The organism is Yoonia sp. R78084 (assembly GCF_044595625.1).
Taxonomy (GTDB): domain Bacteria; phylum Pseudomonadota; class Alphaproteobacteria; order Rhodobacterales; family Rhodobacteraceae; genus Yoonia.
Genome location: NZ_CP138993.1, coordinates 2,397,284 through 2,510,630, shown reverse-complemented (window position 1 = coordinate 2,510,630; position 113,347 = coordinate 2,397,284). Strand labels below are relative to the sequence as shown.

At 57.4% G+C, this 113,347-nt stretch carries 105 protein-coding genes, 1 pseudogene and 1 riboswitch (2 of these 107 cut by a window edge); of the genes and pseudogenes, 53 read left to right on the top strand and 53 right to left on the bottom strand.

Going from position 1 to position 113,347, the window contains the following annotated elements:
- Positions 1 to 288, bottom strand: the 5' portion of a protein-coding gene (locus tag SJY29_RS12570; protein ID WP_400083498.1) for a hypothetical protein. The gene continues 48 nt to the left of window position 1, outside the view; 288 of the gene's 336 nt are visible here — the first part of the coding sequence; the start codon lies at positions 286 to 288; its stop codon lies off the left edge, out of view.
- Positions 289 to 620: 332 nt separating this feature from the next.
- Here SJY29_RS12570 and rplJ point away from each other — a divergent pair, with 332 nt between their 5' ends.
- The 12 genes from rplJ to SJY29_RS12510 all read left to right on the top strand — a co-directional run bounded on the left by rplJ (position 621) and on the right by SJY29_RS12510 (position 17,617).
- The gene (gene rplJ / locus SJY29_RS12565; RefSeq protein ID WP_110278197.1) at positions 621 to 1,133 is read left to right on the top strand and encodes a 50S ribosomal protein L10; all 513 of its coding nucleotides are present in this window, start codon (positions 621 to 623) and stop codon (positions 1,131 to 1,133) included.
- Between the two features lie 68 nt (positions 1,134 to 1,201).
- A complete protein-coding gene (rplL, locus tag SJY29_RS12560) occupies positions 1,202 to 1,576 on the top strand; it encodes a 50S ribosomal protein L7/L12 (protein WP_055296195.1) in 375 nt (124 codons plus the stop codon).
- A gap of 246 nt (positions 1,577 to 1,822) precedes the next feature.
- Complete coding sequence (gene rpoB, locus SJY29_RS12555; protein WP_110278198.1) at positions 1,823 to 5,962, top strand: DNA-directed RNA polymerase subunit beta; 4,140 nt, start codon at positions 1,823 to 1,825, stop codon at positions 5,960 to 5,962.
- An 85-nt stretch (positions 5,963 to 6,047) separates the two neighbouring features.
- A complete protein-coding gene (rpoC, locus tag SJY29_RS12550) occupies positions 6,048 to 10,295 on the top strand; it encodes a DNA-directed RNA polymerase subunit beta' (RefSeq protein WP_400083496.1) in 4,248 nt (1,415 codons plus the stop codon).
- Positions 10,296 to 10,446: 151 nt separating this feature from the next.
- The gene (locus tag SJY29_RS12545; RefSeq protein WP_110278200.1) at positions 10,447 to 11,325 is read left to right on the top strand and encodes a LysR family transcriptional regulator; all 879 of its coding nucleotides are present in this window, start codon (positions 10,447 to 10,449) and stop codon (positions 11,323 to 11,325) included.
- Positions 11,326 to 11,416: 91 nt separating this feature from the next.
- A complete protein-coding gene (locus SJY29_RS12540) occupies positions 11,417 to 12,238 on the top strand; it encodes a putative hydro-lyase (protein WP_400083494.1) in 822 nt (273 codons plus the stop codon).
- A gap of 27 nt (positions 12,239 to 12,265) precedes the next feature.
- Positions 12,266 to 13,297, top strand: a complete 1,032-nt coding sequence (locus tag SJY29_RS12535; RefSeq protein ID WP_400083492.1) for a TRAP transporter substrate-binding protein — start codon at positions 12,266 to 12,268, stop codon at positions 13,295 to 13,297.
- Positions 13,298 to 13,322: 25 nt separating this feature from the next.
- Positions 13,323 to 13,871, top strand: a complete 549-nt coding sequence (locus SJY29_RS12530; protein WP_400083490.1) for a TRAP transporter small permease subunit — start codon at positions 13,323 to 13,325, stop codon at positions 13,869 to 13,871.
- Positions 13,868 to 15,151 (top strand): TRAP transporter large permease, encoded by a 1,284-nt coding sequence (locus SJY29_RS12525; RefSeq protein ID WP_400083489.1) that lies wholly within the window; start codon positions 13,868 to 13,870, stop codon positions 15,149 to 15,151. The genes SJY29_RS12530 and SJY29_RS12525 overlap by 4 nt, the downstream gene beginning before the upstream one ends.
- Positions 15,152 to 15,163: 12 nt before the next feature.
- Positions 15,164 to 15,925, top strand: a complete 762-nt coding sequence (locus tag SJY29_RS12520; protein WP_400083487.1) for a LamB/YcsF family protein — start codon at positions 15,164 to 15,166, stop codon at positions 15,923 to 15,925.
- A gap of 8 nt (positions 15,926 to 15,933) precedes the next feature.
- A complete protein-coding gene (locus SJY29_RS12515) occupies positions 15,934 to 16,623 on the top strand; it encodes an allophanate hydrolase subunit 1 (protein WP_400083485.1) in 690 nt (229 codons plus the stop codon).
- Positions 16,616 to 17,617, top strand: a complete 1,002-nt coding sequence (locus tag SJY29_RS12510; RefSeq protein ID WP_400083483.1) for a biotin-dependent carboxyltransferase family protein — start codon at positions 16,616 to 16,618, stop codon at positions 17,615 to 17,617. Before SJY29_RS12515 ends, SJY29_RS12510 begins: the two co-directional genes overlap by 8 nt.
- A gap of 21 nt (positions 17,618 to 17,638) precedes the next feature.
- On the opposite strand, the gene ettA is transcribed toward SJY29_RS12510, so the two are convergent.
- The 11 genes from ettA to SJY29_RS12455 all read right to left on the bottom strand — a co-directional run bounded on the left by ettA (position 17,639) and on the right by SJY29_RS12455 (position 30,783).
- Positions 17,639 to 19,294, bottom strand: coding sequence for an energy-dependent translational throttle protein EttA (gene ettA / locus SJY29_RS12505; protein WP_110278208.1), 1,656 nt, complete (start codon positions 19,292 to 19,294; stop codon positions 17,639 to 17,641).
- A 179-nt stretch (positions 19,295 to 19,473) separates the two neighbouring features.
- On the bottom strand, positions 19,474 to 20,385 hold the full coding sequence (locus tag SJY29_RS12500; RefSeq protein WP_400083481.1) for a type IV pili methyl-accepting chemotaxis transducer N-terminal domain-containing protein: 912 nt from the start codon (positions 20,383 to 20,385) through the stop codon (positions 19,474 to 19,476).
- Between the two features lie 339 nt (positions 20,386 to 20,724).
- Positions 20,725 to 21,798 carry a BMP family ABC transporter substrate-binding protein gene (locus tag SJY29_RS12495; RefSeq protein ID WP_400083479.1) on the bottom strand — a complete coding sequence of 358 codons (1,074 nt, stop codon included), beginning with the start codon at positions 21,796 to 21,798 and terminating at the stop codon, positions 20,725 to 20,727.
- Positions 21,799 to 21,828: 30 nt separating this feature from the next.
- Positions 21,829 to 22,743: an ABC transporter permease gene (locus tag SJY29_RS12490; protein ID WP_400083477.1), complete on the bottom strand. Its 915-nt coding sequence runs from the start codon at positions 22,741 to 22,743 to the stop codon at positions 21,829 to 21,831.
- Positions 22,743 to 23,819: an ABC transporter permease gene (locus SJY29_RS12485; protein WP_400083475.1), complete on the bottom strand. Its 1,077-nt coding sequence runs from the start codon at positions 23,817 to 23,819 to the stop codon at positions 22,743 to 22,745. The genes SJY29_RS12490 and SJY29_RS12485 overlap by 1 nt, the downstream gene beginning before the upstream one ends.
- A 51-nt stretch (positions 23,820 to 23,870) precedes the next feature.
- Entirely contained in the window at positions 23,871 to 25,394 is a 1,524-nt protein-coding gene (locus SJY29_RS12480; protein ID WP_400083473.1) for an ABC transporter ATP-binding protein, read from the bottom strand.
- Positions 25,391 to 26,128, bottom strand: a complete 738-nt coding sequence (gene xdhC / locus SJY29_RS12475; RefSeq protein ID WP_400083471.1) for a xanthine dehydrogenase accessory protein XdhC — start codon at positions 26,126 to 26,128, stop codon at positions 25,391 to 25,393. The genes SJY29_RS12480 and xdhC overlap by 4 nt, the downstream gene beginning before the upstream one ends.
- Positions 26,125 to 28,458: a xanthine dehydrogenase molybdopterin binding subunit gene (xdhB, locus tag SJY29_RS12470; RefSeq protein ID WP_400083469.1), complete on the bottom strand. Its 2,334-nt coding sequence runs from the start codon at positions 28,456 to 28,458 to the stop codon at positions 26,125 to 26,127. The genes xdhC and xdhB overlap by 4 nt, the downstream gene beginning before the upstream one ends.
- Positions 28,455 to 29,810 carry a xanthine dehydrogenase small subunit gene (gene xdhA, locus SJY29_RS12465; protein WP_400083468.1) on the bottom strand — a complete coding sequence of 452 codons (1,356 nt, stop codon included), beginning with the start codon at positions 29,808 to 29,810 and terminating at the stop codon, positions 28,455 to 28,457. Before xdhA ends, xdhB begins: the two co-directional genes overlap by 4 nt.
- Before the next feature lie 172 nt (positions 29,811 to 29,982).
- Positions 29,983 to 30,447 carry an SRPBCC domain-containing protein gene (locus tag SJY29_RS12460; RefSeq protein WP_400083466.1) on the bottom strand — a complete coding sequence of 155 codons (465 nt, stop codon included), beginning with the start codon at positions 30,445 to 30,447 and terminating at the stop codon, positions 29,983 to 29,985.
- Positions 30,448 to 30,783, bottom strand: a complete 336-nt coding sequence (locus SJY29_RS12455) for a helix-turn-helix transcriptional regulator (protein ID WP_110278218.1) — start codon at positions 30,781 to 30,783, stop codon at positions 30,448 to 30,450.
- Positions 30,784 to 30,901: 118 nt separating this feature from the next.
- On the opposite strand from SJY29_RS12455, the gene dnaE reads away from it, so the two are divergent.
- On the top strand, positions 30,902 to 34,399 hold the full coding sequence (gene dnaE, locus SJY29_RS12450) for a DNA polymerase III subunit alpha (protein ID WP_400083464.1): 3,498 nt from the start codon (positions 30,902 to 30,904) through the stop codon (positions 34,397 to 34,399).
- Here dnaE and SJY29_RS12445 read toward each other — a convergent pair.
- A complete protein-coding gene (locus tag SJY29_RS12445) occupies positions 34,396 to 34,689 on the bottom strand; it encodes a hypothetical protein (protein ID WP_400083462.1) in 294 nt (97 codons plus the stop codon). The genes dnaE and SJY29_RS12445 overlap by 4 nt on opposite strands.
- A 151-nt stretch (positions 34,690 to 34,840) precedes the next feature.
- On the opposite strand from SJY29_RS12445, the gene SJY29_RS12440 reads away from it, so the two are divergent.
- Complete coding sequence (locus SJY29_RS12440) at positions 34,841 to 35,971, top strand: Hint domain-containing protein (protein WP_400083460.1); 1,131 nt, start codon at positions 34,841 to 34,843, stop codon at positions 35,969 to 35,971.
- A 100-nt stretch (positions 35,972 to 36,071) separates the two neighbouring features.
- On the opposite strand, the gene SJY29_RS12435 is transcribed toward SJY29_RS12440, so the two are convergent.
- Complete coding sequence (locus SJY29_RS12435) at positions 36,072 to 36,788, bottom strand: SH3 domain-containing protein (protein ID WP_400083458.1); 717 nt, start codon at positions 36,786 to 36,788, stop codon at positions 36,072 to 36,074.
- Positions 36,789 to 36,828: 40 nt separating this feature from the next.
- Positions 36,829 to 37,032, bottom strand: coding sequence for a SlyX family protein (locus SJY29_RS12430; protein ID WP_110278547.1), 204 nt, complete (start codon positions 37,030 to 37,032; stop codon positions 36,829 to 36,831).
- 190 nt (positions 37,033 to 37,222) lie between these two features.
- Between SJY29_RS12430 and hisS the strand changes: the two genes are divergently transcribed.
- From hisS to hisG, 3 genes are read left to right on the top strand one after another with little or no spacing between them, the layout of a single operon-like run.
- The gene (gene hisS / locus SJY29_RS12425; protein WP_400083456.1) at positions 37,223 to 38,701 is read left to right on the top strand and encodes a histidine--tRNA ligase; all 1,479 of its coding nucleotides are present in this window, start codon (positions 37,223 to 37,225) and stop codon (positions 38,699 to 38,701) included.
- Entirely contained in the window at positions 38,701 to 39,774 is a 1,074-nt protein-coding gene (locus tag SJY29_RS12420; protein ID WP_400083454.1) for an ATP phosphoribosyltransferase regulatory subunit, read from the top strand. The genes hisS and SJY29_RS12420 overlap by 1 nt, the downstream gene beginning before the upstream one ends.
- Positions 39,774 to 40,463 carry an ATP phosphoribosyltransferase gene (gene hisG, locus SJY29_RS12415; RefSeq protein ID WP_055296168.1) on the top strand — a complete coding sequence of 230 codons (690 nt, stop codon included), beginning with the start codon at positions 39,774 to 39,776 and terminating at the stop codon, positions 40,461 to 40,463. Before SJY29_RS12420 ends, hisG begins: the two co-directional genes overlap by 1 nt.
- Here the strand turns inward: hisG and SJY29_RS12410 are convergent.
- From SJY29_RS12410 to SJY29_RS12400, 3 genes are all read right to left on the bottom strand, one after another.
- On the bottom strand, positions 40,460 to 41,251 hold the full coding sequence (locus tag SJY29_RS12410) for a YkgJ family cysteine cluster protein (protein WP_400083452.1): 792 nt from the start codon (positions 41,249 to 41,251) through the stop codon (positions 40,460 to 40,462). The genes hisG and SJY29_RS12410 overlap by 4 nt on opposite strands.
- Positions 41,252 to 41,313: 62 nt before the next feature.
- On the bottom strand, positions 41,314 to 42,846 hold the full coding sequence (locus tag SJY29_RS12405; protein ID WP_400083450.1) for an AMP-binding protein: 1,533 nt from the start codon (positions 42,844 to 42,846) through the stop codon (positions 41,314 to 41,316).
- 46 nt (positions 42,847 to 42,892) lie between these two features.
- Positions 42,893 to 43,324 carry a DUF1489 family protein gene (locus SJY29_RS12400; protein WP_400083449.1) on the bottom strand — a complete coding sequence of 144 codons (432 nt, stop codon included), beginning with the start codon at positions 43,322 to 43,324 and terminating at the stop codon, positions 42,893 to 42,895.
- Between the two features lie 212 nt (positions 43,325 to 43,536).
- Between SJY29_RS12400 and SJY29_RS12395 the strand changes: the two genes are divergently transcribed.
- Positions 43,537 to 45,819 carry an adenosylcobalamin-dependent ribonucleoside-diphosphate reductase gene (locus tag SJY29_RS12395; protein WP_400083447.1) on the top strand — a complete coding sequence of 761 codons (2,283 nt, stop codon included), beginning with the start codon at positions 43,537 to 43,539 and terminating at the stop codon, positions 45,817 to 45,819.
- On the opposite strand, the gene SJY29_RS12390 is transcribed toward SJY29_RS12395, so the two are convergent.
- From SJY29_RS12390 to SJY29_RS12365, 6 genes are all read right to left on the bottom strand, one after another.
- A complete protein-coding gene (locus SJY29_RS12390) occupies positions 45,816 to 46,871 on the bottom strand; it encodes a FecCD family ABC transporter permease (protein ID WP_400083445.1) in 1,056 nt (351 codons plus the stop codon). The genes SJY29_RS12395 and SJY29_RS12390 overlap by 4 nt on opposite strands.
- A gap of 3 nt (positions 46,872 to 46,874) precedes the next feature.
- The gene (locus SJY29_RS12385; protein WP_400083444.1) at positions 46,875 to 47,819 is read right to left on the bottom strand and encodes an ABC transporter substrate-binding protein; all 945 of its coding nucleotides are present in this window, start codon (positions 47,817 to 47,819) and stop codon (positions 46,875 to 46,877) included.
- Between the two features lie 12 nt (positions 47,820 to 47,831).
- A complete protein-coding gene (locus tag SJY29_RS12380) occupies positions 47,832 to 48,614 on the bottom strand; it encodes an ABC transporter ATP-binding protein (protein WP_400083442.1) in 783 nt (260 codons plus the stop codon).
- Positions 48,611 to 49,018, bottom strand: a complete 408-nt coding sequence (locus SJY29_RS12375; RefSeq protein ID WP_400083440.1) for a DUF1636 family protein — start codon at positions 49,016 to 49,018, stop codon at positions 48,611 to 48,613. The genes SJY29_RS12380 and SJY29_RS12375 overlap by 4 nt, the downstream gene beginning before the upstream one ends.
- 118 nt (positions 49,019 to 49,136) lie before the next feature.
- A riboswitch (cobalamin riboswitch) is annotated at positions 49,137 to 49,354 on the bottom strand.
- A gap of 77 nt (positions 49,355 to 49,431) precedes the next feature.
- Positions 49,432 to 49,770: a hypothetical protein gene (locus tag SJY29_RS12370; RefSeq protein WP_400083439.1), complete on the bottom strand. Its 339-nt coding sequence runs from the start codon at positions 49,768 to 49,770 to the stop codon at positions 49,432 to 49,434.
- Between the two features lie 93 nt (positions 49,771 to 49,863).
- The gene (locus SJY29_RS12365) at positions 49,864 to 51,474 is read right to left on the bottom strand and encodes a GMC family oxidoreductase (protein WP_400083437.1); all 1,611 of its coding nucleotides are present in this window, start codon (positions 51,472 to 51,474) and stop codon (positions 49,864 to 49,866) included.
- Positions 51,475 to 51,564: 90 nt separating this feature from the next.
- Between SJY29_RS12365 and SJY29_RS12360 the strand changes: the two genes are divergently transcribed.
- The 5 genes from SJY29_RS12360 to fnrL all read left to right on the top strand — a co-directional run bounded on the left by SJY29_RS12360 (position 51,565) and on the right by fnrL (position 56,550).
- Complete coding sequence (locus tag SJY29_RS12360; protein ID WP_110278232.1) at positions 51,565 to 52,797, top strand: TRAP transporter substrate-binding protein; 1,233 nt, start codon at positions 51,565 to 51,567, stop codon at positions 52,795 to 52,797.
- A 122-nt stretch (positions 52,798 to 52,919) separates the two neighbouring features.
- A complete protein-coding gene (locus tag SJY29_RS12355; RefSeq protein ID WP_110278233.1) occupies positions 52,920 to 53,588 on the top strand; it encodes a TRAP transporter small permease in 669 nt (222 codons plus the stop codon).
- Positions 53,588 to 54,946 (top strand): TRAP transporter large permease, encoded by a 1,359-nt coding sequence (locus tag SJY29_RS12350; RefSeq protein ID WP_400083434.1) that lies wholly within the window; start codon positions 53,588 to 53,590, stop codon positions 54,944 to 54,946. The genes SJY29_RS12355 and SJY29_RS12350 overlap by 1 nt, the downstream gene beginning before the upstream one ends.
- A gap of 7 nt (positions 54,947 to 54,953) precedes the next feature.
- Positions 54,954 to 55,733, top strand: a complete 780-nt coding sequence (locus tag SJY29_RS12345; RefSeq protein WP_110278548.1) for an IclR family transcriptional regulator — start codon at positions 54,954 to 54,956, stop codon at positions 55,731 to 55,733.
- Between the two features lie 94 nt (positions 55,734 to 55,827).
- Positions 55,828 to 56,550, top strand: a complete 723-nt coding sequence (gene fnrL, locus SJY29_RS12340) for a transcriptional regulator FnrL (protein ID WP_110278235.1) — start codon at positions 55,828 to 55,830, stop codon at positions 56,548 to 56,550.
- Between the two features lie 29 nt (positions 56,551 to 56,579).
- Here fnrL and SJY29_RS12335 read toward each other — a convergent pair whose 3' ends face one another.
- Positions 56,580 to 57,413, bottom strand: coding sequence for a universal stress protein (locus tag SJY29_RS12335; RefSeq protein WP_400083431.1), 834 nt, complete (start codon positions 57,411 to 57,413; stop codon positions 56,580 to 56,582).
- 220 nt (positions 57,414 to 57,633) lie between these two features.
- On the opposite strand from SJY29_RS12335, the gene ccoN reads away from it, so the two are divergent.
- Genes ccoN through ccoP form a run of 4 tightly spaced genes read left to right on the top strand, consistent with a single transcriptional unit; the run spans position 57,634 to position 61,071 of the window.
- On the top strand, positions 57,634 to 59,229 hold the full coding sequence (gene ccoN, locus SJY29_RS12330; protein ID WP_110278237.1) for a cytochrome-c oxidase, cbb3-type subunit I: 1,596 nt from the start codon (positions 57,634 to 57,636) through the stop codon (positions 59,227 to 59,229).
- A gap of 13 nt (positions 59,230 to 59,242) precedes the next feature.
- Entirely contained in the window at positions 59,243 to 59,998 is a 756-nt protein-coding gene (gene ccoO / locus SJY29_RS12325) for a cytochrome-c oxidase, cbb3-type subunit II (RefSeq protein ID WP_110278238.1), read from the top strand.
- A 12-nt stretch (positions 59,999 to 60,010) separates the two neighbouring features.
- The gene (locus SJY29_RS12320; RefSeq protein WP_110278549.1) at positions 60,011 to 60,202 is read left to right on the top strand and encodes a cbb3-type cytochrome c oxidase subunit 3; all 192 of its coding nucleotides are present in this window, start codon (positions 60,011 to 60,013) and stop codon (positions 60,200 to 60,202) included.
- Positions 60,199 to 61,071 (top strand): cytochrome-c oxidase, cbb3-type subunit III, encoded by an 873-nt coding sequence (gene ccoP / locus SJY29_RS12315; RefSeq protein WP_400083426.1) that lies wholly within the window; start codon positions 60,199 to 60,201, stop codon positions 61,069 to 61,071. The genes SJY29_RS12320 and ccoP overlap by 4 nt, the downstream gene beginning before the upstream one ends.
- 139 nt (positions 61,072 to 61,210) lie before the next feature.
- Here ccoP and SJY29_RS12310 read toward each other — a convergent pair whose 3' ends face one another.
- Together SJY29_RS12310 and SJY29_RS12305 are read right to left on the bottom strand one after the other, a co-directional pair.
- Positions 61,211 to 62,323 (bottom strand): Hint domain-containing protein, encoded by a 1,113-nt coding sequence (locus SJY29_RS12310; protein WP_400083423.1) that lies wholly within the window; start codon positions 62,321 to 62,323, stop codon positions 61,211 to 61,213.
- 62 nt (positions 62,324 to 62,385) lie between these two features.
- Complete coding sequence (locus SJY29_RS12305) at positions 62,386 to 62,886, bottom strand: Lrp/AsnC family transcriptional regulator (protein WP_055687399.1); 501 nt, start codon at positions 62,884 to 62,886, stop codon at positions 62,386 to 62,388.
- Between the two features lie 163 nt (positions 62,887 to 63,049).
- Between SJY29_RS12305 and trxB the strand changes: the two genes are divergently transcribed.
- Both trxB and SJY29_RS12295 read left to right on the top strand, forming a co-directional pair.
- The gene (trxB, locus tag SJY29_RS12300; protein WP_400083419.1) at positions 63,050 to 64,018 is read left to right on the top strand and encodes a thioredoxin-disulfide reductase; all 969 of its coding nucleotides are present in this window, start codon (positions 63,050 to 63,052) and stop codon (positions 64,016 to 64,018) included.
- A gap of 178 nt (positions 64,019 to 64,196) precedes the next feature.
- Positions 64,197 to 65,906, top strand: a complete 1,710-nt coding sequence (locus SJY29_RS12295) for a bifunctional sulfate adenylyltransferase/adenylylsulfate kinase (RefSeq protein ID WP_400083416.1) — start codon at positions 64,197 to 64,199, stop codon at positions 65,904 to 65,906.
- Positions 65,907 to 65,952: 46 nt separating this feature from the next.
- On the opposite strand, the gene SJY29_RS12290 is transcribed toward SJY29_RS12295, so the two are convergent.
- Both SJY29_RS12290 and SJY29_RS12285 read right to left on the bottom strand, forming a co-directional pair.
- A complete protein-coding gene (locus tag SJY29_RS12290; RefSeq protein ID WP_076661025.1) occupies positions 65,953 to 66,177 on the bottom strand; it encodes a DUF1150 family protein in 225 nt (74 codons plus the stop codon).
- A gap of 3 nt (positions 66,178 to 66,180) precedes the next feature.
- Positions 66,181 to 66,594, bottom strand: coding sequence for an Hsp20 family protein (locus tag SJY29_RS12285; RefSeq protein WP_055687403.1), 414 nt, complete (start codon positions 66,592 to 66,594; stop codon positions 66,181 to 66,183).
- 164 nt (positions 66,595 to 66,758) lie between these two features.
- Between SJY29_RS12285 and SJY29_RS12280 the strand changes: the two genes are divergently transcribed.
- The 3 genes from SJY29_RS12280 (at position 66,759) to SJY29_RS12270 (ending at position 68,601) form a co-directional block, all read left to right on the top strand.
- Positions 66,759 to 66,977, top strand: coding sequence for a YdcH family protein (locus tag SJY29_RS12280; RefSeq protein ID WP_110278244.1), 219 nt, complete (start codon positions 66,759 to 66,761; stop codon positions 66,975 to 66,977).
- Between the two features lie 72 nt (positions 66,978 to 67,049).
- Positions 67,050 to 67,538 (top strand): 5-(carboxyamino)imidazole ribonucleotide mutase, encoded by a 489-nt coding sequence (gene purE, locus SJY29_RS12275; protein ID WP_400083412.1) that lies wholly within the window; start codon positions 67,050 to 67,052, stop codon positions 67,536 to 67,538.
- Complete coding sequence (locus SJY29_RS12270) at positions 67,531 to 68,601, top strand: 5-(carboxyamino)imidazole ribonucleotide synthase (protein WP_400083409.1); 1,071 nt, start codon at positions 67,531 to 67,533, stop codon at positions 68,599 to 68,601. Before purE ends, SJY29_RS12270 begins: the two co-directional genes overlap by 8 nt.
- Here SJY29_RS12270 and SJY29_RS12265 read toward each other — a convergent pair.
- The 14 genes from SJY29_RS12265 to SJY29_RS12200 form a co-directional block, all read right to left on the bottom strand.
- Complete coding sequence (locus SJY29_RS12265; protein ID WP_400083406.1) at positions 68,598 to 69,323, bottom strand: esterase/lipase family protein; 726 nt, start codon at positions 69,321 to 69,323, stop codon at positions 68,598 to 68,600. The genes SJY29_RS12270 and SJY29_RS12265 overlap by 4 nt on opposite strands.
- 52 nt (positions 69,324 to 69,375) lie before the next feature.
- Positions 69,376 to 70,212 (bottom strand): DMT family transporter, encoded by an 837-nt coding sequence (locus SJY29_RS12260; RefSeq protein WP_400083403.1) that lies wholly within the window; start codon positions 70,210 to 70,212, stop codon positions 69,376 to 69,378.
- Positions 70,213 to 70,230: 18 nt separating this feature from the next.
- Entirely contained in the window at positions 70,231 to 71,076 is an 846-nt protein-coding gene (locus SJY29_RS12255) for an NAD(P)-dependent oxidoreductase (RefSeq protein ID WP_400083401.1), read from the bottom strand.
- A gap of 63 nt (positions 71,077 to 71,139) precedes the next feature.
- Complete coding sequence (locus tag SJY29_RS12250) at positions 71,140 to 72,381, bottom strand: saccharopine dehydrogenase family protein (RefSeq protein ID WP_400083398.1); 1,242 nt, start codon at positions 72,379 to 72,381, stop codon at positions 71,140 to 71,142.
- A gap of 27 nt (positions 72,382 to 72,408) precedes the next feature.
- Positions 72,409 to 73,503, bottom strand: coding sequence for a carboxynorspermidine decarboxylase (locus SJY29_RS12245; protein WP_400083395.1), 1,095 nt, complete (start codon positions 73,501 to 73,503; stop codon positions 72,409 to 72,411).
- Between the two features lie 142 nt (positions 73,504 to 73,645).
- Positions 73,646 to 75,286, bottom strand: coding sequence for a chaperonin GroEL (gene groL / locus SJY29_RS12240; protein ID WP_400083392.1), 1,641 nt, complete (start codon positions 75,284 to 75,286; stop codon positions 73,646 to 73,648).
- A gap of 48 nt (positions 75,287 to 75,334) precedes the next feature.
- Complete coding sequence (locus SJY29_RS12235; RefSeq protein WP_055296136.1) at positions 75,335 to 75,619, bottom strand: co-chaperone GroES; 285 nt, start codon at positions 75,617 to 75,619, stop codon at positions 75,335 to 75,337.
- A 268-nt stretch (positions 75,620 to 75,887) separates the two neighbouring features.
- Positions 75,888 to 76,046 (bottom strand): cbb3-type cytochrome oxidase assembly protein CcoS, encoded by a 159-nt coding sequence (ccoS, locus tag SJY29_RS12230; RefSeq protein ID WP_400083389.1) that lies wholly within the window; start codon positions 76,044 to 76,046, stop codon positions 75,888 to 75,890.
- Positions 76,043 to 78,190, bottom strand: a complete 2,148-nt coding sequence (locus SJY29_RS12225; protein ID WP_400083386.1) for a heavy metal translocating P-type ATPase — start codon at positions 78,188 to 78,190, stop codon at positions 76,043 to 76,045. The genes ccoS and SJY29_RS12225 overlap by 4 nt, the downstream gene beginning before the upstream one ends.
- A complete protein-coding gene (locus tag SJY29_RS12220; protein ID WP_400083383.1) occupies positions 78,187 to 78,639 on the bottom strand; it encodes a FixH family protein in 453 nt (150 codons plus the stop codon). The genes SJY29_RS12225 and SJY29_RS12220 overlap by 4 nt, the downstream gene beginning before the upstream one ends.
- Positions 78,636 to 80,051, bottom strand: a complete 1,416-nt coding sequence (gene ccoG / locus SJY29_RS12215) for a cytochrome c oxidase accessory protein CcoG (protein ID WP_400083380.1) — start codon at positions 80,049 to 80,051, stop codon at positions 78,636 to 78,638. The genes SJY29_RS12220 and ccoG overlap by 4 nt, the downstream gene beginning before the upstream one ends.
- Positions 80,052 to 80,196: 145 nt before the next feature.
- Positions 80,197 to 81,345 carry a Hint domain-containing protein gene (locus tag SJY29_RS12210; protein WP_400083377.1) on the bottom strand — a complete coding sequence of 383 codons (1,149 nt, stop codon included), beginning with the start codon at positions 81,343 to 81,345 and terminating at the stop codon, positions 80,197 to 80,199.
- 107 nt (positions 81,346 to 81,452) lie between these two features.
- Positions 81,453 to 82,103 (bottom strand): DUF924 family protein, encoded by a 651-nt coding sequence (locus SJY29_RS12205; protein ID WP_400083374.1) that lies wholly within the window; start codon positions 82,101 to 82,103, stop codon positions 81,453 to 81,455.
- 146 nt (positions 82,104 to 82,249) lie between these two features.
- A complete protein-coding gene (locus SJY29_RS12200) occupies positions 82,250 to 84,610 on the bottom strand; it encodes a choice-of-anchor F family protein (protein WP_400083371.1) in 2,361 nt (786 codons plus the stop codon).
- A 195-nt stretch (positions 84,611 to 84,805) separates the two neighbouring features.
- On the opposite strand from SJY29_RS12200, the gene SJY29_RS12195 reads away from it, so the two are divergent.
- The 5 genes from SJY29_RS12195 (at position 84,806) to SJY29_RS12175 (ending at position 88,837) form a co-directional block, all read left to right on the top strand.
- A complete protein-coding gene (locus SJY29_RS12195; protein ID WP_400083368.1) occupies positions 84,806 to 86,035 on the top strand; it encodes an MFS transporter in 1,230 nt (409 codons plus the stop codon).
- 53 nt (positions 86,036 to 86,088) lie between these two features.
- On the top strand, positions 86,089 to 86,739 hold the full coding sequence (msrA, locus tag SJY29_RS12190; RefSeq protein WP_400083365.1) for a peptide-methionine (S)-S-oxide reductase MsrA: 651 nt from the start codon (positions 86,089 to 86,091) through the stop codon (positions 86,737 to 86,739).
- A complete protein-coding gene (locus SJY29_RS12185) occupies positions 86,732 to 87,481 on the top strand; it encodes an SGNH/GDSL hydrolase family protein (RefSeq protein WP_400083363.1) in 750 nt (249 codons plus the stop codon). Before msrA ends, SJY29_RS12185 begins: the two co-directional genes overlap by 8 nt.
- 30 nt (positions 87,482 to 87,511) lie before the next feature.
- Positions 87,512 to 88,390, top strand: coding sequence for a 50S ribosomal protein L11 methyltransferase (locus SJY29_RS12180; protein ID WP_400088924.1), 879 nt, complete (start codon positions 87,512 to 87,514; stop codon positions 88,388 to 88,390).
- Positions 88,391 to 88,549: 159 nt separating this feature from the next.
- Positions 88,550 to 88,837: a hypothetical protein gene (locus SJY29_RS12175; protein ID WP_400083360.1), complete on the top strand. Its 288-nt coding sequence runs from the start codon at positions 88,550 to 88,552 to the stop codon at positions 88,835 to 88,837.
- A 75-nt stretch (positions 88,838 to 88,912) separates the two neighbouring features.
- Here SJY29_RS12175 and SJY29_RS12170 read toward each other — a convergent pair whose 3' ends face one another.
- A complete protein-coding gene (locus SJY29_RS12170) occupies positions 88,913 to 89,122 on the bottom strand; it encodes a DUF1127 domain-containing protein (protein ID WP_055296229.1) in 210 nt (69 codons plus the stop codon).
- Between the two features lie 310 nt (positions 89,123 to 89,432).
- On the opposite strand from SJY29_RS12170, the gene ruvC reads away from it, so the two are divergent.
- The 16 genes from ruvC (at position 89,433) to folD (ending at position 104,641) form a co-directional block, all read left to right on the top strand.
- Positions 89,433 to 89,939: a crossover junction endodeoxyribonuclease RuvC gene (gene ruvC, locus SJY29_RS12165; protein ID WP_076661037.1), complete on the top strand. Its 507-nt coding sequence runs from the start codon at positions 89,433 to 89,435 to the stop codon at positions 89,937 to 89,939.
- The gene (gene ruvA, locus SJY29_RS12160) at positions 89,936 to 90,595 is read left to right on the top strand and encodes a Holliday junction branch migration protein RuvA (protein ID WP_400083356.1); all 660 of its coding nucleotides are present in this window, start codon (positions 89,936 to 89,938) and stop codon (positions 90,593 to 90,595) included. Before ruvC ends, ruvA begins: the two co-directional genes overlap by 4 nt.
- A 9-nt stretch (positions 90,596 to 90,604) precedes the next feature.
- Positions 90,605 to 91,624 carry a Holliday junction branch migration DNA helicase RuvB gene (gene ruvB, locus SJY29_RS12155; RefSeq protein WP_110278557.1) on the top strand — a complete coding sequence of 340 codons (1,020 nt, stop codon included), beginning with the start codon at positions 90,605 to 90,607 and terminating at the stop codon, positions 91,622 to 91,624.
- A gap of 29 nt (positions 91,625 to 91,653) precedes the next feature.
- Positions 91,654 to 92,283 (top strand): hypothetical protein, encoded by a 630-nt coding sequence (locus SJY29_RS12150; RefSeq protein ID WP_400083353.1) that lies wholly within the window; start codon positions 91,654 to 91,656, stop codon positions 92,281 to 92,283.
- Positions 92,280 to 92,666, top strand: a complete 387-nt coding sequence (gene ybgC, locus SJY29_RS12145; protein WP_110278260.1) for a tol-pal system-associated acyl-CoA thioesterase — start codon at positions 92,280 to 92,282, stop codon at positions 92,664 to 92,666. The genes SJY29_RS12150 and ybgC overlap by 4 nt, the downstream gene beginning before the upstream one ends.
- A 113-nt stretch (positions 92,667 to 92,779) precedes the next feature.
- Complete coding sequence (gene tolQ / locus SJY29_RS12140) at positions 92,780 to 93,454, top strand: protein TolQ (RefSeq protein WP_400083350.1); 675 nt, start codon at positions 92,780 to 92,782, stop codon at positions 93,452 to 93,454.
- A 1-nt stretch (position 93,455) separates the two neighbouring features.
- Complete coding sequence (locus SJY29_RS12135; protein ID WP_400083347.1) at positions 93,456 to 93,932, top strand: ExbD/TolR family protein; 477 nt, start codon at positions 93,456 to 93,458, stop codon at positions 93,930 to 93,932.
- Positions 93,933 to 93,935: 3 nt separating this feature from the next.
- Complete coding sequence (locus SJY29_RS12130) at positions 93,936 to 95,054, top strand: energy transducer TonB (protein WP_400083345.1); 1,119 nt, start codon at positions 93,936 to 93,938, stop codon at positions 95,052 to 95,054.
- A 105-nt stretch (positions 95,055 to 95,159) separates the two neighbouring features.
- Positions 95,160 to 96,476, top strand: coding sequence for a Tol-Pal system beta propeller repeat protein TolB (gene tolB, locus SJY29_RS12125; RefSeq protein WP_400083342.1), 1,317 nt, complete (start codon positions 95,160 to 95,162; stop codon positions 96,474 to 96,476).
- A gap of 79 nt (positions 96,477 to 96,555) precedes the next feature.
- Positions 96,556 to 97,083 carry a peptidoglycan-associated lipoprotein Pal gene (gene pal, locus SJY29_RS12120; protein WP_400083339.1) on the top strand — a complete coding sequence of 176 codons (528 nt, stop codon included), beginning with the start codon at positions 96,556 to 96,558 and terminating at the stop codon, positions 97,081 to 97,083.
- Positions 97,084 to 97,105: 22 nt separating this feature from the next.
- Entirely contained in the window at positions 97,106 to 97,918 is an 813-nt protein-coding gene (gene ybgF, locus SJY29_RS12115; protein WP_400083336.1) for a tol-pal system protein YbgF, read from the top strand.
- On the top strand, positions 97,909 to 99,183 hold the full coding sequence (gene tilS / locus SJY29_RS12110) for a tRNA lysidine(34) synthetase TilS (protein ID WP_400083333.1): 1,275 nt from the start codon (positions 97,909 to 97,911) through the stop codon (positions 99,181 to 99,183). The genes ybgF and tilS overlap by 10 nt, the downstream gene beginning before the upstream one ends.
- Positions 99,184 to 99,280: 97 nt before the next feature.
- Positions 99,281 to 101,182 carry an ATP-dependent zinc metalloprotease FtsH gene (gene ftsH, locus SJY29_RS12105; protein WP_110278560.1) on the top strand — a complete coding sequence of 634 codons (1,902 nt, stop codon included), beginning with the start codon at positions 99,281 to 99,283 and terminating at the stop codon, positions 101,180 to 101,182.
- 107 nt (positions 101,183 to 101,289) lie between these two features.
- Positions 101,290 to 101,868 carry an MOSC domain-containing protein gene (locus SJY29_RS12100; protein WP_400083330.1) on the top strand — a complete coding sequence of 193 codons (579 nt, stop codon included), beginning with the start codon at positions 101,290 to 101,292 and terminating at the stop codon, positions 101,866 to 101,868.
- Positions 101,869 to 102,010: 142 nt separating this feature from the next.
- Entirely contained in the window at positions 102,011 to 103,687 is a 1,677-nt protein-coding gene (locus SJY29_RS12095; RefSeq protein WP_400088921.1) for a formate--tetrahydrofolate ligase, read from the top strand.
- A 60-nt stretch (positions 103,688 to 103,747) separates the two neighbouring features.
- Positions 103,748 to 104,641, top strand: coding sequence for a bifunctional methylenetetrahydrofolate dehydrogenase/methenyltetrahydrofolate cyclohydrolase FolD (folD, locus tag SJY29_RS12090; RefSeq protein WP_400083327.1), 894 nt, complete (start codon positions 103,748 to 103,750; stop codon positions 104,639 to 104,641).
- On the opposite strand, the gene pdeM is transcribed toward folD, so the two are convergent.
- The 9 genes and pseudogenes from pdeM to SJY29_RS12045 all read right to left on the bottom strand — a co-directional run.
- Positions 104,638 to 105,279, bottom strand: a complete 642-nt coding sequence (gene pdeM, locus SJY29_RS12085; RefSeq protein WP_400083324.1) for a ligase-associated DNA damage response endonuclease PdeM — start codon at positions 105,277 to 105,279, stop codon at positions 104,638 to 104,640. The genes folD and pdeM overlap by 4 nt on opposite strands.
- Before the next feature lie 38 nt (positions 105,280 to 105,317).
- Positions 105,318 to 107,723 (bottom strand): ligase-associated DNA damage response DEXH box helicase, encoded by a 2,406-nt coding sequence (locus SJY29_RS12080; protein ID WP_400083322.1) that lies wholly within the window; start codon positions 107,721 to 107,723, stop codon positions 105,318 to 105,320.
- A gap of 103 nt (positions 107,724 to 107,826) precedes the next feature.
- Positions 107,827 to 109,137, bottom strand: coding sequence for an ATPase (locus SJY29_RS12075; RefSeq protein ID WP_110278270.1), 1,311 nt, complete (start codon positions 109,135 to 109,137; stop codon positions 107,827 to 107,829).
- Positions 109,138 to 109,261: 124 nt separating this feature from the next.
- Positions 109,262 to 109,747, bottom strand: a complete 486-nt coding sequence (locus SJY29_RS12070; protein ID WP_400083319.1) for a prepilin peptidase — start codon at positions 109,745 to 109,747, stop codon at positions 109,262 to 109,264.
- A 12-nt stretch (positions 109,748 to 109,759) separates the two neighbouring features.
- Positions 109,760 to 110,614, bottom strand: coding sequence for a tetratricopeptide repeat protein (locus SJY29_RS12065; protein WP_400083317.1), 855 nt, complete (start codon positions 110,612 to 110,614; stop codon positions 109,760 to 109,762).
- Positions 110,615 to 110,641: 27 nt separating this feature from the next.
- Positions 110,642 to 111,204, bottom strand: a pseudogene (locus SJY29_RS12060) (tetratricopeptide repeat protein).
- Between the two features lie 14 nt (positions 111,205 to 111,218).
- Positions 111,219 to 112,187: a type II secretion system F family protein gene (locus SJY29_RS12055; protein ID WP_400083315.1), complete on the bottom strand. Its 969-nt coding sequence runs from the start codon at positions 112,185 to 112,187 to the stop codon at positions 111,219 to 111,221.
- A 10-nt stretch (positions 112,188 to 112,197) separates the two neighbouring features.
- Positions 112,198 to 113,163, bottom strand: a complete 966-nt coding sequence (locus tag SJY29_RS12050) for a type II secretion system F family protein (RefSeq protein ID WP_400083313.1) — start codon at positions 113,161 to 113,163, stop codon at positions 112,198 to 112,200.
- A gap of 5 nt (positions 113,164 to 113,168) precedes the next feature.
- Positions 113,169 to 113,347: the 3' end of a CpaF family protein gene (locus SJY29_RS12045; protein WP_110278276.1), read on the bottom strand. It continues 1,282 nt past the right edge of the window; 179 of the gene's 1,461 nt are visible here — the last part of the coding sequence; the start codon falls outside the window, past its right edge — the gene reads right to left on this strand; it ends in the stop codon at positions 113,169 to 113,171.

Genomic DNA, 113,347 nt, shown 5'->3' with positions numbered 1-113,347 from the left:
CCTGCCGTTTGCATTTTTGCCTTGCAGTGACTTGTAACAAGGCAGATCGCGCGTTCGGTTCTGGGCCGGTCCGGACGGACAGACAGCAAACCGGTAACTTGCGCTGGCACTTGTGATCTGCTGCACGTGGTCTACGGGGATTGCCATCAATTCAATGATTGTATCACCGATCCGGGCAAAGATTTCTGTTGTCACATCCCGGTTCAAAATAGCAAGAAACGCGTCACCGCCGACGCGATGGCGGCAAAGTCTTATTTGTTGTTCATTTCGCGTCTTATCTGCCGACACCGTTACGGCAGGTTAGTGTGGAAAGGTCCTCGTGACAAAAACCCTTATTAAATCAGGTGCGGCACTTGGCATTCTGCTCATAGACTACTAAACGGTCACTCAGGCCCGCGCGATTGATTCGTCTGGGCCTTTATTCGTCCGAGACGGTGGGTTGGCCTTATGCCATTAATTCCTGCCTGAGACGGGAAGACCAGAATTCTTGAGGCTCTCCTCAGTTCCCTCTGGCTCGCCCCGTTTGCACATGGACTGTAGACTGTTGGGCGGCCTGAGCCGTTTGACAAAAGTAGAGCCGGTGCCGGGATCAAATCCGGCGCCAAACTTGGAGTAAAACTGTGGATAGAGCACAAAAAGAACAGCTGGTCGACGATCTCGGCCAGATCTTTGAAAGCTCTGGCGTTGTAGTGGTTGCCCGCTACGAAGGCATGACAGTTGCTGAAATGCAGGACCTGCGCGCGCACATGCGTGAAGCAGGTGGGTCCGTGCGCGTTGCCAAGAACAAGCTCGCCAAAATCGCCCTCGAGGGCAAGCCATGCGCAAGCATCGCCCAGTACCTCGAAGGCATGACTGTACTCGCTTACTCTGAAGACCCCGTCGCTGCGGCGAAGGTTGTCGACAAGTATGCCAAAGAGAATGAAAAACTTGTCATTCTCGGCGGTGCTATGGGCGATACAGCGCTGGACGTCGCTGGTGTGAAAGCGGTTGCCGGTATGCCATCACGCGAGGAGCTTATTGCTTCTATCGTGGGCTGCATCGGTGCACCTGCAAGCAACATCGCCGGGGCCATTGGCGCGCCTGCTTCGAACATCGCAAGCATTCTCTCAACAATCGAAGAGAAAGCTGCATAAAGCATCTGAATTGACTTGGGGGCGTGCCCTCACGTTGGAACACACTTAAAACGAACGGAAAGCATAAAATGGCTGATCTGAAAAAACTGGCTGAAGAGATTGTTGGTCTGACACTTCTCGAAGCACAAGAACTGAAAACCATCCTGAAGGACGAGTACGGCATCGAGCCAGCAGCCGGTGGCGCTGTCATGATGGCTGGTCCTGCTGGTGACGCTGGTGCGGCTGCAGAAGAGAAGACAGAATTCGACGTCGTTCTCAAGAACGCTGGCGCATCCAAAATCAACGTCATCAAAGAAGTCCGCGGCATCACAGGTCTTGGCCTGAAAGAAGCCAAGGACCTCGTCGAAGCTGGCGGCAAAATCAAAGAAGGCGCGTCCAAGGACGAAGCCGAAGAGATCAAAGCAAAGCTGGAAGCAGCTGGCGCAGAGGTCGAGCTGGCCTAAGCCCGCTTTTGGCGAAGCACAATTCGCCCTGTAAACAAGGCTGGACTCGCATTTTGCGGGTCCAGCCAAACCTGTCTTAGAGGTCGGCCAATGCGTTGACCGTCCTCTTGGGTAGGTTCCAAAAGTCGGGAGGGTGCCGGTGGGACGGCAGCCACGAATAGACTTTAGAACCCCCGGTCAAATGGGTGAAGCGTCGCGGCCCGGGCGATGTGGAACTCGAGAGACAAACAAAAGGTGACACCGCACATGGCTTCTACTTTCCTTGGTCAGAAACGCCTGCGTAAGTACTACGGCAAAATCCGTGAAGTGCTTGAAATGCCGAACCTCATTGAGGTTCAGAAATCCTCCTATGATCTGTTCCTGCGCTCCGGCGACAGCGACACGCCACTCGACGGCGAAGGCATCAAAGGTGTCTTCCAGTCGGTGTTCCCGATCAAGGATTTCAATGAGACAGCCGTCCTTGAATTCGTGAAGTACGAGCTGGAAAAGCCGAAATACGACGTTGAGGAATGTCAGCAGCGCGATATGACCTATAGTGCGCCGCTCAAGGTGACCCTCCGTCTGATCGTGTTTGAAGTGGACGAAGACACAGGCGCAAAGTCTGTCAAAGACATCAAAGAGCAAGACGTATTCATGGGCGATATGCCTTTGATGACACCGAACGGCACTTTTGTCGTAAACGGCACCGAGCGCGTAATCGTATCCCAGATGCACCGCTCGCCCGGCGTTTTCTTTGACCATGACAAGGGCAAAACCCACTCTTCTGGTAAACTCTTGTTTGCCTGCCGCATTATCCCATACCGCGGTAGCTGGCTTGATTTTGAATTCGACGCCAAGGACCTCGTGTTCTGCCGGATCGATCGCCGCCGCAAACTGCCTGTAACGACGCTGCTTTACGCGCTGGGTCTGGATCAGGAAGGCATCATGAATGCCTACTACGATACCGTCGAATACAAGCTGGACAAAAAGGGCAAGGCTTGGACAACCAAGTTCTTCCCAGAGCGTGTTCGTGGCACACGTCCTGTCTTTGATCTGGTTGATGCGAATACCGGTGAAGTCATCGCGAAAGCCGGCGAAAAAGTTACGCCGCGTTCGGTCAAGAAGCTGATTGATGCAGGTGACGTCAAAGAGCTGCTGGTGCCTTACGAAAACATCGTCGGCAAGTTCGTCGCACAAGACATCATCAACGAAGAAAACGGTGCGATCTACGTTGAGGCCGGTGACGAGCTGACACTCGAGATGGACAAGGATGGCGAAGTCATCGGCGGTACACTCAAGGATCTGGTCGATGCAGGCATCAAGACGATCCCTGTTCTGGATATCGATAACATCAACGTGGGCGCCTACATGCGCAACACGATGGCCTCGGACAAGAACATGAACCGCGAAACCGCGCTCATGGATATCTACCGCGTGATGCGTCCGGGTGAGCCGCCGACCGTTGATAGCGCGTCTGCGCTGTTTGACACGCTGTTCTTTGACAGCGAGCGGTATGACCTGTCCGCTGTTGGCCGCGTAAAGATGAACATGCGCCTCGATCTGGATGCCGAAGACACCATGCGCACCCTGCGCAAGGAAGACATCGTCGCCTGTATCAAAGCATTGGTCGAACTGCGTGACGGCAAGGGCGATATCGACGATATCGACCACCTTGGTAACCGTCGTGTGCGGTCCGTTGGCGAATTGATGGAAAACCAGTACCGCGTTGGTCTGCTGCGCATGGAGCGCGCGATCAAAGAGCGTATGTCTTCTGTCGAAATCGACACTGTGATGCCGCAGGACCTGATCAACGCCAAACCAGCCGCGGCTGCGGTGCGTGAATTCTTTGGCTCTTCGCAGCTGTCGCAGTTCATGGACCAAACCAACCCGCTCTCCGAAGTGACGCACAAGCGTCGCCTTTCGGCGCTTGGGCCCGGCGGTCTGACACGCGAGCGTGCGGGCTTTGAGGTGCGCGACGTGCACCCGACCCACTACGGCCGTATGTGTCCGATTGAAACACCGGAAGGTCCGAACATTGGTCTGATCAACTCGCTGGCCACTTTTGCCCGCGTGAACAAATACGGCTTTATCGAAACACCTTATCGCAAGGTCACAGACGGCAAGGTGACGGACGAAGTGTCCTACATGTCCGCGACCGAGGAAATGCGTCACACTGTGGCGCAGGCCAACGCGAATATGGCGCCTGATGGGTCGTTCAACAACGAGCTGGTGTCGACACGCAAGAATGGTGACTACACACTGTCCCCACGCGAAAACGTGGACCTGATCGACGTGTCGCCAAAGCAGCTTGTCTCTGTTGCGGCGTCCTTGATCCCGTTCCTCGAAAACGACGACGCCAACCGCGCCTTGATGGGCTCGAACATGCAACGTCAGGCGGTACCACTCTTGCAGGCCGAGGCCCCGTTGGTGGGGACCGGTATCGAAGAAGTGGTTGCGCGCGACAGTGGTGCGGCGATTATGGCGAAACGTGGCGGTATCATTGACCAAGTTGATGCGCAGCGTATCGTTATCCGTGCGACATCCGACCTTGAGCTGGGTGACGCAGGCGTTGATATCTACCGTATGCGCAAGTTCCAGCGTTCGAACCAGAACACCTGCATCAACCAGCGTCCGCTGGTGAAAGTGGGTGATACGGTGCAAAAAGGGCAGGTGATTGCTGACGGTCCGTCCACCGATATCGGTGAATTGGCCCTTGGTAAGAACGTGGTCGTCGCGTTTATGCCGTGGAACGGCTATAACTACGAAGACTCCATCCTGATCTCTGAGCGTATCGTGCGCGACGACGTTTTCACCTCGATCCACATCGAGGAATTCGAAGTCGCCGCCCGTGACACTAAGCTTGGGCCAGAGGAAATCACACGCGATATTCCAAACGTCGGTGAGGAAGCCCTGCGCAACCTCGACGAAGCGGGGATCGTGTACATCGGTGCCGAAGTTGGCCCTGCAGATATCCTTGTCGGCAAGATCACACCAAAAGGCGAAAGCCCGATGACGCCGGAAGAAAAGCTACTTCGCGCCATCTTTGGTGAAAAAGCATCGGATGTGCGTGACACATCGTTGCGTCTGCCACCGGGTGACTTTGGTACGGTCGTAGAAGTACGCGTCTTTAACCGCCACGGCGTGGAAAAAGACGAACGTGCCTTGCAGATCGAGCGTGAGGAAGTTGAACGCCTCGCCCGTGACCGCGACGACGAGTTGGCGATCCTTGATCGCAACATCTATGCGCGTTTGTGGGACATCATCTCTGGCAAGAAAGCCGCCAAGGGGCCGAAGGGCTTCAAGGCTGGTTCGATTGTCTCTGAGGAAAGCGTCGCAGAACTGTCCCGTGGACAGTGGTGGCAGCTTGCCATGGAAGATGAAGATGATGCGAAAATCGTCGAAGCACTGAACGAACAGTACGAAATCCAGAAGCGTGCAATGGATGCGCGGTTCGAGGATAAAGTCGAGAAAGTGCGCCGCGGCGATGATCTGCCTCCGGGTGTGATGAAGATGGTCAAAGTCTTTGTGGCGGTGAAGCGCAAGCTGCAGCCCGGCGATAAGATGGCCGGTCGTCACGGCAACAAAGGTGTTATTTCCAAGGTTGTGCCGATGGAAGACATGCCGTTCCTTGCGGACGGGACACCGGTGGACTTCTGTCTGAACCCGCTGGGCGTGCCATCGCGTATGAACGTCGGTCAGATCCTTGAAACACACATGGGCTGGGCCGCGCGCGGTCTGGGTATCCAGATTGACGAAGCGCTGGGTGAATACCGCCGCTCTGGTGATCTGACACCTGTGCGTGAGGCGATGCGTATTGCCTACGGCGATGATGTCTATGAAGAAGGCATCGCTGGCATGGACGAGGAAAATCTGGTCGAAGCAGCAGGCAACGTCACACGCGGTGTGCCGATTGCGACGCCTGTTTTCGATGGTGCAAAAGAGGCTGACGTGAACGACGCGCTGACGCGTGCCGGTTTCGACACCTCGGGTCAGTCGGTTCTCTTCGACGGTCGTACGGGCGAGCAGTTCTCGCGCAAAGTGACCGTGGGCGTGAAGTACCTGCTGAAACTGCACCACCTTGTCGACGACAAGATCCACGCACGTTCCACCGGGCCTTACAGCCTTGTCACGCAGCAGCCTCTGGGTGGTAAAGCCCAGTTCGGTGGCCAGCGTTTCGGGGAGATGGAAGTCTGGGCACTGGAAGCATATGGCGCGGCTTACACCCTGCAGGAAATGCTGACTGTGAAGTCGGATGACGTGGCAGGGCGGACGAAAGTCTACGAAAGCATCGTCAAGGGCGAGGACAACTTCGAGGCCGGCGTGCCGGAATCGTTCAACGTGCTCGTGAAAGAAGTCCGGGGTCTCGGCCTCAACATGGAACTCCTGGATGCGGAGGATGAGGAATAGTCAAAGTCTCCTTGAGACTTTGCGGGCAGACTTTCGATGAAAGTCTGCCTCCCTCCCCAACGCACCCCAATTCAAGGAATTGAAGATGAACCAGGAACTGACAAACAACCCGTTTAACCCGCTCACACCGGCAAAAACGTTTGACGAAATCAAGGTGTCGCTGGCATCGCCCGAGCGGATCCTGTCGTGGTCCTTCGGCGAGATCAAAAAGCCCGAGACCATCAACTACCGTACGTTCAAGCCCGAGCGTGACGGTCTGTTCTGCGCGCGTATCTTTGGCCCGATCAAAGACTACGAATGCCTCTGCGGCAAATATAAGCGCATGAAATATCGCGGCGTTGTCTGCGAAAAATGCGGTGTGGAAGTCACCCTGCAAAAAGTCCGCCGCGAGCGGATGGGCCATATCGAACTGGCCGCACCTGTGGCACACATCTGGTTCCTCAAGTCGCTGCCATCCCGCATCGGCCTCATGCTGGACATGACGCTGCGTGATCTCGAGCGGATTCTGTATTTCGAAAACTACGTGGTGATCGAACCCGGCCTGACCGACCTGACCTACGGTCAGTTGATGACTGAGGAAGAGTTCAACGACGCACAGGACCTTTATGGCATGGACGCGTTCCAAGCCAATATCGGCGCCGAAGCGATCCGCGAAATGCTGGCCCAGATTGATCTTGAGTCCGAGGCAGAGACACTGCGCGCTGACCTCAAAGAGGCGACAGGCGAATTGAAGCCCAAGAAGATCATCAAGCGTTTGAAGATCGTCGAAAGCTTCCTTGAAAGTGGTAACCGCCCCGAGTGGATGGTTCTGACCGTCATCCCTGTGATCCCGCCAGAACTGCGCCCGCTTGTCCCGCTTGATGGTGGCCGTTTTGCGACCTCTGACCTCAACGATCTTTATCGTCGTGTGATCAACCGCAACAACCGTCTGAAGCGTCTGATCGAGTTGCGCGCCCCTGACATCATCGTCCGCAATGAAAAGCGGATGTTGCAGGAATCCGTTGATGCCCTGTTCGACAACGGCCGTCGTGGCCGTGTCATCACAGGTGCCAACAAGCGTCCGCTGAAATCGCTGTCCGACATGCTGAAAGGCAAGCAGGGTCGCTTCCGTCAAAACCTTTTGGGTAAGCGCGTCGACTTCTCGGGTCGTTCGGTCATCGTGACCGGTCCGGAACTGAAGCTGCACCAGTGTGGTCTGCCGAAAAAGATGGCGCTCGAGCTGTTCAAGCCGTTCATCTATTCGCGCCTTGAAGCCAAGGGTCTGTCTTCCACAGTGAAGCAAGCCAAGAAACTGGTGGAAAAAGAGCGTCCAGAGGTTTGGGATATCCTGGATGAGGTCATCCGCGAACACCCTGTCATGCTGAACCGTGCGCCAACGCTGCACCGTTTGGGCATTCAGGCGTTCGAACCTGTGCTGATCGAAGGCAAGGCAATCCAGCTGCACCCGCTGGTCTGTTCCGCTTTCAACGCCGACTTTGACGGTGACCAGATGGCGGTTCACGTCCCTCTGAGCCTTGAGGCCCAGTTGGAAGCGCGCGTTCTGATGATGTCGACAAACAACGTGCTGTCTCCTGCCAACGGTGCGCCGATTATCGTGCCATCACAGGATATGATCCTCGGGCTCTACTACACCACCATCATGCGTCATGGCATGAAGGGTGAGGGCATGTCCTTCGCGGATATCGAAGAGGTTGAACACGCATTGACCGCTGGCGAAGTGCACCTGCACGCCAAGATCACCGCGCGGATGATCCAGATCGACGACGAAGGCAACGAAGTGATGACGCGCTTTGAAACCACACCGGGCCGTTTGCGTCTGGGTGCGTTGCTGCCGCTCAATGCCAAGGCGCCGTTTGCGCTGGTCAACCGCCTGCTGCGCAAGAAAGAAGTGCAGCAGGTCATCGACACCGTTTACCGTTACTGCGGTCAGAAAGAATCTGTCATCTTCTGTGACCAGATCATGACCATGGGCTTCCGTGAAGCTTTCAAGGCCGGCATTTCGTTCGGTAAGGACGACATGGTTGTGCCCGATACCAAGTGGGCACTGGTCGATGAAACACGCGAGCAGGTCAAAGACTTTGAACAGCAGTACATGGACGGCCTGATTACACAGGGCGAAAAGTACAACAAAGTTGTCGATGCGTGGTCAAAGGCCAACGACAAAGTCACCGACGCGATGATGACCACAATCTCGACCACACCGCTCTTGGCGGATGGTGCCGAAGGTGAGCCTAACTCGGTTTACATGATGGCCCACTCCGGTGCGCGTGGTTCGGTCACACAGATGAAGCAGCTGGGCGGTATGCGCGGCCTGATGGCCAAGCCGAACGGCGAGATCATCGAAACGCCGATCATCTCGAACTTTAAGGAAGGTCTGACCGTTCTTGAGTACTTCAACTCGACCCACGGTGCCCGCAAGGGTCTGTCGGACACGGCGTTGAAGACTGCGAACTCGGGTTACCTGACACGTCGTCTCGTGGACGTTGCCCAAGACTGCATCGTCCGTGAGGTCGATTGCGGAACCGAGCGTGCGATCACGGCAGAAGCCGCCGTGAACGATGGTGAAGTCGTAGCGTCTCTGGCCGAGCGCGTGCTGGGTCGTGTGTCTGCGGATGACGTCATTAAGCCGGGCACGGACGAAGTGATCGTCGAAGCAGGCGAGCTGATCGACGAGCGTAAGGCCGACATGATCGACATGGCCGCGATTGGCAAAATGCGTATCCGCAGCCCGCTGACCTGTGAAAGCGAAGATGGCGTTTGTGCGATGTGCTATGGCCGTGACTTGGCCCGCGGTACCCGCGTGAACATCGGCGAAGCTGTTGGTATCATCGCGGCACAGTCCATCGGTGAACCCGGTACACAGCTGACAATGCGGACATTCCACATTGGTGGTGTTGCCCAAGGTGGCCAGCAGTCGTTCCTCGAGGCCTCACAGCCTGGTAAGATCGAATACCGTAACGCACAGCTGCTTGAGAACGCAGCGGGCGAAATGGTTGTGATGGGCCGGAACATGGTTCTCGCGATTGTCGGTGAAGAGGGTGAAGAGCGCGCGACCCACAAGGTTGGCTATGGCTCCAAAGTGTTCGTCAAAGAGGGCGCATCTGTGCTGCGCGGCGACAAGCTCTTTGAATGGGATCCCTATACACTTCCAATCATCGCCGAGGCCTCTGGTACAGCCAAATACGTTGATCTGGTAAACGGTATCGCAGTCCGTGAAGACACCGACGATGCAACGGGTATGACCCAGCGCATCGTGTCTGACTGGCGTGCGGCACCGAAGGGCAATGAGCTTGCTCCGAAGATCATCGTTCTTGGCAAGGATGGCGAAGTTGTCCTCAAAGAGGACGACAACCCCGTTGCGTATCCGATGTCTGTGGATGCTGTTCTGTCGGTTGAAGACGGCGAAGAGATCAAAGCGGGTGATGTTGTGGCACGTATCCCACGTGAGGGTGCCAAGACGAAAGACATTACCGGTGGTCTGCCACGTGTGGCCGAACTGTTCGAAGCCCGTCGTCCAAAGGATCACGCAATCATCGCTGAAATCGATGGCTACGTGCGCTTTGGCAAGGACTATAAGAACAAGCGCCGCATCGCGATTGAGTCTTCGGATGATGCAGACGTGAAGGTCGAATACATGGTGCCCAAGGGCAAGCACATTCCGGTTGCGGAAGGTGACTTTGTCCAGAAGGGTGACTACATCATGGATGGCAACCCTGCCCCGCACGATATTCTTGCGGTTATGGGGGTCGAGGCCCTTGCGGACTATATGATCGACGAGGTGCAGGACGTTTATCGCCTGCAGGGTGTGAAGATCAACGACAAGCACATCGAGGTTATCGTGCGCCAGATGCTCCAGAAGTGGGAGATTCAGGACAGCGGTGACACTGTTTTGCTGAAAGGCGAGAACGTCGATAAGGCCGAGTTTGATGAAGCCAACGCCAAGGCACTGGCACGGGGCGACCGCCCTGCGACAGGCGAGCCGATCTTGTTGGGTATCACCAAGGCGTCGTTGCAGACCCGTTCGTTCATCTCTGCGGCATCGTTCCAGGAAACGACACGCGTTCTGACCGAAGCATCGGTGCAGGGTAAGCGTGACAAGCTGATTGGTCTCAAAGAGAACGTGATCGTTGGTCGCCTGATCCCTGCGGGTACTGGTGGTGCAACACAGCAAATCCGCCGTGTTGCTGCAGATCGGGACAATGTCGTGATCGAAGCACGCCGCGAAGAGGCCGAAGAGGCCGCACGCCTTGCAGCCCCGATGGAGATGGCAGCACAGTCCGAGGAAGATCAGGTCTTTGGCACAGCTGTTGAGACGTCCGAGGACGACGCATAAACAAGCGTCTTTCTGAGCAAAGAAAGGCCCTCGCTTTGCGGGGGCCTTTTTTGTTGTGTGCTTGCGCCATTGACATGCCACAGACATCAGTAGGCATATTTTGTTTGCATTATCATATTGCGCCCATTGTGATCCATTATATGGATGAGGCATGACATTTGATCAGATTAAAACCTTCCTCTGGGTGGCGCGCCTTGGTGGCTTTCGCAAAGCGGCTGAACGGCTCAACCTGTCACAGCCTGCTGTGTCGACACGTATTTCAAATCTGGAGCAGGAACTTAGGGTGCCGTTGTTTGAACGCGGTTTGGGTGAACCGGTTCTGACAAAACACGGCGCGCTTTTGCTATCTTACGCCGAGCAGATGTTGTTCGTTGAAGAAGAGATCAAGCAGCGCGTGGCGAACCCTTCCGAAACAGAAGGCCTGTTCCGTGTTGGAGCATCCGAAACCATTGCTCAAGCTTGGCTGCCTGATTTTCTGAAAGCCTTTAGTGAACAATACCCGCGCGTAAATGTAGACCTGACGGTCGATATTTCGCTCAATCTACGTGCCGACCTCGTGGAGCGAAAACTTGATCTGGCCCTGCTGATGGGGCCGGTTTCAGAGTTTTCGATTGAAAACGTATCTCTGCCAACCTTCGATCTGAGGTGGTACCGCGGCGCATCCAACCCACAAGAGGATCTGAGCCAGATCCCGATTATTTCTTATTCAAGCCAGACCCGGCCGCACCGTGAACTGATGTCGGAACTGTCGCGTCGGATCGGGCCGAAGCTGCGGGTCTATTCTTCGGCTTCTCTGTCTGCGAGCCTCAAGATGATCGCAGCGGGAATCGCCGTTGGTCCTTATCCGCGCGCGCTGGCTGATGACCTGTTGTCGGCGGGCCAGATTGTTGAATTTGATCCGGGCTTTCGCCCCAGTCCGCTGGATTTTACGGCCTCATATCTATCCGAACCACGCAGCTTTCTTATTGAAACCAGTGCGAAAATTGCCCGCACCGTAGCGCAAGACTGGGATGTTCGGCATGTTCGCTGAATTCAGAAATTTTATAGGTATTGATATAAAATGATAATTTGCATGGAACGGTCCGCGCATGTGATGCTTTGCAAAGAAGAGCGGAGCTGCCATGAACGCGAAACCTGTTTCCCATACCGACCTGATCGCCGCCACGGCGATTGAAGTGCGTGCGGCGATACGGTCAGGGGCGTATACGGGACACACAGCGGGGCTGGCGGCAGGCAAACTACAATGCAATCTCGCGATCTTGCCAGAGCGTTATGCGCTGGATTTCCTGCGGTTTTGCCAGCGCAACCCCAAGCCTTGTCCGGTGGTCGGTGTGAGCGATACCGGCAATCCGGCGTTGCCAACGCTGGGCCGTGATATTGATATCCGGACTGATGTTTCGAAATACCGTGTGTTCCGGGATGGCAGACTAAGTGAGGAAGTCACGGAGATCAGTGATGAATGGACTGATGATCTTGTGACGGTTGCGCTAGGATGTTCCTTTACCTTTGAGAATGCGCTGCTGCACGCGGGTATTCCGGTGCGTCATATCGAGACAGGTTTGAATGTCCCGATGTTCCGCACCAACATTGATCTGGAGCCAGCCGGCCGGTTTCACGGTCAAATGGTCGTAACCATGCGCCCTATTCCTGAAGATCAGGTTGCCCAAGCGCATGAAATCAGTCGCCGTTTCCCTCAGGCTCATGGTGCGCCGATTGCCGTCGGTAATCCGGAAAAGATCGGGATTGCGGATTTGATGCAGCCTGATTGGGGGGACGCGGTTGAGATCAGGCGCGGCGAAGTGCCGGTTTACTGGGCCTGCGGTGTGACACCTCAAAATGTCCTGCTGGATGCGGGGCTGCCGCTCTGCATTACCCATTCCCCTGGTCATATGCTTATCGCCGATGTGGCCGAAGACGCGGAAACAACAATTCTAAAACAATAAACAAACGATCCAACAAGGAGACCAACCATGAGAAAAGTCATATCCATCCTCGCAGCAACCACCGCAATGGCGGCACCGGCAATGGCCGAAGATCTGTCCGTCGTCGGTAGCTGGTCCAGCCTGCCTTTGCACGGCCAATATGAGGCACCATTCTGGAGCACGACATTGCCGGAAGCGTCGGGTGGTGGCATCAATGTTGAACTCACGACCCACAACCAGATGAGCCTGGGTCTTGGTGATATTTATCCCCTGCTGGGACAGGGCGTCTATGACGTGGCCATGACAGTGGCCGACTATGCCGTGGCCGATGCGCCAGAACTCGAAGGGCTTGATGTGCCGCTTGTCGCACTGACGGCAGATGAGGCCCGTGCCATGGTCGATGCTGCCCGCCCGATGGTGTCGGACATCTATCGCGACCGCTTCAATTCACATGTGCTGGCGATTGCGCCCTATCCGCCGCAGGTCGTTTTCTGCAACCATGAGATCACAAACCTGGCTGATCTTGAGGGTTTGAAAGTACGCGCTTCTGGCCGTATGACAGCAAAACTGCTTGAGGCACTGGGCGCGGAAGGCGTGAACGTTTCCTTCGCCGAGGTGCCAGGTGCGTTGCAAAACGGCGTTGTCGATTGTGCCGTCACTGGTGCCGGTTCGGGCTATAGCGCGGGTTGGTGGGAAGTTTCCACGCACTTGCTGCCTATTCCGCTTGGCGGTTGGGACTCGGTTGTGACTGCGATCAACCTGGATAAGTGGAACAGCCTGAGCGCGGAAAACCAAGCGCTGATCTCAAGCGAGATTATCACTGGTTTTGAAGATCCGGCATGGGCCAGCGCACAGGACGCATTGGTCAATGACATTGCCTGCCTGACAGGCAATGGTGAATGCCCATCCGGTGACGCGCGCTCAATGACACTGGTCGAGGTGAGCGACGCAGACTTTGAGCGGGCACGCGACATACTGACGACCGAAGTTCTTCCTGAATGGGCAGAGCGCGCAGGCGGCGATTGGGCTGCCCGTTGGAACGAGAGTGTCGGTGCGGTTGTCGGTGTGACAATCAACTAAAAGCAAAGTCAGGGGACGTGTTGAGATGGAACTAAAGCTGATTCATCGTCTGCGGGTGATCAACAAAGGTGTGGCACTGGTCGTGGGTTTCGGCCTGCTACTTTGCGCTGCCTTTGTGCTCGTGGATATTATCATGCGCCAGATCGGCACGTCCCTTGGCGGCACAGAAGAGATTGCGGGTTATGCGATGGCGCTCGCAACCTCATGGGGCATGTCCTATGCACTGTTAGAGTTGGGGCACGTCCGCATCGATCTTCTGCGCACGAAATTCCAGTCGTTTGGGAAGGCGCTGTTTGATGTCTTTTCCATGATCGTTATGTCGGGCGTGATCATCACGATCGCGATCAAGGCGTGGCCTGTCGTGGAACGTTGGATCACGAACGGATCGCGGGCGAACACGCCGCTCGAGACGCCATTGGCGTGGGTTCAGCTGCCGTGGTTTGCAGGCTGGGTCTGGTTTGCAGCCATGTCCACGATCACGACCCTTGCCGCACTCAGCTTGCTGGCCAAACGCAGGCATGCCGAAACCGAAAGCATCATCGGTGCCTTTGCAGAGCAGGAGACACTTCAATGATCGGCTATGTGTCTATCGGCCTTCTGGGGCTGCTCGCGCTCTCTATCCCCGTCGGGATCGTGTTGTTCTTGTTGGGTTTCGGCGTTGATGTCTTTTTCTCCAGTTTTCCCCTGACGCGGGGTCTTGGGAATATGGTCTGGTCGTCGTCAAATTCGGCCACACTGATAGCTATTCCCTTTTTTGTTCTGCTGGGTGAAATCCTCGTGCGTAGCGGGGTTGCAACACGCACCTATGCCGCCCTTGACCGCTGGGTGTCTTGGCTGCCGGGTGGGCTGGTTCACGCCAATATCGCGACCTCTACAATGTTCTCGGCCACGTCAGGCTCGTCCGTGGCCACGGCGGCCACAGTCGCAACTGTGGCTATGCCGCAGGCCGAGAAGCTGGGTTATGACCCCAAACTTTTTTCAGGCGCGATTGCCGCTGGTGGGACACTTGGCATTATGATCCCGCCTTCGATCAATCTGATCGTTTACGGATTCCTGACGCAATCCTCGATCCCGCAACTCTTTCTTGCCGGGTTGATCCCAGGCATTGCGCTGGCGATTGCCTTTATGGTCGTGACGGCGATTATCTGCATGATCCGGCCTGATTTGGGCGGAGTCCGCCGTACCTTTCCCTTCCCGCAAATGTTGCGCGCATTGATTGATCTGATCCCGATCCTGATCCTTTTCGGTCTGATTGTGGGGTCAATCTACGGTGGATGGGCCACGCCGACCGAGGCAGCCGCCGTTGGCGTTGCTGGGGCATTCTTGATCGCTCTGGCCTTTGGCGGCGTGTCTTGGGACATGCTGACCCAAAGTCTGACAGGCACGGTCAAGATCACTGCCATGATCATGCTGATCGTGATTGGTGCGTCCTTCCTGAACTTCACGCTGGCCTCGGCAGGGCTTGGGCGGGAACTGACAGAATTCATGAACGGGCTTGGTCTGACGCCGCTGAAGACCATTCTGGTTGTCGTTGTGCTCTACATTGTTTTGGGTTTCTTTATCGAAACCCTGTCGCTGATGGTTGTGACTATTCCGATCATCGTGCCGCTGGTGGTCGCACAAGGTTATGATGTGATCTGGTTCGGTATCCTGATGATTGTCCTGATCGAGATGGCCTTGATCACGCCGCCTGTTGGCCTGAACCTCTATGTGGTGCAGGGCGCGCGCAAGTCGGGCAGTCTGAACGAAGTAATGTTGGGGGCTTTGCCCTATTGCCTGACCATGCTTGCGATGGCTTTCCTGTTGATCGCTTTCCCAAGCATCGCGTTGTTCCTTCCGACATTCCTGCAATAAGGGCCAAAGCCGATGCAGATCGACCTGAACGCCGACCTTGGAGAAGGCTTTGGCCCATGGACCATGGGTGATGACGCCCAGATGCTGTCGCTGGTCACCTCGGCCAGTATCGCCTGCGGGGGCCATGCGGGCGATCCAGAGACGATGTACCGGACGTTGATGCAGGCCAAGAAAAACGGGGTAAATGTGGGCGCGCATCCGGGCTATGCGGACCGCGAAGGCTTTGGCCGCCGCGTGATCCCGATGTCGCCTGATGAGATCGGGCGCATGTGTGCCGCGCAAATCGGTGCACTGATGGGGGTTGCTGCACTGGTCGGGGTGCCGGTGACTTACGTCAAGCCACATGGTGCGCTGGGCAATCTGGCGGCGCGGGATCGTGCGACTGCCGATGCGATTGTGGCGGCTGTGCGCAGGGTTGATCCAAAACTGGCGATCCTCGCAATTTCCGGCACCGAAAGCGAAGCGGCGGCGCGGGCGGCAGGTGCGCCTGTATTCTCTGAAATCTTCGCGGATCGGGGGTATCTCGCCTCGGGTCAGCTCGTGCCGCGCAATCATGACGGTGCAATGATCCATGACGCGGACGAAGCGGCGGCGCGCCTGATGTCATTTCTGCAAACCGGACTGATGCCTGTAGTGGATGGCGACCCTATCAAACTTGCAGCGCATTCGATCTGTGTGCATGGTGACAGCCCGGGGGCTGTGGACATGACACGCGCAATTTGGAAGCATCTGACTGCGCATGGCGTAGAGATCAAACGCTTTGCCTTCCCCTAAGGATGCCCATGGAACCTCAATTCAAGCCCGTCGCTGATCATGCCTTGCTGGTAACTTTCTCGGAGGTCATCAGCGAAGAGGCACATGCCGCTGTCATCGCGCTTGATCAGGCGATTGCATCTGATGTCCCCCATGGGGTGATTGAGACAGTGCCGGCCCTGGTCAATCTTCTGGTGTCCTTTGACCCGACACAGACGGACCATAGCGCAGTGGAAAGCCATTTGCAGACACAGCTTAAAGGTTTGGAAAGCCAGAAGATTATCGGCGTCGACCGGCATGTACAGGTCTGCTACGAGGGCGACTTTGCCCCTGATCTGGCAGCGGTTGCAAAGGCGACAGGTCTGTCACAAGAGGCCGTGATCAATGCGCATCTGGCAGGTGAATTCCACGTGCTGATGTACGGGTTTTCGCCAGGGTATGCCTATCTGTCCGGTGTGCCAGAGGCGATACAGGTGCCGCGCAAACCCGCCCCTGTGCGCGGCGTACCCGCAGGCAGCGTGATTATCGCAGGGCCACAATGCCTGATTACCACGCTGACGATGCCCACGGGCTGGTCGATCATCGGGCGGTCCCCGACGCCGATTTTCACAGGAAACCCGGACCATCCGTTCCTGTTTGATGTCGGCGACCGCGTGGTCTTTGAACGTGTCGACCTCAAGACCTATGAAGAGCTCTGCAAGGAAAAGGTCGATGGCTAGCGCAAAATTCTCTGTCTCATTCGCAGGGCCATTGGTCACAATGCAGGATGCGGGCCGTCCGGGAAATATGCGCTATGGCGTTGCGGCGTCCGGCCCTATGGATCGTCTTGCCTTTGATGCGGCTCATGCTGCACTTGGCAACAAGGCCGGCCTGAACGCGATCGAGATTTCCCTTGGTGGCTTGATGCTGCATTGCACCGAAGGATCGGTCAGCGTGGCGATCACCGGTGGTGATTTTGTCGTGGAACATGCAGGCCAAAAGACAGGTTCATGGACCATCCTGACAATCCGCAAGGGCGAGAAGCTGGCCATCCGTGCGGGCAAGGCCGGCAGTTGGGCCTATCTGGCTTTCGCCGGTGATCTGGCGTCTGAAAAGTGGCTTGGTAGCCAGGCCACCCACGCCTCCTCGGGCTTTGGTGGGGGTGTTGTGCAAGGCGGACAGACGCTGGTCGTGACAGATGCGGCGGTCCGGGAAGAGCGGGCAGGCGAGATTGCGCAGCCGGAATTTGCGTCTGACGGCGCGATGCGCGTCGTACTTGGGCCGCAGGATCGGTATTTTACAGCTGAGGCACTAGAGCACCTTTTGAGCGCGCCTTTCGCCGTTTCCGATGCCTATGACCGGATGGGAATGCGGCTGAATGGACCGACCCTCGAGATGGAGCATGCTTTGTCGATCCCTTCAGAGCCGATTGTCCGCGGGTCCATTCAGGTATCGGGCGACGGTGTGCCAACGGTGCTGTTGGCCGATCATCAAACCACAGGCGGCTATCCGAAAATAGCGACTGTGATTTCATGTGACACAGACCGGCTGACCCAGCTTCGCGCAGGCCAGAAAATCCGTTTTGCGTCTGTTTCAACGCAGCAAGCTGTTGATGCGGCACGCGACTATGCGCAGCAAAAGGCGCAGTACCTCGCGCAGATTTCCGTCGCGCGGGGCACCTTGGCGCAAAGACTGATGCGCGAAAATCTGATCCACGGCTGGGCGGACGATTGACGCGGCATCAATCGGGCGGCTTTAGCGCACGAATTTCTTATGCTTCATCCGCTTCGGCTCAAGCGCATCTGCGCCTAGCCGCGCCTTTTTGTCTTCCTCATAGTCGGTAAACGCGCCTTGGAACCACTCCACATGGGCGTCGCCCTCGAAGGCAAGGATATGCGTGCAAATCCGGTCAAGGAAGAAGCGGTCGTGGCTGATCACCACGGCGCAGCCCGCGAAATCGACCAACGCGTCTTCGAGCGCGCGGAGCGTTTCCACGTCCAGATCGTTGGTCGGTTCGTCAAGCAGCAGGACGTTGCCGCCTGATTTCAGCAGCTTGGCCATATGCACGCGGTTACGTTCACCGCCAGACAAGAGCCCTACCTTCTTTTGCTGGTCCCCGCCTTTGAAGTTGAAGGCCGAGCAATAGGCGCGAGAGTTCATCGAGGCATCGCCCAGTTCGATAATCTCTGCGCCGCCGGTGATTTCTTCCCAAACCGTGCTGTCGGGGTTCAGTGCGTCACGCGACTGGTCGACGTAAGACAGTTTGACGGTTTCGCCATATTCAACGGTGCCCTCATCAGGCTGGGCCTGACCGGTCAGCATCGAGAACAGCGTGGATTTACCCGCACCGTTCGGGCCGATCACGCCGACGATCCCGCCAGGGGGCAGATCAAAGCTGAGGCCTTCGATCAAGAGCTTGTCGCCCATGGCCTTTTTCAGACCATCCACCGCGATCACCTTGGAACCCAGCCGTGGACCGTTGGGGATGATGATCTGGGCGCGGCCCATTTTCTCGCGCTCGGACTGGTTGGCCATTTCGTTATAGGCCGCGATCCGTGCCTTGGATTTCGCCTGACGCGCTTTAGCACCTTGGCGCATCCATTCCAGTTCGCGTTGCAGGGTGCGTTGCTTGGATTTGTCGTCCTTTGCTTCGCGCTCCAGCCGCTTGGCTTTGGCCTCAAGCCAGCTTGAATAGTTGCCTTCATGCGGAATGCCAGAGCCGCGGTCGAGTTCCAGAATCCAGCCGGTGATCGCATCAAGGAAATAACGGTCGTGGGTGACGATCAGGATCGTGCCCTTGTAGTCGATCAGGTGTTGTTGCAGCCATGCGATCGTTTCCGCATCAAGGTGGTTGGTCGGTTCGTCGAGCAGCAGCATATCAGGCGCGTCCAGCAAGAGCTGGCACAGCGCGACACGGCGCTTTTCACCACCCGAAAGCGTGGTGACATCCGCGTCATCGGGTGGGCAGCGTAGCGCCTCCATGCTGATGTCGATCTGTGCGTCAAGATCCCAGAGATTCTGGCTGTCGATCTGGTCTTGCAGTTGCGCCATTTCATCGGCGGTTTCTTCCGAGTAGTTCATGGCGACTTCGTTATAGCGATCAAGGATCGCTTTCTTGTCGGCCACGCCCAGCATGACGTTTTCACGTACGGTCAGGTTCGGGTCGAGTTCCGGCTCTTGCGGCAGATACCCGACACGCGCGCCTTCGGCGGCCCATGCCTCACCGCTGAATTCCTTGTCTTGGCCCGCCATGATGCGCATCAGGGTGGATTTACCGGTGCCGTTCACACCGACGACGCCGATTTTCACGCCGGGCAGAAAGTTCAGACGGATGTTCTCGAAAACCTTTTTCCCGCCGGGATAGGTTTTGGACACGCCGTCCATGAAATAGACGAATTGATTGGCAGCCATGAGGGACGCTCCGCTTGGATAGGGTTTTGCCCTAGATAGCGATGCGATGGGGTAGGGGCAATCGCTGTGCGCGGTTAAAATGTCGTACCAGATGCGCTGTCGCTCATACAGCAGGACCTTCCATGGTTATCAAAATGCCGTTTGTCTGTTTGCGGACTGTAGGTCTGATGCCGCAGTGCCTAGGATCCGAACCGTGAGGCTTCAGCATAGAGACTGATGACGCTGCCCATCTGGCGGGTCATGTCATTCGCGCCGTAAAACACTGCTTCCAACTGGCCTTGCGTAAGGGCATCACCGGATAGCTGTGCATCGATCGGCTGTTGCATATCGAGCCATGCGGCGCGCACTGCTGCGAGGCTGCCGTCAATCTTGCTCGTGGGGGGAGGTTGAATGCCGAGGCTCGGCATGCCCAGAGACAAAGCACCAATTGAGCTGTTGAAGGCCATGCGGGCAGACCATAGCGCGTCAATGGGGCCGTCGGTGCCGATGCCGGCGTTGGCAAGACAGGCATTCTTTGCAATATCTTGCGCCAAATACTGCTGCCGTTCGGCGATATCAATCAACAATGCATCGGCCAGCCGGGTTTCAGCAGGATTGAAGTACTGCGCGGCGACCGTCGATACCAATTGATGGGCAACTTGTAGCAGTTCGGCACTTTGCGCGTTGAGCCGCCGAACATCATCATGCGAGCTGTCACCCTGCGCGATCGACAGGGCGTTGATCTGCATCGGTGCCCAGACCTCATTGAATTGGCCGATAGCCGCCAAAGTCATGCGGCGTTCTTCGGCCCCGAAAATACCAAGGCCAGTGTCACCGAATTCCAACGCATGTGTAATAGCGCTGACTTCTGAAATTGTGGCAGTGAGCATCGGAAGGGAGTCTTCTGTTGCGATTCCGCTTTGCACAAAGCATGCGTCGGCAACAACGCGTTGGCTGAGCATACGCAGTTTGCCAGATAGATCGATTCGCCTGTTCGTGTCGGCTTCTCTGGTATGCTCTGTGAATGAAATGCGAAGCGTGCCGTTCTCATAGGTGGCTGTTGTTTGCGCATGTGCTGGCAGGCTGCACGCGACGGCCGCAGCGGCACACATCAGACGGGCATAGGTTGCAATATCGGCAAGACAGGAACTTACAGGACGGGCCATAGATTTCTTCCCTCGGCAGCAGGGCGCAGAAACCCTGGCGATTAACATCAAGGCAAGCGCGGAAGAAAAGCCCCACTTGCCGTACTCATCACATCAGCGGCAAAATACACAAACCGCCTTATACTATGGTTAAAGCTAGCTGTATTTGGGTGTCGCGTCCAAGATTCGTCTGCAAAAAAGGGCGTTATTGCTGGAAACGGTGTGTTGCGCAGTCCAAAATGAACGCGCCAAGTAGAAAAGGCCCCGCCAATGCGGGGCCTTCCTGTTTAGGCTCATTCGATGTCTTTACTGCGGAATTTCAGCAGTGATGCCTTCCACGTAAAAGTTCATACCTGCCAAAGTGCCATCGTCAGCGATCTCACCATCGGCCAGCCATACAGAACCGTCCTGGCGGTTAATCGGGCCGGTGAAGGCATGATATTCACCGGTGCGCAGGCGCTCGATCAGGGCCTCGGCAGAAGCTTTGATGTCGGCAGGCACCGCGTCGGTGATTTCACCGATGCCGACCATGCCTGGGCCAATCCCGTCCCATGTGTCCATGCTTTCCCATGTGCCATCAATCACTGCCTGCGTGCGGGCGATGTAGTAAGGTGCCCAGTCGTCGATGATGGATGATACGCGTGGGAAGGGTGCGAATTCCGCCATATCGGATGCCTGACCAAAGGTCACAACATTGCCAGCGGCCTGCGCTGCGGCCTGTGGTGCCGTCGAATCTGTGTGCTGCAGGATCACGTCAGCGCCTTGCTCGATCAGAACATTCGCAGCTTCGGCTTCTTTTGCAGGGTCAAACCAGGTGTAAGCCCAGATGATGCGGAATTCGACGTCAGGGTTCACTTCCTGCGCGTGCAGGTAGGCTGCATTGATGCCGCGAATGACTTCTGGGATCGGGTAGGACGCGATGTAGCCGATGATGTTGCTCTCGGTCATCTGGCCCGCAATGTGGCCCTGTACCGCGCGGCCCTCGTAGAAACGTGCCGAATAAGTCGAGACGTTATCAGCGCGCTTATAGCCTGTGGCGTGCTCGAACTTCACGTCAGGGAATTGGGCTGCGACGTTGATCGTTGCATCCATGTAGCCGAAGGATGTGGTAAAAATCAGGTCAGCACCCTGTAGCGCCATCTGCGTCATCACACGCTCTGCGTCGGGGCCTTCTGGCACGCTTTCCACAAAGACGGTTTCAACTGCATCGCCAAAATGCTCTTCCACGGCCAGACGGGCTTTGTTGTGCTCATATGTCCAGCCGCCGTCGCCGATCGGCCCGACGTAGACAAAGCCAACGGTCGTGGTGTCCTGGGCGATGGCCCCTGTTGCAAGACCAAGTGCGAGCGCAGCACTGGCCAGTAGTGTTTTCGTTGTCATGTTTTTCCCCTTGGTGGTCTTGTTGTCGCCTCAACGTGAGGCATGGAAAGATTGGCCCAGTGACCCGGGCGCACGTCCAGCCCGCATAATAACCAGAACCGCGATAGTGGCTAGATAGGGCGCCATAGAAAGATACTCGACCGCAATGGCCGCGCCCGCTGCTTGCAGGTTAAGCTGCAACACGGTGACGCCGCCGAACAAATAGGCACCCAGCAAAAGCCGCCCCGGACGCCAGCTTGCAAAGACGACGATGGCCAGTGCGATCCAGCCCGCACCGGCGGTCATGCCTTCGGTCCATTGCGGCACGCGCACAAGGCTGAGGTAGGCGCCACCCAAGCCTGCACAGGCCCCGCCGAACATGATCGCTAGCATCCGCACCCGCACAACGTGATAGCCCAGCGCATGGGCCGCTTCGTGGTTCTCGCCGACCGCGCGCAGAATCAGCCCTGCACGTGAATAGCGCAAGAACCCCCAGACAGCGGCAACCAGCGCGAGGCCCACATAGACCATGGGATCATGCTGAAAAATAATCGGTCCTATCACAGGAATGTCGCCGAGGATCGGGATATACCAATCCGGAAATGCGGGCGCCTTGATCCCGATATAGCCCTGCCCCATCAAGGCCGACAGCCCCAGCCCGAAGAGCGTCAGCGCAAGGCCGGTTGCCACTTGATTGGACAGCAAAAACTGGGTCAAAAAGCCAAAGATCAGTGAAATAAGCGCACCGCCAAGGGCGGCACCCGCAAAACCCATCCAAGGTGAATTGGTGCCGACTGCCACGACAAAGCCGCAGACAGCCCCGGTGATCATCATCCCCTCGACACCAAGGTTCAGAACGCCTGCACGTTCGACCACCAGCTCACCAATCGCAGCGAGCATGATCGGCGTTGCGGCGACCATCAGAGAGGCGAGCAAAAGGACGGGGTTGATTGAAGAGAGGTCCATCAGTGCGCCTTTCTTGCCAAGGTGATCCGGTAGTTGGTCAACACATCAACCGCGAGCAGGAAGAACAACAACATGCCTTGCAGAATCTGGATTGCGGCAATCGGCAGGCCAAGGTTCGACTGGGCAATCTCACCGCCGATATATGTCAGTGCCATCAGACCGCCTGCCAGCAAGATACCGACAGGATGCAAACGCCCCAGAAACGCCACGATAATCGCGGTAAATCCGTAGCCTACGTTAAAATCGATACTGACCTGCCCAGCAGGTCCCGCAACCTCGAACAAGCCCGCAAGCCCTGCCAAAGTCCCCGAGATCCCCATGCAGATCAGGATCAGCCTGCCCGGGTTCACCCCCGCGAACCGCGCGGCCCGCGGGCTTTGCCCCGAGAGGCGCACGTTGAACCCGAAGATATGTCGCGACAGGGCGATATAGGCAAAAATCACGGCGATCAGGGCCGTAACGACCCCCCAGTGCATGCCTGCGGATTGTGTGATCCAGCTTGTGGCGGATGGATATTGCGCAAGGTTCCGGCTGCCCGGAAAGCCCATACCTTCGGGGTTGCGCAACGCACCCAGTGCCATCGAGGCCAGCAGTTGCTCGGCCACGTAAACCAGCATGAGCGACACAAGAATTTCGTTGGTGCCGAATTTGACCCGCAGCAAGCCGGGGATCATCGCCCACAACAGCCCGCCCAATGCGCCCGCAACAACCATCAATGGCAGGATGATGAAACTCTCCATCGGATAGAAGGCGAGGCCCACAGCGGCCCCACAAATCGCACCGACGATATACTGCCCCTCGGCCCCGATGTTCCAAATTCCTGCACGAAAGCCAAATGACAGACCGATGGCGATCAGCACCAAAGGCGCGCCCTTAATCAAAAGCTGCGGGCGATAGAACCATGCAAACTCTGAAAACAGCGGATCAAAGAAGATGGTACGGATCGTCACCAGCGGGTCTTGGCCAAGGGCCGCGAACAACACGCCACCAAAGAACATGGTCAAAAGCACCGCGACAATCGGGGTCGCAAAGGTCCACCTTTTTGAGGGCTGCGGGCGCTTTTCCAGCTTAATCATGCGCAGCCCCCTGACTTTCCATGTCCAATCAAACTTCCGCCGGAGGCATCCTTACGCATCAACATGCGCTACCTCCATATCATGGGCACCACCCAGCATCAGACCAATCTCTTCCACCGTCAGTCCCGCAGCAGGACGCGGCGCTGAAAGCCGGCCTTCGTTCAGCGCGGCAAAGCGGTCGGAAATCTCCATCAACTCGTCCAGATCCTGACTGATCACAATAACCGCCGCACCTTTGGCCGCCAGATCAAGCAGTGCCTGCCGGATTGCGGCGGCAGCAGAGGCATCAACACCCCATGTTGGCTGGTTCACGACCAGCACCTCGGGGGCTTGCATGATCTCGCGACCGATTACGAATTTCTGCAGGTTGCCCCCGGACAATGACCGCGCCGCATTTTGCGGCCCCGGTGTGCGCACGTCAAAAGCGGCAATCACCCCTTCGGCGAATTTCCGTGCTTTGGCCCAATGCAGGAACCCGTTTGTCGTCAGTTTCTCGCGCGTCATGGCTGTCAGGATTGCGTTTTCCGTGAGGCTCATATCAGGTGCCGCGGCATGGCCCATCCGTTCTTCGGGAGCGGCCAGAATGCCGATCTTGCGCCGCGCATTGGGTGCAAGGTTGCCGATTGGCTGGCCTTTGTAGCTGATCATTGCCTTTGCTGTCTTCATTTCACCCGACAAGGCCGCGACCAGTTCATCCTGCCCATTGCCTGCAACGCCACCAATCCCCAGCACCTCGCCCTTGCGCACCTCCAGGACGATATCCCGCAAAGGCGTGCCAAAACGATGCGGTGCTTTCGCGCTCAGGTTCTTGAGTGCCAGAACGGTTTCACCTGCAGGCTTGTCTTCTTTGTGCGGCACATGCAGCGTGCTGCCCACCATCAGTTCCGCCATATCCCGCGCCGAGGTCGTGCGCGGATCACAGGTGCCGACGACCTGCCCCAGCCGCAGGACCGTGGCATTGTCACACAGTGCGCGGATTTCCTCGAGTTTATGCGATATATAGAGGATCGCCGTGCCTTCGCGGCTGAGCTTGCGCAGCGTTTCGAAAAGGATTGCCACCTCTTGCGGGGTAAGGACCGATGTCGGCTCATCCATGATCAAAAGCTTGGGGTCCTGCAAAAGGCAGCGAATAATCTCGACCCTTTGGCGCTCGCCTGCAGACAGCTCACCCACGATCCGGTCCGGATCAAGCGGCAAGCCATATTGATCCGACACCTGCCGGACCTGTGCTGCAATCTCTGCCTGGGGCGGCGGGTTTTCCATGCCAAGCGCGATGTTCTCGGCCACGTTCATCGCATCAAAAAGCGAGAAATGCTGGAACACCATCGCAACGCCTGCTGCGCGGGCGGCGCGTGGTTCGGAGGGCTGGAAGGGTTCGCCCTCCAATGTCATCGTCCCGCTGTCAGGTTTGACCAATCCGTAGATGGTTTTGACCAGTGTCGATTTGCCGGCCCCGTTCTCGCCCAAGAGTGCGTGGACTTCACCGCGCCCGATATCAAAGGAGACGTCCTTGTTGGCGACAACACCGGGATAGGCTTTGGTCAGCCCCCATAAGCGCAACAGCGGTTCCGTCATGCAGTGCGCTCCCTTGTCTGGCGTGCCTGAGGGCTAATCATCGCAGTTGCGACGCCAAGTGCAATCGCCGCAGGGTGTTTTCCAAGTGCGGGATCCCCGATTGGACACGCGATGCGCGAGATTTGGGCGGACGTATGCCCCAATGCCGCGAGGCGCGACCTGAATCGCGCCCATTTCGTCGCCGATCCGATCAATCCCGCACTGTGAAAGTCGTGGTTCAGCAGCGCGTGGCAGAGGGCGAGGTCGATTTCATGGCTATAGGTAAGAATCAGGTGATCGGCATTAGTGGGGGCATGTTTCACAATCAGGGCAGGGTCTTTGGCGACAAGAGTTGTGACATCGGTCTCCGGAAAGCGTTCCGGGCCTGTATCCACCCAAGTGATCTCAAAATCCGGCAAAGGTGCCATCACGTTGACCAGAGCGCGCCCGACGTGGCCCGCGCCGTAAATCCAGAGCGGACGGGCAGGGGGGGTGGTCATCGCCTCCGCCTCTTCCCACAACAGGCTGACCGATCCGCCGCAGCACTGGCCGAGTGCGGGGCCAAGCGGTACTGTTGCATTATGGCTTTGCCGTCCATCGCGTAGCATCCGGCGCGCTTCCGCCATCGCTTCCCATTCCAGCGTGCCGCCCCCGATGGTCCCTTCGCTCCGGTCCGCCCAAACCAGCATCTGCGTGCCTGCCTCACGCGGCACGGACCCCGCGGTTTTCGTCACCGTGATGCGAATTGCCGTCATGCGCGCGCCCTTTTCACAGCGCGCAGCACTTCTTCGGCGGTCGCAGGGGCCTGCATGTCGGGGTAGGTCCCGCCACAGGCGGCCACCGCATCGGACAACGCGAGAAACGCTGAAGTGCCCAGCATGAAAGGCGGCTCACCCACCGCTTTGGAGCGATAGATCGTCTGGGCGGGGTTCGGTTGATCCCAGAGCGCCACCTTGAACACATCGGGCCGGTCCGAACAGGCGGGTATTTTATAGGTCGCGGGCGCATGGGTACGCAGGCGCCCCTTGTCGTCCCAGACCAGCTCTTCGGTGGTCAGCCACCCGGCACCTTGGACATAGCCGCCTTCGACCTGTCCGATGTCCAGCGCGGGGTTCAGCGATGCGCCCGCATCATGCAAGATATCGGTGCGCAGGATGCGGTTTTCCCCTGTCAGCGTGTCGATCACCACCTCTGTCACCGCAGCGCCTTGGGCGAAATAGAAGAACGGCGTGCCGGTGCCCCTGATGCGGTCCCAGGCGAGATCGGGGGTTTTGTAAAATCCGGTCGCGGAGAGGCTGACGCGGTTCAGGTACGCGGTCTGCGCTGCTTCGGCGAAAGTCATTTCAGTCTTACCGACAAAGACACGACTGTTCTCAAAGCGCACGCTGGCGGCATCGGTCTGGTGCAGCTCTGCCAGACAGGTTGCAATCCGGTCACGAATGAGATCGCAGGCATTGGCCACCGCCATCCCGTTCAGGTCTGTGCCTGATGACGCTGCCGTGGCCGAGGTGTTGGGCACCTTGCCGGTATCCGTTGCTGTGATCTTGACCGCCGAGACGTCTATGCCAAAGCGGTGAGCGGCGACCTGCGCCACCTTCTGAAACAGCCCTTGACCCATTTCCGTGCCGCCGTGGTTCATATGGACCGAGCCGTCCTGATAGACATGCACCAGCGCGCCCGCCTGGTTGAGGTGGGTCAGCGTGAAGGAAATGCCGAATTTCACAGGGCTGAATGCGATGCCTTTCTTGAGGACCTCATGGCCCGCGTTCCATTCTGCGATTGCGGCACGGCGGGCGTGATAGTTGGAGGACGCCAGCAGCGCCTCGGTCATCTCGTGCAGGATGAAGTCCTTGACGGGCATATGGTAGGGCGTCGTCTGAACGGCGGGTTTGGGCGAATGCTCCGCGCCAAACCGCTTGCCGGTTCCCGGCCCTTCGGTCTTCATCGCGTCATAGTAATTGCGCTCACGCACCACGACAGGATCAAGGCCCAGTTCGGCCGCTATATGATCCATCACCCGCTCGATCCCCAAAACCCCCTGCGGGCCGCCAAAGCCGCGAAAGGCGGTGGCGGACTGTGTATTGGTCTTGAGCCTGTGCGAAGTGATCCGCGCGGCAGGCAGATGATAGGCGTTGTCGGCATGCAGCATCGCGCGGTCGGCCACGGGGAGTGACAGATCAAGCGCCCAACCGCACCGCGTCATCTGGGTGAAATCAACGCCGGTGAGCCGCCCCTCACCATCAAAGCCCGCGTCATAGGTGATCTTGAAATCATGCCGCTTGCCGGTGATCATCATGTCATCGTCACGGTCATAGTGCATTTTGCATGGCTTGCCTGTCAGCCGCGCGGCCACGGCGCAACCCACCGCGAGCGCGTTGCCCTGGCTCTCTTTGCCGCCGAACCCGCCCCCCATGCGGCGCACTTCACAGCGCACGGCATGCATCGGAACGCCGAGGGCCTCGGCCACCTTGTGCTGGATTTCCGTGGGGTGTTGGGTCGAACTCTGCACGACCATGTCCCCGCCTTCCTGCGGCAGGGCCAACGCGGCCTGGCCTTCAAGGTAGAAATGTTCCTGCCCGCCCATGTTGATGGTGCCCGTGATGCGGTGTGGCGCGGTGTTCAGGGCGCTTTCCACATCACCTTTGGTCCAGATGTGCGGGCCATCCTCGAAGCGGCTATCGGCGGCGATCGCATCTTCGATTGTCAGGACCGGCGTTTCTTCGGCGTAGTCGACCATCGCCAACCGCGCAGCCTTGCGCGCCGCCAGATGCGATTGTGCGACCACCAGAAAGAGCGGTTGCCCATAATAATGCACACGCCCCGTCGCCAGCAGCGGCTCGTCATGTGCCGATGGCGAGACATCATTGGCGAAGGGCAGGTCATCTGCCGTCAGCACAGCGACAACACCGGCGGCGCTCTTCACCTTTTCAAGGTTCATCGCGCGAACGGTGCCGCAGGCGATCTCGGCCATGCCAAAAGCCAGATGCAGCGTGCCGGCCGGTGTCGGGATATCGTCGATGTAACGTGCAGCCCCGGTTACATGCAGGGTGGCAGCATCATGTGGCAGGGGGTTGGCAACGCTCATGCTGACACCTCCAAAACAGAGGTGGCCTGACCGCTGAGGTCCGCAAAATAGCGCTGGAGCAGGTTCTGCGCGACCTTCAGGCGGTAGTCTGCGCTGGCGCGCATGTCGGACATGGGTGTGTAATCCTGCGCGAAGAGTCCAGCGGCATCTGCGATTGTCGCAGACGTCCACGGCTGGCCGATGAGCGCCGCCTCAACCCCATGCGCGCGGTGCGGGGTGCCCGCCATGCCGCCAAAGGCGATGCGTGCCTCGCTGACAACGCCGTCTACAACAGTGACATTGAAGCAGCCGCATACCGCTGAAATATCCTGATCGAAGCGTTTCGAGATTTTATAGCAGCGCAGCGCTGGTGCGTTCTTGGGCAGCGTCACGCCGGTCACCAACTCGCCCGGGGCGCGGTCCTGTTTGCCGTAGGCGATGAAGAAATCCTCGATTGGCAGATCACGCGTCTTGGTGCCGTGGCGCAGGTGCAAGGTGGCGCGAAGTGCGATGAGCGCGGGTGGATTGTCGCCGATGGGCGAGCCGTTCGCGATATTCCCGCCGACGGTCGCCGCATTGCGCACCTGCTCGGAACCATAACGCCGGATCATTTCGGCATAAGAGGGGTGCGTTTTGCGGATGGTCGCGAGAACTTCGGTCATTGTGACGGCAGCCCCGAAATGAATGCCGTCCTGTTTTTCGGTAATCTCGCGCAGCGATGCACAGCGGTTCAGGAAAGCGACTTTGGGCAGGTCCCGCAGCTGCTTGGTGACCCAGAGGCCGACATCCGTCGCACCCGCAATCAGCGTCGCGTCAGGGTTGGAGGCGTACCAGTCGGCCAACGCATCCAAGGTTTCCGGCGCGTATGGGACGCCATCAACAGGCGGGGTCTCATCCTTGATCCATGCGGGCACCTGTGCGGTTTCGGCCGCCTGCGCCGCCCGAACGATTGGCGCATAGCCGGTGCAGCGGCACAGGTTACCAGCCAGCACATTGTTGTGATCGGTGCGCCCTTGCAGTTGCCCAGTTGCCATCGCGGCAATAAACCCCGGTGTACAAAACCCGCATTGCGAGCCATGGTGGTCGATCATCGCCTGCTGGACAGGGTGCAGTGTGCCATCCGGCGCGCTGATCCCTTCAACAGTGCGCACGGCTTTGCCATGCAATTGCGGCAAGAACAGAATACATGCATTGAGTGCTTTCGCGCCGCCCGCGTCCGTGACCATGACAGTGCAGGCCCCGCAATCGCCCTCGTTACAGCCTTCCTTGGTGCCGCAAAGACCCTGATCCTCGCGCAGCCATTCGAGCAGGGTGCGGGTCGGCTCCGCTTCCACCTGCACGGTTTCCCCGTTGAGAAGAAACGTGACGTTCATGATTTAAACCCGTCGCCTTACCGAATGTCTGTCAGGGCGCTGCGATGTCGATGCGACGTAGACATCAGCCCTTTTCCAGCCGTTATGAAACCCGTGTCGGGATCGTTTGGCAAGGCATTTTACAAGAACCCTGCGGGATAAGTCGGCAAATGCCTAATCTGGTGGCAGTTGGCTAGGTCGGTTGCCCGATGCTTTGGGCAAAGCTTGTCAGGGTCTCCAATGCGCCCGCCCAGCCATGCTGTACTTCATCAAGCGTATCGGGACCGGAAAAGGACGAGACTGCTACGGTGATGTTCAATGCGGTTTGTGCGCCCTTACTTTCCAGCAGATAGGTGACGAGACTTGTAGACACGGCTTCACCGCCGAAAATCAGAGTCTCTGTAAACACAGCGCGTTCCGGTGCGGCGAGATTGTACCAGCGGGTTTCCACAAGAAACTCGGGCGCATCAACAGGCCCGAACCGGTGCACATCCACTCCGCCTACACGCAGATCGGCGGCATCGGTCTCCAAAAGGGTAGATGCATCCGGCCCGTTCCATTTCTCGCGCTCTTTGGCATCTGTCAGAACCTGCCAAAGCCGGTCCGCTGGCAGAGGAAGCAAACGGTGCATGTCGAATGATTTTGTATCAAGTGGCATCTAAATATCCTTTTCATCTGCGGCGATCTTATGGGCCAGTGCATCGAGGTTGTTCATCCGGTTCTCCCAAATCTCGCGTTGCCACGCGAGCCAGCCCTGTGCCGCAATCAGCGGAGCCGCCTCGATGTGGCAGGTGCGCACACGACCCTTCTTGATGGACCGGACGATTCCGGTGTCTTCGAGCACCTTGAGATGCCGCATGAATGTGGGCAGCGCCATTTTGTGCGGTGCGTGCAATTCGCTGACACTGGCAGGGCCGGAAGCCAGCCGTTCGATGACAGCGCGGCGGGTTGGATCGGCCATCGCGCCGAAGAAGGAATCAAGTTGCTTCGTCATGTGGGTGAGATTTCACCGGCAAGCACGGATTGTCAATAAAGTTAGTCAATCGGCTAAGTGATGAGCAAAGGCACGCTTCCGCGCTTGCAGCGCCGCGGGCTTTCGCTACCTTGCGTCTATGACCTCTGATCCCCGATTCATCCACCTGCGCGTCCACACCGAGTATTCGTTGTTGGAGGGTGCGATCCCGACCAAAAAACTGCCTGACATGATTGCGGCGATGGGAATGCCTGCTGTCGCAGTTACGGATAGCAATAACATGTTCTGCGCGCTGGAATTTTCCGAAGGGGCATCCAAGGCAGGGGTGCAGCCGATCATCGGTTGTCAGCTGGATGTGACGTATCTTGCGGCAGAACCGGGTAAACGGCCTGAACTTCCCGCACCGATCGTGCTGCTGGCGCAATCCGAAGCGGGCTATATGAACCTGATGAAGCTGAACTCTTGCGCCTATCTGGATGCGCAAGGCCAGTTGCCGCAGGTCACGCTTGAAGAATTGGCGCAATACCACACGGGTCTGATTTGTCTGTCAGGTGGCCCTGATGGGCCCGTGGGCCGTCTGCTGCGGCAAGGTCAGCGGCCCAAGGCCGAAGCCTTCCTCGACAGGCTGGCCGCAATCTATCCCGACCGGCTCTATGTCGAACTCCAACGGCACCCCGGTGATGGCTTACCCGAGGCCGAGCGTTTGTCAGAGCGTGGTCATATTGAGATGGCCTATGCCAAGAACCTGCCGCTGGTTGCCACCAATGACGTCTATTTCCCCAAGACCGAACTCTACGAAGCGCATGACGCGCTGATCTGCATCGCTGAAGGTGCCTATGTCGATCAGCAAGAGCCGCGTCGCCGTTTGACACCGCAGCACTATCTGAAATCACCGCAAGAGATGGCGACGCTCTTTGCCGATTTGCCTGAGGCGATTGAAAACACCGTCGAAATTGCCAGGCGCTGTGCCTTCAAGGCATATAAGCGCGCGCCGATCCTGCCGAAATTTGCCGATGACGAGGTCGCGGAATTGCGCCGTCAGGCGCAAGAGGGACTGAAAGCGCGTCTTGCCGTCATCCCGCATGCAGCCGATGTGGCCGAATATGAAAAGCGGCTCGAATTCGAGCTTGGGATCATCGAAGGGATGGGATTTCCCGGCTACTTCCTGATCGTGGCCGACTTTATCAAATGGGCCAAGGATCAGGGTATTCCTGTCGGGCCGGGCCGTGGGTCCGGTGCGGGGTCTTTGGTGGCCTATGCGCTGTTGATCACTGATCTTGATCCGCTGCGCTATTCGCTTCTGTTTGAACGGTTCTTGAACCCTGAACGTGTGTCGATGCCTGACTTTGATATCGACTTTTGCATGGACCGCCGCGAAGAGGTGATCCGCTATGTGCAGGATAAATACGGACGCGACAAAGTAGGACAGATCATCACCTTCGGTGCGCTTTTGTCCAAGGCCGCCGTGCGGGACGTGGGCCGCGTGCTGCAAATGCCCTACGGGCAGGTGGACCGTTTGTCCAAGATGATCCCTGTGGAAGGCGTGAAACCCGTTTCAATTGAAAAGGCGCTGGCCGATGAGCCGCGTCTGCGCGAAGAGGCCAAGAATGAAGAGGTTGTCGATCGTCTGCTGACCTATGCCCAGCAGGTCGAAGGTCTGTTGCGCAACGCCTCAACCCACGCGGCGGGTGTCGTTATTGGCGACCGTCCGCTGGACGAACTGGTGCCGCTCTATCAGGATCCGCGATCAGACATGCCCGCAACCCAGTTCAACATGAAATGGGTGGAACAAGCCGGATTGGTCAAGTTCGACTTCTTGGGCCTGAAAACCCTGACTGTCATCCAGAACGCGGTGGAACTGGTGAAAAAGACAGGCCGCCCTCTGAATGTCGCGGCTGATGGCACCAAGCTTTATGATGCGCCTGAAGGTTTTGAATACGACATCGGGGCGATCCCGCTGGATGACGAAAAATCCTACGCGCTCTATTCCAGCGCCAAGACAACCGCTGTGTTTCAGGTGGAATCCAGCGGCATGATGGATGCGCTCAAGCGCATGAAACCAAACTGTATCGAGGATATCGTGGCGCTTGTGGCGCTTTATCGCCCCGGCCCGATGGAGAACATTCCGACCTACTGCGAGGTCAAGAACGGGCAAAGGGAACTGGAGTCGATCCACCCTTCGATTGACCATATTCTCAGGGAAACCCAAGGGATCATCGTCTATCAGGAACAGGTGATGGAGATCGCGCAGGTCATGGCGGGTTACTCGCTTGGCGGTGCGGATTTGCTGCGCCGTGCGATGGGTAAAAAGATCGCCGAGGAAATGGCGAAAGAGCGTCCCAAGTTCGAGGACGGTGCCAAGGCCAACGGGGTTGAGCCCAAGAAAGCCCGCGAGGTTTTCGACCTTTTGGAGAAATTCGCCAACTACGGCTTCAACAAATCCCACGCTGCGGCCTATGCGGTTGTCAGCTATCAGACCGCATGGCTGAAAGCGAACCATCCGGTCGAGTTCATGGCCGGTGTCATGAACTGCGATATTCATCTGACCGATAAGCTCGGGGTTTATTTTCAGGAGGTCAAGAAAGGCCTTGGGATTGAATACACCCCGCCTTGCGTAAATCGCTCTCAGGCGACGTTTGATGTGAAAGATCAAAAGCTTGTCTATGCACTTGGCGCGTTGAAGAACGTTGGCGTCGAGGCGATGAAGCTGGTCGTCGCAGGGCGCGGGGACCGCGAATTTGTGAACCTGTTCGATTTTTCGCGCCGCTGTGATCTCAAGCGCGTTGGCAAACGGTCACTCGAAATGCTGGCGCGGGCCGGGGCCTTTGATGTGCTGGATTCGAACCGCCGTCGCGTGATGATGAGCCTTGATGCGCTGACCGCCTATTCTGCGGCGATCCATGACCAGAAATCCTCAAATCAGGTTTCGCTCTTCGGGGATGCGGGTGAGGATTTGCCGGAACCACGGCTGATGGATGGCGCAGACTGGTTGCCTGCCGAGCGGCTTGCCGAAGAGTTCAAGGCCATCGGTTTCTATCTATCGGGTCATCCGCTGGATGACTATATGGGCGCGCTCAAGCGCAAGCAGGTTTTGACGCTGGACGAAGTGATCGCCAAGGCCGAGCGCGGGGCCTGTGTGGTGAAGATGGCCGGTACCGTGTCAGGCCGGCAAGAACGTAAATCGGCGCGCGGCAACCGCTTTGCCTTCTCGCAACTTTCTGATCCGACCGGACAATACGAGGTGACCCTGTTTTCAGATGTCTTGGAAAGCGCCCGTGAATTCCTTGAAACCGGCAGTCAGGTCGTCCTGACATGTGAGGCCACGATGGAGGCGGATCAACTCAAGCTCTTGGGGCGCTCGGTAGGGCCTGTGGATGCGGTGGTCGCCGATGCAGGAGGTGCGGGTTTGCGGGTGTTTATTGATGGGCCCGAAGTCATCGGCTCGGTTGCCACAGTGCTTGAGAATGCTTCCAAGGGGGCTGTGCGTGCCGCGCGGGGGCCGATTTATTTTTGCCTGATGCGCGATGATCTCCCTGGTGAGGTCGAGCTTGATCTTGGCGAGGAATTTCCGGTCAATCCACAAATCAAAGGCGCGCTGCGGAGCTTGGGCGGCGTCATCGAAGTGGAAGACGCCTAGGCAAAGGGATCAAGCCTTGCGATAGCTTTCGCATGATTGATCACACAATAATTCCTTCGTTCCTCTTCGAATTCAGGAATGGCGGCGCTGAGTGCGGCCATATCTTTGACTGCCAGAACCATCGCTTCGCCCCCTTCACCACCGAATTCCTTGGTTTCTGCGGTTGTGAAAACGATGCCCATGACAATCTTGCTGGCCGGAAAAAGTTCGACCGGATGCGTCTGGCCAAGAGCTTGAATCCGTGGACTCAACCGTTCAGAGGTTTCCCTAGGTAAAGTAACAATAGGCATTTTTTGACCCTATTCGTGCTTGCGCTGTGAAAAATGTGGCAGATTAGCGCGCTGTTTATCTCTTTTAGTCTAGGATAGTTCCACAGCTCCTTAACATGGTCTAAATTAAATGTAATAGCCTGCAAAACGTATTTTTAATCAGGTAGCCGCGATGCCATTTCTTTTTGACTGGACAACCTTTTCAAGTCCGAACGGGACCACGACCCTCACCAATACGTCTGGGCCGGGGATAGGAAATACAACGACGTTTACGTCGACGGCATCAAGCTCGGGCGGCGCCAACAATCCGGGCTATTTCGGCAACTTTGGTGGGTCGATTTTTGCTCAGCGGGTCCCCGCAGGAGAATCGTCCAACCTCACCTTGGATTTCGATGACGGTGTCAAGAATCTGTCTTTCGAAATTTTCGACCTCGATGCGCTTGCCAATGGATGGTCGGATGTCGTGACGATCACGGCCTTGGATGCAAATGGGGATCCGGTTACGCCGATTTTTTCGAATTTGGAAAGTTATCACGTCCTGCTGGACCCAAATACAGTCGCTGCGACCGATACGAGTTCTGCTGCGGTTGACGGCCCTGGTGCCGCGGACTCCATTTCGGTGACCTTCGGCTCGCCCGTTGTCAGCGTGGTGATCTCGTTTTCGGGTAACAGCAGTAACGGGATTCGGTCAGGCGCGATCGGTTTGGGCGATTTTACGGGCGACATCGTCTGTTTTGCGCATGACACGCTGATTGACACGAAAGACGGCAAGGTTGCAGTGCAGGACCTTTGCGTGGGGGACCTTGTGCGCACAAAGGATAATGGCCTGCAGCCGATTCGTTGGATCGGGTCGCGGACAGTTGAGGCTGTTGGCCGCTTCGCACCGATCGTGATTGCCGCAGATGTGCTTGGCAATGACCGGCCGCTTGTCCTGTCTCCGCAGCACCGTGTGTTGCTGGGTGGCTGGCAGGCAGAGTTGTTGTTCGGCGTCGCTGAGGTGCTGGTGGCGGCAAAGCATCTGGTTGATGATAAGGGGATCCTGCGCCGCGAAGGTGGCACGGTGACCTATTTCCACATGATGTTCGATCAGCACGAAATTGTCTATGCGGATGGCGCCCCTTGTGAGAGCTTCCATCCCGGACATGTTGGCATATCCGGCATGGATGATGCGCAACGGGACGAGATATTCGCGCTGTTTCCAGAGCTGGAACAGGATTTCGCCGAGTTCGGACCACTGGCACGTATGAGCCTGAAGTCCGCTGAAGGCCGCATGATTGCGCAGATGATCCATCTCGAGCAATAGCTGGATTGCGCCTCGATAGTGTGGTGACGCTTTTCTGTAAGAGGCACCATGACGTCCATGCCATTTCGCGCGAAGGATGATCAGAGACGCAATGCGTTCCCTAGGGGCGGACCGAAGGTGTGGCTTGACCGCTGGCTTCGATAAGAAAGTCACCTGCGGCCCAGCCCTCAATGCCGGGATCAGCCAGCGTCGCAACCTTGCACCAGCGCCGTCCTTCGGCCATGCGGCAACCTAGGTTGCGCAGGTTTTGACCGTTGGACAGGAGGGCGAGACGGTCCGCCCCCACGGATGGACCCCCGCGCAAGTTCAGCGTACTGCCGGATGTTGCGACCTGATAGAAATCGGGCCCGCCCTGCAGCCCGTCGGCAAAATCCCCCTGAACAACGACGCCTGTGTCGCCATTGATGCCGATGGTCAGCGTATAGTCAGATACTTCACCCCGCCGCGCGGCGCTGCGCATCATATAGACCGAGACCGTATATTCGCCCGATAAGGGCAGGGCCCCGTCGAAGGTATTCAGCTCTGGTGTCATCTGGCCGACAGCCAGCGCTTCATCCCCGGGGCCAGCGCCGGGAGCGTAGAGATTGAAATACGTGGCCAGGTTTGAAGGGATGAGAGTGACGGTCATACGTTGGCCAGCCTCGGCCCCGATTTTGTAGAGGACGACTTCACGGCCTTTGAGCGTGTCGGTGATCGTCGTGCCAGAGCTTCCGGCGGCAAAGCGGACTTGCACGGTCCGCATGTCTTCTTGGGCCGTCGCGCTTACCGGAGATGACAAGGTCAGCACTGCGGCGAGAAAAAAAGAGATCGCTTTCATGGCCCAGTTCTCCAAAACCTGCCCCTATGGAGGTCAGCCTCTACCAGTGCGGCGGCCGTTGGTCGGCTAACGGGACCGTGCCGCCCGCGTCCATTTCGCGCCCTGCTTCGCGTTCCATCAGCATCGCCAAACGCCGTTGCGCCACAGCCAATTCGGTTTCCTGACGGGCGACGATATCCGACAGATCCTCGACCGTGCGGGTCAGGTGGGCAATCTTTTCTTCAAGGTGCGTGATGCTTGTCATGGCCGCATCATAGCGCTGCAACGATGCCGCGAAAAGGGCCGCGCTGCGGATTGTGTCAGCGGTCGGAATTTGAGTATTTTTGGCAAGATGATGACAGGGCTTTGCCTTGATCCGCACCCGACTGCATTGCCCCTGTCACAATGGCGGGTTAAACGGCGCTGGAACAGAAGTGACCGGCAGGACCAAGCGCATGGCCAAGATCAAGAAACAGCCCCGCCCCAAGGCGCAGACGCCCAAAGGGTTTCAGGATTATTTCGGCGCGGATGTGACCGCGCGCAATGAGATGCTTGCCACGATTGCAGGGGTGTATCATCGCTATGGGTTTGATGCCTTGGAAACATCCGCCGTTGAGACGGTCGAGGCGCTGGGCAAGTTCCTGCCCGACGTGGACCGCCCGAACGAGGGTGTCTTTGCATGGGAAGAAGACAACGATTGGCTAGCACTCCGCTATGATTTAACGGCCCCTCTGGCGCGTGTCGCGGCACAGTATCGCAATGATCTGCCAAGCCCCTACCGCCGCTATGCCATGGGCCCTGTGTGGCGCAACGAAAAGCCCGGACCGGGGCGGTTCCGGCAGTTTTACCAGTGTGATGCCGATACGGTCGGGTCAGGCTCTGTTGCCGCTGATGCCGAGATTTGTGCGATGCTGGCAGACACGCTGGAAGCTGTGGGGATCGAGCGCGGGGATTACATTATCCGCGTGAACAATCGCAAGGTACTGAACGGTGTGATGGAAGTCGCGGGGCTGTCCGGTGACGACAAAGAGGCGGAGCGCGGGATTGTGCTGCGCGCGATTGATAAGTTGGATCGTCTTGGGCCAGAAGGCGTGCGCGCGCTCTTGGGTGAAGGCCGCAAGGATGCCAGCGGTGATTTTACCAAGGGTGCCGGGCTGGCGGATGCGCAGGCCGAGGTCGTCATGGGCTTTATGGAAGCCAAGCGCGATACGGGTGCGGCGACCGTTGCACGGTTGCATGAACTGGTGGCCGGATCAGCGATTGGTGTCGAAGGCGTCGAAGAGTTAGAGACTATTGCGGCACTTTTGGCGGCGCAGGGCTATACCGCCGAGCGGATCGAGATTGATCCTTCCGTCGTCCGTGGCCTCGGCTACTACACAGGTCCTGTCTACGAGGCCGAACTCACCTTCGAAGTCACCGACGAAAAAGGTCGCCCGCGCAACTTCGGTTCTGTCGCTGGCGGTGGCCGCTATGACGATCTGGTCAAGCGTTTCACCGGACAAGAAGTGCCTGCGACTGGCGTGTCGATTGGTGTGGACCGTTTGCTGGCCGCGTTGCGCGCCAAAGGACGTATGGATCAGACGGCTGTGGGTCCTGTTGTCGTGACCGTCATGGACCGCGACCGTATGTCGGATTATCAGACCATGGTGGCCGAACTGCGCAATGCGGGCATTCGTGCCGAGGTCTATCTGGGCAACCCCAAGAACTTTGGCAATCAGTTGAAGTATGCGGACAAGCGCGCTTCGCCTGTCGCGATCATCGCGGGCAGTGTTGAATTCGACAAAGGCATCGTGCAGATCAAGGACCTGATCCTTGGTGCCGAGATTGCCAAGAACGCGACGCTGGAAGAGTGGAAGGATCGCCCCAGCCAATACGAGGTGCCGCGCGACCAGATGCTTGCGAAGGTCCGCGAAATTCTGGACACGCACAGCTGATGCCGACCTCACCCGCCACATTGACCGAAGCCCGGCGTCTGCGTGATCTCTTTGCGGCCAAGGGCGCGCAGGTGATCAAGGCAGACGTGCTGCAATCGGCCGGGACTTTGCTTGATCTTTACGGCGAGGATATCCGCGCGCGCGCCTATCTGACGTCTGATCCATTGCGCGGCGAGATGGTCCTGCGCCCTGATTTCACAGTGCCTGTTGTGCAGATGCACATGGAGGCCCGTGCAGACCCCGCCCGCTACACCTATTCCGGAAAGGTGTTTCGCAAGCAGGAAGTCGATGAAACCCGCGCGAATGAGTTCGTGCAGGTGGGGTATGAAGTCTTTGACGGTGCTAACCCCGCAGGTGCCGATGCGGAGGTTTTTGCAGCTATCGCAGAGGGGCTTGCCGGGCTTCCTGTACGGGCTGCCACAGGTGATATCGGGGTGCTGATGGCGGCGGTGCGCGGGTTGCGGACAACTGATGATCGCAAGGCGGCGCTGATGCGCCATATCTGGCGACCGCAGCGGTTTCGCGCGTTGTTGAAGCGGTTTGGCAGCGGTGCCTTGCCGCCTGCACGGGCGGCTCTTTTGGCTGCGGACGATCCTTTTGCGCAGGCAGGTCCGGAAATCGGGTTGCGCACCCGCGCGGAAGTGCAGGCGCGCATTGATGCGCTGCGTGCCGATGCGGCGGCGCCACCGATTGCCACCGAACAAATCGCGGTGATCGATGCGATCTTGGGCCTGCGTGAGACGGCGCCAAATGTCCTGAGTGCCCTGCGCGATATTGCGGTCGATATGCCTGCGATTGGTGATGCCGTGGCCGCAATGAACGCCAGACTTGAGGCGCTGTCGAACCACGGCGTTGATGTTGACAGCCTTGAGTTTGAAGGCAGTTACGGGCGCACGTCGCTGGAGTACTATGACGGGTTTGTTTTCGGGTTTTACGCCATTGATCGTCCGGACCAGCCGCCTGTTGCGTCCGGTGGCCGCTATGATGCGCTGACGGCGCGATTGGGGCAGGGCCGTGCAGTGCCTGCGGTGGGTGGTGTGATTCGCCCTGATCTGGCTTTGGGGTTGCACTGATGTTGAAACTGGGTGTGCCGTCCAAGGGGCGGTTGATGGAAAAGACCTTTGACTGGTTTGGTGCGCGTGGGATCAGCCTGCGTAAATCAGGCTCTGATCGTGAATATGCGGCGGCCGTTGACGGGTTTGAGGGGCTGGAACTGGTGCTTTTGTCAGCGGGGGAAATTCCGCGCGAGTTGGCATTGGGTAACATTCATCTTGGTGTGACGGGGTCCGATCTGGTGCGCGAGAAGCTGGCCAATTGGGATAGTCGCGTCGCGGAACTTGCGCAGATGGGCTTTGGCGGGGCTGATCTGATTGTTGCGGTGCCGCAGGCCTGGGTGGATGTGAATACGCTGGATGATCTGGATGCAACGGCGGCAGCGTTTCGGCAAAAGCACGGGTTTCGGCTGCGGATCGCCACAAAATACCACCGTCTGGTGCGTGAGTTCCTGCGCGAACAGGGGGTAGCGGATTACCAGATCATCGATAGTCAGGGCGCTACCGAAGGCACAGTCAAGAACGAGACAGCAGAGGCGATTGCCGATATCACCTCGACCGGTGAAACGCTGCGCGCCAATGGTCTAAAGATTTTGGATGACGGGCTCATTCATGCGTCCCAGGCGACACTGTTTCGCGGCAGACGGAATGACTGGACCGATGAGCAACGCAATAAATTGAAAGCGCTGCAGTTGGTGCTGGGGATCTAGGCCTGCGCAGCCCTGACCGCGTCACGGCATGCGGTGTCGAGCGCCGAAGGTTTGTGGCGGGCTTTTGCGAGACCGGTTTCAGTATCATCGCCAGCCACTGCTGATGCTGCAGTTGCAGCCATGCTATAGCTGTGGACCTGTGTGATGCCTTTCAAAGCTTGCCGGCACAGGGCATGAATCACCAGATAATCCAGATGGCTACCGAGGAGTCCTGCACCTTTCTCTGTCCCGCCTGCGGCATTGCTTTCGCAGGCAACGGCATCCGTCGACAGAAATGAACGGCAGATCATCGGGCGTGCCTCGTAGGCGCGGCAACTGCGTGTTTCGGGGTCAAGTGCAGGGCATGCCTCTGGGTGCCACGCACGGCCATCGGGTTGGCCCGCAAGCGGACTTGCGGCTTGGTGGAGTTGCGCAGCCTCAAAGGCCGTGATCACGCCACCTTCGCCACCCGAGAGGATACAGCAAAAGGCACAGCCTTGTGTGCAGGCTGCGTTTGTTACTGCCTCGGGCGGGGCTTTCATGATCTCGTCGCGGACAGCGTGGCCCAATCGCCATGCAGCTTTGCCACTGGCCATTTCCGCAACGACCTCGCTGACGGGCATGCCATAGGTTTGGGCGGTTTGCAGGAAAGAAGTGAGGATGCGTTTAGCGCGATCCTCCTGCGGCTTGCCTGCGCCTTTGACCTTGGCTTTGGCCACCCGCCCGGCAATATCGGCAACAGTGATCGCGCCTGATGTATTGCTTTTCTGGGCGCGCCTGCGGGCCGCGCGGGAAGATGCTGGTTTCATACTGCGCCCTTGGATGCCGTCGTCATGCCTGACTATAGAAGGCACGGGCAGGGCGTCCAGTGTCAGCCCTGCAATCTGTCCCGCAAGAAACGTCGCAGAATTTTGCCGGATGCGGATTTCGGGATCTCATCCACGAAATAGACCTGGTGGAGCTGCTTATAAGTGGCCAGGCGTGCCGCGATATGGGCGTTGATGGTGTCCTGATCGGGGGCAGGATCGCCCGCCACGACAAAGGCGACAGGCAGTTCGCCCGCTTCATCGTCGAGCAGCCCCACAACCGCAGCGTCTGTGATGCCGTCCATGGCCACCAAAGTCGCCTCAAGTTCGGCCGGAGCAACTTGGAAGCCTTTGTATTTGATCAGTTCTTTAAGGCGGTCGGTGATGAACATATAGCCGTCTTCGTCAATTTTCGCGATGTCACCGGTCCGTAGCCATCCGTCCGGGGTGATGGTTTGCTCGGTGGCTTGCGGGTTGTTGAGATAGCCCTGCATGACTTGTGGGCCTTTGATCAAGAGTTCGCCTTCTTCGCCCGCTGGCAGGTCTTGGCCGGTCTCGATGTCGACAATCCTGCAGGCTGTGTTTGGCGCGGTCACGCCTGCCGCCCCTGACCGCGGGGCGCTGCGCGGAACCACGTGGGAGACGGGGCTGAGTTCGGTCATGCCATAACCTTGCAGCGCGTTGCAGCCCAGCCTCGCTGCAATCGCGTCGGAGAGATCGGCGCCGGAAGGAGCAGCGGCGATGAATACCTCTTGCAGCCCTGATAGGTCATAGTCATCGACGAGCGGATGTTTGGCCAGTGCAAGGGCGACAGGGGGCACGACCCACATACGCTGGGCTTTGTAGTCCTGGCTGATTTGCAAAAATAGCGGCAGGTCAAAGCGTGGCATTGTCACCAAAGCGCCGCCGCCACCGAGATGGATATTCATGAGCACGGTCATACCGTAAATGTGGAAGAAAGGCAGGAAGGCGGCAGTCACTTCGCCCGCCTGGAAATCGGCGGCGACGATGGATTGATCGACATTGATCACAAGATTGCGGTGCGAGAGCATGACACCTTTGGGTAGGCCCGTGGTGCCGGAGGAATAGGGCAGAACGACAGTGAAATCATCCAGATCGACGGGCACTTGCTCGGTGATCGGATCGCCAAAAAGAGCCATGTATTCCGGCGTGCCGATGGCGATGACCGGGGTGTCGCCTGCGCCTTTCTGAGCGGTCTCCATGAAGTCGGGGATCGTAATAAGAAGTTCGGCACCGGCATCGCGCATCTGGTGGGCGACCTCGCTCGCGGTATAGGTCGGGTTCAGCGTTGTGATTGTCCCGCCGCCCCAGGCGACCGCATGAAAGACTACGCAATACTCCGGCATGTTGGGGGCCATGATTGCCACCGTATGCCCTGCGCCAAAGCCTGCTGCGGCCAATCCTCCCGCCATGCGTTTGACCTGATCCATGAATGCGGCGGCGGTCATGCTGCGCTCGCTGGGGCCATCAGTTAGCACAACGTCGTCGGGGCGGCTTTCAAGGTTTTGGAAAACACGTTCGGTGATCGTCAGGTCTGTCGCAGGGACGTCGGGATAGGGACTTGTGAAAATGGTCATGCGGGGCTCCTCCTGCGCGGATCATGGCACAGGGTTTGCCGCCTGCCTAGCGGACACCGATGGCAGCAAGAGCCTTGGAAAGTTCGGGTGGCAGGGCCTCTTCGTCCTGCCGGCCCTCGGGCAGGTCGCGGGGAGCGTCGTCTACGGTCAGATACCGCCAGCCCTGAAAGGCGCGTTTCGGTGTGGCCTCGACGCGGATCAGGCCCGGTTTGCATACGATGGCGCAGCGGCGGATGCCGTCGCCGCCGATGTATTCATCAAGTCGCGCAATGGGCTGACGGCAAAGGATCACGCCTTTGATGACCCAGAAGATCGAACCGTCATTCAGGATCTCTTCAGCCCGTTTCGGCCACATGCGGGTGATGTGGCGCGGCAGCCCGTCTTGGGTCTGCGCACGCGCCGTTGCCTGCCATGCAGCTAGATCGGCGACCGTTTCGGTTCCGACAGAGAGCTTCAGGATGTGGACGGTTTTCGACATCAGTCCCCCCCGGGATAAGTGGTAGATAACGTGGATAGGCTGCGCGGCAAGGCCTGGCTGGAAAAAGGTTTATGTGGTGGTCTATTGGAGATCAACCGCTATATGTGGTATTGTCGAACTGCGGCAATTTTGATCTGCTTTAGCCATTCCCAACCCAACACCCAGCACGTAAGATGCAAGCCTTGCCTGTACCGATGAGGAGATTCCCCGCCATGACCGCGTTTTCCGCCCCTATTGCTGAACAAATCTGGGACATGAAGTACCGGTTCAAGGATGCAGGCGGTACGCCGATCGACGAAACGGTTGAAGATACATGGCGGCGCATCGCGGGTGCCTTGGCTGCAGTGGAGGATGATCCCAACGAGTGGGAAGGCAAATTCTACGATGCTCTTTCAGATTTCAAATATCTGCCTGCGGGCCGGATCACGGCAGGGGCTGGCACGGCGCGGTCGGTGACGCTGTTCAACTGTTTTGTCATGGGCACGGTCCCTGACAGCATGGGGGGCATCTTTGACATGCTCAAAGAGGCGGCGCTGACGATGCAGCAGGGCGGCGGGATCGGCTATGATTTCTCGACGATCCGCCCCAAGGGTGCCAGCGTCATGGGGGTCGCGGCAGATGCGTCGGGCCCGCTGTCCTTCATGGATGTCTGGGATGCGATGTGCCGCACAATTATGTCGGCCGGTTCGCGCCGCGGCGCGATGATGGCAACAATGCGGTGTGATCATCCTGATGTAGAAGATTTTATCACGGCGAAGTCTGATCCTGCGCGTTTGCGCATGTTCAATATGTCGGTGCTGATTACCGATCCGTTCATGGATGCGGTGAAGGCAGACGGACCTTGGGATCTGGTCTTTGGTGGGCAGGTCTATCGCACAGTGCGGGCGCGCGATTTGTGGGATGCGATCATGCGGTCGACCTATGACTATGCTGAACCGGGTGTGATTTTCATCGACCGGATCAACCAGATGAACAACCTGAGCTATTGTGAAACCATTGCTGCAACGAACCCCTGCGGCGAACAGCCGTTGCCACCTTACGGTGCGTGTTTGCTTGGGTCGATCAATATGGCGCGTCTGGTCAGCGATCCGTTTGAAGATGCGGCCGCTTTGGATGAGGATGCCCTGACCGATCTCGTCGCGACAGCGGTGCGGATGATGGACAATGTTGTGGATGCTTCGCGGTTCCCGCTTGAGGCACAGCAGGCCGAGGCCAAGGCCAAGCGCCGCATCGGTCTGGGTGTCACGGGTCTGGCCGATGCGCTGTTGATGGTCGGCCTGCGCTACGGGTCGGAAGAGGCTGCGGCGCAAACCGATAAATGGATGCACCAGATCGCGCGTGCGGCCTATCTGGCCTCTGTGGAGCTTGCCAAAGAAAAGGGATATTTCCCGCTTTTCGATGCGGAGAAGTTTCTGGCCAGTGGTGCCATGCAGCACATGGATGAGTACGTAAAAGATGCAATCCGTCAAAATGGCATAAGAAATGCGCTTTTGACGTCGATTGCACCGACCGGCACAATCAGCCTTTATGCAGGTAACGTGTCCTCAGGGATCGAGCCTGTGTTTGCCTACGCCTACACGCGCAAGGTTTTGCAAAAAGACGGCTCGCGCACCGAGGAAGAGGTTGTGGATTACGCAGTCCAGTTGTGGCGTGATCTGAAAGGTGATGCACCTTTGCCCGATTATTTTGTGAATGCCCAAACGCTCGCCCCGCTGGATCATGTGCGGATGCAGGCGGCAGCACAGAAGTGGATCGACAGCTCAATCTCCAAGACAATCAACTGTCCCGAGGATATCAGCTTCGATGACTTCAAAGAGGTCTACATGGCTGCATGGGATCAGGGCTGCAAAGGCTGCACCACCTACCGTCCGAATGATGTGACAGGATCGGTTCTGTCGGTTTCGCAAGAGGCATCGCCGTCCGAGGTTCCCGCTCAGGTCCGCCATGAAGGCGAGGGCGCCGAGGTGGTTTACATGTCCGAACCGTTGGATCGCCCGCAGGAGTTGGAAGGCGCGACCTATAAGCTCAAGTGGCCCGATAGTGAGCATGCGATCTATATCACTGTGAACGATCTGGTCATCGCGGGCCATCGGCGCCCGTTCGAGGTTTTCATTAATTCCAAGAACATGGAACACTTTGCCTGGACCGTGGCGCTCACGCGTATGATTTCGGCAGTTTTCCGGCGCGGTGGCGATGTGTCTTTCGTGGTTGAGGAACTCAAGGCCGTATTCGATCCGCGTGGTGGCGCGTGGATGCAGGGTAAATATGTGCCGTCTATTCTGGCCGCGATTGGGGGCGTCATCGAAAAACACATGGTCGCGACCGGTTTCCTGGCAGGCGAGGGCATGGGCCTGAAAGCCGATCCGCAGGCGGATGTTGTCGCCATCAATGGTGGCCCGCGTGGCAAGGCGTGCTCGTCTTGCGGCTCTTACGACCTGCGCATGGTTGAGGGCTGCATGACTTGTGGGTCTTGCGGGTATTCCAAATGTGGCTAGAGCGGCTTGCGCCGCAATAGCCACACAAAGAACACCCCGCCGATCAGACCGGTGACGATCCCGATCGGGATGTCATCAGGGGCCATCACTGTGCGTGCGATGATATCCGCCCAAAGCAGAAAGATCGCACCGCAGATGGCAGAAACGGGCAGTACGCGGGTGTAATCGCCGCCCACAATTAGGCGTACGATATGGGGGATCATCAGGCCGACAAAGCCGATGATCCCTGAAAACGCCACCATCACGCCCGTGATCAGTGCGCCGACCACGAAGATCGTCAGGCGAAACCGGCCTACGGGAATGCCCAAGGTGGCCGCAGTCTCATCCCCGATCGTCATCGCGTTAAGGTTGCCAGCGTTGGCCCAAAGATAGGCGCCGCAAAGCAGAAGGATCGCCAGCGGATAAATCAACTGGCTCCATTGCGCGAGGCCGAGGCCGCCAAGCATCCAGAAAACGACGGTGTGCACAGCGCGCGGATCGCCCAGAAAGATCAGCACATTCGCGGCGGACATCACGATGAAAGAGACCGCGACGCCAGCCAGCACCAGCCGGTCGGCGGTGGTGGCGGCGGCAAACTGCGCGACTGCGAGAACGATCAATGTGGCGCCGAGTGCACCAAGAAAGGCCATCAACGGCACTGTGAGCAGCCCAAGGAAAAGCCCTGTGTGCAAAAGCGCGAGGATCGCGCCGAACGCCCCGCCTGCGGAAATGCCTAACAAATGCGGGTCGGCCAGCGGATTGCGCGTCACTGCCTGCAGGCTGGCCCCGACGATGGCGAGGCCCGCGCCAACCAGACAGGCTAGGATCGCGCGGGGAAAGCGGATGTCCCAGACGATGGCCTCGCGCCCGGCGGACCAATCAGGGGTGATCAGGAAAGGCGCTACTTTATGCAGCAATATCCCCCAGACCGTCGGAAGCGGGACCGAGACCGCACCGACACTGACCGCCGTGGAGAGCGATAGAAAAAGCAAGACAAACCCCAGCCCGAAGGTCAGCCGCAGTCTCGCCTTCTGGGGGTTGAGCGTGGTGGTCTGTCTGCGCGCCTCATCCATCTGTTAATTGACGCGGAATGCTGCAGCGAGTGTTTTCACGGCCTCGATGTTGCGCGGGCCCGGTGTTGCCTCAACATATTCGAGGACAACGAAGCGGTCGTTCTTGACAGCGTCGAGGTTCGTGAAGGCAGGGTTGGACACCAAGAAGTTGCGTTTTTGCGCAGCAGTCACTTCGCCATAATTTACGATGACGATAATTTCGGGGTTTGCCTCGACAACGGCCTCCCAGCCGACGGTGGTCCAGCTTTTGTCGAGATCATCCAAGATGTTCTCACCGCCTGCCGCTGCGATCAGTGCATTTGGCATGGCATAGCGGCCTGCCGTAAAGGGCGCATCCTCGCCGCTGTCGTAAACAAAGACGCGGGGCGGTGAAGCCAGGGGGGGCAGGTCGGCGAGGAAAGTCGCGAGCTCCGCCTGGTAATCCGCGATCAGCGCCTCGGCGCGGTCCGACACACCAAAGATTGCGCCAAGATTGCGCAGGTCATTGTACATGTCGTCCATTGACGCAGCGGTGCGCGCGCCTGTCCCACCTATGTGAATGCAGCTTTCCGTGAGTTCATAAACCGCGATGCCAAAGGGAGCGAGCGTTTCGGGGGTCACTTCGCCACCCACGCGCATGCCATAGTTCCAGCCCGCAAAGTAGAAGTCCGCCTCCGCGCCGATCAGAACCTCCTTGGAGGGGTATTGTTCGGAGAGTTCTGGCAGTTCCGCGACCCCTGCGCGCATGGTTTCGTCAAGTTTGTTCCAGCCGGAAATGCCTGTGTAGCCGACCATCTTGTCGGTCAGGCCCAGCACCAGCATCATTTCGGTGAGATTGATGTCATTGGACACGGCGGCCTTTGGCGGGGCGTCGAAAGTCACCTCGCGCTCACAGCTTTGGACGGTGGTTTGGGCAAAGGCGCTGGCTGCCGCGAAGCTGAGGACGGCGGTTGTCAAATACAGTTTCATGTGTGGGTTTCTTCAGGTTGGCAGATGAAAGGACAGGTGGCTGGCGTCGCTGGGTGCGAGTTTTTCGCGGCGCGCGTTGACGCGGAAAGTGTCGGAGACCAGTGTTTCGGTCAAAAGCGTATCGGGCGATCCAAATCCACGGGGGTGGCCGTTTTCCAGAACAAGGATATCATCGCAGATATTGGCAGCCATGTTCAGGTCATGCAGTGACACGACGATGGTCAGATCAAGCTGCCTGATGAGCGCGAGCACTTCGAGCTGGTGGCGGATATCAAGGTGGTTTGTCGGTTCGTCCAGGATCAGAATTTGTGGCTGCTGTGCCAGCGCACGAGCGACCATGACACGCTGGCGTTCACCGCCCGAAAGCGTGCCGAAATCGCGGTCTGCCAACCCTTGCAGGTCGAGGAGTGTCATCACTTCGTCGATCACGGTGTGGTCTTGGGTACCGGGGCTGGCATACGCTTGGCGGTGAGGGGTGCGCCCGAGCGCGACGATTTCGCGGGTAGTCAGGCCGAAGGCTGCGGCTTGTTCCTGCAAGACTGCCGCAACGTGTTGGGCTGCTTTGCGTGCGGGCATGGACCAGATGTCCTGCCCATTGATTTCCACGCGTCCAGTGCTGGGGGCATGATAGCGGTAGAGCAGCCGCAAGAGCGTTGATTTACCTGCACCATTGGGTCCGACCACACCAAGCACGCGGCCTGCGGCGATCTCAAAACTTGTGGGCTGAAGCACAGGATCCATCCGCCGGTGGGGGCGCCAGCTTGCGTCGGTGACTTTCAGATGTGCGCCGCTCATGACGCAAGCACCTTGCTGTCTTGCAGGGCGATCATTGCGGCAGGCACGCGGGCCAGCGTTGATTTACGCAGTTTGCCTGGGCGGTCCACCGAGGAACACCAGCCGTCATGCAGCACAGCGTATTGTTTGGCAAAGTCGACGAGGTCGTCGATATCATCCTCGGGTGTGATATCGCCGAAAAGGTAAGTCGCCTTTTGCGTCCCGTGATAGGCGACCGTACAGGGGCGGTCGCAGCCTGCCATGCAAGCAACGCCCGAAATGGCAAAGTCTTCGGCAATGCTATCGCCCGCTGCGGCAATCGCTTTGCGCAGTTTTTCAACAAGTTCGTATCCGGGGCGGCATTCCGTCCCCTTATGTCTACACGATGTGCAGACCGTGATGCGGTGTTGTGTTGTCCGGTCCATGCAGCCCTCCGCGCATAAGCGGGGGGACGAAAGGGCATGTTTGTGGGGCCGAAAGAGCCGTGTTCACCATCATGTTCTCCGCTCCGGACACCCCGCCCGGTTTGAGTTTCTCGTGGCACATCTCTGTACCTTTGATGGCAGGTCTCCTGACTTTGCGGGTCGCTGCTTGCCCGATCCTTCCCGAGCTTGCGCTCAGTGGTGATCATCGGGGTCGCTCGCCGCTCACAGTTGCGGGGGCAGTCACGGATTCGGCGCGCTTTGGCTCTTCCTCACCGTATTCCCTTTTCATCCCAGACGCATTTTCGGCGCATGGAAACCATCACGGTCAGTGTTTGCGATTCCGGCGGAGGGGTCAAGGGCAGAGTTGACAGCTGGCGGTGTCAATCTACCGGTGTTAGCGGCCGCGCCATATCCTAGAGCAGCAAATCACCCAAACCAAACTGCGCCCCGATGATGCCGATAATGACGCCAAGTGGAAGGCTGAAAACCATAACAAGCGGTTTGCGGGGTTTCTGGAGTTGTCGAGGTGCCGAAAACCTTCCTGTCGAAATGAACTCGAACGCCCGTTCCACAATCAGATAAAAGACGATGAAACCTGCCGAAAGGGCGATGATCATCAAGATACTGCCCCACGCGCCCATTGCGGCAAGTGCGAATAAGCCATCGATTGCCAGACCAAGAAATACACCGACCGCAACAAGCGCAGCGAAGTTGAACCAGTCAAAGGTCTGCATTTTTTGTCTTGTTTTCATATACTACAGCCTCTTCGGATCTACGGGATCAAGCATGGAGCGCGCGCGATCGGGTTTTTCAAGTAGCATCAAGTCGCGGCTGTCCCTCACTTCCTAGACGTCCTCCAAAATCAAATCTGACGCTTTTTCGCCAATCATGATCGCAGGGGCATTTGTGTTGCCCGAGACAATCTCCGGCATGATCGAACAATCCGCGACACGCAGCGCTGCAATGCCATGCACACGCAACCGCGCATCAACAACCGCGCCCTCGCCCTCGCCCATCTTGCAGGTGCCCGTCGGGTGATAGATCGAGGCAGTGTTGTTGCGCGCCCAGTCCAGCGTTGCATCGTAGTCATCCATCGGTAGGCTCGGATTGGGCCGGAATTCTTCGCTGATCTTCGATGTTAGTGGCGCGTGCCGCGCAATTTTGCGGGCGATATTCACGCCTGCGACCACGGTGCGGCAGTCGGTTTCGGTGGACAGATAATTCGGAATAATCTTGGGGTAGGTCCGTGGATCGCTGCTTTGCAGCCTGATCTCGCCTTTGCTTTCCGGGCGGAGCTGACACACCGACATGGTGAATGCCGAGAATTTATCGGCACCCTTGCCGGGGTTTTCGGCCGAGAGAGGTTGGACGTGGAACTGGATATCAGGCGTTTCTAGGTCGTCGCGCGTCTTCAGGAACCCTGTTGCAAGACTGGCGGCCATCGTCATCGGACCGGCGCGGAACATCAGATACTTCAATCCGATCTTGGCCTGCCCGAAGAGCGAGCCGACCTCATCATTCAGGGTAGGTTCGTTGCATTTGTATACAAGCCGCGCCTGCAAGTGATCCTGCATGTTCTTGCCCACACCCGGCAGATCATGCACCACATTGATCCCGTTTTCGGCCAGTTGTGCCGCTTCGCCGATGCCTGACAGCATCAGGATTTGTGGCGAATTGATCGCACCACCCGAGAGCACGATTTCCTTGCATGCCTTGATCGTGTGCTGGGTGCCGCTGCGGTCAGTGTAGGTCACGCCTGTGGCGCGCTTGCCCTCGATAATAACCTTTTCGACCTGCGCATGGGTGATGATTTGCAGGTTTTCGCGCGATTTGACCGGATTGAGATAGGCCACAGCCGCACTACACCGCCGGCCGTTGCGCGACGTCAGCTGAAAGAAGCCCACGCCTTCTTGCTCCGCGCCATTGTAGTCAGGGTTGAATTTATAGCCTGCGGCTTGGGCCGCTGCGACCCATGCATCGGTGATCGGACGTTGGATGCGCATGTTGGAAACCGACAGCGGGCCCTGATCGCCGTGGTATTCATCGGCACCGCGTTCGTTTTTCTCGGCGCGTTTGAAAAGCGGCAGTACATCGTCCCACCCCCAGCCGGTGTTTCCCATCTGGCGCCAGCGGTCATAATCCTGTGGTTGTCCGCGGACGTAGAGCAGGCCATTGAGCGAGGAAGACCCGCCCAGAACCTTGCCGCGGGGCCATTCTATCGACCGCCCATTCAGGCCCGGATCAGGCTCTGTCTTATAGCACCAATCCACCTTGGGATTGTGGATCGTTTTGAAATATCCCACTGGAATATGGATCCATGGGTTAAGATCACGGCCACCTGCCTCAAGCAGAATCACCTTATGTGCGGGATTCGCACTGAGGCGATTGGCAAGGACACAGCCTGCAGAACCTGCGCCTACAACTATAAAATCAGCTTCCACTGCTTCTTTCTCCATCAATGTGAAAAAACTCTATGCAGAACGCAAAGACTATACTAGGCTTTTTTGAAACTATAAGTCTCAATAATCGACAACATGGGAGGAAACATGATGATTGGAGATAAACTCAGCCAGATTTCGCGGAGGGATCTGTTCAAGCTGGCAGGGCAATACGGGATGAGTTCGACGCTTATGGCGGCGGGAACATTCGGTGGCGCTATGAGCCTTGCGAACCTCGCCGCGGCGGCGGAATCGACCTACGAACGCCGCTTCGCGAAGGAAGCAAAATACAACCTGAAATTTGGCGCATCCGGCTTTAACGCCCGCAACCTGCTGATCGAGCGTGCGGGCGCATTGGAGTTTGCACGTGATCTGGAGGCACGTACAGACGGTGAAATTCGCATCGAATTTATTGGTGACAACCAGATCTGCGGTCAAACGTCCTGCGTTGAAAAAACACAGCAGGGTATCGTTGATATCTATGCGGCCTCAACACAGAACTCTGCCGGTGGTGCACCTTACCTGAACGTTCTGGACTACGCGTATATGTTCCGTAACCGCGCAGACCAGTACCACTTCCTGTATTCACCGGCGTCCATGCGTCTGCTGCGTGAACCATATGAAAAGCGTCACGGTCTGAAGTTCCTTTTCAGCCATGCGGAACTGCGCGGCATCCAGCTGGGTATGAACTTTGACGACAAACCCACAATCACATCTGTCGAGCAGTTGGCCGGTACCAAGAACCGCGTCACAGGTACACAGCTTGGTCGCATCGCGATGGAAGCACTGAACCTGAACCCTGTTCCGATCGCGTGGGAAGAAACCCTTGATGGCCTCAAGCAGGGCCTGATTGACGGTGCGGAAACATGGGCCTCTGCGGTGGCTTACGCCAACATGGCGCCTGTTGTATCCCAGTCTGTTCACTTGAACTTCTTCTGCGGTACCGAGCATACAGCCATGTCTGCGTCGGTCTTCGATAGCCTTGAAGGCTATCTGCAGGATGCGGTAATGGAATCAGCCTATTGGGCACAGACACATGTCCAGGCAGCAAACGAAGTTGCCCTGATCAACACTGTCGGCCAGTCTGACCCTCAGCTTCCAAACACGATCTTTGCACAAAACGGCGTGCGCAACGCGTTCTTGTCTCCTGAGGAGATCAAGAAGGCGGAAGAAATGTGTTCGCCTGAGTATCAGCCAGCACTCTGGGAAGAGTGGCGCGAGCGCCTCAACGGCTGGTCCGGTGGTCTGGACACATATCAGGAGATCTATGACGAGGTCCGCACAATTGATGCGAACACGTTGCCTGAAAACGTTGAACCACGTCGCTGGTGGAAAGGCTAAGGCCTTTGCCTGTTGACTAGAAATCTGGCCGGCCGAATGTGAGTTCGGCCGGCCTTTTTCACCACACAATAAGATAGCTGCGGTCAATGCAGCTCTAAGACAGATTTCGGGGGGAGACCTGTATGTCGATATTATCCGAGGCGGTAGCTATTGTGCCCGCTCTCTTCTCGGGAAGTGCCTGGGAAATGCGGAGTGCGTTCGATACAGACGGTATGTGGCTGTTCTGTTTTGTGGCGACCTTTGTGGGCGGTGTTCTGGCCCATTTGTTCTATCAATTCTTCCCTTTCATGGAGCGCCATCTAGAGCGCGGCCTCTCGGTAATTGTGTATCTGATCATCGCCGGGATCATCTGTTGGGGTGTGATCGACCGCTTTGTCTTTTCGCACCAGTGGTCAGGATCAACGACGGTCCCGCCCTTCCTGTTTATGGTCATGGCGTGGTTCGCCTGTTCCTATAACGTCAAGCTGCGCACGCACCTGAGCTTTAGCGAATTTAGAACCAAAATGCCCCCCGCGGGCCAAATGGCGACCCTCACACTTGATGCTATTCTCTGGTTCGGCTTCTGCTGGATCGCGATCACTACGTCGCTGCGGTTTACGGTACTGTCCGCTGACAACTTTCAACTCGTCGACGGTGTCGATGACGTCATGAAGTGGTGGTTCTACATCACCGTTCCTATTGCTTTCACCCTTATGTCCGGTCGTGTGATCGGCAATTGGCTGGAAGACTGGAACAATTACCGGTCTGGCGATCAGATCATCAAACAAGCAGTTATTGGCGGAGATGTGTAATGACTGACGGCACATGGATTACCATCATTTCGCTGGCGGTAACGCTGTTCTTTATGCTCGGGACACCGGTCCTGCTGGTGATCTTTTACTGGGTTATCGGGTGTAGCTTTGTCATTGATTTGCCCCTCGCGAACACCGGCAATGAACTGATCAACGTCTTTAGCAAAGGTTTTGCCCTGCTGGCCATGCCTCTGTTTATCCTGACAGGTGACCTGATCAACCAATCGGGGATCGCGCGGCGATTGTCGGATTTTGCCTATTCTTGTCTGGGTTGGCTGCGCGGTGGTCTTGCGATGGCGTCTATCGCAGCCTGCGGTCTGTTCGCGGCGATTTCGGGATCTAACTCGGCCACGACGGCGACCATTGGTTCAATGCTCCATCCCGAGATGGTGAAGGGCAATTACGACGAGCGCTTTTCTGCGGCCACGGCTGCTGCGGGCGGTACGGTGGGTATCATTATCCCGCCTTCGATCATCTTTATTGTCTACGGCTTTTTGTTGAACCTGCCGATCTCCGATCTTTTTGTGGCGGGGATTATTCCTGGCACGCTGATGGTTATGGGAATGATGACCGCAGCCTTTATCGTCTGCACGATAAACGGTTGGGGCATCCTGATCGGCCTTTCGATTTCGCGGCTGATCAAGACTGCTATCGGCGCTTGGTTGGGTTTCTTTGCTATCGGTTTGGTGCTTTGGGGTATCTATACCGGCAAGTTCTCACCGACCGAGGCAGCAGGTGTGACCGTGGGCTTTTGTGTCTTCATCGGCTTGCTGTGCTATCCGCTGAACAAGGTTATGGGCGCTGCCGCCGATGTGCCCGTTGAACAGAAAGGCTTTGCCTCGATGTTCGTCGTGCAGGGTTTCACGATTCCGCAGGTGCCGTCTATCGTGTCGCGCTCGGCGCAGATTACGGGCATTCTTGTTCCGTTGATCGCTGTTTCGGTAGCGATGCAACAGGTACTTTCATCACTGGGCGCAAAAGAAACCATTGGTGATTTTGTGACAGGAATGGGCGGCTATTATGCGGTGCTGTTCACATCCATGGCGATTGTTTTCGTGACTGGCATGATTCTTGAATCCTTGCCCGTGACGATCATTCTTGCGCCCATTCTTGCGCCAATTGCAGCCTCTGTCGGCATTGATCCGATCCACTTTGCAGTTGTCTTCCTCGTTGGCGCATCCATCGGGTTTGTAACGCCGCCCTACGGGCTTAACCTTTATGTCGCCTCCGGTGTAACAGGTGTGCCCTACTTCCGGTTGTTGCGCTACATCGTGCCCTACCTTATTGCACTGATTGCAGTCTGGTTCTTTGTGGCACTTGTTCCGGAAACTGCACTCGCGATTTTGCCGGATAGATAATGTGACGATGATTGACGACGAAAACGATGAGGCCGCCGGCCAAATCCCGACCAATCTAAGGCTTTTGTTGCTTTTAGAAGAAGTCGCGAAGGCCGGCGTCCCTGTCACGCCGTCAGTCATCAACGAGACCATGAAGCTGCCCAAGCCGACGATCCACAGGCTCTTTGCAACGGCAGAGGCAGAAGGGTTTCTGCAACGCGACATTGACGGCCGGTCCTACAGTCCCGGCCGTCGGATGCGGATACTTTCGATCAATACACTGTCGTCCGAGCGGATCAGAACCGTGCGATTGGCTGTCCTGAAGTCCTTGGCGCTATCAGTTGGCGAGACCTGTAATCTTGCGATCCCCGAACGCGAGGGCATGTTCTATCTCGACCGTGTGGAAACCCATTGGCCGCTGCGCATTCAGTTGCCCGTCGGCACTCAGGTTCCGTTTCACTGCACGGCCAGCGGGAAAATGTATCTTTCAACGCTGCGCCCCGATTACCTTGACCGGTTCCTGAAGAACAACGAGTTGCGCCGGCAAACGGATAAGACAATCACCGATCCGGCGTTGTTGCGAGAGGAACTGGCGAGGACGCGGGAGCGGGGTTATGCCACGGATGACCAGGAATTCATGCCGGGCATGAGCGCCATTGCCGTGCCCATTCTCGATGACCGCGGGAGGCTCTTGTCGACACTCTCGATCCATGCGCCCGAACAAAGGGTGCAGGTTGCGGAACTGACAAAGCATCTTGAGACATTGCGCGATGCGGCAGACGAATTGGCTGCAATTGCCGGACGGTGACCGGGCCCAATATGCGCTGTGCGAAATGCGCCTTTGAACCTGCGCTGGAATTGCGCCATATTGGGGTCAGCCAATAAGACCGGGGAATTACAAAATGACGCTCGCCGTTCCAAAGCTGCGCTCCTGCAATGATTGTCCCATTCGCTATAGTGCAGTCTGTTCCAAATGTGAGCCGGACGAATTGCTTCAACTGGAAGAGATCAAGTATTACCGGACATATGCCGCGGGCCAGCCGATCTTTTTTGGTGGTGATCCACTGGAATTTGTCGGTTCGGTTGTGTCGGGGGTCTCCAGCCTGATGCGGACGTTGCCTGATGGCCGTGTGCAGATGGTGGGGTTGCTTTTACCGGGCGATTTCATGGGACGCCCCAATCGCGACACGATTGACTGTGACGTGGTCGCAGAAACCGACGTCATGCTATGTTGTTTCCGGCGCAAACCCTTTGAGAAGATGATCCTTGATACGCCGCATGTCGGCCAGCGTCTGCTTGAGATGACACTGGATGAACTGGACGCTGCCCGTGAGTGGATGCTGGTCTTGGGCCGCAAGACCGCGCGCGAAAAAATCGCGTCCTTGCTGCATATGATCGCGGTACGCATGGCGTCGCTGAAACCCGGTGAGACGGCAGCAACCACATTCACCTTGCCAATCACCCGTGAGACGATGGCCAATTATCTGGGCCTGACGATTGAGACGGTCAGCCGCCAGATGTCCGCCTTGAAGAAAGACGGGCTGATCGCTTTTGATGAACGCCGCGACATTCGTGTACCTGATCTGGATGCTTTGAAGGCTGAGACAGGTGAAGAGGGCTTCTAGCTCCTATCTCTGACCCCGTGCCAGATATCCTAACGCGACATTAGGATTGGCAAGTCGGCGAGTTCCAGCAAGTCGCGCGTCGCGCCGCCAAAGACAGCCTCGCGTAGCCGTGAATGGCCATAGGCACCGCTGACGATCATCTTTGCACCAACCTCTTTCGCGCGCCGCAACAGGATATCGCTGACATGCGGTTCGGTTTTGGCCAGAACGGCGACTTCGGATTTTGTGCCGTGACGCATCAGGTATTGCGCCATCGCGCCGCCCGGATCAGAGCGGTCGGCGGCATGCATCGGCGGATCAATGATACAGATATCTGTGATATCGGCCTGCTCCAGAAGGGGCATCGCGGCCCGCGCCGCAGCCAGCGCTTCGGCCCCGTCGTTCCAACCCATCAGCACATGACCGCCCGCATCAGGCGCTTTGCAGCCCTTGGGAATCATCAAGACGGGTCGTTCGGCGGCAAAGAGGCAGGCCTCGACAAGAGACGCGGCCTCGGGATTGTCCTGATAGGGGCGGGGCAACACCACCAGATCAGAGAATCGCAGCTTGCGGGCCAGATAACCTGTTAAGGCAGGGCCTTGCACGGTGGCGGCCTGTGATGACCAGCGCACGACTTCGCCGCGCATCCGGTCGGATAGCCATGCTTCGATTGCCTCGCGCTCGGCCATGGCGTCGGTGGTTTGTTGCGCCACCATCAACGCCTCGGCGCCGATGTAGTAATTGTTTGTTTCGGTATGGCTGATTGTCACGACATAAACGTCGAGATGCGCATCCATCCGGTCTGAAAGCGCGATGGCCGCATCCAGCGCTTCTGCGGATTGGTCTGTGTCGGTGAGAATCGTGGCGATAATCTTGTATGACATTGGTCCGGCCTTCCCCATATCGGTCTTACGTTGGGGGCGATCGTTCGCGCAAAACCGCCTCTTGCCAGAACACTGGCTTTCTTTGCTTTGCATGACCTTGATCCATGTCAAACGCGCCATTGATCCACATCAAAGACCCGCTGCGCCCCGGATTCCATAAGCACATGAACCAAGTAGCCGTCGGACCCTTTTGCGATCCGGCAAGAAAAGGGGATCACTTATGGGGAACTATATAAAGTTGATAGCATTGGGGGGTGTTACGCTCTTTGCTGCTCTCGCTGCAAACTGGGGGCGTGATGTTGCGTATATCGTGCATGCTCTCATCATCATGGGCGTCGCGGCCTTTATGTTTGTGCGTGTGTTGCGCCAGATGGAAGCGCCGGTTTACGCCACGCCTGACGGCTATATGGACGATGTCGTCCGCGCCGGCGTAATCGCCACCGGTTTTTGGGGTGTTGTCGGGTTTCTGGTGGGCGTGGTTATTGCCTTCCAACTGGCCTTCCCAGCCCTCAATTTCGAGGTCTTACAACCCTATGGCAACTTTGGACGGCTACGCCCACTGCATACCAGTGCGGTGATTTTTGCGTTCGGCGGGAATGCCCTGATCATGTCGTCTTTCTACATCGTGCAACGGACCTGCGGCGCACGGTTGTGGGGTGGCAATCTCGCGTGGTTTGTTTTCTGGGGCTACAACCTCTTTATCGTTCTGGCGGCGACTGGCTATCTGCTCGGTGCGACCCAATCCAAAGAATATGCCGAGCCTGAATGGTACGTCGATATCTGGCTGACTGTGGTCTGGCTGGCGTTTCTGGCGGTCTTTATGGGCACGATCTTCAAACGGGTCGAAAAGCACATCTATGTCGCCAACTGGTTCCTGCTGAGCTTCATCATCACTGTGGCGATGCTGCATCTGGTCAACAACCTCAGCATCCCTGTCAGCATCTGGGGCAGCAAATCTGTGCAGGTCTTCTCGGGCGTGCAGGATGCTATGGTGCAGTGGTGGTATGGCCACAACGCGGTCGGCTTCTTCCTGACTGCGGGCTTCCTCGGCATGATGTACTATTTTGTACCCAAGCAGGCCGGGCGTCCGGTCTTTTCCTACAAACTGTCCATCATCCACTTCTGGGCGCTGATCTTCCTGTATATCTGGGCAGGTCCACACCACTTGCACTACACAGCGCTGCCTGACTGGGCGTCGACACTGGGTATGGTCTTTTCGATCATCCTGTGGATGCCAAGCTGGGGTGGTATGATCAACGGTCTGATGACGCTGCAAGGCGCCTGGGACAAGCTGCGCACCGATCCGATTATCCGGATGATGGTGATCAGCCTTGCCTTCTACGGCATGTCCACATTCGAAGGCCCGATGATGTCGATCCGTGCGGTTAACAGCCTGTCACACTACACAGACTGGACCATCGGTCACGTGCATTCCGGTGCGCTGGGCTGGAACGGGATGATCACATTCTCCGCACTCTACTTTCTGACACCGAAACTGTGGGGACGCGCGCAGATGTATTCCATGTCCGCAATCAACTGGCACTTCTGGTTGGCCACAATCGGCATCATCCTCTACGCGGCCTCGATGTGGGTCACAGGGATCATGGAAGGCCTGATGTGGCGTGAAGTCGACGCAAACGGGTTCCTTGTGAACAGCTTTGCCGACACCGTTTCCGCGAAGTTCCCGATGTATGTGGTCCGTGGCCTTGGCGGGGTTCTGTACCTCGGCGGTGCACTGATCATGGCGTGGAACATGTACATGACCATCCGTGGCGGGGCGAAAGTCCACGCACCGGTTGGCGTGCCAGCAGAATAAGGAGGGCTGAGATATGTCTGATACACCAAACACACCAGCCAAAGGCTTCCTTTCCAAACACGCGATCCTTGAACGCAGTCCAACGTTGCTTTTGATCTCCTCCCTGTTGGTGGTGACGGTGGGCGGGATCGTGGAAATCGCACCCCTCTTCTATCTTGAGAATACCATCGAAGAGGTAGAGGGGGTGCGACCCTATTCCCCGCTCGAACTGGCAGGGCGCGATGTCTACATCCGCGAGGGGTGCTATGTGTGCCACAGCCAGATGATCCGCCCCATGCGGGACGAGGTTGAACGCTACGGCCACTACTCACTAGCGGCGGAATCCATGTATGACCATCCGTTCCAGTGGGGGTCCAAACGGACGGGCCCCGATCTGGCCCGTGTTGGCGGCAAATACTCGGATGCATGGCACCTTGATCACCTGATCGCGCCACGCTCGGTTGTGCCGGAATCGATCATGCCGGGCTATGCCTACCTGCTCGATACGCCGGTGAACGCGGAGTATACCGCCGATCTTGTGTCCACCCACCGGTTTGTTGGTGTGCCTTACACCGATGAAATGATCGAGGTCGCTGCAGCGGATGTACTGGCGCAGGCCGATCCGAATACAGAGGCCTATGACGATCTTCTCGAACGCTATCCGGGGGCGCAAATCCGCAACTTCGACGGCGCGCCCGGTGTGTCCGAAATGGATGCTCTCATCGCCTATCTGCAAATGCTGGGCACAACGGTCGATTTCTCGACCTTCACCCCAGACGCAAGCCGCTAAGGAGGCATGGATATGGAAAACACATCTCTCCTGACCCAGATGGCTGAAAACTGGATGCTGCTGGCGATGTTCACGCTGTTCATTGGCGCAATCCTCTGGGCCCTGCGCCCCGGGACCCGCGCCCTGCACCGCGACACCGCCAACATCCCTTTCCGTAACGAGGACCGCCCCGGTTCTTCCGAGACTGAGGAGCTGCAGAAATGAGCAGCAATGACCAAAAAGACATCGACGACGTCACAGGCACTGACACAACAGGTCACACTTGGGACGGGATCAAGGAACTGAACAACCCTTTGCCGCGCTGGTGGCTCTGGACCTTCTACATCACGATCTTCTGGGGCGTGGCCTATTCGATCGCCTATCCCGCATGGCCGATGATCAGCGGCGCAACGGCTGGTCTGTTGGGCTATTCAACACGGGCCGAAGTAGCGCAAGACATCGCCCGTTTTGAAGACGCGAACGCCGAGATTTCGGCGCAACTGGCCTCTGCCGATCTGAACACCCTGTTGGAGAACGAGGACCTGGCCCGCTTTGCGACCTCTGCCGGCGGTGCGGTGTTCCGCAACAACTGTTCCCAGTGCCACGGGTCGGGTGCCGCCGGTGCGGTGGGCTATCCCAACTTGCTGGATGATGACTGGCTCTGGGGCGGTGATTTCGACAACATCGAATACACGATCCGTCACGGTATCCGGAACGAGGAAGACTGGGATGCGCGTTACTCTGAAATGACCGCTTATGACGAGATCTTCAGCAATGAAGAGGTGGATCAGGTCGTCCAGTATGTGCGTCTGATTTCCAATCAAGAGCATGACGCGGGTCTTGCAGCGGCAGGCGAAGAGCTCTTCCTCAACAACTGTGCCGCCTGCCACGGCGATGACGGCGCAGGTAACCGTGATCTGGGCGCGCCTAATTTGACCGATGCGATCTGGCTCTACGGCGGGAGCGTGGATGCCCTCGAAGAAACCGTGCGCTATGCCCGTTTTGGTGTCATGCCGCCTTGGGGCGAACGCCTGACAGAGGCAGAAATCAAAGCAGTCACCGCTTATGTCCACCAGTTGGGTGGGGGCGAATAGGGATCACTGGCCTCGGAACATCTGTTCGCGCATATATCTGATGGCTATGTGAAGGAGAGGGCGTCTGCGAAAGTGGGCGTCCTTTTCTTTCTTGATTGAACTAGCTGTCACCGCTGGCGATGACGCGGCGCAGAAGTCTCTACATGAGAACCGGTTTTTGATTCTTCAGATGGCGTGCGATGGCCTGCTTTTGTTGTCGCCCCGATGGGATAAAACGCGCAGGTTCCGGCCGGTAGTTGATGTCTGCTATTTCCGGAAACAGCGTCAGAATTTCTTGCTTTGCTTCGGGTGAAATGGCGCTGAGGGCCTCTGGGCCGGTGAAAAGGCTTTCCGTTGGCGCGCCTTCGGCAAAGATCACCTCGTGCTGATCAAACAGAAGGTGGACATAGGTGACGTGGGATACGTCCTCTTCCACGTAAATGCCGGGCAGGGCGGTCAATTTGATCGCCGGAATTAGCACGTCACGCACGTCAAACATGCGTTCCGAGATATTCGAGGACACCAGCATCCTGTGTTGCCGCGATACCAGCAGGTCGCGCTCGGGTAGGTCTTTGCCCAAAGCACCAGCAACGATACGGACAGGATAGAGGCGCGGGTTGCAGCGCAATTCATCCTTTGAAAGGGTTGTGGTAAAGACACGGCGCAAGATACCAAATGTCTGATCCGCCCGCAGAATACGGTCACCCTCACTGAGTGTCTCAACCGGCTGCGGCCCTCGGTCCGTTGAAATAAGCGTACCTTCGCAGAAACAAGGAACAAGACGGGATTCGTCGATTGCACCGGGGCCACCATTTGAGGGACCTTCAGATGCACTTATGATCTCGAGCGGGGTGTTGGGCGGGGGTACGATATCAACAAAGGTGATCGCCTCGATTGTCGCATAGCTCGGGCTGCTATTGTTGATATTGACAGCGATCGCTGTGTAGAGGTTGCCATCGGGATCACGCAGGACGAATTGATATTCGGCTTCAATGCCCGCGCCTGCCGTAAAGGTCACACCATCAATAGTGACATCGGCATCAAGGCTCTGACCGCCGTCATTATCCGCAAAATTCGTTTCCGAGCCACTGTCGTCGACAAAAATCTCTGTCGTGCCTGTCGTGTTGATTGTGAGCGTTTCGCCGACCAGATGACTGCCGTCACCCTGGTCAAGTCCGTCAAGTGTCTTGGGAACGGTAACGCCATCGACAACCCGCGTTCCGGTAAGCGAGATATTCCCTTCGCCGTAAACAAAGAACGAATATATTGCCAAAGTGCATACTCATAAGGTTGACCTCATGAGTTTAGGCGACTTTGGGCGCAAAAGAAAGTTTTCTAAGCCTCTTGCGCCAACCGGGCCTCAAGCACGTCAAACGGCACGCCGGGTTCATCCTTGGCCCCGCGGATTACCAGTGACGTTTTCACGGATGCCACGTTATCGGCGCTGGTCAGTTCCTCGGTCAGGAAACGCTGGAACGTCCGCAGATCAGGGGCGACACATTTGAGGATGAAGTCCACCTCACCGTTCAGCATGTGACATTCGCGTACCAGAGGCCACGACTTGCAGCGGTTTTCAAATGCACTCAGGTCTGCCTCGGCCTGACTGACCAGTCCGACCATCGCAAAAACCTGTACCTCGAAACCCAATTCGCGGGCGTTGACATCGGCATGATAGCCCTGGATATAGCCTTGCTCTTCCAGAGTACGCACGCGGCGCAGACAGGGCGGGGCGGAGATGCCCACACGCTTGGCAAGCTCGACATTGGTCATGCGACCATCGGCCTGCAGTTCCGCCAGAATCATGCGGTCGATTTCGTCTAGTTTGGTCCCTGGCATCGGATTTTCCCTGATATTTTGCAAATACTACGCCAAGAAGGTCCTGTGCGCAATATTATTTCAAGGGTTAGCAACAAAATAACGCAGGCTGCGCGCGACGAGTTGGTCTTTTATCATCGCCTGCAGAGGGCTATATCGAAAGGGGAATTTAGGAGAGACTGCCATGACCGACGCGCGCCACATCAAAGTATTGATCATCGGATCGGGGCCTGCGGGCTATACGGCGGGCGTTTATGCCGCGCGCGCGATGTTGGAACCGGTCCTGATCCAGGGGATCGAGCCCGGCGGGCAGTTGACCACCACGACCGAGGTCGAAAACTGGCCGGGTGATACCGAAGTGCAGGGGCCTGATCTTATGGTCCGGATGGAGGCGCACGCCCGCGCGATGGGCTGCGAAATCGTGGGCGATATCGTGACCTCGCTTGATCTGCAAAACCGCCCCTTCACAGCCACTTGTGACAGTGGCGCAGTTTATACCGCTGATGCGGTGATCCTATGCACCGGTGCGCGTGCGAAATGGCTGGGGCTGCCGTCGGAAGAGAAATTCAAAGGGTTCGGTGTGAGCGCCTGTGCGACCTGCGATGGCTTCTTCTATCGTGGCCAAGAAATTATTGTCGTTGGTGGCGGCAACACAGCCGTGGAAGAAGCGCTTTTCCTGACCAACTTTGCATCCAAGGTCACGCTGGTGCACCGCCGTGATGAACTGCGCGCCGAGAAGATTTTGCAGAACCGTCTGATGAACAACCCCAAGATCGAGACACTGTGGTTCCATGAGATCGACGAGGTATATGGTGCCGATAGTCCTTTGGGCGTGGAAGGCGTGCGCGTGAAGCATACGCAAACCGGTGAAGTAACTGAGATCCCTGCAAAAGGTGTGTTTGTGGCAATTGGGCATGCGCCGGCGTCAGAACTGGTCAAGGACCAGTTAGAGACCCACAGCGGCGGCTATGTCAAAGTGGCCCCTGGTACGACGAAAACCGCCATCCCGGGTGTTTTTGCTGCAGGTGACTTAACAGACCATGTGTATCGTCAGGCGGTCACCTCTGCCGGTATGGGCTGTATGGCGGCGCTGGATGCAGAGAAATACATCGCCGAGTTGGAAGATACGCAGGCTGTCGCAGCCGCCGAGTAGGTTTTCAACCCGCGGCCATTAAGGTCAGTGTTCTAATCCGCGGCCTTGAAAGGGGACGCTAACCCTGTATTTGCAGGGCAAAGGACATTATCGGTTTTTTTCGATCTGGCCGCTAGACAAGCCCCTTGGGCCACGTCTATGCCACGGCTAACTGACCTTTAGCGTATTTGAGATAACTATGTCGCATGATCTGACACCTGTTCCAGAGCTTTATGTTTCTTACGAGAGTGCCCAGAAGATGAAGCTGGAAGCCGCCGAGCTGACCAGCCATGATCTGACACCGCGCCAGATCTGCGATCTGGAATTGCTGATGAACGGCGGCTTTAACCCGCTAAAAGGGTTCTTGGGCCAAGCCGATTACGAAAGTGTCGTTGACACGATGCGTCTGGCCGACGGCACGCTTTGGCCGATGCCGATTACGCTGGATGTGTCCGAGGCCTTTGCCGAGACAATTGAACTTGGTCAGGATATCGCGCTGCGTGATCAGGAAGGTGTGATCCTTGCCACGATGACCATCACCGACAAATGGGTGCCGAACAAAGCGCATGAGGCTGAAAAGGTCTTTGGTGCGGATGATAGTGCGCATCCTGCCGTCAATTATCTGCACAACACTGCAGGTGCCGTGTATCTTGGTGGTCCTGTCACAGGTATCCAGCAACCTGTGCACTACGATTTCCGCGCGCGCCGCGACACGCCAAACGAATTGCGCGCCTATTTCCGCAAGTTGGGATGGCGCAAAGTCGTGGCCTTCCAGACCCGCAACCCGCTGCACCGCGCGCATCAGGAACTCACGTTCCGCGCGGCCAAAGAGGCGCAGGCGAACCTTCTGATCCATCCGGTCGTGGGCATGACCAAACCGGGCGATATTGACCACTTTACACGCGTGCGTTGTTACGAGGCGGTGCTGGATCAATACCCTTCATCTACCACTACAATGTCCTTGCTGAACCTTGCTATGCGCATGGCCGGTCCCCGCGAGGCAGTCTGGCACGGCTTGATCCGTAAAAATCACGGCTGTACCCATTTCATCGTCGGTCGCGATCACGCAGGCCCCGGCAAGAATTCTGCGGGCGAGGATTTTTACGGCCCCTATGATGCACAGGACCTGTTCCGCGAGCATCAGGAGGAAATGGGCATCGAAATGGTCGACTTCAAGCACATGGTTTATGTGCAGGACCGCGCCCAATATGAGCCAGCGGACGAGATACTGGACAAGGACAATGTGACGATACTCAATATCTCGGGCACAGAACTGCGCCGCCGCTTGTCCGAAGGGCTTGAGATTCCTGAATGGTTCTCATTTCCTGCTGTGGTCGAAGAACTGCGCAAGACGCGCCCCCCGCGTGCAGAGCAGGGGTTCACCGTGTTCTTCACCGGATTTTCGGGTTCTGGAAAATCAACGGTAGCTAATGCGCTGATGGTCAAGCTGATGGAAATGGGTGGGCGTCCGGTCACGCTTCTGGACGGGGATATCGTGCGCAAGAACCTGTCATCCGAACTGGGCTTCAGCAAAGAGCACCGCGATCTGAACATTCGCCGGATCGGCTATGTGGCCTCCGAGATCACCAAGAACGGTGGCATCGCGATCTGTGCCCCGATTGCGCCCTACGCGGCGACCCGACGTGCCGTGCGCGAAGATGTCGAGCAGTTTGGCGCGTTTATTGAAGTGCACGTCGCCACCTCTATCGAGGAATGCGAGCGGCGCGACCGCAAGGGGCTCTATAAGCTGGCGCGGGCTGGGAAGATCAAAGAGTTCACGGGTATCTCGGACCCATATGACGTGCCTGAAAACCCGGAACTGCGGTTGGAAACCGAAAGCGTACCAGTCGACAACTGCGCGCATCAGGTGATCCTGAAGCTTGAAAGTCTTGGGCTGATTAAAGGTTAAGGCGTTGGTGCCAAAAGTAAGGTGGATCAAGATCCACCTTACATGATCAATGCACAGTGACAGGCTGCATATTGTTTTCGCGGGCCAGATGAAAAGCCAGCTTGCGATCAGCAACCAGCGCGAGTTGTTCGCCATCGGCGTTGTGGACTGAAAACAGCTCTTCCAGGTCACCGACGCGTTCGCGCATTTCCTCGGGAAGGTCGGTTGCAAGGATAGGTTTCACATAGACGATGCCTTGACCGAGCTTTTCGAGATCGAATTTGGTATTCATAACTTACCCCTTCCTGATTTTGATCGTTTGCACGACACGCTGCGGGACTGCGCGGGTCAGATCGACGTGCAGCAGACCGTTTTCCATGATCGCCTCGCCGACATCGACACCATCGGCCAGTACAAAAGAGCGCTGGAATTGCCGCGCCGCGATCCCGCGATGCAGGAAGATACGGCCTTCACTGTCGTCAGACTGGCGGCCACGAATGACCAGCGCATTGTCCTCAACCGTGATTGACAGATCACCTTCCGCAAAACCGGCAACGGCCAGCGTGATCCGGTAGGAATTTTCCGACGTTTGTTCGATGTTATAGGGCGGGTACCCTTCGTTGCCGCTTTTCGCGGTCCGTTCGACCAGCCGTTCCAGCTGTTCAAAACCCAAAAGGAACGGATGCGTTCCCAAAGCCAATTTTGTCATAAGACATGCCCTTTGTTGAAGCGACTGTCAGGTTGTGGTCCCGTTGCGGCGACCGTTGCTAAAAATATGGGTGTGGATCGGGCATTGATCAAGAGGAAGTATTAGGTTCTTGATGCTTTCACACTATAGAGTGGGGCAAGATCCCGCCCCTGAATGAGCTGTTGATGAACACTTCGAACAAAATGGAAGAAGTAGAGGTCCTTCGCATCAAGCTGGAGGTGCTGCGTCGTGAGCACCGTGATCTGGACGAAGCCATTGAGGCCCTGCATGAGCGCGGCTCGGCTGATATGCTCACCATCAAGCGGTTGAAAAAGCAAAAGCTGGCGCTGAAAGACCGGATTGCCCAACTCGAAGACCGCATTTTACCTGATATCATTGCATAACACGCCAGAGGGCATTGCCGCGCCGCCGGGCTTGGCTATAGTGCCGCTTCGTTTTGAAGGTGGGACAATATCATGACCAAACCCCTTGTCGGTATCATTATGGGCAGCCAGTCGGACTGGCCCACGATGCGCGAAGCGGCAGATGTGCTTGATGCTTTGGGGGTTCCTTACGAGACCAAGATTGTCTCGGCGCACCGGACCCCTGATCGTCTATGGGAATACGGCAAGACTGCTGTGGACCGTGGTTTGCATGTCATCATTGCAGGCGCTGGTGGTGCAGCGCATTTGCCCGGCATGATGGCGTCGAAAACCCGTGTACCTGTGGTGGGCGTGCCGGTGCAGACGAACGCCTTGTCGGGTGTGGACAGCCTTTATTCCATTCTGCAAATGCCGCGCGGCTATCCTGTGGCAACAATGGCAATCGGTGCGGCGGGGGCCAAGAACGGTGGTTTGATGGCGGCGGGTATTCTTGCGCTTCATGACGCCGATTTGGCCGCGCGATTGGACCAATGGCGCAGCGATTTGAGCGATTCTATTCCGGATGAACCCAGCGATGTCTAACCCACTTCCTGTCGGGGCCACGATCGGTATCTTGGGCGGTGGTCAATTGGGTCGTATGCTGGCCGTTGCTGCAAGCCGCCTTGGCCTGAAAACCCATATTTTTGAACCTGGCGCGAATGCACCTGCGGGTGATGTCGCGCACCGTGTGACGACGGCTTCCTATGATGACATCGCAGCGCTGACTGCCTTTGGAAATGCGGTTGATGTCATCACATATGAGTTCGAGAACATCCCAACGAGCGCGCTTGATTTGCTGGAAAAACTGGCCCCGATCCATCCAGGGCGTCAGGCATTGGCCACCAGTCAGGACCGTTTGACGGAAAAGACCTTCTTGCAGGACTTGGGTTTGCAAACAGCGCCTTTTGCGGATGTCGGCAACGCGGCCGAGTTGGACGCTGCACTTGCCACGATTGGCACGCCTGCGATCCTGAAGACACGGCGGATGGGCTATGACGGCAAGGGGCAGGCGCGGATCACGACGCCGGATGATGCGGCCAGTGCACTTGCCGATATGGCCGGTGCACCAGCGATCTTGGAAGGATTTGTGAATTTCAGCCATGAGGTGTCAGTTATTGGCGCCCGCGGGCCTGACGGGGCGGTGGCATGCTATGATCCGGGCGAAAACGTGCATGAGGCGGGCATTTTGCGCACCACGACCGTGCCTGCGAAACTCACGCCCGGCCAGCGCACGGATGCCGTGCTGACTGCAGCGCGCATCCTGAATGCGCTGGACTATGTCGGTGTCATGGGGGTCGAGTTGTTCGTCACTCCGCAGGGTTTGATCGTGAATGAAATCGCGCCGCGTGTCCATAATTCGGGCCATTGGACACAGAATGGCTGCACCATTTGCCAGTTCGAGCAGCATATCCGCGCCGTGGCCGGCTGGCCCTTGGGGGACGGTTCGCGCCATTCGGATGTGGTGATGGAGAACCTGATCGGCGACGATATGGACCGTGTGCCCGAGTTGGCCAAAACTGATGCGGCGATCCACCTTTATGGCAAGGCCGAGGTCAAGGCAGGGCGCAAGATGGGCCATGTCAATCGGGTTGTAAAACCCGCTTAGTCGGTCCCGAAGATAATCCCTGTGAGGCTGAGACTGCGGTCGAATTCGCCGTCGCGCAGGAAGGCTATGACCTCTTCGATGACCAGAGGATTGTTCATCATGAAGGTATGGGTGACCGGCAGGACAAGGTGGTCTTGCATACCCTCCAGCCGCGTGGACGCGACCGACACTTTCCCGTCATCGGGCCCTTCGATCAGGGCGGAATAGACAGGGTTAAGGGTGCGATTGCCCGCGATAATCCCGATTTCATACGGTACTTCCGCCAGTTGGTTCGGCAGGCTGCCTGCCTCGGTCCCCAGTTGCAGGCCAGCGGGGCCGTTGACCCATTGGAACGGTTCGAAGTCGCCGAAGATATCGACGAGTTCGGAGCCGCCATTGGGTGGCCCCAGCATGACCACCCGCCCCATGTCAGCGGGGCGGTTGTTGGTCAGCCATGCACGCACAAGGATGCCGCCCATCGAATGGGTCACAAAATTCACGCGGCGGTCGCCACAGGCGGCCACATCTTCGGGCAGGTTTTGTTGCACCAATGTCGGGATATCCGCCTCTGTCGAGGGGTAGCCGCGGTTCACCACGAAATACCCTTCGTCTTCAAGCACCAGCTGGAGGGGGGTCAGCGAAATTTCGGTCCGTGCCAGACCGTGGAGCATGACAACGCACTCTTGCGCCACCGCTGCGCCAGACAGGAAAATGCCGAAAAGTGATGTCCAAATCAGTCTCATACCCCATAGGTAGCATCCATGGGGGCGTGCAAAAGTCCAAAAGTGCATAAACCTAACGTCGTGCGATCAGCGACACAGCGATGCCGCCAAGAACCAGCGTCCCTGCTGCGATCAGACGGGGAGTAAGCGGTTCGCCCAAAAACAGCACGCCGGCGGTTACGGCGATAACGGGCACGCTGAGTTGTGCGATCCCTGCAATGGTGGTCGGCAGGGCGGGCAGGGCGCGGTACCAGAGTGCATAGCCAAGCCCCGAAGTGATCGCCCCTGCGATGATGGCGGTAAAGATAGCGGGGGCAGGCATGCCGCCTATGCCGGTTGCGATCATCACCACTGCGACTAGCGGCAAACACAATAGAAAGTTGCTGGCGGTGGCGCCTAGGGGGTCGGCCTCGGCCCGTCCCAGAAGCGTGTAAGCCGCCCAGGCCGCCCCGGCAACGGTCATGGAAATGGCGCCACCGATGGGGACGGTGATGTCGCCGTTGGGCCAGAGCAGGACACAAAGACCTGCCAGCGCGATAGCGGCCCCGACCCAGCGCAAAAGGGGGATGCGACCACCTTCGAAGACGGCCCAGCCAAAGATCAGGATTTGCAGAACGCCAAAAAGGATCAGCGCGCCCAGCCCCGCGTCAAGCGTGATGTAGGCCAAAGAAAAACCGACCATATAGATGGCGAGCGCCAGCGCGCCTGCGCAACGGCGCGCCGTGAAGACCTCTGGCCTTGGCGCCTTGCGGGCCATCACCAAGACCCACAGCATTGCCGCCCCTGCGCCTGTCCGGATGGTCGCGAAATCCATCGGGTCCATACCTTGCAGCGCCACACCAATCCTGTTGAGGATTGAATTGGCAGCAAAGGCGCACATCGTGAGTGCGACAAGGGCGAAAAGCCGCATTATGCAGGCCTGCTCGCGTTATCCACGGTTGTAGGCTGCCGTGACCAGTGCTGCGGGGTCTTTTGCGCCCAGACCATCAGCGAGAGCCTGTTTTTGACGTTCGCCTGCGAGTGCCAAGATGGGAGAGGAGAGCCCGTAGGCCTCGACCACACGTTGGAAGACGCCGTTGTCTTTGTGGGCTGCCTGGATTTCGAAGCCGACCGTTTCGTCATCGCCGAGGATTTTGGGAATACGGTCCGCGATCATGGGAATACCGGCAGGGCCACCGCAGAGGATGCGCAATGCGGTTTCCAGCGTAAGACCTGCACGTTTTGCCAGTGGCATCATGTCATCAAGGCCGCTGAAGTAGCATTGCAGCATGCTGTTGTTGATTGTTTTCATCACAAGGCCAGTGCCAAGCGGCCCCACGTGGAAGACGCGGCCAGAGATGGCGCTCAGGATGGGTTCCGCGCGTGCTGCCGCATCATCGCTGCCGCCGATAAAGACACCGCATTGGCCTGCAAACACCAGTTCCGGTCCGCCGGAGATCGGGGCATCGACGGCCAGAGCACCTTTGGCCTCAATCCGCGAAATGCGGTCTTTGATGATCGTGGGGACGACCGTGCTTGTGTCGATGATGATCTTGCCGGTGAGGTCCTGAGTGAGGCAGGTGTCGAGAACGGAAGCCACAGCGGTATCATCAAGCAAGCTGAGGATCAGCGTGTCGCAGGTGTCGATCAGGCTGGAAAGGTCCGCCGTGATGGCGATCCCGTCCACTGCGCGGCCACTGCGGGTCCAGCCCTGGACGATGTGGCCTTGCGCACGCATCCGCTGGGCAATCGCGCTGCCCATGCGCCCTAATCCGATGATACCGGTCTTTGTCATGCTGCGCCTCCTTTGTCAGAGGCGATATGATACCGGATCACCGGAAAAGGGAAGGCGGGTTGCTTAGGCAGCGTCCCACGCACGGTCGCCCTTGGCGTCTTTGACGCGTGTGGGCAGGCCGATTTTATCGAGCAGGGAAAACAGTGGTTTGGGGTCCAGCTCTTCGACGTTCATCATCTTGCCGTGGTCATAGGTGCCGTCGGCAATGCGCATGGCCACAGCCACTGGAGGCACGCCAGCGGTATAGGAAATCCCCTGGCTGCCGACCTCGTTGTAGGCGTCTTTGTGATCGGCGACGTTGTAGACGAAAACCTCGACCTCTTCGCCGTCCTTGGTGCCTTTGACCAGATCACCGATGCAGGTCTTGCCGGTGTAATTCGGGGCAAGGCTGGACGGATCGGGAAGAACGGCTTTCACAACTTTCAGAGGGACAACTTCAAGGCCCTCTGCCGTAACAACGGGCTGTTCGGACAAGAGGCCTAGGTTTTGCAGCACGGTGAAGACGTTGATGTAGTGATCGCCAAAGCCCATCCAGAACCGGATATCGGCCTGCGGATAGTTCGCGGCAAGCGAGTGCACCTCGTCATGGCCGGACATATAGGCCTTTTGCTTGCCCACAACGGGCAAATCCCATTCGCGGCCGACCTCGAACATCTTGTTTTCTTGCCATGCGCCGTTTTGCCAGCTGTAGACGGTGCCGGTGAATTCGCGGAAGTTGATTTCAGGATCGAAGTTGGTCGAGAAATACTTGCCGTGGTTGCCTGCGTTGATATCGACAATGTCGATTGATGTGACCTCATCCATGAATTCATCGACTGCAAAACGTGCGAATGCATTCACCATGCCCGGATCAAAGCCTGCACCGAGGATCGCAGTGACGCCAGCGGCGGCGCAATCGTCGCGGCGTTTCCATTCATAGTTGGCGTACCATGGCGGCGTTTCGCAGATTTTAGCCGGGTCTTCGTGGATCGCTGTGTCGATATAGGCAGCCCCTGTCTGGATGCAGGCCTCAAGCACGGTCATGTTCACGAAAGGCGAGCCGACGTTGATCACGATCTGGGCGCCTGTGTCTTTGATCAGATCGGCCACAGCCGCACTATCCATGCCATCAACGGCATGGGCCTTTAGAACGCCGTCCTGTTTCATCGCAGATTTTTCATGCACGCTGTCAATGATCGCCTCGCATTTGGCGATTGTTCTGCTTGCGATATGGATGTCGCCGAGCACGTCATTGTTCTGCGCACATTTATGCGCGACAACCTGTGCGACGCCACCTGCGCCGATGATCAAGACATTGCGTTTCATATATCCAAAAGACCTCTTGTTGTAGTTTCAGGAGAGCGCGGCGGCGAAATCATCATAGTTGAAATCGCGCACCAAACGGACCGTGCCATCCAGTTCGCGGATGGCGATGCTGGGCATCTTGACCCCGTTAAACCAGTTTTTCTTAACCATTGTGTAACCTGCCGCGTCCTGAAACGAAAGCCGGTCGCCCGCTTTGAGCGGGGCGGCAAAGCGGAACTCACCAAAGATATCGCCTGCGAGGCAGGATTTGCCGCAGATCATCCATTCATGATCGCCCGTGTTCGGCGCAATCTTGGCATGTTCGCGGTAGATGATCAGATCCAGCATGTGCGCTTCGATCGAACTATCGACGATGGCAAGGTTTTTACCGTTGTGCATGGTGTCGAGCACAGTGACTTCGAGCGTTGCGGCCCCTGTGATCGCGGCCTCTCCGGGTTCTAGGTAGACCTGTACGCCGTAGGTGGCGGCGAAGGATTTCAACCGCGCCGCAAGCCTGTCGAGCGGATAGCCTTCGCCTGTGAAATGGATGCCTCCGCCTAGGCTGATCCAGTCCATTTTCGCGATCACCGCGCCAAAACGGTCCTCGATCAGGGTCAGCATTTCGTCGAAACGGTCGAAATCGTCGTTCTCGCAGTTGTTGTGGAACATCAACCCGCTGATCTGGTCGGTGACTTTCGCAATTTCAGCAGGATCATGTTCGCCCAGACGGCTGAAAGGGCGGGCAGGATCGGCGAGGTCAAATTCGGAAGTAGAAACACCCGGGTTCACGCGCAGGCCGCAGATATGGTCTTGTGATGCTTCCGCAAATTTTTGCAACTGACCAATGGAATTGAAGATGATCTTGTCGGAATGGTCCAGAACTTGCGCGATTTCGTGATCGGCGTAGGCCACGGAATAGGCGTGTGTTTCGCCTGCGAATTTTTCCTTGCCCAAGCGGACTTCATACAAAGAGGAGGAGGTGGTGCCGTCCATATAGTCGGACATCAGGTCAAAGACGGACCATGTTGCAAAGCACTTGAGCGCCAATAGGGATTTCGCACCGGAATTTTCGCGCAGCCACGCGATTTTTTTGAGATTTGGCAACAGGCGGGATTTGTCGATCAGGTAATAGGGTGTCTGCATGGTCGGGTCCCTCCGGTTGGGCGTGTTCTGGCGGGTGCTTAGCCTGCATCGCTTTGCACCGAAAGTAGTCTTTTTGCACGTGGATCAAGCAAAAAGGGCGGCTCCTTTCGGAACCGCCCTGATAGTTTGTAATGGGGATGATTTACATCATGCCGCCCATGCCGCCCATGTCGGGCATGCCGCCACCGGCGTTGCCTTCTTTCGAAGGCTTGTCAGCAACCATGGCTTCGGTTGTGATCAGCAGACCTGCGACAGAGGCTGCGTCCTGCAGTGCTGTGCGCACAACTTTGGCCGGGTCGATCACGCCAAACTTGAACATGTCGCCATATTCTTCTGTCTGCGCGTTGAAACCATAGGACTTGTCGCTGCTTTCGCGGATTTTGCCAGCAACGACGGAACCGTCGACGCCAGAGTTCTCTGCGATCTGGCGCAGTGGTGCTTCGATGGCTTTGCGGATGATGGCGATACCAACGTCCTGATCAGAGTTTGCACCCTTCAGGCCTTCGAGTGCTTTGCCAGCCTGGATCAGCGCAACACCACCACCAACAACGATGCCTTCTTGTACGGCAGCGCGTGTGGCGTTCAGGGCATCATCAACGCGGTCTTTGCGCTCTTTGACTTCCACTTCGGACATGCCACCGACGCGGATAACAGCAACACCACCAGCCAGTTTGGCCACGCGCTCTTGCAGTTTTTCGCGGTCGTAGTCGGATGTTGTTTCCTCGATCTGGCCACGGATCTGTGCAACGCGGGCTTCGATCTCGGCTTTGTCGCCTGCACCATCAACGATGGTTGTTTCGTCTTTGGTGATCGAAACGCGCTTGGCTGAGCCCAGCATGTCGATTGTGACGCTCTCAAGCTTCATGCCCAGATCATCGGAGATGACCTGACCGCCTGTGAGGATCGCGATGTCCTGCAACATGGCTTTGCGGCGGTCGCCGAAACCAGGTGCCTTGACCGCTGCGATTTTCAGACCGCCGCGCAGTTTGTTGACAACCAGAGTTGCCAACGCTTCGCCTTCGACATCTTCAGCGATGATCAAAAGTGGTTTGCCGGACTGGATGACGGATTCGAGCAGTGGCACCATTGGCTGCAGCGAAGAAAGCTTTTTCTCGTGCAACAGGATGATGGCGTCTTCCAGCTCGGTTGTCATTTTGTCAGGGTTTGTCACAAAGTATGGTGACAGGTAACCGCGGTCGAACTGCATGCCTTCAACAACGTCTGTCTCTGTCTCAAGACCTTTGTTCTCTTCAACAGTGATAACGCCTTCGTTGCCGACTTTCTGCATCGCATCAGCGATCTGGCGACCGATTTCAGTTTCGCCGTTGGCAGAGATTGTACCAACCTGCGCAACTTCGTCGCTGTCGTTGACAGGACGGGCAGCGGCTTTGATGGCTTCCACGACTTTGGCTGTTGCCATGTCGATGCCGCGCTTGAGGTCCATCGGGTTCATGCCGGCGGCCACAGATTTCATGCCTTCTTTGACGATGGCCTGAGCCAGAACGGTTGCGGTTGTTGTACCGTCGCCTGCTTCGTCATTGGTGCGTGAGGCCACTTCTTTGACCATCTGCGCGCCCATGTTCTCGAACTTGTCTTCTAGTTCGATCTCTTTTGCGACAGATACACCGTCTTTGGTGATGCGTGGCGCGCCGAACGATTTGTCCAGAACCACGTTACGGCCTTTGGGGCCGAGTGTGACTTTTACCGCGTTTGCAAGAATGTTGACGCCTTTGAGCATCTTGTTCCGTGCATCGGTATCGAATTTTACTTCTTTAGCAGCCATTTTCATGTGCTCCTTGAATGATTGGAAATGTGAGGGCGACCGGTCGGCTTACATGATGCCGAGGATGTCGCTTTCTTTCATGATCAGCAGCTCTTCGCCGTCGATCTTGACCTCGGTGCCGGACCATTTGCCAAACAGCACTTTATCGCCTGCCTTGACAGACATCGCAATCAGCTCGCCGCTGTCCTTGCGCGCACCTTCACCAACGCTGACGATTTCGCCTTCTGCTGGCTTTTCTTTTGCGTTCTCAGGAATGATGAGACCGCCTGCTGTCTTTTCGTCGCCTTCAATGCGACGGACCAGTACACGGTCGTGAAGTGGTTTAAATGCCATCTCTGAACTTCTCCAGTTCGTGTTTCTCCCATGTTAGCACTCAACAGGGTCGAGTGATAACGATGCGTAGGTAAGGATCACATCAGTGTGAGTCAACAGCACGGTGCATCGATTTTTCAGTTTTTTGAAATCCGTCTCAAAAAGCTGGAATGCTGCTTTGTTTTCGTGGGTTTGCGCTGTGTGTGCGCGGCGCGCTAAGCGAGGGGTTTCACCCCTCGCGCTCCCCAGGATATTTTCGGGCCGATAATGGAAAAGGTAGGTGTTAACGTCAGGGCTTGTGCGGTGCGTCGTCGTCTTCGGAGAGGATACGCCAGGCATCGCCTTCAAGGTCCTCGTACTGGCCGTGTCGCAGGCTCCAAAGGAACGCAGCAAGGCCTACACCGCCAAGAAACAGCGAGACAGGGATCAGGACCACAAGGATGTTCATAGCTTCCCTTTCAGACGCAATGCATTCAGCAGGACGGTGATCGAGGATGCCGACATCGCAATTGAGGCGATGAGTGGTGTCGCAAAGCCCGCCAGCGCGATTGGCACGGCGATGATATTGTAGAGTGTGGATAAAGCAAAGTTTTCCTTGATGCGCGCCCGCGCGGCGCGTGCCACCAAGGGCAGTTCGATCAGCGGTGTCAGGCTGTCGTTGAGAAGAACAATGTCCGAAGCGGCGCGAGAGGCATCTGCTGCCGTTGCCGGTGACACCGATGCATAGGCGGCAGCGAGCGCACCGGTATCGTTGAGGCCGTCACCGACCATCAGGACTTTGGCACCCCTGCTGGACAAATCGTTGATATAGGCGATCTTGTCTGCTGGCGTTGTTTCGGCTTGCCATGACGTGATGTGCAACATGCGTGCAATTCTGGCGGTTTCATCCGCATCGTCGCCCGAGACCAGATGGATGGTAAGGCCTGCTTTTTGCCAGCCTTGCACCAGTTCTTGCGCCCCGTCGCGCAGTTCTGAGCGCAGGGTGATCTTTTGCGGCGTCCGGTCGCCAATTTTAATGTAGGTGCCTTTGCTAGCACCAAGCCACGCACCTGAGCCCAGTTGGACTGTTTGGCCTTGATAATGCGCACTGAGACCCTTGCCTGCGTGCTCCTGCTGGTCGCGCAGCTTGGCTGGCGTGACGCCTTGCAGGGACGCCGCGATGGCTTGTGAAACCGGGTGGGTCGCGTTCTGGGTCAGGGCGAGTGCGATGGATTGCGTTTCGGCATCCAGCGTATCGCGTGCGGCTGCTGGCAAGGTCAGTGTACCGGTCTTGTCGAAAACCACGGTATCGACTTCGGCCAGACGTTCGAGGGCTGTGCCATCCTTGACAAGGAGCCCTGCGCGAAACAAACGTCCGGCAGCGGTTGTAGACACCGCAGGAACGGCCAGGCCCATGGCGCAGGGGCAGGTAATAATCAGCACGGCCACCGCAATATTCAACGACAGGCGGAAATCGCCGGAGTAAAGCATCCACCCAGCAAAGGCGAAAAGCGCTAGCAAATGCACGACCGGTGCATAGAGTGCTGCGGCCTTGTCTGCGATGGCGGTGTAGCGATTGCGGGTGGCCTCGGCCTCGTCCACCATCGTGACCATCTTGCGCAGTGTCGTGTCCGCGCCGACGGTTGTTGCGCGGATAGTCAGCGGGCCGGTCATATTCACCTCACCGGCGGTGACGGTGGTGCCTGCGCTGGCGTTGCTGAGACGGCTTTCACCGGTCAGCAACGAGCGGTCAATCTGGCTGGTCCCCTCGGTGATCGTACCATCGACGGGAATACGGCCGCCGGGCAAAACCTGTACCAGGTCCCCGATCGCGAGATCGGCAAAGTTGACCATCTGACGGACGCCATCGCGCACACGCATGACGCGGGGAACCTCGAGCGCGGAAAGCTGCGCTGCGGCAGAGGCGGCCGCTTTGCGGCTGCGATGGTCGAGGTAGCGCCCGATGAGCAGGAAGAACGTCAGCGTTACGGCGGCATCGAAATAGGAATGACGCCCGCCGTAAATTGTCTCGTAAAGCGAAATGCCGGACGCAAGAAGGATCGCCAGCGAAATCGGCACATCCATATTCAGACGGTAGGCCTTCAGTGACCGCCATCCGCTCTCAAAGAACGGCTGTGCGGAATAGAACAACGTCGGTATCGCAATGATCGCTGTGATCCAGTGGAACATATGCATGGTAGCGCCGATGGCGCCCGACCAAACAGCCACCGACAGCAGCATGATGTTCATGTTGGCAAACCCCGAAACCGCAAGACGGGTCATCAGACCGCGACCATAGGTATCGGTGTCTGCGCCAAGCAGGCTTGTATCGAGAACACGCGCCTCGAACCCGGCCATTTCCAGTGTATCGATCAGGACTTCCGGCGAAATGGGTTGATCCGTACCGACGGTCACCCGTTTCATGCTAAGGTTCACGCGGGCATTCGCGACACCTTCGATGTCACGCAAAACCCGCTCGACGCCATTGATACAGGCGACACAATGTATGCCTGGCAGGGAAAGTACGATCTGCGATGTACCGTTTGAGGCCGCTTTCTCAAGCTGCCCCTCGGGCAGGCCGATGCAGGCCGGACAGAAGGTTGCGTCGCTCATTTGGCGGTGAGCGGAAAACGGCGGCGGAACTTGGTGCCGTCCGGCGCGATCAATTCCAGACGCAGGTTCCAATAGCCTTCTGTCATGGTGACAGGCGCTGTGTATTGCGTCCCTGTCCAGGTGAATTCTGGCACGGTATCCATATTGACGTTCGTTGCCTGCCCGAGAATGGCACGCGTGATCTCTGCCTGCAGGGGGGCGCCGCGATGATCAAGGATGTCCACGGTCAGTACACCGCCTGTAATATCGGCACTGACATCCCAGTTGAGCGCATTTTGCGCTGCGCGATCCGCCTGAAAGGTCTGACTGACGGCATAGGAGTTGCGCGCCTCAAGCCCCGGAAACGTGGCAATCGCGTTCCATGCCAATGTCAGGTTCACAGCGATAATGATCCCAAAACCGCCGACCATAAGGGCCAGCATGTGCCATCCGGTAAATTCACGGGTCATTGTGGAACTCTCCCATTAAAGATTGCGTCTTTGTAGGCGCGTTCGCCCGAGGCCTCATCCTCGACCCAGAAGCGCAGATCGACGCGGTCCATGCTGGAGGCGGGGTCAATCGGGCGGGCCGAGACATAGACGCGCTGCAGAAAGGTTTCATTGGCGGGCACGACGATGGTTCTTTGCGAGGTGCCTTCCAGTTCGATGCGCAGAATTTCATCCGAAGTCAGCGAGAGGCGGAAGGTCCGGTCCTCGCCGTGCTTGTTCAGCAGGCGGATGTCATAGATGTTGCGCACTGTGCCATCAGAGAGGGTCACGAAGGTGGGGTTACGTACCGGCGCCACTGTCATTTCGATATCGGCGCGGATGAAAAGCGCAAAGACCAGACCGACGCCAATCGCAGCCCACATCGTCGTGTAGAGCATGGTGCGGAACCGGAAGACATGCTGCCACAGCTTTTTGGCGGGTTTGCCTTTGGCCTCTTCCTCTTGGTCAGACAGTGCAAGATAGTCGATCAAACCGCGTGGCTTTCCGATCCGGTCCATCACGTCATCGCAGGCGTCAATGCAGAGCGCGCAGGTGATACACTCCATCTGCTGGCCATCGCGGATATCAATGCCAGCGGGGCAGACGTTCACGCAGGCCATGCAGTCGATGCAGTCCCCCGCACCTTCGATGCGTTTTTTGCCGCGTGGTTCGCCGCGCCATTCACGGTAGGCAACAGTGAGCGTTTCGGGGTCCATCATTGCGGCCTGAATACGTGGCCAAGGGCACATGTAATTGCAGACCTGTTCGCGCATGAAGCCGCCAAAGACAAAGGTGGTCGCGGTCAAGACACCAATGGTAATCCACGCAATGGGCGGTGCGGTGAAATGCGCAAGGCTGGCGGCCAAAGTGGGTGCGTCGGCAAAGTAAAAAACCCAGGCGCCGCCTGTCGCCAAGGCAATCAAGAGCCACACAGTCCACTTTGTGATGCGCAGGCGGGCTTTGTGCAGGCTCCAATCGGCGTTCCACAGGCGCACCCGCGCATTGCGGTCGCCCTCGATCCAGCGCTCGACGAGGATGAAAAGATCGGTCCAGACGGTTTGCGGGCAGGTATAGCCGCACCAGACGCGGCCAAGTGCGGAGGTGAAGAGAAAAAGGCCAAGGCCTGCCATGATCAAAAGGCCCGCCACGAAATAGAATTCATGGGGCCAGATTTCGATCCAGAAGAAATAAAAACGACGGTTGGCCATGTCGATCAGAACGGCCTGGTCGGGCAGGTTCGGGCCGCGGTCCCAGCGGATCCATGGCGTCAGATAGTAGATCCCCAAGGTCACAGCCATGACCCACCACTTGAGGTTCCGGTAAAAGCCTTTCACGCGGCGCGGAAAAATAGGTTCGCGCGCGGCGTATAGCGGTTGGTTCTCGGAAGAGGACATAGGTGACCTGCAAGTTTAAGTTCTGTTCGCAGGTCCGGTTCTAAGGGGTGGGCGGTGAAACTCTTTGATGTGGATCAAGGAGGCACAGGTCATGCCTGCGGTGCGCTGTCGCAGTTTCATGTCCGCTGAACCGGCCTCGGTGTCCTCAAAGAGACGCGCTTTGCCCTTCTGATCCGCCAAAGAGCGGCTTTTGATTGGCCTGATGCCGCATGGCCAGCTTTCGCATCAGCTTTCCTTGTTCCGGAATATGGCGCGCGGAAACTGCCTTGTAATTTGGGTCACAGCATTCTGGAAACAGGTCTTCGATTTCCTGTCGGGCCTCTGCAGAGACGGCCTTGAGGGCTTCGGGGCCGGTAAATAGGCTTTCTGTCAGTGCGCCGTTTGACCAGACGATTTCATGCGCCTCAAACAAGAAGTGAAAATACGTCACGCCATTTGTCGTATCGTCGATGATGTCGATGCCATCCAGCGCAACGAGTTTGTTGGCGGGGATCAAGACATCTTCGCAATCAAACATCCGCAGAGCGATGATTGAAGAAACAAGAATGCGATGCTGTGGTGATACAATCAAGTCTTGTCGGGGGTATCCCGCACCCAATGCATCCGCGCGGATCAGGATCGGTTTCAACCGCTCCTTCGCCTCAAGCTGGTCCGAGCTGAGACTGCATGCGCCAATCCAGCGGATGGGTTGAAGCCCGTGGTCGTACGTGAGCACCAGATCGCCAACCTTCAGGTCTTCGACACGGACTTGCCCGTCTGCAGTTTCAATCAGAGTTCCTGCGGCAAAGCATGGCACGTCGACAAACTCGCCGCTGGCATTTGTGGGACCCGTTATTGCTTGGTTGACAACGATCGTATTCGTACCGGTGTCATTCCATGCGGCATCAATCGCTGCGGTGTTAACGGTTAATCCGTTAAAGAGTTCGAGCGGTTCGAGTGCTCCGCCCGTGGACCGCGCGCCAAAGAGTTCGACAGTGCCGTCGGGGTTGATCACCAAGCGGACCAAGGGCGCGCCGTCAACCGTGCCCAACTGCCAGATTTCAGGGATGCGATCACTGCCGACATTCGATCCGTAAGTGCGACCGTCCGTAAAGCGGATCGTCTGCCCTGCGGTAGCGTTTGCTTGAAACTCGACCTCGTTTGGCGCGCCAGCAGGGCCGCCGACAAAGAGATCAACACCGTTGATTTGAACACTGAAACTGTTGTCGAGCGTGGCAAAGTCGATGATCAGGCCGCCGTTGGGCGTTTCGTCAACGAAGGTTGCCGTCTCACTGACTATGTTGAAATCTGGCACTGTTGGTCACTGGTCCTGATGATCTGTGCGGAGATTAAAGCATAACGGGCCAAGCGTTAAGAGAAATTCATATCGGGGTGTGGACTAACCGAAGCAACCGTCGAAGGTTAACTCCCGTCGGTCGGTTCGGTCCGTGGAAGATGCGGGAAATCGCCTGTCGCGATGTAGCTTTCCTCATCCGCGCTTGAAACACGCCCGTAATGCACGTTGCGGTGCGGGTGACGGCCAAAGCGTTCAATTACCCCGCGTACCCGCGTGTTTTGCGCGCGCAGAGAGTCCCCCATATTGGCCAGAACCGCAGGCATCTCTGAGATAAGCGTCTCGGAGAGCTCGTCGATCAACGCGATGCGGTCCAGATGATCGGGGCCTTCACAGTGGCCCAGTGCGATCAGATAAAAGAGCTTCTTCCACGGCTTCACGGCTGCGAAATGCCCGTTGGCGATCCCTTCAAGCACCAGCCGATTTGCTTTGATATCCTGTGCATAGGCCCCCGGCGTGTCGCGCCAGAGCGAGCGGGGGAACTGGTCCAATGCGATCAGTAGTGCAATGCGCCCTTCGGCGGTTTCGGCCCAATGATCCAGTTCGGATCTCGCCGCGGCACGCGTCAGATCGGCGTGGTTTTGAATGATGGTTTCATCCATTCCACCATACATGCGCTCCTCAATCCACGCCGAGAACCGCTCTTCGCTTTCCCAGAACCCGTTATCGGGAAACCACAGATCAAGCACCTGGTCCGGTTGAAAGCTGTGGTCGTCCATCTTCAAAAGCCCCTTTTAGAGTGCGCCAGCACTGCCTGACCTTCCGTCATAGTCACCTGTTCGAGGGAGTATAGCAATCGCCTTGAACGCGGAGGGCGGCCCACGCAATGTAGGCCGCCCCCGTTTGTTTCGCGTTCCTTGGCTGTTTAGAACTGAACGTTCAGGCCGAACTGAAAGCCGTGTCTTTCGTAGGTGTCGCCGAATGCGCCACCATAGCCCGCTTCAATCCGGATATCGCGTGCGGCACTGGATGAGACCAGGCTCTGGAACCCGAGATTGACCCCGACAAAGTCGTCGTCACGCCCTTCGATCGGGAAGGATGCAGCGGGCAATCCGTCAAAGCCGGTTTCGATCAGCAGATCATCGCTCGACATTGTGTTGTAGGCGACACTGCCTGTCAGCTTGTTCTGCCCCGTGGCGCCTAGGATATCATATTCGCCCTTCAGGCCGAATGATCCCATAAATGTGCTGCCAGATTGCTCTCCTACTGTCAGGTTGAACGCACCAGCACCGGTCTCGGTGAAGCCGTCGACTGTGACATTGTAGAACCCGATGGATGCCATCGGACCAACTGCAAAGCCGCCCAGATCGCGCAGATAACTGGCTTCGACTGCGCCAAAGGTTTGCGAGCCTTCGGTATTGCCGGTGGCCGTTTGGTCGAGGACATTGCGGGTGCTGTCGTAGGTTGCGTCCTGATACCCGAAAAGGGCCTTGAAGCTTGCGCCGGTCTCCATATTCGCGCGCGCAAACCCGATCAAGGACAGACCGGTCATTTCAACGTCACCAAGCCCGCCAGTGGCTTCGGCAGTTGATGTTGTTCCGCCGACCGCGATACCAACCGAGGTATTCGCGTTCACACGGTTTTCGACACCGACGGTGAAGGATGTCGCGTCGACATCATAGCCGATCGACCCCGACGTTGCATCATAGGTCGCAGCCGATCCACCCAGTGACGCGAGGCCATAGAGGTTTCCGCCCATGAGCCAGGACTGCGCTCCGCCGCTTTGCGTGACACCGATGCTATCGCCGCCAGCAACCGGCGCCAGACCGGTGATCGCTCCGACATGACCCTGCGCTGCTTCAAAGCCCATCGCAGTGTAAGCAGGTGCAATGGTGAAGCCTGTGCTGGTCAGAGCGGCAGCTTGCTCGGCTGGTTCCAGCGCGAGGATTGCTGCGATAGCGTCCTCATACTCCTCTGCATTGCCGACGTCCCAGTAGGGCACGTTCGCTGCTGCATCGAGATAACCCGCCAGTTTGAACTGGTAGTCGGACTGGGCCTCTGTCACGATCGGGACGAATTCCGGCACCCAGCGCAGGGTGAATACTCCGTCCTCGACCGTGCCAATGGTAATATCGTAATTCAGGTTTGCATTGCGCAAATCCTCAATCGGATCGACTGCAAACAGTCCGTTCGCTTCTGTTGCGGCGACAATAGCATCAGGCACGACACCGGATGCATAATCCAGATCGGCTACTTCGACGCCGAGGGTTGCTGCCAATTCTGCCAGACGTTCAGGCAGAAGAACGGGTGGTTCGGCGCTTCCCGGAAGGTCGTCGGGGACTTCCGTAAGAGCGAGGTTTCCGTAGTTCCATTCGCCATCCGCGATATTGTACCACGCGATCAGAGCAGATTCGTCATCGGGATTGTCGTTGTCGTCCCAAAACAAGCCATCAGGCACCATGGTATTGTCGAGGAAGAAATCGCCGAACGCTGCTGTGTAGTCGCTATTTGTAAACGCCGCGTCCGCACCGCTGGCTGTGCCAAAGGCAAGAACGTCCTCACTGAAATCCGAGGTAAAGCCTGCGCGGCTCTCGGAGAAGAACCCGATATCGCCCTCATTCCCGCCTTCGCCGAACAGGCCATCGACCAGCCGTCCGCCAAGGCCGATTTCAGTTGCAGCGAGATTGAACAGAACTGCATTTGCAGGGTCCGACGGGTCCATCAGCACACCATCAGAATCCCTCAATTCAAGCGAGAAGCCGGTAATGCGCGCACCTGTGAAGTTCGACACTTTGCCGAATGTGAAATAGTCGACCGAAGACGTATCAACCAGATTGCTTTCTTCATCAAAGTACGGATCGCTGTTGGTCTGGAAGGTCATTTCGAACGGATCGGGACCGGTCAGCCATGTCTTGATCCGCTTGCCCGAACCAGGGGCGGAATTGCAGTAAATGTCTGGGTTGTTGGCCATCAGACAGTTCACGACATCACCGCGCGACTCGATATCCTCATTGGTGTCCGAGAAATCCGTGATGATCACTTCAAAGGGATCAATGTAAAGGAACTCGCCAGGGTTTTCGGGGTCGTCAACCCGCGTGCGTGTAAACGTAACGGCCTTGACGCCCGGCGCCAGAACACCTTCTTCAGGGTCGGAAAAAATCAGTCCATCACCTGATGTTCCTATCAGCGGGTTCTCAGAAAGTGTGTCCGCCCAAGCAGTTGTACCGGCAAGGGTAAGTGCCGCTACCGATCCCGCGGTGATAAACCTTGTCCTTTGTTTCATCATCTCGAATTCCCCTAACTCTCAAAGTGGTTTCTACACATTCCAGATTCGGAATTATTAAGGGGTAGCGATGCGGTGATGTGTTGCTATTGATATATATCAAAAATTGAATGTTTGGGTCTGGTTTGGAAGACCGAGCAACGGGCATATGCAACCAAAGTCTCGCTTTTCGCGATCAGGAGGCGTAAGCGTTTCGGCATGAATATTGTTCGCCTCGAAGATGCCCGAAACTTACCGCTGTGGCGCAGGCCCACATCGCTCTTGTTTGTCATGGCAATGGCGATGCCTGTTGCCTTTGCGACGTGGTCGGCGCTGCTCAATAACTTTGTGATTGAGGTCGCGAATTTTGATGGCGCCGATATCGGCTGGCTGCATACTGTACGCGAAATTCCGGGCTTCTTTGCAATCGGTGTGATTGCGTTGATCATGTTTATTCGCGAGCAGGTCTTGGGGCTGGTCGCGCTGATCATGCTGGGGGCGGCCACGGCTGTGACGGCACAATTTCCCGAAATGGCAGGCATTTTGACGGTAACAATGCTGTCGTCGATCGGGTTCCATTATTACGAGACAGTCAATCAATCGCTGCAGTTGCAGTGGATTGACAAGAAGCGGGCACCGCAGACGCTGGGCTGGATATTGTCGGCTGGATCGGGCGCAACGCTGATTGTGTATCTGCTGATCGTCGTGAGCTGGGAACGGTTCGGTTTGACATATAGTACTGTCTATTGGCTCTCTGGCGGGTTTACGGCCGTTGTCGCCACGATGTGTCTGCTTGCTTATCCGCAGTTTGAGGCACCGCACCCGCAGATCAAAAAGATGGTCCTGCGCAAGCGCTATTGGCTCTACTATGCGCTGCAATTCATGTCGGGCGCGCGTCGGCAGATCTTTGTCGTCTTCGCGGGTTTCATGATGGTCGAGCAGTTTGGTTTTGCCGTTGATGACATTACCAAACTTTTTATGGTCACCCTGCTGATCAATATGTTTGCAGCGCCGTTGCTCGGTAGGATCGTGCAGGTCTTCGGTGAACGCCGCGCGCTGGTTTTCGAATATGTGGGGCTGTGTCTGGTGTTCTTCGCCTATGGTGGCATTTACTATTTCGGCTGGGGCGTTTTGCTGGCGACGGGGCTTTATATCGTGAACCATTTGTTCTTTAGCCTCGCACTTGCGATCAAGACCTACTTTCAAAAGATCGCTGATCCGCAGGACATTGCACCCACCGCGGCGGTGGCCTTTACGATCAACCACATTGCGGCTGTCTTTTTGCCGGCGCTGCTGGGCTATGTCTGGCTGCAATCGCCGGGATTGGTGTTTTTGATGGCGGCGGGAATGGCGATTTTTTCGCTGTTGCTCTCGCTTTTGATCCCGCGCCATCCGGCCCCCGGTCACGAGACCGTGTTTCAGGGCCGGTTGTTGGCTGCGGCAGAGTAGTAAATCCGCCTGACCACACTATATTACAGGCGAACCTGATAGGAGGCGTTCATATGTTTTTCATGTCCCGCGCGAAATCTGAAATGGTAGCTAAGGATGCAGCACTTCCGGGCCGTGCGCATGCGATCCCCACAGCCAAGACCCATCACGTGTTCGAGACCCCGCTGACAGGCGCTGTGCCTGCGGGCATGGAAGAAGCCATGTTCGGTATGGGCTGTTTCTGGGGTGTCGAGCGGATGTTCTGGAAACTGGACGGCGTGCAATCAACCATGGTGGGCTATGCGGGCGGCTATACCCCCAACCCGACCTATGAAGAGGTCTGTTCCGGCAAGACCGGCCATAACGAGGTCGTGCGCGTAATCTATGATCCTGCGGTCATTTCCTATGATCAATTGCTGCAGGTCTTCTGGGAAGGCCATGATCCGACCCAGGGAATGCGGCAAGGCAATGATACAGGCACGCAGTACCGTTCCGGGATCTATGCCTATTCAGCAGTACAGAAAGCTGCTGCGGAAGCTGCAAAAGAGGCCTTCGCTCCGCGTTTGTCGCAGGCCGGTTATGGCGCGATCACGACCGAGATCATTGATGCGCCGCCATTCTATTTTGCGGAAGAGTATCACCAGCAATATCTGGCCAAGAACCCCGGGGGTTACTGCGGGATTGGTGGCACGGGCGTGACCTGCCCGATTGGCGTGGGTGCCTGACACGCGCGATACACTTCATATTGCCGCACGCATTCTGCTGCTGCCGGTCTTGCTGGGGCAGGCAGTGTTCGTGCGCAAGCGCTATATTGCCTTGCCGGAACCAACGGGAGATCGCACAGGGACGATCGGACAGGGGCCGCCATTACGGCTTTTGATCCTTGGCGATAGCTCGGCCGTGGGGGTAGGTGTCGCGCGGCAAGAGCAGGCCTTGCTGGGGCAGTTGACCACGCATTTGGCCCCCCATGCGACCGTGACATATCATCTGCACGCTGTGACCGGCGCCAAGACATCAGATGTATTGGAATGGCTCGATACGCTGCAAGAAGGGCCATACGACGTTGCCGTCACCGCTTTGGGCGTGAATGACGTGACAAAGGCTGTGTCGCTCGGCCGATGGCGGCGGCAACAAACAGCTTTGTTTGATCGGCTGACGACACAGTTCGGTGCGCGAAAGATCGTCGCTTCTAGCCTGCCGCCGATGGAACAGTTCCCGCTCTTGCCACATCCGCTGCGCTGGGTGCTGGGTCGTCAGGCTGCCCGCTTTGACAGGCATCTGGATGCGCTTGTCGTGGCACGGCCTGCCTGTACAATGGTGCGCATTGATCTGGATCTGGATAAGACGAACATGTCCGAAGACGGGTTCCACCCCGGCCCTGCGGTCTATGCGGCTTGGGCCAAGGAGATTGCGCAGATCATCCTTGCGGACCGTGAATTGCTTGACGGGGCGCGGGGCGCGCCATAACGGAAAGTGAACCAGCGCAAGGGCAAGATGATGATTACCTATTCGGCTTTGACAACGATCACCGGTGAAGACCCGGCCTATGCCTTGGCCGAAGCGATTGAAGGGCTTGAGCCGGAACCGACAGGCATAGGTGTCTTCGAGATTGAAGACGGCTCAGGCCTTTGGGAGGTCGCGGCCTACTTTATGGACCGGCCCGATGCCGGAGCGCTTGCCGTGCTATCGGCACTCTATGACGCAAAGCCCTTCAACATCTCGGAAATCCCCGAACAGGATTGGGTGTCAAAAGTGCAGCGCGAACTGTCCCCTGTGCAGGCAGGACGGTTCTTCGTCTACGGCACGCATGATGCAGACAAGGTGCCAGCCGACAAGATCCCTTTGCTGATTGATGCGGCCATGGCCTTTGGCACAGGGCATCATGGTACAACGAAGGGCTGTCTGGAGGCCTTCGACAAGTTGCTGACGGACGGTTTCGCCGGAAAGAACATTCTGGATGTGGGTTGCGGCACGGCAGTGCTGGCGATGGCCGCTGCCAAAGTGCTGCCTGATACCGTTCTCGCCAGTGATATTGACCCGACCGCCGTTGAAGTGGCGCAGGCCAATGTTGTCAGCAACGGGCTGCAGGACCGCGTGAACTGCGTTGTCGCAGCCGGTTTCGGAGCGCCTGTCCTGAAAGACAGCGCACCATATGACCTGATCTTCGCGAATATCCTCAAGGCTCCGCTGATCGGTCTGGCGCCGGATATGGGAGCCAATATCGCAAACGGCGGCTATGCGATTCTATCGGGGATTCTCAATGAGCAGGCTGACGAGGTGATCGCCGTCTATGCTCAAAACGGGTTCAATCTGATTGAACGGCATGTGATTGTTGACTGGACGACGCTAATTTTAGGCAAAGTTTCGTCCAAATAGGGCCATATTGCCCAGATTAATTGAAAATTCACGCGGTTGGTGCGAACGTAAAGATGTTGTTGTATTATGAGTAACCGTCAAACTTTGGAGGATGATTCGGTGCAAGCCCACGTCCCTTTTGATAAAAGACTGAAAAAGATCGTCCGTCGCCATGAGAAAATGGCGAACGGCGTTGTGCGGACAGTAAACTCTGACGGGTTGATCGTGGCAAAGCCACGGCTCTACCGCCCGCGCTTCCCGCTCAAAGGTCTGTTGGCGGTTCTCTTCCTTGGCTTCCTGTTCAAGGGCTTCCTGTTCGCTTATCTGGGCGAAGCAGCCTACGGTGAGCGCGTTGCGACACTGGAAGGCGGCACCGTACTTGAACAGGCCGGCGCTTGGGTGATGCAGCCCGATCCTGTGACCATGGTTGCAGCTGCGGGTATCGCAACAGTGCTGCCGCAGAATTAAGTCAGCATAACAGAAAAACGAAAAGGCCGCGTTCCAAATGGACGCGGCCTTTCGCTTTTGGTCAGTCGCTTTTGCTTAGCGTGCGGTGCGTGTCGCGATTTCTTCGATGTCGCCATATGTCAGGCCGATATCGTCCAGCTCACGGGCTGTCAGCTTGGACAGCGAATTGCGCGTGATACGGGCATCATTCCATGCAGCAACGGCGCTGAACATGTTCATGAAGAAACCAGAAATTTTGCCAGCGGATTGGCCAGCGACGGGGCGGGTTGTGTCAAAAGAGGCCATGGCCATATTCCTATTGTCTATGCTGCAGGTGCAGCGTTGATCTGATAGGGGGCATCTATGAGGGAAAGCACGGGTTGACTAGTGCCATCTTAGCATGGGTCATATGCGTTTTCATCATGCCTCATTTTTGTGCATATGCTGCCGCAAAGTATTTATTTATAAGGGTTTAATGGAGGCGCTTTTCACCCTTTGAGTGCCGCATTCAGGCGGTGTGATCTTTTCGGCGCATAACTGGCGCTATGCCAATCCTCTTGGTCTTTGTTCGCGTTTTGTGCTAGCGATACAATCAGAACAAAAAAAGAGGCGAGCGATGCGTGTTTTGGGGATCGATCCGGGCCTGCGGAATATGGGGTGGGGTATTATCGACGTGGCCGGATCACGGCTGACACATGTCGCCAACGGGATCTGTCACTCGCAGGTGGGCGACATGGCCGACCGCCTTTTGTCATTGCATCAGCAACTGACCGCAGTCTTGCAAAAGTACCAGCCACAGGCGGCGGCAGTCGAACAGACCTTTGTCAACAAGGACGGGGCAGGGACGCTGAAACTGGGTCAGGCGCGCGGTATTGCGATGCTGGTGCCTGCGCAGGCGGGTCTTGTTGTTGGTGAATACGCCCCCAATGCTGTCAAGAAGGCCGTGGTGGGTGTTGGCCATGCTGACAAGGTACAGGTCGCGCATATGGTCAAAGTGCAATTGCCCGGTGTGCAACTGGCCGGGCCTGATGCAGCCGATGCGCTTGCCATCGCGATCTGTCATTCGTTTCACGTACAGTCTTCCAGCAGCCTTGCTGCCGCATTGGCAAAGGCTGGCGCATGATTGGCAAGATTGCAGGGCGGCTGGACTATCGCGCGACGGATCACGTGCTGATTGATGTGCGCGGCGTGGGGTATATCGTTTATGTCTCTGATCGCGTGATGGCGGGGCTGCCTGCCAATGGCGAGGCGGTGGCGCTTTATACCGATTTGTTGGTGCGTGAAGATAACTTGCAGCTATTCGGTTTTACCACGCTGGTTGAAAAGGAATGGCACCGTCTATTGATGTCGGTGCAGGGGATCGGGGCCAAGGCGTCGATGGCGATCTTGGGCACTTTGGGGGCCGATGGCGTCAGCCGCGCGATTGCGCTGGGCGATTGGAATGCTGTGGCCAAGGCCAAAGGTGTCGGCCCCAAGACCGCGCAGCGCGTGACGATTGAATTAAAGGACAAGGCCCCCGGTGTGATGGCGATGGGTGGATCTGTCGCCGAGGCGCTGGGCGATGACGTGATCGAGGTGGATGCGCCCAAAGCCCCGCGTAAGGCGGTAGTATCACAGGGCAATCCGGCAAGCGCAGAGGCGTTGTCGGCGCTTGGGAACCTTGGCTATGCGCCGGGTGAGGCGGCGAGTGCTGTGGCTGAAGCAGCAGGGGCCACGCCGGATGCGGATACATCGACCCTGATCCGTGCTGCCTTGAAATTGCTGGCACCAAAGGGGTAGGGGATGGCGATGGACCAGCCTGACCCAACATTGCGCGCGGCCCCGCGGCCAGAGGATGAAGACCGCGCGCTGCGGCCGCAGACGCTCGACGCGTTTATCGGCCAGCAGGCGGCGCGGGCGAACCTGTCGGTGTTTCTGGAAAGTGCGCGCAGGCGCGGCGAGGCGATGGACCATACCCTGTTTCATGGCCCGCCCGGATTGGGCAAGACCACGCTCGCCCAGATTATGGCGCGCGAATTGGGGGTGAATTTCCGGATGACTTCGGGGCCGGTTCTGGCCAAGGCGGGTGATCTGGCGGCGATCCTGACCAATCTAGAAGCGCGGGATGTGTTGTTCATTGATGAAATCCACCGGCTAAATCCGGCGGTGGAAGAGGTGCTTTATCCCGCGCTGGAAGATTTCGAGCTTGATCTGGTGATCGGCGAAGGCCCTGCGGCGCGCACCGTGCGGATTGAATTGCAGCCCTTTACGCTTGTGGGGGCGACCACGCGGATGGGGCTTTTGACCACGCCACTGCGGGATCGTTTCGGCATTCCGACGCGGTTGGAATTTTACACCGAAGATGAATTGCACGAAATCGTCACGCGCGGCGCGCGCCTGATGGGCGCACCTGCCGCACCTGAAGGCGCACGCGAGATCGCCCGCCGTGCGCGTGGTACGCCGCGCATCGCGGGCCGTTTGTTGCGCCGTGTGGTGGATTTTGCGATTGTTGAAGGCGATGGCACTGTGACCCAGGCTATTGCGGATAGTGCCTTGACCCGTCTTGGCGTGGATCATCTGGGCCTTGATAATGCCGACCGCCGCTATCTGCGGCTGATTGCGGAGAGCTACGCAGGCGGACCTGTGGGGGTCGAGACGCTTTCTGCGGCCCTGTCGGAAAGCCGTGATAGTCTGGAAGATGTCATAGAGCCCTATCTGCTGCAAAAAGGTTTGATCCAGCGTACGCCAAGAGGCCGGATGCTGGCGCAGCTTGCTTGGACGCATCTGGGGCTGAACGCGCCCAAATCGCAGACGGATTTATTTGGTTGAGAGGGCAGATGCCTCCGGCGGAAGTTTGAATGGACATGGAAAATCAGGCGATAGAGCAGCTTTTTACCCGCGCGGACAGTGCCTATGTGTTTGCCCGTTGGGGGCGGCCGATCGTGCCGGTGGTGTTCGGGGTCGATGATGCCACACTGGCGGTTTTCAAAGGCGCGATTGAGGCTGTGGTGACACTGGCGTCGCATCAGATGGCCGAGACGGATATGGAATTGGGTGCGAACCTGATGGTGTTTTTCTGTCAGGATTGGGACGAGATGACCGAGGTGCCGCATCTGGACAAATTAGTGCCTGATCTTGCGCCGTTGGTCGGGCGTTTGAAGCAGGCCGATGCCAATCAATACCGGATTTTCCGGTTCGATGAAGCGGGCGCGATACGGGCGGCCTTTGTGTTCTTGCGCATGGACGATCATCTGGCGGCGGTGCCTGCGGATACGTTGGCGCTAAGCCAGGCAGTGCAGACGATACTGTTGTGGTCGGATACGGCATTTGACGAGATACCGCCTTTGGCGATGATTGGGGATAGGGCGATGTTGCGTCCTGAAATCGCGGATGTGATCCGTGCGGCCTATGATCCGGTCATGCCAACAATGGCGCGCGATGCCAGCCATGCTTTGCGGATCGCGGCGCGGGTGCAAAAGGCATCATGACGCATCAATTTCCTATCCGCGTCTATTACGAAGACACCGATCTGGCGGGCATTGTCTATTATGCAAATTACCTGAAATTCATCGAACGCGCGCGCAGTGAATGGGTGCGCGAGTTGGGTGTAGATCAGGTGCAGATGAAGGCAGACGGGCTGGTGTTCGCTGTCCGCCGAGTCGAGGCCGACTATCTGCTGCCAGCGAAATATGATGATGAACTTGTGGTGCACACGACCATGCAGCCGGGATCGGGTGCGCGTCTGGTTGTTAAGCAAGACGTCATGCGCGGTGACGTCGTACTATTTTCCGCGATCGTCACCATCATTTGTATGACTGTTGAGGGTGCTGTTGCCCGTCTTCCGGCAGTGATCCGCCGGTTTGTGCATTAAAAACCGCTCGATTTCGCGAAAGTGATGCGGGATTGGTTGGATTTCTGTAAGTTGATGCGATACGCTGAGGCGTAATCAGAGCCCAAAATCGGGCCTACAGGCAGAGCAGGCATATGGAAGCAGCACACGAATTCACCATGTGGGCGTTATTCGCGCGCGCCACAATTACTGTTAAAATCGTCATGATCATGCTGGTCCTGGCATCCGTGTGGTGCTGGGCTGTGATTATCGACAAGATCATCCAATATCGCAAAGCGCGCGCCGAGGCCGAGATTTTTGACCGTGCATTCTGGTCGGGTGAGCCGCTGGACGGATTGTTCGAGCAGATCGGGGCCGACCCCGAGGGCGCATCGGAAAAGATATTTGCCGCAGGTATGCTGGAATGGCGCAGGTCGCACAGGCAGGATGGCGGATTGATTGCGGGTGCGACCGCGCGGATTGACAGGTCGATGGATGTGGCGATCGTGAAAGAGGCGGCGCGTTTGCAAAAGGGCCTCCCAATTCTGGCGACCGTCGGTTCAACCGCCCCGTTTGTGGGGCTGTTTGGGACGGTCTGGGGTATCATGAATGCCTTTATCGAGATCGCCGAGGCGCAGACCACCAATCTGGCTGTTGTTGCACCGGGCATCGCCGAGGCTTTGTTGGCGACCGGTCTTGGCCTTCTGGCCGCGATCCCGGCCGTCATTTATTACAACAAGCTTTCATCGGATAGTGACCAGATCGTCAGCGGCTATGAGGCATTTGCCGATGAATTCGCCACGATCCTGAGCCGCCAGTTGGACAGCTGAGATGAGCGCAGGGGTCATGAAATCAGGCGATGACGGAGGCAGACGCCGCCGTCGCCGCTCGCGGCGCGGACAGCCGATGTCCGAGATCAACGTCACACCCTTTGTCGATGTGATGATGGTGTTGTTGATCATCTTCATGGTGGCCGCACCGCTTTCGGTTGTCGGCATTCCGGTGGAACTGCCCGAGACGTCAGCGACCGCTTTACCGGGTGATGAAGAAGAGCCGTTAACGGTGACAATCACCAATGATGGCCGCGTAATGATTCAGGAAACCGACACCACCGAGGCCGAATTGGTCGCCCGCTTGCAGGCCATTGCCGCAGAGCGCAGCAGCGACAAGATCTTTTTGCGCGCTGACGGGCGCAACGATTGGAACCGTGTGGCCGAGGTGATGGGTTTGTTGAACGCCGGTGGGTTCTCGGACATTGGTCTTGTGACCGATATCGCGCCGCCTGCCGCAGGCGGCTCTGACGGCTAAATCATGGCAACGCCGGGCACCATCATTTCGGGGATTGGCCATGTCGGGCTGATCGGCTGGCTGATTGTCGGCTGGGGCATGTCGTCTGAACCGTTGCAGATACAGACGATGGATGTCTCGCTGGTGTCCGGTGATCAATTTGAACAGATGCGTGCCCGCACGACGCCCCAGCCGGGGTTGGCTGATCCGGCGGCCCCCGTTCCGCCGGTGATCGAAGAGACCCCGCCGCCGCAGCCTGCAGAAGAAGCGACTGTTGAACCTGCCCCGCCGCCTGCGCCGATTCAGCCGCCCGCAGCAGAAGCGCCGCCGCCACCCCCTCCGCCTGCGCCGCCGCAGGCCGAAGTTGTGGATGCGCCACCCGCAGAGCCTGCGCCGCCCGTCACTCCGCCACCGACACCGGATGTACAGGTGAGTGAGACCCCGACGCCACCACAGGCACCGACAGTCGCCTCGACTATTTCCGCGCCCCCTCCGCCTGATGCACGGGTGGATGATGTGGTGCGCGAAGAGGTTGTGCCGGACAACAGCGCCGAGGCCGAGGTTGTGGCCGAAGAGCAAGAGGCCACTGCACCTGAAGAGACGACAACGGCGATCGTGATTGATGATTTGGCCCCGACCACATCTATCCGCCCGTCAACGCGTCCCAGCCGCCCTGCGCCACCGCAACAGACGGCAGCGGCGCAACAGGAGCCTGCCCCAACCCAACCGACGCAGACGGAACCTGCCGTGCGCGAAGATGACGTCGCAGATGCTTTGGCCGCAGCTTTGGCAAGTGCTGCTGATGCCCCTGCCATTGCAGCTGGTCCGCCGATGACTGGGTCCGAGCGTGACAGCTTCCGCCTGTCGGTGAACCGCTGCTGGAACGTTGATCCTGGATCGGTTGCGGCACGTGTAACAGTTGAGGTGGGCTTTAGCCTTGATCGCGAGGGCCGCGTAATCGGCAACGAAGTCCGCCTTCTGTCATCTGACGGTGACCAGAGCGCCACCAACACCGCATTTGAGGCCGCGCGCCGCGCGATCCTGCGGTGTCAATCCGGGGGCTATCAGCTTCCCGCCGACAAATACGACCAATGGCAGGACGTTGTGATCACCTTTGATCCAAGCGGGATGCGGTTGCGATAGGCAAAGACACGCGTAGGTGAGGTGAAATGGTTTTTTCCCCCTGCCATAATGAGGAAAGACAGTGCAGATTCGGGCAAATGTCCGATGGGGCAGAGTGAGGCAAAAATGATAAAACGACTTTTGACAGTTTTGATGGCCTTGATGCTGGCAGGGCCGGTGATGGCGCAATCTGGCCCGTTGAGGCTGACCATCACGGATGGTGTGATTGAGCCGATCACCTTTGCTGTTCCTAGTTTCGAAGCGGAAACACCTGCGGCACAGCAAGCGGCCTTGGATATTTCGCGCCTTGTGGTGCAGGACCTCGCAGGCACCGGCCTTTTCCGAGAAGTGCCCGCCACGGCCTTTATTTCGCAGATCAGTTCCTTCGTGCAGCCTGTCGCCTTTGCAGACTGGCGCGCGATCAACGCGCAGGCCCTGATTGTCGGGGCGGTTACGGTGAACGGGGATCAGCTCACAGTGAAATTCCGTCTGTATGACGTCTTCTCTGGCCAAGAGTTGGGGCAGGGTCTGCAATTTGCGGGCACCACTGCCGGATGGCGGCGCATGGGGCACAAGGTTGCGGATGCGGTCTATAGCCGGATTACCGGCGAGGGCGGTTATTTTGACAGCCGCGTTGTGTTTGTCTCTGAGACTGGACCCAAGGATAACCGCCAAAAGCGCCTTGCGATCATGGATTTTGATGGTGCGAACGTACAGTTCCTGACCGATAGCAGCAGCATTGTGCTTGCCCCCCGCTTTTCCCCCAGTGGCGACCGCGTGCTTTACACCAGTTTCGAAAGCGGATTTCCGCGGATCAACGTGTTGAACGTGGCCAACGTTGGCCGCCAGCAGTTACAGACAGCCCCGGGTGAAATGGCCTTTAGCCCGCGCTTTTCCCGCGATGGGCGGCAGGTGATTTATAGTCTTTCCAATGGCGGCAATACCGACATCTACCGCACCGATCTGGCAACGGGCCAGCATGTGCGCCTGACCTCGGCGCCTTCCATCGAAACCGCGCCAAGCCTGTCACCGGATGGTAGCCAGATTGTTTTCGAAAGCGACCGTTCCGGCAACCAGCAGCTTTACATCATGTCCGCCAATGGCGGTGAGGCGCGGCGCATTTCCTTTGGTGAGGGGCGGTATGGCACACCTGTATGGTCGCCCCGCGGTGATCTTGTGGCCTTTACCAAACAAAACGCTGGGCGGTTCCATATCGGCGTGATGCGCACTGATGGCTCGGAAGAGCGTTTGCTCACCTCGTCATTCCTTGATGAAGGGCCGACGTGGTCGCCCAACGGTCGCGTCATCATGTTCAGCCGCGAAACCCAAGGGGCGGCCGGGACCTCATCAATGTATTCGGTTGATATTTCGGGTCGCAACCTCAAGGCCGTGCCTTTGCCAAGCGGCGCGTCCGATCCTTCATGGGGCCCGTTGCAGCCGTAACGATGTGTGATTCCCTAATGGTGAAAGCCATGCTAGAGTAAGAAAAAAACCGAGCAGTTATGAAACAGGATGAAACCCTATGACACTTTTTAAGACAACGGCGGTTGTGCTCTTGGTGCTGGCAACAGCAGCATGTACGAACCCTGATCGCTTTGGCGCTGGCCGCGATGGCGGCGCCGGTGCCGGCGCGAATGCAGGTATGGGCGTCGGTATGGCCGGATCGGCAAGCGACCCGACAAGCCCGCTCTTCTTTAATCAGACCATCGGTGATCGTGTTCTGTTTGCAGTGGATTCATCCACGATCACGCCCGCAGGCCAGACTATTCTTGACGGGCAGGCGCAGTGGTTGCTGACGAACGCAGATTACCGCGCGGTAATCGAAGGCCACGCCGATGAACAGGGCACACGTGAATACAACCTCGCGCTGGGCCAGCGCCGTGCAAATGCGGTGCGTGAGTATCTGGTGTCGCGCGGTGTGCCATCGAACCGTCTGCAAGTGACAAGCTTTGGCAAGGAACGCCCCATTGCGATTTGTTCAGAGGAAAGCTGCTATGCGCAGAACCGTCGCGCCGTCACCGTTCTGTCGTTCTCTGCAATGACAAGCTGATCAAGACCTGAAGGAAGCCCATATGTTGTACCGTCTTGCTGTTGTCTGCGCTTTGCTGATCTCGCCGCTTCCTGCCGTTGCGCAGCAAGAAACCTTGGCGGATATCAGGCAACAGTTGACGGTGCTTTTCGTTGATGTGCAGCGTCTGAAACGTGAATTGTCGACGACAGGCGGGCTTGGTGCAGGCGTTGCGGGCAATACGCCGCTTGATCGTCTGAACGCGATCGAGGCGGAGTTGCAGCGCCTGACTTCGAACACCGAACAGCTCGAATTCCGGGTGAACAGCATTACTGCCGATGCGAATAATCGCATCGGTGATCTGAACTTCCGCCTTTGTGAGCTCGAGCCGGGCTGTGATATCGGCCAGCTGGACGATACGCCTTTGGGCGGCATTGAAGTGCCGGGTGCTGTTGCGCCGGTAACGAACCAGAACACAGGCGGGCCAGCCTTGGCAATTGGTGAACAAAGCGACATCGAGCGGGCCCAGGAGGCGCTCGCTGCAGGTGACTTTCGCAGCGCCGTTGACCAGCTTGAGACCTTTGTCGCGACCTACCCGGGTAGTCCGCTGACCTCTGATGCGAATTATCTGCGCGGCGAGGCTTTGGAAGGTTTGGGTGAAACGACAAATGCGGCGCGTGCTTATCTTGATGCCTTCTCTGGCAACCCGACAGGACCAAAGGCGCCGGATGCCTTGTTCAAACTGGGCTCTTCGCTTGGCAAGATCGGTCAGACACAAGATGCCTGCCTGACACTTGCCGAAGTCAACGTCCGTTTCCCCGGCAACGCGACCGTGCTTGACGCCCAGATGGAAATGCAAGCCTTGGGATGCCAGTAAATCGGCCTTTGGACAGTGTAGAGGCGCGGTTCCAGACTGCAATCGCGGCTTCAGGCAAATCTGACCAACCTATTGGCCTTGCTGTTTCGGGCGGTGGCGATTCCGTTGCCTTGATGCAGTTGGCCGCGCGGTTTCGTCCAGCAGGTAAGCTTTTCGCGATTTCGATTGATCATGGTCTCCGCCCCGAAGCGAAAGACGAGATCGCCTTGGTGGCCGCACAGGCCATGACCCTTGGCATTGATCATGCGGTCGTCAATTGGACATGGTATGGCAAGGGCAATCTACAGGCCGCGGCCCGCGAGGGGCGCTGGGCCGCCGTGCGCGACTGGGCCTTGATGCATGATCTGCGCACGGTCTGGTTCGGTCATACCGAGGATGATCAGGTTGAGACGCTCTTGATGCGGTTGGCACGGGGCTCTGGCATTGATGGTCTCACTGCGATGTATCCGATGACGCAGCGTGACGGTCTGCAAGTGTTCCGTCCGCTTTTGGGCCTGTCGCGGGCCGATCTTCGCGGGTGGTTGACGCAACAGAAGATCACATGGGCCGAAGACCCCAGCAACGAAGACCCACGATTTGACCGCGTGCGCGCGCGCCAGATGTTCGCACAGCTGGAAACCTTGGGCATGACACGCAAACGGTTGCTGCAAACCGTCGACCACATGCAGGCGGCACATTTGTCATTGCAAGAGGCTGCGCTCGGCTTTGCCAAGCTGCATGTGCGGCAAGATGCAGGTGACCTGATCTTGGCACCTGCCGCACTTGATCTCGGTAAGGCCGATGCACCACGTCGTGTCATGGCTGCTGCGTTTGCTTGGGTGGGCCGCCGCAACTACCGGCCGCGTTTTGAGCAATTACTGGAAACGGTCGCGCAGGCGCGCAAGGGCGCTACGATTACCTTGGGCGGTTGCATCATGACACCTGGTGAAGGGGGCGCAGTCCGCCTGATGCGTGAGGCGGCGGCGACTACTTCCGCCGTGCGCTTGCAATCGGACGCAGGACGACCCTTGGGTGTATTTTGGGATAAACGCTGGTTCCTTGAGGGGCCTGTGCACGATGATTTGACCTTCAAAGCGCTGGGCGCAGGGGTCAAGGAGTGCCCCGATTGGCGCGATGCTGGCGTCCCGCGCGCGTCTCTGATGGCCTCGCCTTCGGTCTGGCAGGGGGGGCGCTTGATCGCAGCACCTTTGGCCGGTTTATCGCACGGATGGTCTGCGCGGATTGTCGCGGATTTCCATACATCGGCGTTTGCCATTGAAGATTGAGGTTTAACCTCTATTTTAGATGAAACGCTTGTGCGGCGACTTTGTCGTCCCACTTCCCCATTTCAAAGGAGTTTCCCCCTTGGGCAACGCGCGTAACATGGTCTTTTGGGTCGTCCTGTTCCTTATGGTTCTGGCCCTGTTCAATCTCTTCAGCAGTCCGCAGGGCGCCACGAATAGTGAGACGCGCAGCTACTCTGCTTTTGTCGAAGCTGTCGAAGGTGGCAGCGTAACAAGCGCCGTCATTGATGGTGAGAATATCCGCTTCACCGAAGCAGGCCGCAGCTTTACAACGATCCGTCCGCAAGATGCTGAAGTGACACAGCTTTTGCTGGCCGCCGGTGTGCCGGTTGAGGCGCGGAGCCAGGAAACATCTGTGTTCCAGTCATTCCTGCTCAGCCTGCTTCCCTTCCTGCTTTTGATCGGTGTCTGGATCTATTTCATGAACCGGATGCAGGGCGGCGGCAAAGGTGGTGCGATGGGCTTTGGCAAATCGCGGGCAAAGCTGCTGACTGAGAAACACGGGCGCGTCACGTTTGATGATGTCGCGGGCATTGATGAAGCCAAAGAGGAGCTTGAAGAGATCGTCGAATTTCTGCGGAACCCGCAAAAATTCTCGCGTCTTGGTGGCAAAATTCCCAAAGGTGCCTTGCTTGTCGGCCCTCCCGGTACGGGTAAAACGCTGCTTGCACGCGCTATTGCGGGCGAAGCTGGTGTGCCGTTCTTTACGATCTCTGGTTCTGATTTTGTCGAAATGTTTGTTGGTGTGGGCGCATCCCGCGTCCGCGATATGTTTGAGCAGGCGAAGAAAAACGCGCCATGTATCGTGTTTATCGACGAGATTGACGCCGTCGGCCGCGCACGTGGTGTCGGGATCGGTGGCGGCAACGACGAGCGTGAGCAGACGTTGAACCAGCTTCTGGTCGAGATGGACGGGTTTGAGGCCAACGAAGGTGTGATCATCGTCGCGGCGACCAACCGCCGTGACGTGCTTGACCCTGCGCTTCTGCGTCCTGGCCGTTTTGACCGGCAGGTTACTGTACCGAACCCCGATATCAAAGGCCGTGAAAAGATTTTGGGCGTGCACGCGCGTAAAATCCCGCTTGGCCCCGATGTTGATCTGCGCATCATCGCGCGCGGTTCTCCGGGTTTCTCCGGTGCCGATCTGGCGAACCTTGTGAACGAAGCTGCACTGATGGCAGCGCGCGTGGGACGTCGGTTTGTGACGATGGTCGACTTCGAAAGCGCCAAGGATAAAGTCATGATGGGGGCCGAGCGCCGGTCCATGGTGATGACTGCCGAGCAAAAGGAGATGACCGCCTATCACGAAGCGGGCCACGCGATTGTCGGGATCACGCTGCCGAAGTGCGATCCGGTCTATAAGGCCACGATCATTCCGCGTGGCGGTGCTTTGGGCATGGTGATGAGCCTGCCCGAGATGGACCGCCTGAACATGTTCCGTGATGAATGCCACCAGCGTCTGGCCATGACCATGGCAGGCAAGGCGGCGGAAACCATCAAATACGGTGCCGATCAGGTCAGCAACGGCCCTGCCGGTGACATCCAGCAGGCCAGCCAATTGGCCCGCGCGATGATCCTGCGTTGGGGCATGTCCGATAAGGTCGGCAACATCGACTATTCCGAGGCGCATGAAGGGTATTCCGGCAATACTGCTGGTCTATCGGTATCCGCCCACACCAAAGAGCTGATCGAGGATGAGGTGCGCAGCTTTATCCAGGCCGGGTATGAATTGGCGTATAAGATCATTACCGAAAAGAACGAAGAGTTCGAGCGTCTGGCGCAGGGGCTGTTGGAGTATGAAACGCTGACCGGTGACGAGATCAAGCGCGTGATGGCGGGTGAACCTCCACAGGCCGGCAACGACAGCGATGATACGCCGTCTGCGGGTGGGACCCCATCGGTCACGGCGATCCCGAAAACCAAGCCCAAGAAGCCGCGCGCTTCGGATGATGGCGGGATGGAACCGGAACCGTCTGCATAAGAACAAAACGCCGCTTTTTACAGAGCGGCGTTTTTCTTTGGTGACTGCCGATTGAAGCCTTCATTTGTCTGCCGTAAGCATAGGCCAACGACAAAGAGGAGCGCGGAATGCCTGCATTGGCCCCCACAAAAATCACCGGCGAAGTTGTCTGGATCGGCCATGTGCCTGACCGCAATGCTTCTTTGCGCTCGCAAGCGGCGGATATGGCAGAACTGACCTATGCGGGTATTCCGGGTGAAGTGCATGGTGGGCTGACGCGCCCATCCTGTAGCCGGGTTCTAAGCCAGTATCCGCGCAATACTGAAATCCGCAACGTGCGCCAACTGTCGGTCGTCTCTGCCGAGGAATTGGCCGAGATTGCCGTGGATTGCGGGTTGGAAACGCTGGACCCTGCGCTGATCGGCGCGTCTTTGATGATTGGCGGTATCCCTGACTTTAGTCACCTGCCCCCCTCATCGCGTTTGCAATTCGCGGATGGCTCTACGATTGTGGTCGATATGCAGAACCGTCCCTGTCATCTGCCCGCCAAGGTGATCAACGCCGGTCATCCCGGTGCAGGCGACAAATTCAAAACCGCGGCGAAAGGCAAACGCGGCGTGACAGCTTGGGTTGAACGTGAAGGGAGTATCCATCTGGGTGATACCGTCACGTTGCATATCCCTGACCAACGCCCATGGGCCCCTTAGGTTTCCCATCCGACACAAGCAGACGTACTGCCGACGATTCCGGCGGTGAATATGTCGCAATCACAGTGCATGGGGTGATAACCAAGCGCTAGAAGCGGTCAGGGACACACACGGCAATTGCCAAGAAATGGGTAAGGTTTTCATGGAATATAAGTCTGATATCGAGATCGCGCGCGCCGCACATAAGCGCCCAATTCAGGAAATCGGTGCGAAGCTGGGCATCGAGAGCGACGATCTGCTGCCCTATGGCCACGACAAAGCAAAGGTCAGCCAGCGACTGATCAACGCGGTACAAGACCGCCCCGATGGCAAGCTGATCCTTGTCACTGCAATCAACCCGACACCTGCGGGCGAGGGCAAGACAACCACGACTGTTGGTCTGGGCGACGGTCTCAATGCCATTGGCAAGAAGGCCGCGGTTTGTATTCGCGAAGCCTCGCTCGGGCCGTGTTTCGGTATGAAGGGCGGCGCTGCGGGCGGTGGTTACGCGCAGGTCGTTCCGATGGAAGACATGAACCTGCATTTCACAGGCGATTTCCACGCGATTACCTCGGCGCATAACCTGCTGTCGGCGATGATTGATAACCACATCTACTGGGGCAATGAACTCGAGATCGATATCCGCCGTGTGGTGTGGCGGCGCGTGCTGGACATGAACGACCGGGCTTTGCGTCAGATCACGACGTCTCTGGGTGGTGTGGCCAACGGCTTCCCGCGTGAAGCAGGATTTGACATCACTGTGGCATCCGAGGTCATGGCGATCCTGTGCTTGGCCCGCAATCTGGACGATCTGCAAAAGCGTCTGGGCAATATCATTGTGGCCTACCGCCGCGACCGCACCCCTGTCTACTGCCGTGACATCAAGGCCGATGGCGCGATGACGGTGTTGTTGAAAGACGCGATGCAGCCGAACCTCGTGCAGACACTCGAAAACAATCCGGCCTTTGTGCATGGCGGACCTTTTGCCAATATCGCGCATGGGTGCAACTCGGTCACCGCGACAACAACTGCACTGAAGCTGGCGGACTATGTCGTCACAGAGGCAGGTTTCGGTGCCGATCTGGGTGCCGAGAAATTCATGAACATCAAATGCCGCAAGGCTGGCATTGCACCATCTTGCGTGGTGGTTGTGGCCACGGTGCGCGCGATGAAAATGAACGGGGGCGTTGCCAAGGCCGACCTTGGGACAGAGAACGTCGCGGCGGTCGAGGCGGGATGCGCCAACCTTGGCCGGCACATCGAGAACGTCAAATCCTTTGGTGTGCCGGTCGTCGTGGCGATCAACCACTTTGTCACCGACACCGATGCAGAGGTTGAAGCGGTAAAAGCCTATGTCGCAACCCAAGGGTCCGAGGCGATCCTGTGCAAGCACTGGGCGCTGGGATCAGAAGGGACCAAGGATCTGGCGACACGTGTGGCCCAGATTGCCGACGCGGGTGAAGCGAATTTTGCTCCTATCTATCCCGATGACATGACCCTTTTTGACAAGATCGACACGATTGCCAAGAAAATCTACCGCGCTGATGGTGTTGTTGTTGATGGCAAAATTCGCGAGCAGTTGAAGACGTGGGAAGAGCAGGGATACGGCAATCTGCCGGTCTGTATGGCCAAGACACAATACAGTTTTACCACCGATCCCACCCAGCGCGGTGCGCCGACAGGGTTCTCGGTACCGGTCCGCGAGGTGCGTTTGAGCGCCGGTGCCGGCTTCATCGTTGCCATCTGCGGTGAGATCATGACCATGCCGGGCCTGCCACGTGTGCCTTCGGCCGAGCAGATCATGCTGAATGATGCAGGCGAGATCGAAGGGCTGTTCTAACTGATACGGGCGGGGCCATGCCCCGCCCATTTCCTATCCGACCAACAAAGAGAAGACGTAATGACAGCAACAGTAATTGACGGAAAAGCCTTTGCCGCAAAGGTCCGCGGGCAAGTCGCCGAAGGCGTGGCTAAGCTGAAGGCCGATCATGGCATCACCCCCGGTCTGGCTGTTGTTTTGGTGGGCGAGGACCCTGCCAGCCAGGTCTACGTCCGGTCAAAGGGCAAGATGACCGTCGAGGTCGGGATGGCGTCTTTCGAGCACCGATTGGATGCAGACACCTCCGAGGCGGATTTGCTGGCGCTGATTGCGCAGTTGAACGATGATCCTGCTGTGCATGGTATTCTGGTGCAACTTCCGCTGCCCAAGCATCTCAACAGCGATCTGGTGATTAACAGCATTGATCCGGCCAAGGACGTTGATGGCTTCCATATCTCGAACGTGGGCTTGTTGGGTACGGGGCAGAAAAGCATGGTGCCGTGTACGCCTTTGGGCAGTTTGATGATGCTGCGCGATCATCATGGGTCCTTGTCGGGGATGAATGCCGTTGTGATCGGCCGCTCGAATATCGTGGGCAAACCGATGGCGCAGCTTTTGTTGAATGACAGTTGCACCGTCACAATCGCCCATAGCCGGACCAAGGATTTGCCCGATGTCGTGCGACGGGCCGATATTGTAGTGGCCGCTGTGGGGCGTCCGCAGATGGTCACGGGCGACTGGATCAAACCGGGTGCCACAGTGATTGATGTGGGCATCAACCGGATCGATAAGCCCGAAGGCGGCACCCGTCTGGTGGGGGATGCGGATTACGACAGTTGCGCCGCCGTCGCCGGTGCGATTACCCCTGTGCCTGGTGGCGTGGGGCCGATGACCATTGCCTGTCTGCTGGCCAATACGCTGACCGCCTGTTGCCGTGCAAACGGGTTGGCAGAGCCTGAGGGGCTGACCGTTTAAACAGGCACAGGGATGGCTTTGTGGCCAGTCATGATCGCGATGATCTGTCCGCTAAAGAGTTTGCGCAAGTCTGCGGCTTGGCTGGAGAGCCCGCCCGTATAGGCGCCATAGGCGGGCATGATCAGCCTGTGCGCATCATAAAGGAACGCCGCCCTGCTGCGCCCTGCAACGCGGTGTTTGGGGTGATAGTGACCTGACACCTCGGCTGTTTCCGCCGTGGCTATATGGCAGAAGATGAGTGTGCCAATAGTCATTTGCGACCGATGTGTTCCGCCAAGGTCAACCGGACCCGGATCGTGATTTCCCTCGATCCACACCCATGATTTGCCTGCCTGCAAACGTGTCAGCCAAAGCCGCGCATCCTCATCAAGGCTGTTGGCGGCATCAAGGTCGTCGAAGCTGTCTCCGAGGCAGATCACCTGTCGGGGTTGGGTCGTGGTGATATCGGTTTCCAGCTTTTGCAAGGTCTCCTGCACCTCATAAGGGGGCAACATCACGCCGCTGCGCCGCGCGATCCGTTCGGATTTACCAAGATGCAGGTCAGAGACGCAAAGTACTGCGTGTTCAGGCAAATACAGCGCGCCTGAAGGCAAGGCGCTGCATCGGGTTCCGCAAAAATCAAAGTGATAGGCGTTCATGCTCTGTTCCTGGGGTAAGTCCTACGCGAGTTCAAGAGTCAAAGCGATGATACACCGGCGGCAGCCATCAGTCGGGCGGCCTCTTCCTCCATCAGGCGTTCACGGCCCGCGCCCGCAACGGCGATCCGCCCCTGTTCAAGGAACATGGGTAGGGAAAGCGGGGTCACGCGGTCAAGGTTCAGGTGGTCGATGCGACCTGCGGTGCGTGTCAGCATTTCCTCGATCCGGCCAAAATCGACCAGCCCGCGCATCGCCTCTTCGCGGGTGATCCGCAGCATGAGGTGATCGGGGTCATATTTGGACAGGGTGTCATAAAGGATGTCGGAGGAAAACGTGGCCTGTCGCCCGCTCTTGCGGGCTTGGGGCAGGTTGCGTTCAATCAAACCGGCAATCGTGGCCGCACCGCGGAATGTGCGCTTCATCACTGCATTGCCAGACAACCATGTTTCAAAATCCGCGCGCATATTGGCGGGTTGCAGCAAGGGGGTCGGGTCCGTGACAGGATCAAGGCCCCAGATCAGTGTGGCATAGTCCGTCGCGACGAAACCCATGGGATGCAGATTCAGCTCTTCCATGCGCTGGGTGACAAGCATGCCAAGGGTCTGCATCGCGTTACGCCCCGCGAAACCGTAGATGCAAAGATGATGGCGCCCTTCGTGCGGAAAGCTTTCCACCAGAATACGGTCCGCCTCGGGCAGTTTTGAGAATTTACGCTGCAGGCCAAGCCATTCAGCGGTATGTGCGGGCAGTTCGGGCCAGTCGGGTTGGTCGAACATGCGCAGAATGCGCTGCGACAGCTGGGTAGAATTGGCGAATTTCGTGCCCATAAAGGTGGCGATCTTGGGCGTTTTGTCGGCACGGCGCGACACTTCAACCGTCATTTCCTTCAGGTTCTCGTAGCGGACAACTTGTCCGCCGATCAGGAAAGTATCACCGGGGGTCAGGGTGGCAGCGAAAGCCTCTTCGACCTCGCCCAAGGGTTTGTAATTGCCCTTCATGCGCACTTTGAGTGTGTCGGTATCCTGAATGGTCCCGATGTTCATGCGGATACGTTGTGCCGCCCGCGGGTCGCGCAACTGCCAGTGCCCGTCTGCGGTTTGGAGCAGGCGTTTCCATTTGTCATAGGCGCGCAGAGCATAGCCACCGGTGGCGCAGAAATCGAGGCAGTCGTCAAAGGCTGCGCGCGACAGGTCACGATAGGCACCGACAGTCTTGATTTCGCGGTAAAACGCATCTGCGTCGAAAGGACCGGCGCAAGCGGTAATCAGAATGTGCTGACACAGCACGTCACGGGGGCCGGCACCTTTGGGGTCACCGTCAAGATCATGGGCTTTGACGGCCTCAAGTGCGGCGACGCATTCGACCACTTCAAAGCGGTTGGCAGGGACCAAGAGCGCCTTGGAGGGCGCGTTGTAGCGATGGTTCGCGCGTCCGATGCGCTGGACCAGCCGTTTGACGTTCTTGGGTGCACCAACCTGGATCACCAGATCCACGTCACCCCAGTCGATACCAAGATCAAGCGAACCTGTGCAGACGATGGCGCGCAATTGTCCTGCGACCATCGCCGCCTCAACCCGTTCGCGTTGTTCGCGGGCAAGACTGCCGTGGTGGATGCCGATGGGCAGGTCGTCGGTATTGGCAAGCCAGAGGTTGTGAAAGAAAATCTCGGCCTGGGCGCGGGTGTTGTGAAAGATCAGCGTCGTTTTGTGTTTCTTGACCTCTTCGAGCACGGCGGGGATCGCATATTTCGCGCCGCCGCCTGACCATGGCGGCCTCTCTTGCGTGACCAGCATCGCGATATCCGGATCAGGGCCGGGATCGGCGTTGATGATGTCGCAAGGGTCGGGGTGGCGGGCAAGTTGGCGCGCGATGGCGGCCGGATCTTCCACTGTTGCGGAAAGGCCTACCCGCCGCAGATCGGGGGCAAGCGTTTGCAGGCGGCTGAGGGCGAGCATGAGTTGATCGCCACGTTTGCTCTCGGCCAGTGCATGGATCTCATCGACGATAATGCGCTGCAGGCCTTTGAAGATGCGCGGCGCATCCTCATAGCTCGTGAGCAGGGCGAGAGATTCGGGCGTCGTCAGCAGGATATGGGGCGGGTCGGCGCGTTGGCGGCGTTTTTGGGTGTAAGTCGTATCGCCAGTACGGTCCTCAATCCGGATGGGCAGACCCATTTCTTCGACAGGGCGGCGCAGGTTCCGTTTGATGTCAGCGGCGAGCGCTTTGAGCGGCGAGACGTAGAGCGTATGCAGACCTTCGTGCGTTCCGTCTGCGAGTTCGATCAGGGAGGGCAGGAATCCGGCCAGTGTCTTGCCGCCACCCGTGGGTGCGATCAGCATCAAGGCAGGGCTTGCCGCCTGATCAAGCATGGCCTGCTGATGCGGGTGGATGGTCCAGCCGCGGGAGGTGAACCAATCTTGGAAAATGGGGGGCAGGGCGGTCATGCTGCTAAGGTGACGTGCAGGGGCGGTGCGTCAAGACGCACCTTACGTTTTGAACGCCAAGCAATGAAAAAGGCCCCCATGAGGGGGCCAATTCCGGGAAATGCTAGTGCACGATATCTTCTTCCTTCACGAACATGTTGGCCCATGCGCGGTCAATCAACTCGGGTGACATCTGGTAGGGGATGCCCTCGAATTCGCAGATCGAAATCATCTGGTCGATCAGGAAGATCGGCTGATAGTTCGCGTAGACGTTGTCGATTTCCGGATAGCGGACGTTCAGCAGATGCACGAGCGTATCCTCGTCCAGTGGCATCTTGCGCTTGCGTGCGACCATCGCAAAAATCTTGAGGAAGTCTTCCTGGTTCGGGCCGTCAATCTTGATCTTGTAGAAAATACGACGCAAGGCCGCTTTATCGAAGATCGCGTTGGGGTGGAAGTTGGTCGAAAACACCACGAGCGTATCGAAGGGCACTTCGAACTTTTCACCTGATTGCAGGGCAAGAATGTCCTTGTTTTCTTCCAGCGGAACAATCCAGCGGTTTACGAGCGTCTGCGGTGGTTCGGCCTGACGCCCAAGGTCGTCCACGATGAAGATGCCGCCGGTTGATTTCAGCTGCAAAGGCGCCTGATAGGTCCGCGCGGTCGGGTTATAGACAAGGTCGAGCATCGACAGCGACAATTCACCACCGGTAATCACGGTGGGGCGTTCGCAACGCACATAGCGAGTGTCAAAGCGGCCAGAGGTGCGGCGCAGGCTGTTGGGATCATCCACGTCGTCTTCAGCCGCGCTGTGGACGATCGGGTCATAAACGGTGATGACCTGACCGGAATATTCGATCGCGCGAGGCACATAGATTTTATCGCCCAATGCGTCACGGATACCGTTCGAGATCGAGGATTTACCGTTACCGGGTGGTCCGTACATCAGGATCGAACGACCTGCGCTGACCGCAGGGCCCAGGTTGGACAACAGGTCTTCCGGCAGAACAAGGTGCCCCATAGCCGTCTGCAACTGGTCGCGGGTCAACTGGATGTTGCGGATTGACTGGCGTTGGATCTGCTGGCGATAGATATCAAGGGGCACAGGCATCGCGCCGTAGTACTCGGACTGGCCAAGCGCGTCGAGTGCGCGCGCACGGCCTGCGTCTGTCAGCTGATAGCCCATTTCGTTGCCGCTATTGGCGTTCAGTGTACCAGTCGCTTCCAGCAGCAACTGGCCCCGTGCCATGTCAACCAGTTCCTGCGTAACAGGAATCGGCAGGCAAATGGCGCGGCTGATCGTCGATACCAGATCGAGGTTCATGCGGAACATCGTCTTGATCAAGATGTCGCGCATCATGGCCATTGGCAAAAGCATGGCTTCGAGGCTGCGCGGCGCCGGAGGCGCCATTACACCGTTTGTTTGCACATTCATGTCAGGTCCCGCCCATCAAAATCACATCCTGGCCGCAGACTCAGCGGCAGTTGCCCACGAGTGTAGTGGAAACTATGGCAAAATAGTGGATAAACATGTGCCTGTCCAAGGCATTGACCGAGTTTCAGAGATAAACTGCGGCGAGCACAAGATATAGTACAAGCGTCATGCTTAACGGGAAGCCCTTCGGGAAATACCGGCCGGCATTCCAGCTCTTCCACCCAGCCACAGGCCGTTTGAGCGGTGTCAGGCGAAACAGCGTGTGTACAAACAGGGCGCCGAGCAGGCTGGCTGCGAAAACACGCAAAATCACGTCGACATCCGACATGACAAAGAAGGGGGCCATTGCGGCGATCAGTTTGGCGTCTCCGCCGCCCATGACGCGCAGGGCCCAAAGCGCCATACAGACCACCAAGGCGACGGGAAAATGCAGCCATTGCCACAGATACATTTCCCATCCAAAGGCAAAAGGCCCGAGCACCGCGTAGACGACAAGCATGACAGCCACCGTTCTATTGGTGATCTTCATGTCACGCATGTCGTTCCATGAAATGAACAATGCCAGCGGAATGACGGCCGGAAGAAACCAGTAGGCGGCGTAGGCTGTCATTCCTGATTGCGCCTAGTTGCCAGTATTGTTTTCGAGAGCTTCCAAAGCGCGGGCGGCTTCTTCGAAATATTGGGGGTGCGTATTGATCGCGTCATTCAACAGCGATTTGCCGATCGTGATGTCGTTTTGCTTGATCGCGGCAAGCGCCATTGTGTGCATCAACTGGGCCCGCTCGGTCTGGGTCATCGGGATAACAGGGATCGCATAGTTCCGCTGTGCACCACGGGCCAACACAAGGTTGTTCTTGGCGGTGAACATGTTGCTGTTGAAACGCAACGCATCACCAAAAAGACGCTCGGCGGCGGCATAATCGCCCCGTGTCAGTTTGGAGAAACCCCAGTTGTTGTAAACCGTCGCAGGGCGTGTGGTAAGCCCGACCGCAGTTTCATAGAAGCTGTCTGCCTTCTCCCATTGCTGGCGGCTATCTGCGACCATTGCCTCAAGCCGGTAACGCTGGAATGTCTCATAAGTCGGGGGCACGGTATTGAGCGTCGCCGCCGCTTCGTCCCACTGATTTGCGCGGATGAATGCATCGGCCAGTTCAACGCGGTCGGTGTTCGTCGCATCTTCGTTTGCGACAACAGCCTGCCATGCCGTGATAGCCTCTGTCGGTCGCTTGGCGCGGATCAGTGACTTTGCCAAGCCGCGCTGCAGGTCTATCCGTCCGGGGTCATTGGCGTTGGCGCTTGCGAAATAGCGCACGGCCTCGTCGGGGTCACCGACTGTCAGCATCACATCGTTGAGGTTGGTTTCGTCGACAACGTTAATATCTTGCAGGGCACGCTCGACTTGTGCCTCGCCGGGTTGATCACAAGCGGACAACCCGATGGTTGCCGCAAAAAGCGTCAGTAGAATTGGGTGGCGCATTTTTCTGCGTCCTCTTGCTGCTCTTGCCTATAGTGGTTCCGACATCAATACAAAATCACCTGCACCGCGCCGGATCAGATTAAAGTTCTGATATTCTTGTTCCTCAGTATTGATCGGATTTTCCAATTTTGCGAGTGCTAAGCGCAAATTGTCGCGGATTTCGTCCGAATTTCCGTTATCCGCGGCAAATGCGCGACGGAAAACCTCGCTTGCCTCACTGACATTCCCCCTTTCCATCAAGATGACGCCAAGATTGTTCCAGGCGGGGGGAATGTCGGATCTTCTTCAACAGCACGGCGCAACCATCGTTCGGCCTGTCCCAAGCGCCCCAGATTAAGGTTGGCCGAACCGATGGCGGACATCGTATCGACATTGAGACCCTGCTGTGCGGCGGCGCGGTTATAGGCTTTGAGGGCCAATTCATATTCACCTGCCGCCATCAGGCGGTGGCCAACGATCAGGCCGTCTGCACTTTCACCACGGGCCACACCGGGCGCAAATACGCCATCCGGAGAACGATTAAGGCCGCCTGTCGCGCAGGCGGCCAATGATAGTATGACGAGGCCAATACCAAGCGGCCGTAGCTTCATGGCGGGTTAGCCTCCTAGCCTAGGTTCACGGCGATCGCATAGATTGACGGGCCAATCAGCATTGCCATCAGTGGCGGCACGGTCAGCATCATGGTTGCCAGGGTCATTTTCGTTGGCAGCTTGTTCGCCTTCTCCTCGGCGCGCATCACGCGTTTGTCGCGCATCTCTGCGGAATAGACCCGTAGCGCGTCAGCGATGGAGGTACCAAATTGCGACGACTGCACCAGCACAGTGACAAAGCTGGCAATATCCGGAACACCACAGCGATCGGACATGTCCTTGAGAACAGTGTTCTTGTCCTTACCGGCTTTGGATTCTTGGCTTACGATCTCGAACTCATCTGCCAGATCAGGGAAACCGGACTTCAGTTCGCGTGCAACGCGGATGATGGACTGGTCCAAGGATTGGCCCGCTTCAACGCAGACGAGCATCATGTCAAGACTGTCAGGGAAAGCGTTCGTGATTGCCTCCTGACGCATTTGCTGGCGACGTGTCACCCAGTACTTTGGCAAGACGTAACCAAAACCGCCTGGGATCAAAATCCACATCGCAAGTTGCTGGGTCGTGGCCTCGACACCTGTTGTCATCTGGAAGAGCGTATAGGCGCCACCGCAGAGAAGGCCAAAGATACCCAAGGCGAATTGCAGAAAGTTGTAAATCCGCACCGAGTTCTTACTGCGATAACCGGCCTGCAGCAACTTCAGCTTAACTGCGGAGTATTCATCAGCGTTCTGCGGCTCGAGGAAGTTGGCATATTTCTCGAGTTTGTCTTTACCAGAGGCCGAGCGTAATTGCTTGCCTTTACCCTTTTTCCCAGCTTCGGGTGACGTGTTCGCCGCCTTGATCCGGTCAAGCGGGTCAACTTCGCGCTTCAGCAAGACGGGGAGTGTCACCAGAATAAGAAACACGCCCAGCAAGCCGACAATCATCAATGGACCATATGGCCCCAGCATGTCGGTGATCAGTGTTTGGATATCTTCCATCTGCAGCCCCTTAGACCTTAATGTTGACCAAGGCCCGCATCACAATGAGGTTCACCACGAGGAATGCAACCACGATCAGAACAGCGGGAATGAAAAGCGGACTTGTCATGACTTCATCATAATAGTCGGGTTTGACAAGGTTAATACCGAGCAGTGCCAAAATCGGGAAAGCCGACAGCAGGTTACCGGACCATTTCGCCTCAGCCGTGATCGCAGCAACGCGGCGGAAAAGACGGAAGCGTGCGCGGATCACCTTGGCCAGACCATCCAAAATCTCGGCAAGGTTACCACCGGACGTCTGCTGGATTGTTACAGCAACCGCAAGAAAGCGCATGTCCTGATTGTCGAGCCGTTCCGCCATCGCCTTGAGCGTTTCGCCCATATCACGACCATAGGCGGCCTCGTCTGAAATCATGCCCATTTCAGTGCCCAGGGGGTCTGGTACTTCGCGTGCAACGATTGCGACGGCGGATGAGAACGGGTGCCCCACACGCAGCGAACGCACCATCAGTTCCACAGCTTCCGGCAGCTGCTCTGCAAGCATGTTCATACGCTTGTTGGCCTTGCTGTTCACCCATACGTAAACGCTACCGATCCCCATCAGAACTGCAACGAGTGCACGGATCGGGACGCCAACGTCTGTCATGACAGTCAAAAGGGCAAAGGAAACACCGCTCAGCACAACCATCATCAGCATCAACTGAACCGGTGTGAATGCGATATTGGCTTTTTGTGCGCGATCAGCCAGCAAAGAGTATACGGGAATACTCTGCGACTTCATGTGCTGGGTCATCTCCTTGCGGAGTTGATCCAGAACCTGTTCGCGGCTTCCACCTTTGTCGAGCATATCCAGACGACGGTTGACCTTGCCGTCCATACTTATCGACTTGCCAAAAATGACAAGGTAGGCACCCTGAACAAGCGCCAGAACGGCGACAAAAATCAGAACATAGATAAGTGGTTCGACTGAAATCATGTCGTTTACTCCGCGACCATCGGTTCAAAGATGGCAGGTGGAAGATCATAACCCCAAAGCTTGAAGCGCTCGGAGAAGTGGCTGCGGACACCGGTCGCTGTGAAGTGACCGATAATTTTGTTGTCTGGTGTCAGACCAACGCGCTGATACCGGAAGATTTCCTGCATCGAGATAACATCGCCTT

What these genes read in the sequence shown, in the direction of transcription:
- rplL (WP_055296195.1), top strand. Translation starts at nt 1,202, where the DNA reads ATGGCTGATCTGAAAAAACTGGCTGAAGAGATTGTTGGTCTGACACTT.
- rpoB (WP_110278198.1), top strand. Translation starts at nt 1,823, where the DNA reads ATGGCTTCTACTTTCCTTGGTCAGAAACGCCTGCGTAAGTACTACGGC.
- rpoC (WP_400083496.1), top strand. Translation starts at nt 6,048, where the DNA reads ATGAACCAGGAACTGACAAACAACCCGTTTAACCCGCTCACACCGGCA.
- SJY29_RS12545 (WP_110278200.1), top strand. Translation starts at nt 10,447, where the DNA reads ATGACATTTGATCAGATTAAAACCTTCCTCTGGGTGGCGCGCCTTGGT.
- SJY29_RS12540 (WP_400083494.1), top strand. Translation starts at nt 11,417, where the DNA reads ATGAACGCGAAACCTGTTTCCCATACCGACCTGATCGCCGCCACGGCG.
- SJY29_RS12535 (WP_400083492.1), top strand. Translation starts at nt 12,266, where the DNA reads ATGAGAAAAGTCATATCCATCCTCGCAGCAACCACCGCAATGGCGGCA.
- SJY29_RS12530 (WP_400083490.1), top strand. Translation starts at nt 13,323, where the DNA reads ATGGAACTAAAGCTGATTCATCGTCTGCGGGTGATCAACAAAGGTGTG.
- SJY29_RS12525 (WP_400083489.1), top strand. Translation starts at nt 13,868, where the DNA reads ATGATCGGCTATGTGTCTATCGGCCTTCTGGGGCTGCTCGCGCTCTCT.
- SJY29_RS12520 (WP_400083487.1), top strand. Translation starts at nt 15,164, where the DNA reads ATGCAGATCGACCTGAACGCCGACCTTGGAGAAGGCTTTGGCCCATGG.
- SJY29_RS12515 (WP_400083485.1), top strand. Translation starts at nt 15,934, where the DNA reads ATGGAACCTCAATTCAAGCCCGTCGCTGATCATGCCTTGCTGGTAACT.
- SJY29_RS12510 (WP_400083483.1), top strand. Translation starts at nt 16,616, where the DNA reads ATGGCTAGCGCAAAATTCTCTGTCTCATTCGCAGGGCCATTGGTCACA.
- ettA (WP_110278208.1), bottom strand. Translation starts at nt 19,294, where the DNA reads ATGGCTGCCAATCAATTCGTCTATTTCATGGACGGCGTGTCCAAAACC.
- SJY29_RS12500 (WP_400083481.1), bottom strand. Translation starts at nt 20,385, where the DNA reads ATGTGTGCCGCTGCGGCCGTCGCGTGCAGCCTGCCAGCACATGCGCAA.
- SJY29_RS12495 (WP_400083479.1), bottom strand. Translation starts at nt 21,798, where the DNA reads ATGACAACGAAAACACTACTGGCCAGTGCTGCGCTCGCACTTGGTCTT.
- SJY29_RS12490 (WP_400083477.1), bottom strand. Translation starts at nt 22,743, where the DNA reads ATGGACCTCTCTTCAATCAACCCCGTCCTTTTGCTCGCCTCTCTGATG.
- SJY29_RS12485 (WP_400083475.1), bottom strand. Translation starts at nt 23,819, where the DNA reads ATGATTAAGCTGGAAAAGCGCCCGCAGCCCTCAAAAAGGTGGACCTTT.
- SJY29_RS12480 (WP_400083473.1), bottom strand. Translation starts at nt 25,394, where the DNA reads ATGACGGAACCGCTGTTGCGCTTATGGGGGCTGACCAAAGCCTATCCC.
- xdhC (WP_400083471.1), bottom strand. Translation starts at nt 26,128, where the DNA reads ATGACGGCAATTCGCATCACGGTGACGAAAACCGCGGGGTCCGTGCCG.
- xdhB (WP_400083469.1), bottom strand. Translation starts at nt 28,458, where the DNA reads ATGAGCGTTGCCAACCCCCTGCCACATGATGCTGCCACCCTGCATGTA.
- xdhA (WP_400083468.1), bottom strand. Translation starts at nt 29,810, where the DNA reads ATGAACGTCACGTTTCTTCTCAACGGGGAAACCGTGCAGGTGGAAGCG.
- SJY29_RS12460 (WP_400083466.1), bottom strand. Translation starts at nt 30,447, where the DNA reads ATGCCACTTGATACAAAATCATTCGACATGCACCGTTTGCTTCCTCTG.
- SJY29_RS12455 (WP_110278218.1), bottom strand. Translation starts at nt 30,783, where the DNA reads ATGACGAAGCAACTTGATTCCTTCTTCGGCGCGATGGCCGATCCAACC.
- dnaE (WP_400083464.1), top strand. Translation starts at nt 30,902, where the DNA reads ATGACCTCTGATCCCCGATTCATCCACCTGCGCGTCCACACCGAGTAT.
- SJY29_RS12445 (WP_400083462.1), bottom strand. Translation starts at nt 34,689, where the DNA reads ATGCCTATTGTTACTTTACCTAGGGAAACCTCTGAACGGTTGAGTCCA.
- SJY29_RS12440 (WP_400083460.1), top strand. Translation starts at nt 34,841, where the DNA reads ATGCCATTTCTTTTTGACTGGACAACCTTTTCAAGTCCGAACGGGACC.
- SJY29_RS12435 (WP_400083458.1), bottom strand. Translation starts at nt 36,788, where the DNA reads ATGAAAGCGATCTCTTTTTTTCTCGCCGCAGTGCTGACCTTGTCATCT.
- SJY29_RS12430 (WP_110278547.1), bottom strand. Translation starts at nt 37,032, where the DNA reads ATGACAAGCATCACGCACCTTGAAGAAAAGATTGCCCACCTGACCCGC.
- hisS (WP_400083456.1), top strand. Translation starts at nt 37,223, where the DNA reads ATGGCCAAGATCAAGAAACAGCCCCGCCCCAAGGCGCAGACGCCCAAA.
- SJY29_RS12420 (WP_400083454.1), top strand. Translation starts at nt 38,701, where the DNA reads ATGCCGACCTCACCCGCCACATTGACCGAAGCCCGGCGTCTGCGTGAT.
- hisG (WP_055296168.1), top strand. Translation starts at nt 39,774, where the DNA reads ATGTTGAAACTGGGTGTGCCGTCCAAGGGGCGGTTGATGGAAAAGACC.
- SJY29_RS12410 (WP_400083452.1), bottom strand. Translation starts at nt 41,251, where the DNA reads ATGAAACCAGCATCTTCCCGCGCGGCCCGCAGGCGCGCCCAGAAAAGC.
- SJY29_RS12405 (WP_400083450.1), bottom strand. Translation starts at nt 42,846, where the DNA reads ATGACCATTTTCACAAGTCCCTATCCCGACGTCCCTGCGACAGACCTG.
- SJY29_RS12400 (WP_400083449.1), bottom strand. Translation starts at nt 43,324, where the DNA reads ATGTCGAAAACCGTCCACATCCTGAAGCTCTCTGTCGGAACCGAAACG.
- SJY29_RS12395 (WP_400083447.1), top strand. Translation starts at nt 43,537, where the DNA reads ATGACCGCGTTTTCCGCCCCTATTGCTGAACAAATCTGGGACATGAAG.
- SJY29_RS12390 (WP_400083445.1), bottom strand. Translation starts at nt 46,871, where the DNA reads ATGGATGAGGCGCGCAGACAGACCACCACGCTCAACCCCCAGAAGGCG.
- SJY29_RS12385 (WP_400083444.1), bottom strand. Translation starts at nt 47,819, where the DNA reads ATGAAACTGTATTTGACAACCGCCGTCCTCAGCTTCGCGGCAGCCAGC.
- SJY29_RS12380 (WP_400083442.1), bottom strand. Translation starts at nt 48,614, where the DNA reads ATGAGCGGCGCACATCTGAAAGTCACCGACGCAAGCTGGCGCCCCCAC.
- SJY29_RS12375 (WP_400083440.1), bottom strand. Translation starts at nt 49,018, where the DNA reads ATGGACCGGACAACACAACACCGCATCACGGTCTGCACATCGTGTAGA.
- SJY29_RS12370 (WP_400083439.1), bottom strand. Translation starts at nt 49,770, where the DNA reads ATGAAAACAAGACAAAAAATGCAGACCTTTGACTGGTTCAACTTCGCT.
- SJY29_RS12365 (WP_400083437.1), bottom strand. Translation starts at nt 51,474, where the DNA reads ATGGAGAAAGAAGCAGTGGAAGCTGATTTTATAGTTGTAGGCGCAGGT.
- SJY29_RS12360 (WP_110278232.1), top strand. Translation starts at nt 51,565, where the DNA reads ATGATGATTGGAGATAAACTCAGCCAGATTTCGCGGAGGGATCTGTTC.
- SJY29_RS12355 (WP_110278233.1), top strand. Translation starts at nt 52,920, where the DNA reads ATGTCGATATTATCCGAGGCGGTAGCTATTGTGCCCGCTCTCTTCTCG.
- SJY29_RS12350 (WP_400083434.1), top strand. Translation starts at nt 53,588, where the DNA reads ATGACTGACGGCACATGGATTACCATCATTTCGCTGGCGGTAACGCTG.
- SJY29_RS12345 (WP_110278548.1), top strand. Translation starts at nt 54,954, where the DNA reads ATGATTGACGACGAAAACGATGAGGCCGCCGGCCAAATCCCGACCAAT.
- fnrL (WP_110278235.1), top strand. Translation starts at nt 55,828, where the DNA reads ATGACGCTCGCCGTTCCAAAGCTGCGCTCCTGCAATGATTGTCCCATT.
- SJY29_RS12335 (WP_400083431.1), bottom strand. Translation starts at nt 57,413, where the DNA reads ATGTCATACAAGATTATCGCCACGATTCTCACCGACACAGACCAATCC.
- ccoN (WP_110278237.1), top strand. Translation starts at nt 57,634, where the DNA reads ATGGGGAACTATATAAAGTTGATAGCATTGGGGGGTGTTACGCTCTTT.
- ccoO (WP_110278238.1), top strand. Translation starts at nt 59,243, where the DNA reads ATGTCTGATACACCAAACACACCAGCCAAAGGCTTCCTTTCCAAACAC.
- SJY29_RS12320 (WP_110278549.1), top strand. Translation starts at nt 60,011, where the DNA reads ATGGAAAACACATCTCTCCTGACCCAGATGGCTGAAAACTGGATGCTG.
- ccoP (WP_400083426.1), top strand. Translation starts at nt 60,199, where the DNA reads ATGAGCAGCAATGACCAAAAAGACATCGACGACGTCACAGGCACTGAC.
- SJY29_RS12305 (WP_055687399.1), bottom strand. Translation starts at nt 62,886, where the DNA reads ATGCCAGGGACCAAACTAGACGAAATCGACCGCATGATTCTGGCGGAA.
- trxB (WP_400083419.1), top strand. Translation starts at nt 63,050, where the DNA reads ATGACCGACGCGCGCCACATCAAAGTATTGATCATCGGATCGGGGCCT.
- SJY29_RS12295 (WP_400083416.1), top strand. Translation starts at nt 64,197, where the DNA reads ATGTCGCATGATCTGACACCTGTTCCAGAGCTTTATGTTTCTTACGAG.
- SJY29_RS12290 (WP_076661025.1), bottom strand. Translation starts at nt 66,177, where the DNA reads ATGAATACCAAATTCGATCTCGAAAAGCTCGGTCAAGGCATCGTCTAT.
- SJY29_RS12285 (WP_055687403.1), bottom strand. Translation starts at nt 66,594, where the DNA reads ATGACAAAATTGGCTTTGGGAACGCATCCGTTCCTTTTGGGTTTTGAA.
- SJY29_RS12280 (WP_110278244.1), top strand. Translation starts at nt 66,759, where the DNA reads ATGAACACTTCGAACAAAATGGAAGAAGTAGAGGTCCTTCGCATCAAG.
- purE (WP_400083412.1), top strand. Translation starts at nt 67,050, where the DNA reads ATGACCAAACCCCTTGTCGGTATCATTATGGGCAGCCAGTCGGACTGG.
- SJY29_RS12270 (WP_400083409.1), top strand. Translation starts at nt 67,531, where the DNA reads ATGTCTAACCCACTTCCTGTCGGGGCCACGATCGGTATCTTGGGCGGT.
- SJY29_RS12265 (WP_400083406.1), bottom strand. Translation starts at nt 69,323, where the DNA reads ATGAGACTGATTTGGACATCACTTTTCGGCATTTTCCTGTCTGGCGCA.
- SJY29_RS12260 (WP_400083403.1), bottom strand. Translation starts at nt 70,212, where the DNA reads ATGCGGCTTTTCGCCCTTGTCGCACTCACGATGTGCGCCTTTGCTGCC.
- SJY29_RS12255 (WP_400083401.1), bottom strand. Translation starts at nt 71,076, where the DNA reads ATGACAAAGACCGGTATCATCGGATTAGGGCGCATGGGCAGCGCGATT.
- SJY29_RS12250 (WP_400083398.1), bottom strand. Translation starts at nt 72,381, where the DNA reads ATGAAACGCAATGTCTTGATCATCGGCGCAGGTGGCGTCGCACAGGTT.
- SJY29_RS12245 (WP_400083395.1), bottom strand. Translation starts at nt 73,503, where the DNA reads ATGCAGACACCCTATTACCTGATCGACAAATCCCGCCTGTTGCCAAAT.
- groL (WP_400083392.1), bottom strand. Translation starts at nt 75,286, where the DNA reads ATGGCTGCTAAAGAAGTAAAATTCGATACCGATGCACGGAACAAGATG.
- SJY29_RS12235 (WP_055296136.1), bottom strand. Translation starts at nt 75,619, where the DNA reads ATGGCATTTAAACCACTTCACGACCGTGTACTGGTCCGTCGCATTGAA.
- ccoS (WP_400083389.1), bottom strand. Translation starts at nt 76,046, where the DNA reads ATGAACATCCTTGTGGTCCTGATCCCTGTCTCGCTGTTTCTTGGCGGT.
- SJY29_RS12225 (WP_400083386.1), bottom strand. Translation starts at nt 78,190, where the DNA reads ATGAGCGACGCAACCTTCTGTCCGGCCTGCATCGGCCTGCCCGAGGGG.
- SJY29_RS12220 (WP_400083383.1), bottom strand. Translation starts at nt 78,639, where the DNA reads ATGACCCGTGAATTTACCGGATGGCACATGCTGGCCCTTATGGTCGGC.
- ccoG (WP_400083380.1), bottom strand. Translation starts at nt 80,051, where the DNA reads ATGTCCTCTTCCGAGAACCAACCGCTATACGCCGCGCGCGAACCTATT.
- SJY29_RS12205 (WP_400083374.1), bottom strand. Translation starts at nt 82,103, where the DNA reads ATGGACGACCACAGCTTTCAACCGGACCAGGTGCTTGATCTGTGGTTT.
- SJY29_RS12200 (WP_400083371.1), bottom strand. Translation starts at nt 84,610, where the DNA reads ATGATGAAACAAAGGACAAGGTTTATCACCGCGGGATCGGTAGCGGCA.
- SJY29_RS12195 (WP_400083368.1), top strand. Translation starts at nt 84,806, where the DNA reads ATGAATATTGTTCGCCTCGAAGATGCCCGAAACTTACCGCTGTGGCGC.
- msrA (WP_400083365.1), top strand. Translation starts at nt 86,089, where the DNA reads ATGTTTTTCATGTCCCGCGCGAAATCTGAAATGGTAGCTAAGGATGCA.
- SJY29_RS12180 (WP_400088924.1), top strand. Translation starts at nt 87,512, where the DNA reads ATGATTACCTATTCGGCTTTGACAACGATCACCGGTGAAGACCCGGCC.
- SJY29_RS12175 (WP_400083360.1), top strand. Translation starts at nt 88,550, where the DNA reads ATGGCGAACGGCGTTGTGCGGACAGTAAACTCTGACGGGTTGATCGTG.
- SJY29_RS12170 (WP_055296229.1), bottom strand. Translation starts at nt 89,122, where the DNA reads ATGGCCTCTTTTGACACAACCCGCCCCGTCGCTGGCCAATCCGCTGGC.
- ruvC (WP_076661037.1), top strand. Translation starts at nt 89,433, where the DNA reads ATGCGTGTTTTGGGGATCGATCCGGGCCTGCGGAATATGGGGTGGGGT.
- ruvA (WP_400083356.1), top strand. Translation starts at nt 89,936, where the DNA reads ATGATTGGCAAGATTGCAGGGCGGCTGGACTATCGCGCGACGGATCAC.
- ruvB (WP_110278557.1), top strand. Translation starts at nt 90,605, where the DNA reads ATGGACCAGCCTGACCCAACATTGCGCGCGGCCCCGCGGCCAGAGGAT.
- SJY29_RS12150 (WP_400083353.1), top strand. Translation starts at nt 91,654, where the DNA reads ATGGACATGGAAAATCAGGCGATAGAGCAGCTTTTTACCCGCGCGGAC.
- ybgC (WP_110278260.1), top strand. Translation starts at nt 92,280, where the DNA reads ATGACGCATCAATTTCCTATCCGCGTCTATTACGAAGACACCGATCTG.
- tolQ (WP_400083350.1), top strand. Translation starts at nt 92,780, where the DNA reads ATGGAAGCAGCACACGAATTCACCATGTGGGCGTTATTCGCGCGCGCC.
- SJY29_RS12135 (WP_400083347.1), top strand. Translation starts at nt 93,456, where the DNA reads ATGAGCGCAGGGGTCATGAAATCAGGCGATGACGGAGGCAGACGCCGC.
- SJY29_RS12130 (WP_400083345.1), top strand. Translation starts at nt 93,936, where the DNA reads ATGGCAACGCCGGGCACCATCATTTCGGGGATTGGCCATGTCGGGCTG.
- tolB (WP_400083342.1), top strand. Translation starts at nt 95,160, where the DNA reads ATGATAAAACGACTTTTGACAGTTTTGATGGCCTTGATGCTGGCAGGG.
- pal (WP_400083339.1), top strand. Translation starts at nt 96,556, where the DNA reads ATGACACTTTTTAAGACAACGGCGGTTGTGCTCTTGGTGCTGGCAACA.
- ybgF (WP_400083336.1), top strand. Translation starts at nt 97,106, where the DNA reads ATGTTGTACCGTCTTGCTGTTGTCTGCGCTTTGCTGATCTCGCCGCTT.
- tilS (WP_400083333.1), top strand. Translation starts at nt 97,909, where the DNA reads ATGCCAGTAAATCGGCCTTTGGACAGTGTAGAGGCGCGGTTCCAGACT.
- ftsH (WP_110278560.1), top strand. Translation starts at nt 99,281, where the DNA reads ATGGTCTTTTGGGTCGTCCTGTTCCTTATGGTTCTGGCCCTGTTCAAT.
- SJY29_RS12100 (WP_400083330.1), top strand. Translation starts at nt 101,290, where the DNA reads ATGCCTGCATTGGCCCCCACAAAAATCACCGGCGAAGTTGTCTGGATC.
- SJY29_RS12095 (WP_400088921.1), top strand. Translation starts at nt 102,011, where the DNA reads ATGGAATATAAGTCTGATATCGAGATCGCGCGCGCCGCACATAAGCGC.
- folD (WP_400083327.1), top strand. Translation starts at nt 103,748, where the DNA reads ATGACAGCAACAGTAATTGACGGAAAAGCCTTTGCCGCAAAGGTCCGC.
- pdeM (WP_400083324.1), bottom strand. Translation starts at nt 105,279, where the DNA reads ATGAACGCCTATCACTTTGATTTTTGCGGAACCCGATGCAGCGCCTTG.
- SJY29_RS12080 (WP_400083322.1), bottom strand. Translation starts at nt 107,723, where the DNA reads ATGACCGCCCTGCCCCCCATTTTCCAAGATTGGTTCACCTCCCGCGGC.
- SJY29_RS12075 (WP_110278270.1), bottom strand. Translation starts at nt 109,137, where the DNA reads ATGAATGTGCAAACAAACGGTGTAATGGCGCCTCCGGCGCCGCGCAGC.
- SJY29_RS12070 (WP_400083319.1), bottom strand. Translation starts at nt 109,747, where the DNA reads ATGACAGCCTACGCCGCCTACTGGTTTCTTCCGGCCGTCATTCCGCTG.
- SJY29_RS12065 (WP_400083317.1), bottom strand. Translation starts at nt 110,614, where the DNA reads ATGCGCCACCCAATTCTACTGACGCTTTTTGCGGCAACCATCGGGTTG.
- SJY29_RS12055 (WP_400083315.1), bottom strand. Translation starts at nt 112,187, where the DNA reads ATGGAAGATATCCAAACACTGATCACCGACATGCTGGGGCCATATGGT.
- SJY29_RS12050 (WP_400083313.1), bottom strand. Translation starts at nt 113,163, where the DNA reads ATGATTTCAGTCGAACCACTTATCTATGTTCTGATTTTTGTCGCCGTT.